The sequence below is a fragment of the candidate division KSB1 bacterium genome (assembly GCA_034521575.1).
GTDB lineage: Bacteria > Zhuqueibacterota > Zhuqueibacteria > Residuimicrobiales > Krinioviventaceae > JAXHMJ01.
This window is the reverse complement of record JAXHMJ010000002.1, coordinates 173,015-288,357: the sequence shown is the minus strand read 5'-3', so window position 1 is coordinate 288,357 and position 115,343 is coordinate 173,015. Positions and strand designations below refer to the sequence as shown.

The 115,343-nt window shown below is 42.8% G+C and carries 127 protein-coding genes and 8 pseudogenes (2 of these 135 running past the window's edge); 19 read left to right on the top strand and 116 right to left on the bottom strand.

Annotation, left to right across the window (positions count from 1 at the left end):
• The 19 genes and pseudogenes from U5R06_04040 to U5R06_03950 all read right to left on the bottom strand — a co-directional run.
• Window positions 1-236, bottom strand: partial view of a type II toxin-antitoxin system HicB family antitoxin gene (locus U5R06_04040; GenBank protein ID MDZ7722002.1) — the 5' portion only. 16 nt of this gene lie to the left of the window's left edge; 236 of the gene's 252 nt are visible here — the first part of the coding sequence; the start codon lies at window positions 234-236; the stop codon falls past the left edge of the window.
• Between the two features lie 96 nt (window positions 237-332).
• Complete coding sequence (locus U5R06_04035) at window positions 333-584, bottom strand: type II toxin-antitoxin system HicB family antitoxin (GenBank protein ID MDZ7722001.1); 252 nt, start codon at window positions 582-584, stop codon at window positions 333-335.
• A gap of 493 nt (window positions 585-1,077) precedes the next feature.
• The gene (locus U5R06_04030; protein ID MDZ7722000.1) at window positions 1,078-1,257 is read right to left on the bottom strand and encodes a hypothetical protein; all 180 of its coding nucleotides are present in this window, start codon (window positions 1,255-1,257) and stop codon (window positions 1,078-1,080) included.
• A gap of 299 nt (window positions 1,258-1,556) precedes the next feature.
• Window positions 1,557-2,689, bottom strand: a pseudogene (locus U5R06_04025) (ATP-binding protein).
• A gap of 275 nt (window positions 2,690-2,964) precedes the next feature.
• A pseudogene (locus U5R06_04020) lies at window positions 2,965-3,105 on the bottom strand (four helix bundle protein).
• Between the two features lie 371 nt (window positions 3,106-3,476).
• The gene (locus U5R06_04015) at window positions 3,477-3,848 is read right to left on the bottom strand and encodes a hypothetical protein (protein MDZ7721999.1); all 372 of its coding nucleotides are present in this window, start codon (window positions 3,846-3,848) and stop codon (window positions 3,477-3,479) included.
• Window positions 3,849-4,032: 184 nt separating this feature from the next.
• Window positions 4,033-4,461 (bottom strand): PIN domain-containing protein, encoded by a 429-nt coding sequence (locus tag U5R06_04010; protein MDZ7721998.1) that lies wholly within the window; start codon window positions 4,459-4,461, stop codon window positions 4,033-4,035.
• A complete protein-coding gene (locus tag U5R06_04005; protein MDZ7721997.1) occupies window positions 4,458-4,706 on the bottom strand; it encodes a hypothetical protein in 249 nt (82 codons plus the stop codon). The genes U5R06_04010 and U5R06_04005 overlap by 4 nt, the downstream gene beginning before the upstream one ends.
• A gap of 941 nt (window positions 4,707-5,647) precedes the next feature.
• The gene (locus U5R06_04000; protein ID MDZ7721996.1) at window positions 5,648-5,794 is read right to left on the bottom strand and encodes a four helix bundle protein; all 147 of its coding nucleotides are present in this window, start codon (window positions 5,792-5,794) and stop codon (window positions 5,648-5,650) included.
• Window positions 5,795-6,276: 482 nt separating this feature from the next.
• Entirely contained in the window at window positions 6,277-6,543 is a 267-nt protein-coding gene (locus U5R06_03995) for a DUF2442 domain-containing protein (protein ID MDZ7721995.1), read from the bottom strand.
• Window positions 6,524-6,760 (bottom strand): DUF4160 domain-containing protein, encoded by a 237-nt coding sequence (locus U5R06_03990; GenBank protein MDZ7721994.1) that lies wholly within the window; start codon window positions 6,758-6,760, stop codon window positions 6,524-6,526. The genes U5R06_03995 and U5R06_03990 overlap by 20 nt, the downstream gene beginning before the upstream one ends.
• Window positions 6,761-8,009: 1,249 nt before the next feature.
• Window positions 8,010-8,390 carry a type II toxin-antitoxin system VapC family toxin gene (locus U5R06_03985; protein MDZ7721993.1) on the bottom strand — a complete coding sequence of 127 codons (381 nt, stop codon included), beginning with the start codon at window positions 8,388-8,390 and terminating at the stop codon, window positions 8,010-8,012.
• Window positions 8,372-8,596, bottom strand: a complete 225-nt coding sequence (locus U5R06_03980) for a hypothetical protein (protein MDZ7721992.1) — start codon at window positions 8,594-8,596, stop codon at window positions 8,372-8,374. The genes U5R06_03985 and U5R06_03980 overlap by 19 nt, the downstream gene beginning before the upstream one ends.
• Before the next feature lie 360 nt (window positions 8,597-8,956).
• Window positions 8,957-9,202 carry a hypothetical protein gene (locus U5R06_03975; GenBank protein ID MDZ7721991.1) on the bottom strand — a complete coding sequence of 82 codons (246 nt, stop codon included), beginning with the start codon at window positions 9,200-9,202 and terminating at the stop codon, window positions 8,957-8,959.
• A 234-nt stretch (window positions 9,203-9,436) separates the two neighbouring features.
• Entirely contained in the window at window positions 9,437-9,826 is a 390-nt protein-coding gene (locus U5R06_03970; GenBank protein MDZ7721990.1) for a four helix bundle protein, read from the bottom strand.
• A gap of 242 nt (window positions 9,827-10,068) precedes the next feature.
• The gene (locus U5R06_03965) at window positions 10,069-10,440 is read right to left on the bottom strand and encodes a four helix bundle protein (protein MDZ7721989.1); all 372 of its coding nucleotides are present in this window, start codon (window positions 10,438-10,440) and stop codon (window positions 10,069-10,071) included.
• 108 nt (window positions 10,441-10,548) lie between these two features.
• On the bottom strand, window positions 10,549-11,637 hold the full coding sequence (locus U5R06_03960) for a hypothetical protein (GenBank protein ID MDZ7721988.1): 1,089 nt from the start codon (window positions 11,635-11,637) through the stop codon (window positions 10,549-10,551).
• Window positions 11,638-11,804: 167 nt separating this feature from the next.
• Complete coding sequence (locus U5R06_03955) at window positions 11,805-12,026, bottom strand: DUF2283 domain-containing protein (GenBank protein ID MDZ7721987.1); 222 nt, start codon at window positions 12,024-12,026, stop codon at window positions 11,805-11,807.
• Window positions 12,027-12,139: 113 nt separating this feature from the next.
• Window positions 12,140-12,370 carry a YgiT-type zinc finger protein gene (locus tag U5R06_03950; protein MDZ7721986.1) on the bottom strand — a complete coding sequence of 77 codons (231 nt, stop codon included), beginning with the start codon at window positions 12,368-12,370 and terminating at the stop codon, window positions 12,140-12,142.
• 472 nt (window positions 12,371-12,842) lie between these two features.
• Here U5R06_03950 and U5R06_03945 point away from each other — a divergent pair, with 472 nt between their 5' ends.
• Complete coding sequence (locus tag U5R06_03945) at window positions 12,843-13,292, top strand: hypothetical protein (GenBank protein ID MDZ7721985.1); 450 nt, start codon at window positions 12,843-12,845, stop codon at window positions 13,290-13,292.
• Between the two features lie 38 nt (window positions 13,293-13,330).
• A pseudogene (locus tag U5R06_03940) lies at window positions 13,331-14,233 on the top strand (transposase).
• 367 nt (window positions 14,234-14,600) lie between these two features.
• Here U5R06_03940 and U5R06_03935 read toward each other — a convergent pair.
• The 35 genes and pseudogenes from U5R06_03935 to U5R06_03765 form a co-directional block, all read right to left on the bottom strand.
• Window positions 14,601-15,626: a DUF354 domain-containing protein gene (locus tag U5R06_03935; protein MDZ7721984.1), complete on the bottom strand. Its 1,026-nt coding sequence runs from the start codon at window positions 15,624-15,626 to the stop codon at window positions 14,601-14,603.
• Complete coding sequence (locus U5R06_03930; protein ID MDZ7721983.1) at window positions 15,595-16,800, bottom strand: DegT/DnrJ/EryC1/StrS family aminotransferase; 1,206 nt, start codon at window positions 16,798-16,800, stop codon at window positions 15,595-15,597. Before U5R06_03930 ends, U5R06_03935 begins: the two co-directional genes overlap by 32 nt.
• A gap of 1 nt (window position 16,801) precedes the next feature.
• Entirely contained in the window at window positions 16,802-17,962 is a 1,161-nt protein-coding gene (locus U5R06_03925) for a hypothetical protein (protein MDZ7721982.1), read from the bottom strand.
• Entirely contained in the window at window positions 17,952-18,359 is a 408-nt protein-coding gene (locus U5R06_03920; GenBank protein MDZ7721981.1) for a glycosyltransferase, read from the bottom strand. Before U5R06_03920 ends, U5R06_03925 begins: the two co-directional genes overlap by 11 nt.
• A complete protein-coding gene (locus U5R06_03915; protein MDZ7721980.1) occupies window positions 18,325-18,891 on the bottom strand; it encodes a glycosyltransferase in 567 nt (188 codons plus the stop codon). Before U5R06_03915 ends, U5R06_03920 begins: the two co-directional genes overlap by 35 nt.
• A gap of 11 nt (window positions 18,892-18,902) precedes the next feature.
• Complete coding sequence (locus tag U5R06_03910; protein MDZ7721979.1) at window positions 18,903-19,952, bottom strand: hypothetical protein; 1,050 nt, start codon at window positions 19,950-19,952, stop codon at window positions 18,903-18,905.
• Window positions 19,921-21,678, bottom strand: a complete 1,758-nt coding sequence (locus U5R06_03905; protein MDZ7721978.1) for a hypothetical protein — start codon at window positions 21,676-21,678, stop codon at window positions 19,921-19,923. Before U5R06_03905 ends, U5R06_03910 begins: the two co-directional genes overlap by 32 nt.
• A gap of 6 nt (window positions 21,679-21,684) precedes the next feature.
• Window positions 21,685-22,806, bottom strand: a complete 1,122-nt coding sequence (locus tag U5R06_03900) for a glycosyltransferase family 4 protein (GenBank protein MDZ7721977.1) — start codon at window positions 22,804-22,806, stop codon at window positions 21,685-21,687.
• A gap of 107 nt (window positions 22,807-22,913) precedes the next feature.
• A complete protein-coding gene (locus tag U5R06_03895) occupies window positions 22,914-23,486 on the bottom strand; it encodes a hypothetical protein (GenBank protein ID MDZ7721976.1) in 573 nt (190 codons plus the stop codon).
• Between the two features lie 714 nt (window positions 23,487-24,200).
• Window positions 24,201-25,267: pseudogene (locus U5R06_03890) on the bottom strand (nucleotidyltransferase family protein).
• The gene (locus U5R06_03885) at window positions 25,264-26,340 is read right to left on the bottom strand and encodes a GNAT family N-acetyltransferase (GenBank protein ID MDZ7721975.1); all 1,077 of its coding nucleotides are present in this window, start codon (window positions 26,338-26,340) and stop codon (window positions 25,264-25,266) included. The pseudogene U5R06_03890 and the gene U5R06_03885 overlap by 4 nt, the downstream one beginning before the upstream one ends.
• A 14-nt stretch (window positions 26,341-26,354) precedes the next feature.
• Window positions 26,355-26,924, bottom strand: a complete 570-nt coding sequence (purN, locus tag U5R06_03880) for a phosphoribosylglycinamide formyltransferase (GenBank protein ID MDZ7721974.1) — start codon at window positions 26,922-26,924, stop codon at window positions 26,355-26,357.
• A gap of 476 nt (window positions 26,925-27,400) precedes the next feature.
• Complete coding sequence (locus U5R06_03875; protein MDZ7721973.1) at window positions 27,401-27,592, bottom strand: hypothetical protein; 192 nt, start codon at window positions 27,590-27,592, stop codon at window positions 27,401-27,403.
• A 76-nt stretch (window positions 27,593-27,668) separates the two neighbouring features.
• Window positions 27,669-27,959, bottom strand: coding sequence for a hypothetical protein (locus U5R06_03870; GenBank protein ID MDZ7721972.1), 291 nt, complete (start codon window positions 27,957-27,959; stop codon window positions 27,669-27,671).
• A 3-nt stretch (window positions 27,960-27,962) separates the two neighbouring features.
• On the bottom strand, window positions 27,963-28,805 hold the full coding sequence (locus tag U5R06_03865) for a hypothetical protein (protein MDZ7721971.1): 843 nt from the start codon (window positions 28,803-28,805) through the stop codon (window positions 27,963-27,965).
• Window positions 28,806-28,941: 136 nt separating this feature from the next.
• On the bottom strand, window positions 28,942-29,487 hold the full coding sequence (locus U5R06_03860; protein ID MDZ7721970.1) for an MATE family efflux transporter: 546 nt from the start codon (window positions 29,485-29,487) through the stop codon (window positions 28,942-28,944).
• A 23-nt stretch (window positions 29,488-29,510) separates the two neighbouring features.
• Window positions 29,511-30,671, bottom strand: coding sequence for a hypothetical protein (locus tag U5R06_03855; protein ID MDZ7721969.1), 1,161 nt, complete (start codon window positions 30,669-30,671; stop codon window positions 29,511-29,513).
• Complete coding sequence (locus tag U5R06_03850) at window positions 30,671-31,552, bottom strand: class I SAM-dependent methyltransferase (protein ID MDZ7721968.1); 882 nt, start codon at window positions 31,550-31,552, stop codon at window positions 30,671-30,673. The genes U5R06_03855 and U5R06_03850 overlap by 1 nt, the downstream gene beginning before the upstream one ends.
• Window positions 31,539-32,741, bottom strand: coding sequence for a glycosyltransferase family 4 protein (locus U5R06_03845; protein MDZ7721967.1), 1,203 nt, complete (start codon window positions 32,739-32,741; stop codon window positions 31,539-31,541). Before U5R06_03845 ends, U5R06_03850 begins: the two co-directional genes overlap by 14 nt.
• On the bottom strand, window positions 32,738-33,649 hold the full coding sequence (locus U5R06_03840; protein ID MDZ7721966.1) for a hypothetical protein: 912 nt from the start codon (window positions 33,647-33,649) through the stop codon (window positions 32,738-32,740). Before U5R06_03840 ends, U5R06_03845 begins: the two co-directional genes overlap by 4 nt.
• A 17-nt stretch (window positions 33,650-33,666) precedes the next feature.
• Entirely contained in the window at window positions 33,667-34,875 is a 1,209-nt protein-coding gene (locus tag U5R06_03835) for a LegC family aminotransferase (protein ID MDZ7721965.1), read from the bottom strand.
• Between the two features lie 37 nt (window positions 34,876-34,912).
• On the bottom strand, window positions 34,913-35,284 hold the full coding sequence (locus U5R06_03830) for a four helix bundle protein (protein ID MDZ7721964.1): 372 nt from the start codon (window positions 35,282-35,284) through the stop codon (window positions 34,913-34,915).
• 106 nt (window positions 35,285-35,390) lie between these two features.
• Window positions 35,391-37,142 (bottom strand): DUF6044 family protein, encoded by a 1,752-nt coding sequence (locus U5R06_03825; GenBank protein ID MDZ7721963.1) that lies wholly within the window; start codon window positions 37,140-37,142, stop codon window positions 35,391-35,393.
• A gap of 343 nt (window positions 37,143-37,485) precedes the next feature.
• Window positions 37,486-38,406, bottom strand: coding sequence for a glycosyltransferase family 2 protein (locus U5R06_03820; GenBank protein ID MDZ7721962.1), 921 nt, complete (start codon window positions 38,404-38,406; stop codon window positions 37,486-37,488).
• A 184-nt stretch (window positions 38,407-38,590) separates the two neighbouring features.
• Window positions 38,591-39,496: a dTDP-4-amino-4,6-dideoxygalactose transaminase gene (gene rffA, locus U5R06_03815; GenBank protein MDZ7721961.1), complete on the bottom strand. Its 906-nt coding sequence runs from the start codon at window positions 39,494-39,496 to the stop codon at window positions 38,591-38,593.
• Entirely contained in the window at window positions 39,493-39,732 is a 240-nt protein-coding gene (locus U5R06_03810; GenBank protein ID MDZ7721960.1) for a GNAT family N-acetyltransferase, read from the bottom strand. The genes rffA and U5R06_03810 overlap by 4 nt, the downstream gene beginning before the upstream one ends.
• Before the next feature lie 5 nt (window positions 39,733-39,737).
• Window positions 39,738-40,151 (bottom strand): hypothetical protein, encoded by a 414-nt coding sequence (locus U5R06_03805; GenBank protein MDZ7721959.1) that lies wholly within the window; start codon window positions 40,149-40,151, stop codon window positions 39,738-39,740.
• 77 nt (window positions 40,152-40,228) lie between these two features.
• Window positions 40,229-41,104 (bottom strand): annotated as a pseudogene (rfbA, locus tag U5R06_03800) (glucose-1-phosphate thymidylyltransferase RfbA).
• A 13-nt stretch (window positions 41,105-41,117) separates the two neighbouring features.
• Complete coding sequence (locus U5R06_03795) at window positions 41,118-41,546, bottom strand: NAD-dependent epimerase/dehydratase family protein (GenBank protein ID MDZ7721958.1); 429 nt, start codon at window positions 41,544-41,546, stop codon at window positions 41,118-41,120.
• On the bottom strand, window positions 41,536-42,093 hold the full coding sequence (locus U5R06_03790) for an SDR family NAD(P)-dependent oxidoreductase (protein MDZ7721957.1): 558 nt from the start codon (window positions 42,091-42,093) through the stop codon (window positions 41,536-41,538). Before U5R06_03790 ends, U5R06_03795 begins: the two co-directional genes overlap by 11 nt.
• A gap of 57 nt (window positions 42,094-42,150) precedes the next feature.
• A pseudogene (locus U5R06_03785) lies at window positions 42,151-42,732 on the bottom strand (GDP-mannose 4,6-dehydratase).
• Window positions 42,729-43,914 (bottom strand): annotated as a pseudogene (gene wecB, locus U5R06_03780) (UDP-N-acetylglucosamine 2-epimerase (non-hydrolyzing)). The pseudogenes U5R06_03785 and wecB overlap by 4 nt, the downstream one beginning before the upstream one ends.
• Before the next feature lie 47 nt (window positions 43,915-43,961).
• Entirely contained in the window at window positions 43,962-45,080 is a 1,119-nt protein-coding gene (locus U5R06_03775) for an NAD-dependent epimerase/dehydratase family protein (protein ID MDZ7721956.1), read from the bottom strand.
• A gap of 5 nt (window positions 45,081-45,085) precedes the next feature.
• Entirely contained in the window at window positions 45,086-45,541 is a 456-nt protein-coding gene (locus U5R06_03770) for a hypothetical protein (GenBank protein MDZ7721955.1), read from the bottom strand.
• A complete protein-coding gene (locus U5R06_03765; protein MDZ7721954.1) occupies window positions 45,534-46,547 on the bottom strand; it encodes a polysaccharide biosynthesis protein in 1,014 nt (337 codons plus the stop codon). The genes U5R06_03770 and U5R06_03765 overlap by 8 nt, the downstream gene beginning before the upstream one ends.
• A 165-nt stretch (window positions 46,548-46,712) precedes the next feature.
• Here U5R06_03765 and U5R06_03760 point away from each other — a divergent pair, with 165 nt between their 5' ends.
• Window positions 46,713-46,910 carry a hypothetical protein gene (locus tag U5R06_03760; GenBank protein ID MDZ7721953.1) on the top strand — a complete coding sequence of 66 codons (198 nt, stop codon included), beginning with the start codon at window positions 46,713-46,715 and terminating at the stop codon, window positions 46,908-46,910.
• Window positions 46,911-47,139: 229 nt separating this feature from the next.
• Here U5R06_03760 and U5R06_03755 read toward each other — a convergent pair whose 3' ends face one another.
• Entirely contained in the window at window positions 47,140-48,273 is a 1,134-nt protein-coding gene (locus U5R06_03755; protein ID MDZ7721952.1) for a GDP-L-fucose synthase, read from the bottom strand.
• A 70-nt stretch (window positions 48,274-48,343) separates the two neighbouring features.
• Here U5R06_03755 and U5R06_03750 point away from each other — a divergent pair, with 70 nt between their 5' ends.
• Together U5R06_03750 and U5R06_03745 are read left to right on the top strand one after the other, a co-directional pair.
• Window positions 48,344-48,760 carry a hypothetical protein gene (locus U5R06_03750; GenBank protein MDZ7721951.1) on the top strand — a complete coding sequence of 139 codons (417 nt, stop codon included), beginning with the start codon at window positions 48,344-48,346 and terminating at the stop codon, window positions 48,758-48,760.
• A gap of 98 nt (window positions 48,761-48,858) precedes the next feature.
• Entirely contained in the window at window positions 48,859-49,221 is a 363-nt protein-coding gene (locus U5R06_03745) for a hypothetical protein (GenBank protein ID MDZ7721950.1), read from the top strand.
• Here U5R06_03745 and U5R06_03740 read toward each other — a convergent pair.
• Window positions 49,206-49,445, bottom strand: a complete 240-nt coding sequence (locus tag U5R06_03740) for a four helix bundle protein (GenBank protein MDZ7721949.1) — start codon at window positions 49,443-49,445, stop codon at window positions 49,206-49,208. The two genes, U5R06_03745 and U5R06_03740, sit on opposite strands and share 16 nt — an antisense overlap.
• A gap of 360 nt (window positions 49,446-49,805) precedes the next feature.
• Window positions 49,806-50,846: a GDP-mannose 4,6-dehydratase gene (gene gmd / locus U5R06_03735; protein MDZ7721948.1), complete on the bottom strand. Its 1,041-nt coding sequence runs from the start codon at window positions 50,844-50,846 to the stop codon at window positions 49,806-49,808.
• A gap of 67 nt (window positions 50,847-50,913) precedes the next feature.
• Here gmd and U5R06_03730 point away from each other — a divergent pair, with 67 nt between their 5' ends.
• The gene (locus tag U5R06_03730; protein MDZ7721947.1) at window positions 50,914-51,114 is read left to right on the top strand and encodes a hypothetical protein; all 201 of its coding nucleotides are present in this window, start codon (window positions 50,914-50,916) and stop codon (window positions 51,112-51,114) included.
• A 414-nt stretch (window positions 51,115-51,528) separates the two neighbouring features.
• Complete coding sequence (locus tag U5R06_03725; protein ID MDZ7721946.1) at window positions 51,529-51,672, top strand: hypothetical protein; 144 nt, start codon at window positions 51,529-51,531, stop codon at window positions 51,670-51,672.
• Window positions 51,673-52,049: 377 nt separating this feature from the next.
• Here the strand turns inward: U5R06_03725 and U5R06_03720 are convergent, their stop codons facing one another.
• The 7 genes from U5R06_03720 to U5R06_03690 all read right to left on the bottom strand — a co-directional run bounded on the left by U5R06_03720 (window position 52,050) and on the right by U5R06_03690 (window position 56,946).
• A complete protein-coding gene (locus U5R06_03720) occupies window positions 52,050-52,328 on the bottom strand; it encodes a DUF433 domain-containing protein (GenBank protein ID MDZ7721945.1) in 279 nt (92 codons plus the stop codon).
• Window positions 52,329-53,769: 1,441 nt separating this feature from the next.
• Window positions 53,770-54,108, bottom strand: a complete 339-nt coding sequence (locus tag U5R06_03715) for a hypothetical protein (protein MDZ7721944.1) — start codon at window positions 54,106-54,108, stop codon at window positions 53,770-53,772.
• A gap of 248 nt (window positions 54,109-54,356) precedes the next feature.
• A complete protein-coding gene (locus U5R06_03710; protein ID MDZ7721943.1) occupies window positions 54,357-54,728 on the bottom strand; it encodes a hypothetical protein in 372 nt (123 codons plus the stop codon).
• An 882-nt stretch (window positions 54,729-55,610) separates the two neighbouring features.
• Window positions 55,611-55,799 (bottom strand): hypothetical protein, encoded by a 189-nt coding sequence (locus tag U5R06_03705; protein MDZ7721942.1) that lies wholly within the window; start codon window positions 55,797-55,799, stop codon window positions 55,611-55,613.
• A gap of 183 nt (window positions 55,800-55,982) precedes the next feature.
• Complete coding sequence (locus U5R06_03700) at window positions 55,983-56,201, bottom strand: type II toxin-antitoxin system HicA family toxin (GenBank protein ID MDZ7721941.1); 219 nt, start codon at window positions 56,199-56,201, stop codon at window positions 55,983-55,985.
• Window positions 56,194-56,448 (bottom strand): type II toxin-antitoxin system HicB family antitoxin, encoded by a 255-nt coding sequence (locus U5R06_03695; GenBank protein MDZ7721940.1) that lies wholly within the window; start codon window positions 56,446-56,448, stop codon window positions 56,194-56,196. The genes U5R06_03700 and U5R06_03695 overlap by 8 nt, the downstream gene beginning before the upstream one ends.
• 156 nt (window positions 56,449-56,604) lie before the next feature.
• Window positions 56,605-56,946 (bottom strand): hypothetical protein, encoded by a 342-nt coding sequence (locus U5R06_03690; protein MDZ7721939.1) that lies wholly within the window; start codon window positions 56,944-56,946, stop codon window positions 56,605-56,607.
• A gap of 778 nt (window positions 56,947-57,724) precedes the next feature.
• Here U5R06_03690 and U5R06_03685 point away from each other — a divergent pair.
• Window positions 57,725-58,051, top strand: coding sequence for a hypothetical protein (locus tag U5R06_03685; GenBank protein MDZ7721938.1), 327 nt, complete (start codon window positions 57,725-57,727; stop codon window positions 58,049-58,051).
• Here U5R06_03685 and U5R06_03680 read toward each other — a convergent pair.
• The 21 genes and pseudogenes from U5R06_03680 to U5R06_03580 all read right to left on the bottom strand — a co-directional run bounded on the left by U5R06_03680 (window position 58,039) and on the right by U5R06_03580 (window position 73,882).
• Complete coding sequence (locus tag U5R06_03680; protein MDZ7721937.1) at window positions 58,039-58,395, bottom strand: hypothetical protein; 357 nt, start codon at window positions 58,393-58,395, stop codon at window positions 58,039-58,041. The two genes, U5R06_03685 and U5R06_03680, sit on opposite strands and share 13 nt — an antisense overlap.
• Window positions 58,392-58,622: a hypothetical protein gene (locus U5R06_03675; GenBank protein MDZ7721936.1), complete on the bottom strand. Its 231-nt coding sequence runs from the start codon at window positions 58,620-58,622 to the stop codon at window positions 58,392-58,394. Before U5R06_03675 ends, U5R06_03680 begins: the two co-directional genes overlap by 4 nt.
• A 324-nt stretch (window positions 58,623-58,946) precedes the next feature.
• Window positions 58,947-59,300, bottom strand: a complete 354-nt coding sequence (locus tag U5R06_03670; protein ID MDZ7721935.1) for a DUF5615 family PIN-like protein — start codon at window positions 59,298-59,300, stop codon at window positions 58,947-58,949.
• On the bottom strand, window positions 59,301-59,540 hold the full coding sequence (locus U5R06_03665) for a DUF433 domain-containing protein (GenBank protein ID MDZ7721934.1): 240 nt from the start codon (window positions 59,538-59,540) through the stop codon (window positions 59,301-59,303).
• A gap of 436 nt (window positions 59,541-59,976) precedes the next feature.
• Window positions 59,977-60,201, bottom strand: coding sequence for a type II toxin-antitoxin system HicA family toxin (locus U5R06_03660; GenBank protein MDZ7721933.1), 225 nt, complete (start codon window positions 60,199-60,201; stop codon window positions 59,977-59,979).
• A gap of 1 nt (window position 60,202) precedes the next feature.
• Window positions 60,203-60,430 carry a DUF1902 domain-containing protein gene (locus U5R06_03655; protein MDZ7721932.1) on the bottom strand — a complete coding sequence of 76 codons (228 nt, stop codon included), beginning with the start codon at window positions 60,428-60,430 and terminating at the stop codon, window positions 60,203-60,205.
• Between the two features lie 2,790 nt (window positions 60,431-63,220).
• Window positions 63,221-63,517, bottom strand: a complete 297-nt coding sequence (locus U5R06_03650; protein ID MDZ7721931.1) for a hypothetical protein — start codon at window positions 63,515-63,517, stop codon at window positions 63,221-63,223.
• 324 nt (window positions 63,518-63,841) lie between these two features.
• Window positions 63,842-65,641, bottom strand: a complete 1,800-nt coding sequence (locus tag U5R06_03645) for a nucleotide sugar dehydrogenase (GenBank protein MDZ7721930.1) — start codon at window positions 65,639-65,641, stop codon at window positions 63,842-63,844.
• A gap of 126 nt (window positions 65,642-65,767) precedes the next feature.
• Window positions 65,768-66,073: a four helix bundle protein gene (locus tag U5R06_03640; GenBank protein ID MDZ7721929.1), complete on the bottom strand. Its 306-nt coding sequence runs from the start codon at window positions 66,071-66,073 to the stop codon at window positions 65,768-65,770.
• Window positions 66,074-66,267: 194 nt separating this feature from the next.
• Window positions 66,268-66,612, bottom strand: coding sequence for a hypothetical protein (locus tag U5R06_03635; protein ID MDZ7721928.1), 345 nt, complete (start codon window positions 66,610-66,612; stop codon window positions 66,268-66,270).
• Window positions 66,609-66,977: a DUF5674 family protein gene (locus U5R06_03630; GenBank protein ID MDZ7721927.1), complete on the bottom strand. Its 369-nt coding sequence runs from the start codon at window positions 66,975-66,977 to the stop codon at window positions 66,609-66,611. The genes U5R06_03635 and U5R06_03630 overlap by 4 nt, the downstream gene beginning before the upstream one ends.
• A gap of 107 nt (window positions 66,978-67,084) precedes the next feature.
• Window positions 67,085-67,480: a DUF86 domain-containing protein gene (locus tag U5R06_03625; GenBank protein ID MDZ7721926.1), complete on the bottom strand. Its 396-nt coding sequence runs from the start codon at window positions 67,478-67,480 to the stop codon at window positions 67,085-67,087.
• The gene (locus U5R06_03620) at window positions 67,473-67,910 is read right to left on the bottom strand and encodes a nucleotidyltransferase domain-containing protein (protein ID MDZ7721925.1); all 438 of its coding nucleotides are present in this window, start codon (window positions 67,908-67,910) and stop codon (window positions 67,473-67,475) included. Before U5R06_03620 ends, U5R06_03625 begins: the two co-directional genes overlap by 8 nt.
• 331 nt (window positions 67,911-68,241) lie before the next feature.
• Window positions 68,242-68,589, bottom strand: coding sequence for a hypothetical protein (locus U5R06_03615; GenBank protein ID MDZ7721924.1), 348 nt, complete (start codon window positions 68,587-68,589; stop codon window positions 68,242-68,244).
• 238 nt (window positions 68,590-68,827) lie between these two features.
• On the bottom strand, window positions 68,828-69,028 hold the full coding sequence (locus tag U5R06_03610) for a DUF2283 domain-containing protein (GenBank protein MDZ7721923.1): 201 nt from the start codon (window positions 69,026-69,028) through the stop codon (window positions 68,828-68,830).
• A gap of 417 nt (window positions 69,029-69,445) precedes the next feature.
• Window positions 69,446-70,546 (bottom strand): polysaccharide biosynthesis tyrosine autokinase, encoded by a 1,101-nt coding sequence (locus U5R06_03605; protein MDZ7721922.1) that lies wholly within the window; start codon window positions 70,544-70,546, stop codon window positions 69,446-69,448.
• Window positions 70,446-71,594: a hypothetical protein gene (locus tag U5R06_03600; GenBank protein MDZ7721921.1), complete on the bottom strand. Its 1,149-nt coding sequence runs from the start codon at window positions 71,592-71,594 to the stop codon at window positions 70,446-70,448. The genes U5R06_03605 and U5R06_03600 overlap by 101 nt, the downstream gene beginning before the upstream one ends.
• Window positions 71,566-71,748, bottom strand: coding sequence for a Wzz/FepE/Etk N-terminal domain-containing protein (locus U5R06_03595; GenBank protein MDZ7721920.1), 183 nt, complete (start codon window positions 71,746-71,748; stop codon window positions 71,566-71,568). The genes U5R06_03600 and U5R06_03595 overlap by 29 nt, the downstream gene beginning before the upstream one ends.
• Window positions 71,749-71,763: 15 nt before the next feature.
• A complete protein-coding gene (locus tag U5R06_03590) occupies window positions 71,764-71,955 on the bottom strand; it encodes a hypothetical protein (protein MDZ7721919.1) in 192 nt (63 codons plus the stop codon).
• Window positions 71,907-72,692: an SLBB domain-containing protein gene (locus tag U5R06_03585; GenBank protein ID MDZ7721918.1), complete on the bottom strand. Its 786-nt coding sequence runs from the start codon at window positions 72,690-72,692 to the stop codon at window positions 71,907-71,909. The genes U5R06_03590 and U5R06_03585 overlap by 49 nt, the downstream gene beginning before the upstream one ends.
• Window positions 72,693-72,903: 211 nt before the next feature.
• Window positions 72,904-73,882: pseudogene (locus U5R06_03580) on the bottom strand (Gfo/Idh/MocA family oxidoreductase).
• A gap of 483 nt (window positions 73,883-74,365) precedes the next feature.
• Here U5R06_03580 and rpmB point away from each other — a divergent pair.
• The gene (gene rpmB / locus U5R06_03575; GenBank protein MDZ7721917.1) at window positions 74,366-74,557 is read left to right on the top strand and encodes a 50S ribosomal protein L28; all 192 of its coding nucleotides are present in this window, start codon (window positions 74,366-74,368) and stop codon (window positions 74,555-74,557) included.
• 260 nt (window positions 74,558-74,817) lie between these two features.
• On the opposite strand, the gene U5R06_03570 is transcribed toward rpmB, so the two are convergent.
• The 16 genes from U5R06_03570 to U5R06_03495 all read right to left on the bottom strand — a co-directional run bounded on the left by U5R06_03570 (window position 74,818) and on the right by U5R06_03495 (window position 87,607).
• Entirely contained in the window at window positions 74,818-75,015 is a 198-nt protein-coding gene (locus U5R06_03570; GenBank protein ID MDZ7721916.1) for a hypothetical protein, read from the bottom strand.
• Between the two features lie 625 nt (window positions 75,016-75,640).
• Entirely contained in the window at window positions 75,641-76,507 is an 867-nt protein-coding gene (locus U5R06_03565) for a cell division protein FtsZ (protein ID MDZ7721915.1), read from the bottom strand.
• Window positions 76,453-76,830: a hypothetical protein gene (locus U5R06_03560; protein ID MDZ7721914.1), complete on the bottom strand. Its 378-nt coding sequence runs from the start codon at window positions 76,828-76,830 to the stop codon at window positions 76,453-76,455. Before U5R06_03560 ends, U5R06_03565 begins: the two co-directional genes overlap by 55 nt.
• Before the next feature lie 184 nt (window positions 76,831-77,014).
• Window positions 77,015-78,259 (bottom strand): cell division protein FtsA, encoded by a 1,245-nt coding sequence (gene ftsA / locus U5R06_03555; GenBank protein ID MDZ7721913.1) that lies wholly within the window; start codon window positions 78,257-78,259, stop codon window positions 77,015-77,017.
• The gene (locus U5R06_03550; GenBank protein ID MDZ7721912.1) at window positions 78,183-78,962 is read right to left on the bottom strand and encodes a cell division protein FtsQ/DivIB; all 780 of its coding nucleotides are present in this window, start codon (window positions 78,960-78,962) and stop codon (window positions 78,183-78,185) included. Before U5R06_03550 ends, ftsA begins: the two co-directional genes overlap by 77 nt.
• The gene (gene murG, locus U5R06_03545) at window positions 78,959-80,053 is read right to left on the bottom strand and encodes an undecaprenyldiphospho-muramoylpentapeptide beta-N-acetylglucosaminyltransferase (GenBank protein MDZ7721911.1); all 1,095 of its coding nucleotides are present in this window, start codon (window positions 80,051-80,053) and stop codon (window positions 78,959-78,961) included. Before murG ends, U5R06_03550 begins: the two co-directional genes overlap by 4 nt.
• Window positions 80,046-80,243 carry a hypothetical protein gene (locus U5R06_03540; protein ID MDZ7721910.1) on the bottom strand — a complete coding sequence of 66 codons (198 nt, stop codon included), beginning with the start codon at window positions 80,241-80,243 and terminating at the stop codon, window positions 80,046-80,048. Before U5R06_03540 ends, murG begins: the two co-directional genes overlap by 8 nt.
• 104 nt (window positions 80,244-80,347) lie before the next feature.
• On the bottom strand, window positions 80,348-80,527 hold the full coding sequence (locus U5R06_03535; GenBank protein MDZ7721909.1) for an FtsW/RodA/SpoVE family cell cycle protein: 180 nt from the start codon (window positions 80,525-80,527) through the stop codon (window positions 80,348-80,350).
• The gene (locus U5R06_03530; protein MDZ7721908.1) at window positions 80,469-81,338 is read right to left on the bottom strand and encodes an FtsW/RodA/SpoVE family cell cycle protein; all 870 of its coding nucleotides are present in this window, start codon (window positions 81,336-81,338) and stop codon (window positions 80,469-80,471) included. The genes U5R06_03535 and U5R06_03530 overlap by 59 nt, the downstream gene beginning before the upstream one ends.
• Window positions 81,339-81,341: 3 nt before the next feature.
• Window positions 81,342-82,259 carry a phospho-N-acetylmuramoyl-pentapeptide-transferase gene (gene mraY, locus U5R06_03525; protein MDZ7721907.1) on the bottom strand — a complete coding sequence of 306 codons (918 nt, stop codon included), beginning with the start codon at window positions 82,257-82,259 and terminating at the stop codon, window positions 81,342-81,344.
• Window positions 82,196-82,426 carry a hypothetical protein gene (locus tag U5R06_03520; GenBank protein ID MDZ7721906.1) on the bottom strand — a complete coding sequence of 77 codons (231 nt, stop codon included), beginning with the start codon at window positions 82,424-82,426 and terminating at the stop codon, window positions 82,196-82,198. Before U5R06_03520 ends, mraY begins: the two co-directional genes overlap by 64 nt.
• Before the next feature lie 17 nt (window positions 82,427-82,443).
• Window positions 82,444-83,814 (bottom strand): UDP-N-acetylmuramoyl-tripeptide--D-alanyl-D-alanine ligase, encoded by a 1,371-nt coding sequence (murF, locus tag U5R06_03515; GenBank protein MDZ7721905.1) that lies wholly within the window; start codon window positions 83,812-83,814, stop codon window positions 82,444-82,446.
• Entirely contained in the window at window positions 83,811-85,895 is a 2,085-nt protein-coding gene (locus U5R06_03510) for a penicillin-binding transpeptidase domain-containing protein (protein MDZ7721904.1), read from the bottom strand. Before U5R06_03510 ends, murF begins: the two co-directional genes overlap by 4 nt.
• Before the next feature lie 3 nt (window positions 85,896-85,898).
• Complete coding sequence (locus tag U5R06_03505; GenBank protein ID MDZ7721903.1) at window positions 85,899-86,207, bottom strand: hypothetical protein; 309 nt, start codon at window positions 86,205-86,207, stop codon at window positions 85,899-85,901.
• Window positions 86,204-87,142 (bottom strand): 16S rRNA (cytosine(1402)-N(4))-methyltransferase RsmH, encoded by a 939-nt coding sequence (gene rsmH / locus U5R06_03500; GenBank protein ID MDZ7721902.1) that lies wholly within the window; start codon window positions 87,140-87,142, stop codon window positions 86,204-86,206. The genes U5R06_03505 and rsmH overlap by 4 nt, the downstream gene beginning before the upstream one ends.
• 15 nt (window positions 87,143-87,157) lie before the next feature.
• Complete coding sequence (locus tag U5R06_03495; GenBank protein ID MDZ7721901.1) at window positions 87,158-87,607, bottom strand: hypothetical protein; 450 nt, start codon at window positions 87,605-87,607, stop codon at window positions 87,158-87,160.
• 340 nt (window positions 87,608-87,947) lie between these two features.
• Here U5R06_03495 and U5R06_03490 point away from each other — a divergent pair, with 340 nt between their 5' ends.
• The 8 genes from U5R06_03490 to U5R06_03455 all read left to right on the top strand — a co-directional run bounded on the left by U5R06_03490 (window position 87,948) and on the right by U5R06_03455 (window position 98,979).
• Entirely contained in the window at window positions 87,948-92,636 is a 4,689-nt protein-coding gene (locus U5R06_03490; GenBank protein MDZ7721900.1) for a T9SS type A sorting domain-containing protein, read from the top strand.
• 114 nt (window positions 92,637-92,750) lie between these two features.
• Window positions 92,751-93,251 carry a methylated-DNA--[protein]-cysteine S-methyltransferase gene (locus U5R06_03485; protein MDZ7721899.1) on the top strand — a complete coding sequence of 167 codons (501 nt, stop codon included), beginning with the start codon at window positions 92,751-92,753 and terminating at the stop codon, window positions 93,249-93,251.
• A complete protein-coding gene (locus tag U5R06_03480) occupies window positions 93,248-94,006 on the top strand; it encodes a hypothetical protein (protein ID MDZ7721898.1) in 759 nt (252 codons plus the stop codon). The genes U5R06_03485 and U5R06_03480 overlap by 4 nt, the downstream gene beginning before the upstream one ends.
• Window positions 94,003-94,353, top strand: coding sequence for a single-stranded DNA-binding protein (locus U5R06_03475; protein ID MDZ7721897.1), 351 nt, complete (start codon window positions 94,003-94,005; stop codon window positions 94,351-94,353). Before U5R06_03480 ends, U5R06_03475 begins: the two co-directional genes overlap by 4 nt.
• A 404-nt stretch (window positions 94,354-94,757) precedes the next feature.
• On the top strand, window positions 94,758-95,984 hold the full coding sequence (locus U5R06_03470; protein MDZ7721896.1) for a hypothetical protein: 1,227 nt from the start codon (window positions 94,758-94,760) through the stop codon (window positions 95,982-95,984).
• A 26-nt stretch (window positions 95,985-96,010) separates the two neighbouring features.
• Complete coding sequence (locus U5R06_03465) at window positions 96,011-97,228, top strand: glycine betaine/L-proline ABC transporter ATP-binding protein (protein ID MDZ7721895.1); 1,218 nt, start codon at window positions 96,011-96,013, stop codon at window positions 97,226-97,228.
• 19 nt (window positions 97,229-97,247) lie between these two features.
• Window positions 97,248-98,078, top strand: a complete 831-nt coding sequence (locus U5R06_03460) for a proline/glycine betaine ABC transporter permease (protein MDZ7721894.1) — start codon at window positions 97,248-97,250, stop codon at window positions 98,076-98,078.
• Between the two features lie 22 nt (window positions 98,079-98,100).
• Entirely contained in the window at window positions 98,101-98,979 is an 879-nt protein-coding gene (locus tag U5R06_03455; protein ID MDZ7721893.1) for a glycine betaine ABC transporter substrate-binding protein, read from the top strand.
• Window positions 98,980-99,111: 132 nt separating this feature from the next.
• On the opposite strand, the gene U5R06_03450 is transcribed toward U5R06_03455, so the two are convergent.
• A complete protein-coding gene (locus U5R06_03450) occupies window positions 99,112-101,118 on the bottom strand; it encodes a FlgD immunoglobulin-like domain containing protein (protein MDZ7721892.1) in 2,007 nt (668 codons plus the stop codon).
• Between the two features lie 652 nt (window positions 101,119-101,770).
• Here U5R06_03450 and U5R06_03445 point away from each other — a divergent pair.
• A complete protein-coding gene (locus U5R06_03445; GenBank protein MDZ7721891.1) occupies window positions 101,771-102,448 on the top strand; it encodes a DsrE family protein in 678 nt (225 codons plus the stop codon).
• 138 nt (window positions 102,449-102,586) lie between these two features.
• Complete coding sequence (locus U5R06_03440; GenBank protein MDZ7721890.1) at window positions 102,587-102,793, top strand: hypothetical protein; 207 nt, start codon at window positions 102,587-102,589, stop codon at window positions 102,791-102,793.
• Between the two features lie 80 nt (window positions 102,794-102,873).
• Here U5R06_03440 and U5R06_03435 read toward each other — a convergent pair whose 3' ends face one another.
• From U5R06_03435 to U5R06_03370, 14 genes are all read right to left on the bottom strand, one after another.
• Window positions 102,874-104,091, bottom strand: coding sequence for a T9SS type A sorting domain-containing protein (locus U5R06_03435; GenBank protein ID MDZ7721889.1), 1,218 nt, complete (start codon window positions 104,089-104,091; stop codon window positions 102,874-102,876).
• Window positions 104,075-105,835: an aryl-sulfate sulfotransferase gene (locus tag U5R06_03430; protein MDZ7721888.1), complete on the bottom strand. Its 1,761-nt coding sequence runs from the start codon at window positions 105,833-105,835 to the stop codon at window positions 104,075-104,077. Before U5R06_03430 ends, U5R06_03435 begins: the two co-directional genes overlap by 17 nt.
• 227 nt (window positions 105,836-106,062) lie before the next feature.
• Window positions 106,063-107,064 (bottom strand): LacI family DNA-binding transcriptional regulator, encoded by a 1,002-nt coding sequence (locus U5R06_03425; protein ID MDZ7721887.1) that lies wholly within the window; start codon window positions 107,062-107,064, stop codon window positions 106,063-106,065.
• Window positions 107,065-107,198: 134 nt separating this feature from the next.
• Window positions 107,199-108,326, bottom strand: coding sequence for a T9SS type A sorting domain-containing protein (locus U5R06_03420; protein MDZ7721886.1), 1,128 nt, complete (start codon window positions 108,324-108,326; stop codon window positions 107,199-107,201).
• A complete protein-coding gene (locus U5R06_03415) occupies window positions 108,314-108,637 on the bottom strand; it encodes a hypothetical protein (GenBank protein ID MDZ7721885.1) in 324 nt (107 codons plus the stop codon). The genes U5R06_03420 and U5R06_03415 overlap by 13 nt, the downstream gene beginning before the upstream one ends.
• A gap of 131 nt (window positions 108,638-108,768) precedes the next feature.
• Window positions 108,769-109,080 (bottom strand): hypothetical protein, encoded by a 312-nt coding sequence (locus U5R06_03410; GenBank protein ID MDZ7721884.1) that lies wholly within the window; start codon window positions 109,078-109,080, stop codon window positions 108,769-108,771.
• Between the two features lie 226 nt (window positions 109,081-109,306).
• Window positions 109,307-109,651, bottom strand: a complete 345-nt coding sequence (locus U5R06_03405) for a hypothetical protein (protein MDZ7721883.1) — start codon at window positions 109,649-109,651, stop codon at window positions 109,307-109,309.
• A gap of 214 nt (window positions 109,652-109,865) precedes the next feature.
• On the bottom strand, window positions 109,866-110,978 hold the full coding sequence (gene manA, locus U5R06_03400; GenBank protein MDZ7721882.1) for a mannose-6-phosphate isomerase, class I: 1,113 nt from the start codon (window positions 110,976-110,978) through the stop codon (window positions 109,866-109,868).
• A 158-nt stretch (window positions 110,979-111,136) separates the two neighbouring features.
• The gene (locus U5R06_03395; GenBank protein MDZ7721881.1) at window positions 111,137-112,300 is read right to left on the bottom strand and encodes a glycosyl hydrolase; all 1,164 of its coding nucleotides are present in this window, start codon (window positions 112,298-112,300) and stop codon (window positions 111,137-111,139) included.
• Between the two features lie 40 nt (window positions 112,301-112,340).
• Window positions 112,341-113,150, bottom strand: a complete 810-nt coding sequence (locus U5R06_03390; GenBank protein ID MDZ7721880.1) for a T9SS type A sorting domain-containing protein — start codon at window positions 113,148-113,150, stop codon at window positions 112,341-112,343.
• A gap of 54 nt (window positions 113,151-113,204) precedes the next feature.
• Entirely contained in the window at window positions 113,205-113,648 is a 444-nt protein-coding gene (locus U5R06_03385; protein ID MDZ7721879.1) for a hypothetical protein, read from the bottom strand.
• Window positions 113,649-113,661: 13 nt separating this feature from the next.
• Window positions 113,662-114,888: a glycosyl hydrolase gene (locus tag U5R06_03380; GenBank protein ID MDZ7721878.1), complete on the bottom strand. Its 1,227-nt coding sequence runs from the start codon at window positions 114,886-114,888 to the stop codon at window positions 113,662-113,664.
• A gap of 62 nt (window positions 114,889-114,950) precedes the next feature.
• On the bottom strand, window positions 114,951-115,241 hold the full coding sequence (locus U5R06_03375) for a hypothetical protein (GenBank protein MDZ7721877.1): 291 nt from the start codon (window positions 115,239-115,241) through the stop codon (window positions 114,951-114,953).
• 27 nt (window positions 115,242-115,268) lie between these two features.
• Window positions 115,269-115,343 carry the final stretch of a hypothetical protein gene (locus U5R06_03370; GenBank protein MDZ7721876.1) on the bottom strand. Its footprint extends 582 nt past the window's final position, so only the last 75 of its 657 coding nucleotides appear in the window; the start codon falls outside the window, past its right edge; the stop codon is at window positions 115,269-115,271.

Genomic DNA, 115,343 nt, shown 5'->3' with positions numbered 1-115,343 from the left:
ATCAGTGATTCAAACGAGACAGGAGAATTAGAATTCTCAACCAGACCGGCGGGAATCTGTTTGCCCATGTCTTTATATAACTCTATAACAGCATGAATAGCATCTGAAACAACATGTTGCAAATCCGCAAGATCATCAACTTCTGTTACAAGCTCCGGTAAAACAGGGCTCGTCACTGTCCATCCACCCTCTTTTTGCGGTTCAAGAACAAGAGGCGTTTTTAATAGTCTGGTCATTTCTTAATCTCCGTATCAGTTATTGTTTATCAAACAAAAGGTTCCACAAACCCGATAAAGAGCAACTCTGAAATTTATCTACCAGTTTCCCCATCTTTATATTCCGCCAGGCACCGAAAATGTTAAAGAATTGCTTTTTGAAAAATTAAATGCCTGGATTCCCAATTCTTCTCCTCTTTCTTTACGGTATTCAATAATCATCTTTATGACATCTATGCAATTAAATATCGCTTCTTCAATGGTATCTCCCTCGGCAAAAGCTCCCTGAATATCAGGAATAGACGCTAAAAAACCATCATCATTTCTTTCAATTTTTATTGACGCAAGCATTGTTTTTTGAGTCTTCATTGCTCAACTCTACGAAAATTTTAAACGCGTGTTTTTCACATAATAACAATTATTTTCTTGAAACCAAAATACATTTCATTTAACAAAACAACCACCAGACTGTTCCGGAAACCAGAGATCAGACATCAGTCTTTTACTGCCCTCTGTTCTCTGACCCCTGACCTCTGTCCTCCGAGTACCTCCCAGTTCATACCCATAAAAGCAGTTTAAAGACTTAACCCTTTTTTGTCATATAGTTTGTAATAGGGCAAAAATCTTACCGTGGTTTGATTTAACTGAATGACTTTTTCAAATAGCTCTCATAAATCTCATTCATAAGCAACAGTTTTTCTTCTGTTCTTTGCAGCATTTGAATCAGCTGCTTTATCATCGTCGTTTTGCCGACTTGACGGGCCCCGACAATAAATGTCATTTCGGGTTTTCTCAGATGCCTGTAAATCTCTTGTAATTTTTGACGTCTTATATTCGCCATTATTAATTTAATGCGATATTTTCAAAACTCTATTTTTATAATTATCGGGTTATATTTAAACAACATTAAAGAAAAATTAATTTCTTCAGCAGAGCTAAAGTTTAAATGTTGATCGGTTGAAAGGTTCAATTCATCAAAATCCCGCTTGAATTCTCCATGATCTGTTATCCTGTAAACATCTACAGCCAACTCCATGGCCAACCGCCAAACCATTTCAGAAAACAGAGAACAGACATCAGACGTCAGTCTTTTACTGCCCCCTGCCCCCTGACCCCTGACCTCTGATCTCAGATCTCTGACTCTCTGTCCTTCGCCCTCTGACCTCTGACCTCTGTCCTCTGACCTCTGATCTCTGACTCTCTGTCCTTCGCCCTCTGACCTCTGCCCCCTGCCCTCTGACCTCTGCCCTCTGACCTCTGCCCTCTGACCTCTGACCTCTGTCCTCCGCCCTCTGCCCTCTGCCCTCTGACCGCTGATCTATAAATATCCATCAGTTTTCCCTAACTTTCCAGCCATTCAGTATAATTATCCGGCTGAATAATCTGAAAAGTCGCATCCGGATACGCTTTATCCCATGCCGCGGGAACGCGAACTTTTTTATCCCCCATTTCAACTCATAGGCAAACAGACGGCCGTCCCGCTCTTCAATCCAATCAATTTCCTGTTGGTCATAGGTTCGCCAAAAATAAGTATTGGCGAAAATCTGTCTATACTCCAGGGCTTTCAAACGCTCGGCAATGACATAATTCTCCCACAATTCACCAACATCCGGTCGCAACGCAAGCTCGTTAAAATTCGTCGTAAAAATATTGCGGATGCCGGTATCATAAAAATACCAGCGGCTGCTTTTACTCACTTCTTTGCGCAAATTGCGGCTGAACCCGCGCACCTTGAATAAAACAAACACTTTAGTGAGCAAATCAAGATATTTTTCCACCGTGTTTTTCGTCAATCCAAGCTGGCGTCCCAATTCATCATACGATACTTCTTTGCCGATCTGGAAGGCGATCAATCGCAACAAATCGGATATTTTGGAGGCACTACGAATACCTTCATATTGCAAAATATCTTTGAGCAAATAGTCCTGCGCCAGTTCGTTCAAGTATAAAATTCGCGCCTGTCGGTCATTATACTGCCACACCTCCGGATAACAGCCAAAAACCATCCGCTCCTCCAGACGACTCGTCGTCTCCAGTATGGACTCATTTTGTGAGAACTCGAGGTATGACAATGGATAGAGATGAACGGTAATTTTTCGCCCTGTCAGCGGCTCGCCAAAACGATTGCTCAAATCAAAAGCAGACGAACCCGTTAAAATCATGCGCAAACCGGGGATTTCGTCAATCATCAATTTGGCAATAACGCCAATTCCTTCAATTTTTTGAGCCTCATCGATAATGACGAGTGTTTTCGAACCAATCAATCGTCTATACCGATCAATACTGCGCGTTTTCAGCAGCTCAAACGTGACGTGATCTTCACCATTCAGTAACATCGATTCCGAGGCAAACCGATCCGCAATACGACGAACCAGAACCGTTTTACCAACTCGTCTCGCCCCCAGCAGTAACACGACCTTGCCAGGTCTCAACGTGTCACACACAGTACGTTCTAATATTCTTGGGAAAAACATAAATTCCGTTATTATAATGACCGTATTTACATGAAAAACGTCATTATAATAACGTTTTTTCTATCAAATGTCAAGCGCTTTACCGAATATGATCGATGTTCTATGATGCCTCTTGCGCAAACTTGTTTTATTGACTGCATCTTGCATATCCTCATTTACAAGCAAACTTTTAGTTTTGACCGGGTTATTTTATTTATTAAAACAATATATACTCTGCCGGTAGAATAACTTTTGATAGCATAGACAACAAACATTTAAACTCTACAAGCTGGAAGCCAAGCTTCTCTTAAATTCAAACAAACAGATCGCGACGACCGTCTAATTTGATTGGTTAAAGCATATTTTTCTTCCTTTGGAAAGGATTTGCTTATTTCAAAAATCACCATTGCAAGTTGATAAGCCTTTTGATAAACCATTAAATCCTTTGCAGAATTAATCCTCACGGCACTAGCCCCCTTCTTTATATTTACAAATTATAAAATCCCATCAATGTCAAAAATATTTGTTGCATCTCTGACCTCTGTTCTCTGTCCTCTGTCCTCTGTTCTCTGACCTCTGTTCTCTGACCTCCGATCTCTGCCCTCTGCTCTCTGTTTTATCAACACCAACGCCTTTTTTGCCACATTCTTCAAATTCTGCCAAACCAACTCCCGCACCCAGGGCAAAGCCCTATTCGTCCATCTTTGCGGATGCACTGTAATCATCGCCCGCTCCGGAAACCGCCCACCTTCAATCGCCCGAATAATATCCCCGGTCCTCCGAAACCGCAAATTTCTATTCCCGCTCCCTACTCCATACTCTCTACTACCTTTTTCCTTAACACTTGAAGCTTTCTTTCTACTTTCTTTATACTTTTTACTATAAAGTCTATGTCTTCATCATAATGATACCCAATCTCATGCCCCAACTCTGCAATTTGCCTGATAATCTGCGGCTGAAAGCTCTCAGACACAATGCGAAAATAATACGTGCCCCGAATTCCATATTCCGCTTCCAGCCGCGCCATCGCCAGCGCGTAATCCGGACGCAGGTCGACGTCATGGCGCAAAATGATGCCGGACTGCTGCGGATTCTGTACAAAGGCTTCAAAGGTGAGAACGGGAATGTCGGCAAAAGACCGGAGTAATTTTTGGTAGATTTTTAGGGTGAAATCGGGCATTGGGAAAAAGTTGAACTGTTTAAGGGTTTAATCGTTTATCCGGCTTTAACTTTTTTGAACAATTAAACGTTTTTTTACTTTTCAATCTGCTAATTTATTTGATAATCGCCCCACTAGACCTTAGCCTTACTGATGAACAGGTCTTGAATTTCTGTGCAACCGACCATGTTTTTGTTTCATTGAATTAATCTTCAGGTATTCTTTTAAATCCTAAACCCACCTGTAAAAAATGACTATCTTCTGTCAGAATATCATTTATTTCAAATTCAGACATAATAGCCATAGATGTCAAATCAGTAAAAGAGATCAAAGGTTTATCCGAGAATTTACGCCTCAATTCTTTTGCTTTTTCAAAACGAGATGGATTCATCCATATTATTTTTATGAAATGTTTATGAACAGAATCCTGAATTGATTCTAAAGAGTGTATTGCTTTTTTATAATCAAGGCGACGAAAAAGCAATGTAAAGGTCTCATCAAGAACATAATCACTTGTATATATCATACCAGCATTTAAATGAATTGTTGAATACCAAGTCTTAATTTCTTGATGCCGTTTTTCTTTTCTATCACCGAGAGCAAGCCATCCCCATGTATCAATAAAAATTTTCAATGCGACGTCCCATAAAGTTCCTTATCAATATCTTTAGCAAGAGAACCATGTTCAATGCTGCCAATATATTCCACTAATGGATCTTTTGATGAATCCGCTTTTTTCTGAACAGGTTGAGCAGGTGTATCTTTATGATTAATTCGCGATAACTTGAATGAAATAAAATCCATAATCTCTTCCAAAGAATCTTCCGGAAGCTTTTTGATATCATTAATAATTTTTTCTTTCATTTCTGTTGAACTCATATTATTATTCTCCAGGTAAAAATGTAATCTGTACGGATAAATTATCTATAATTTAACAATAAAACTACCAAAACCGTTCCAATTAAAGCATGTATTTCAGGCAGTCTTTATATCTTGAATTCCTTTTCATTCAAATCAACAATAAAGACATTTAATCCCTGAATGGTTTTAAGATTGAGAGAACATCTGGATAATAAGCTTCCAATATACGCGTTATAGTATATCACTCTAAAGAAAAAGTTGAACGGTTTAAATGTTTAATTTAATCATACAATCTATTAAACGATTCAACGAATAAACGATTTTTTTCTTCTTACTCTTTTCTTCTTACTCTTTACTATCTGTTTCTTATAACTTTAAACCTTCTTATCACATCAACAGCTATATTCTTTATTAAATCGATCGATATCCCGAAACTTTCAAGCTGCGTCATTATAGTCAATAAACCCCATTACCATTCCAGAAACCAGAGAGCAGACATCAGACGTCAGTTTTGATAAAACCAGCCGGATATTTTATCATCGAGCACAGCATTTTTCCGAATGATTTTGTGAAAAAAGTTTTTGGAAATGCTTACTTTTGCCTTCTTGTTTAAAACTTGAAAATTTCACCGTACCTCGTACCCCGAACCCCATACCCTCATTTCCCCTTAAAACTTGAAACTTTCTCCCGCTCACTGCTTTGCACGATATTGAATCAACCGACGCAATTTTTTTGATATGAATTCACATTTCCGATCCAAATCAATCCACATTTTTCTTGAAATGTGGCCAATTTCACAGGCAATTTCAATCCGAGTCTGAACCTCAGCTACAGACTAGTTGGATTTTCTATTATAATAAACATACTTTTGCGTTTAACCGTTCATCAGGCACACTGGCTAAACGTTTCAACAATTCAACGATTAAACGTTATATGCTTCTTACTCTTTTCTTCCTTCTTTATACTATCTGTTTATTCGTGCCCGACTCTTCGCCCTCAGCAATATTACTCGCAATACTGACAACAGCCCGACGCAGCTGATCTTTCAACTCAAAATCCCGCTTGAATTCTCCATGATCTGTAATCTTGTAAACATCAACAGCCAAACCATTCCAGAAACCAGAGATCAGACATCAGACGTCAGTTTTTATAAACCCGGTTGGATTTTTTATCATGGAGCCCAGCATCTTTCCGAATGATTTTGTGAAATTAGCTTTTGATGGGTTTCCTCACTTATAAATCCACAGTCTTTTGCAGAATCAATCCTCACAGAACTCACCCCCTCTCTTTATTTACACATTATAAATATCAAACTGACAAGGAAATTTGCTGTATCTCTGATTCCAGAAAACAGACATCAGACGTCAGACGTCAGTCTTTTACTGCCCCCTGTCCTCTGACCTCTGACCTCTGACCTCTGACCTCCGTCCCCTGTCCTCTGCCCTCTGACCGCTGCCCTCTGACCGCTGCCCCCTGACCTCTGCCCTCTGCCCTCTGCCCTCTGACCTCTGCCCTCTGTCCTCTACCCTCTGTCCTCTGACCTCTGACCTCTGACCTCTGTCCTCTGACAAGACTAACTTGTATCTCCTCACCCCGATAGTTGAAATTTCCCGGAAACAATACCCGGGACTGTAATATCTTCATCCAATTTTTCCCAGCGTAACGCGTAACCATTGAGTCTTATCTCGACTTCTTTTAGCTCTTTATCCGAGGCATTTTTCAAAATCCTGAATCGATCAGCAGGGAATCCTATAATGCGACCGTCTGTCAATTTTACATAGATCATTCTCTCATCAGCCCAGGCTTTTATAGCGGAAGGCTCAACGGAAATATTTTTAACTTTTGTGGAATTCATGATATTTTTCCTGTAAAAATTCATTCTTCTCAAATACAATTTTTTCTATACTATTGATAACATATTGAGGTACACCTTTGTTCCTCGCCAGTCGTACAGGATTCAACCAGAACTTGCATTCACCATCGGGCGTTGCCACATGAATATGCGGCGGTTCTTCTGATTCGTCAGAATAAAAATGAAATCGAAATGGCCCAATTCGCAGTACGGTCGGCATACCTTTCCCCCGCCTTTTTCATAACCAACAATTCTATGTATTCTGGACACTTTAAATTCTCTCTCTATTTACTCCATACTTCTTGCTATCTACTGCCAACAGCCAAACCATTCCAGAAACCAGAGATCAGACATCAGACATCAGACGTCAGTCTTTTACTGACCTCTGTTTTCTGATCTCTGACCGCTGCCCTCTGACCTCCGCCCCTCCGACCTCTCAAAACAACAGCCTTCTTTATTACGTTCTTAAAATTCTGCCAAACCAGTCCAGACATCAGACATCAGACGTCAGACGTCAATCTTTTACTGACCTCTTTTTTCTGATCTCTGACCGCTGTCCTCTGACCTCTGCCCTCCGACCCCTCAAAACAACAGCCTTCTTTATTACGTTCTTAAAATTCTGCCAAACCAACTCTTTCCCCCACAAAATCGGATTATTAGTCCACCGTTGCGGATGCACCGTAATCATTATCTGCTCCGGCAATTTCCCCCGCTGCGCCGCCGCAATAATATCCTTCGTATGCCGAAACCGAAGCGTCGATTGCGGATTTCTGATATCGGATTGCGGATTTTTCGCTGAATCTTTTAAATCTGAATTCTGCAATCGAAAATCTGCAATCGGCTTATTCTCTTTTAACTTTTCACTTTTTACTTTTTCCTTTTGACTTAGAGCCTTGTCCCTTCGTCCTTTCGTCTCTTCGTCCCTTTGTCTCTCAGTCCCTCAGTCCCTTCGTCTCCCACTCCCGCCACTGCTTACTTCTTACTCCTTACTGGCTTCCGGCCCCAGTGAAATATGTTCGAACACTCACATTTCACAGGGCAAGCTTCTGCAAATTATATTCTATTTTCATCTCAAATACTCAAATAAGGTAAATAAGGTAATAAGGTTTACTTCATGGCTAATATTCAGGCTATTAAGGTGTAAAAGACTAAAATAAGGTTTTTAACAGCCAAGCTACGATCGGACCTGATCTCCGACCCCAGTGAAATATGTTCGCACACTCACATTTCACAGGGCAAGCCTCTGCCCTCTACATTCCTCGCTTCCAATCTTCCGTTCTTTTCCTTCCAATCTTCCGATATTCTTGTCCCTCCGTCCCGTAGTCTCTTCGTCACTCAGGTCACTTTTTTCCCTCAGTATCTCAGTCTTTGGTTCTTTCACAATAAAATACTTAACAGCATTCTTCATATTCTGCCAAACAAGTCCAGATGTAAAAGTATGTATTCTTGTTACTCTCCATGATTACAAACTATCGCAAAGGGTTGATTGCTTTCATTTCTAAAGGTTTATTCAGAATTTTTTTATCGTTAGAAAAAAGCGTATAATTATGCTGTAAGGATTGAGCACAGATTATTGCATCCGGTAATTTTAAACCAGTGCTTTTACGGATATTTATTGTATGTTTTACAGTTTCCGGAACAGGATAAAAAATTTCGATTTGTTGAAGAAATGAACTGATTTTTTTCATCTCATCAGGTTCTGCATCATAACAATTAAGTTCTATTTCTGTAATAAAAGAAATTGCAATATTTTCTGCTTTTCTTACATTTTCTACTACTTTCTTTTCGCCTTTAAGAAAATAGATAACAATGTTAGTATCCAGCAATATATTCATTTCCTGCTTTCCCATTCCTTACGCACTCTTTTTTGGAAAATATCGGGGTTTTCACCACTTTTAATTGAGCCCGCATATTTTAAAATTTTTTTAACGGCGGTCTTTTTTCTTTCTTCAACAGGTAGAATTATTATTTCCGCTTCCTGCCCCATTAATTTTTCTAATTCATTTATACGTAGATTTTTTGAACTAATTCTTCTTCTGATTTTTATGGCTTCCATAATTCACTCTCCTATTAAAAAATAAATATAAATTAGCATTAATATCAGATCCAGCAAACGAAAGCGCTTCATTATAATCAAAATCACGATTAATTTTAATCAATGGTAAAGCATTAAAAATAAATTTCGCGATTTACATTTTCTGAATAACTCAGACCCTACTAATTTATTTTTAACTCTTCACTTGTCAATTTGTTCTACTATCTAATACTTATTGACCTCAGTCCTCTGACTTTTAATTTCTGCCTACTGCTTACTCTCCTCACTCAGTCTCTCAGTCACTTAAAACCACACTTTTCCAATTCCAACTGAAGCATTACACTCATTCATTCCATATTTGTCCTTAAAACTTCCCCCCACTTAAAACTTAAAACTTTCTATATCCCATGTATATCCTTTTTTGCTTACCATCTTTCGATTAATAAATTCATCAAATGACATACCATACTTTTCGATCATATTAGAATCCACTCTCCGATACCGCGCCAGTAAACGCAGGTATTCGGATTTTAAAAGTTGCCGGACTTTTGTATCAATCCCCCCATCTGCCAACGGAGATTGCTCCAAAAGTTTACGCGTCTCTTCTCGAAGATTTTTATTATGCATAAAATCACTTATTCCCGATTGTACATTCTAAAATGTTAGCTCTGCAAAGTTAAACAGTTATTTCTTTTTATGCAAATTTTTTTACTTTTCCCCCATAATATATTTCAAACTATTTTGCTATTATCTCTCAGTCGCTTTGTCTCTCATTCCCTCAGTCTTTTACTCTGAACAAAAATGAATTTTATAATATTCTTAAAATTCTGCCAAACCATTCCAGAAAACAGACATCAGACATCAGACGTCAGTTTTTATGAATCCGGTTGGATTTTTTATCATGGAGCCCAGCATCTTTCCGACCTCATGATTTTGTGAAATTAGCTTTTGATGGGTTTCCTCACTTATAAATCCACAGTCTTTTGCAAAATCCAACGAAGATTCAGTTTCACTATTTTCACCATCACAATCCGTTAATTTACTGATAAAATGAGCTTTATATCTTCTTTTCGCCCATGCCTCCCTTAAATTTAGGCAAACAGATCTCGAAGATCTTCGAATTTGATTCGTTAGAGCATATTTTTCTTCCTTTGGAAAGGATTTGCTTATTTCAAAAATCACCATCGCGAGTTGGTACGCTTTCTGATAAACCTTCAAATCCTTTGCAGAATTAATCCTCACAGAACTCACCCCCTCTCTTTATTTACACATTATAAATATCCAGGTGTCAAGGAAATTTGCTGTATCTCTGATTCCAGAAAACAGACATCAGACGTCAGTCTTTGCTGCCCCCTGTCCTCTGACCTCTGACCTCCGACCTCTGACCTCTGTTTTCCCTAAAACTTTCTTCTCACCAGTGCTCTTTATACCACATTCTTAAAATTCTGCCCAATTATGACAAAGAGACAAAGAGAAAGAGACAGAGAGACATTTTAATATTTCCATTTTTCAGGTTGAAGGGACATATTGACAATCTTTCCAATTATATGATCATATGTTGTATCGAGATCTTTATAAAAATCCTCGTTTATATATTGACATCTCAACGAAAAATCGAGCCATACTTGAGTCTCAGCTGCTTCACCCTCTGAATCCGATAATTTAGAGACAAAAGCTTTGGGATACCTCCGTTTTCGAAAAGCTTCACCAATATTTGAACACACTGACCTGGATGAACGACGCATTTGATCTATCAGTGAATATTTTTCCTCTTTTGGGAAACCTTTTGTTATTTCAAATATCTTCATCGCTGATTCAAATGCAAGCTTGTAAACATCTAATTCCCGATGTGAACGTATTTTCACTTTCCCTCCAATAATAAATTAGAATAATTTTATTATTATCTCTCAGTCACTTTGTCTCTCAGTCATTTAGTCTCTCCCTCAGTCTCCGCCCTCTGTCCTCTGTTTTCCCTAAAACTTTCTTCTCACCAGTGCTCTTTTTACCACATTCTTAATATTCTGTAAAAACAACTCTTTAATCCACGGTAAGACGCTATTCGTCCACCGCTGCGGATGCACCGTCATCATGGCTTTATCCGGAAACCACCCATCCTCAATCGCCTGAACAATATCCCCGGTCCGCCGAAACCGCAAATTTTTGTTCCCGCTACCTACTACATACTCCTTACTACCTACTTTCTCCTTAACACTTGAAACTTTCCTTCTACTTTCTTCATACTTTTCCCTACCTACTCTCTCCTTAACACTCGAAACTTTTTTTCTACTTTTTCCATACTTCTTACTACCTACTGTTTCACTGAAAACTTTATCCCTCACACTCACAGTCCGATTATCCCAGCTACGTCCCGTATCCGTCAAATAAAAAACCTCACTCCAATCAATATCAAAGTAAGGTTCGCCGAGCAGACCCAGCTCCCGGTAGTCATAATAATCCCAAAGCAGCCGATTGTCCCATTTCGACAACGGACTCCCGTGCATGCAAATGGTACGAATATCCGCCACCTCGCGCATCTTCGCCAAATTCCGCTCAAAACTCTCAATTCCTCTATCAGCTAACTCTTTCTCAAACTTTTCTGTTTCCTTAAAACTTGAAACTTTATTTCTACTTAAAACTGTCTTCCTACTTTCTCCATACTTCCTACTACCTACTACTCTTTCCTTAACACTTGAAACTTTCTTTCTACTTGACACTTTATCACTTAAAACTTGTTTTCTACTTACTCCATACTTCCTACTCCTTACTACCCAATCAACATCCTCATAATGATACCCAATCTCATGCCCCAACTCGGCAATCTGCCTGATAATATGCGGCTGAAAGCTCTCCGGCACAATGCGAAAATAATACGTGCCTCGAATTCCATATTCCGCTTCAAGCTGTGCCATGGCCAGCGCATACTCCGGACGCCGGTCTACGTCATGACGCAGGATGATGCCGTATTGGTGTGGATTCTGAATAAAGGATTCAAACGTAAGAATCGGGGCATCGACTACCGATTGCATCAATTTTTGATAGGTTTTTAAAGTAAAATCAGGCATGTTTTAACTGGTCGGATGAAAAGGATAACAAACCCGGATGCGGTAGCATTCAACCCTCAAACCTCGCACCCCATACTCACTCCTCAATCCTTTCTTTTCCCCTCTTGAATATTTCAACCGTATTCTATGAATACCTTTTAACGCTTACTCCTCTCCAAAGTGCTACATTACTGTTTTTCTAACTCCAGATGTGGTGACCTGAGATCAAACTCTATTTTTTGATCCATTAATTCACTCGCATCAAGGACTTCTATTCCAACAAGTCCATCATTTTTATCAAAATCAATATGAACACCGGGAGACACAATTTCGGTTCTTGCAATTTTTGTATCCTTGGATGTAAAATAAAGATATAACAAATCACGAGAACTGTCAAATTCTACTTTCATGCTTACAATACTGCTTTCTTCTTACTTTTTACTGTCTGTTCCTTATAACTTTAAACCTTCTTATCACATCAACAGTTACATTCTTTATTAAATCGATCGATATCCTGAACCTTTCAAGCTGCGTCATTATAGTCAATAAACCCCATGACCATTCCATCGGACACTGCATTCTTTACATTTTTCTCTACAATTTGAGACCCCTTGAAATCAACAGACTCTTCGCCACATTGTTCACAAATCAGAGCGGGTACATTCTTGACCCCAATAATCCGATTTTCACTCATTTGAAATGTAAGCACCGTTTTCCCGTTTAACAGCTCTCCTTTGCAAAATGCACATTTCATTCTTTTTTCCTTTTCGTCAATGAATCATCCCATCTGTCTCTGTTTGGCTCATAAACCGTTATAATCAAAATATATTGTTCTTGATTATCTAATGCGACCACAATATGCAATACTTTTCTTTCCTCTGTAAATCCCGCAAAATCTTTACTTATTGTTCAGCTGTGTAACGTCGTCGATGTTGCACCGCCAGTGCTAATATCCGTAAAATATGTAACTGCAAAATAGCAAAAAACTATTTTTTATAGCTCTAAGGCACAAAATAAAACAGCGATATTACAATAGTTAGAAAGACGAGAAAGACGGGAGAGTTAAAGAGCATCTATAAAATTCATCTTGAAATAGCCAATGTTATACCTAAATTGAGCGGTTTTTAAAAAAATAAAAAACCTTTTGGGTTTATAATAGTTTGTTATTATTTTAGTTGTGTAACCAATAAAAAGAATAACAACAAAACCCAAAAGGTAGCCATAATATGCAGAAAAAAACCGATACAACGCAACCTAAAATATCAAAAATTGAGATCACAAAAGATAAAATTAGCGGTCGTGGTGGTCTGTTGTTTTTTCTTAGATATATTGACCAAATTCGATTCTATTCTCTATTTGAAAACGTTTTTAGCTTTTTAAAAGGCTCTTCTAAAGGACTGGGATACCGTCAGTTTGTCAAACAGCTTTTTGCTTGGTTTATTGATGGTACGGATATGTCAATCTGTTCTTTTGATCGTCGAAAAAACGATGAAGCCTATGCTGCCGTGCTCGAAAATCGCCCGGAACAAATGGCAACATCCCATCAAATCAAAAGGATGTTTCGCAAGTTCAGTTTTGTTGGGCAAATGATATTTCGGTCTCTTTTGTTGGAGATGTTTATTTGGCGACTTATTATTGAACAACCCAAAGAAGTTATTCTTTTGGTGACAGCGTAGTTTTCGACAATGACGGCGCTAAAAAGCGTGAAGGCTCAAATGTGACCTATAAAAATAAAAAAGGATTCCAGCCTATGCAAATTAGTTGGGGGCCTTATGTTGTTGATGCGCTGTTCCGAGCCGGAGATGTTCATTGTAATCATGGCAGCGACTTTATAAAGTCAGTGGGGCGTCTGGTCAAAGCTATTCGACGTCGCTATAAAGATGTTCCAATCATTCTGCTAACAGACAGTGGTTTTATGGATGACCAGAACTTTCGGTTCTTTGAACAACGCCTTGGTATTCATTATGTTTGTGCCGGGAAAATATATAACGATATTAAACAATATGTTAACAATCTTAGTTATGATGCTTTTCGTTCTTATAGACAGACATGGACTTTTGTCGAATTTGCTAATCGCCTCAAATCATGGAAGACATTTCGCCGTTGTATTTTTACCTCTCAGAAAGCTGAGGAAAATGGTCAACTCTTATTTGATTTTGCACAACCGGATTCAGTAATCTATACCAATATAGGCCGAAACAGTGAGCTGGATGAAAAACTAATCAATGCTGGTAGTGGCAATTATCTCAAGGCCGAAAAGATTATCGAGTTAAACCACAGTCGAGGTAGAGCTGAATTAGTACACCGATCACAGAAAGAATTTGCTGGAAGAGAACAGTTACCATTTAAGCGTTTCGGTATGAATAGAGTTTTTTACTATTTGATGATCATCAGCCATTTTCTTTTTGAAGCATATAAAAGGGACATCCCCTGTGAAGCAGTACCAGTTACCGCTTACCCCAATTCCTTTCGTCGGATCATGATTGATTTTGCAGCCAAAATTGTGACAACAGGCGGAAAAATTATACTAAGGGTAACACAGACAGTCTATGATTCCCTGAAGATTTTAAAATTATGGTCATTCATTGAGGAGTATGAACCCGCATTTGTGACGTAAAACATAATAAAAATTAATCGTATTAAAGAGCTAAACAATGGGAGAAGTATGCCGTTACACTGATAATTCTCTGACTTTAATGAAAAATCAGTTCAAAAAGCAAGGTTGATTGCGTAATAAGAAGTTATTTCAGATGAAAACAAATAGAAAAAGACGGCACCGGCAACATTTTGCGCCGGTTTTATTTGGTGCCCTTATAAATCGATCAATTTAGGTTATAGTTATATTTGTTTGGTTCTTCCGACATTTACTTAAAATTCTTGTGGTCTATCAACACTGCTTTTTTCATTCTCTCATCCTCTTTTTCCCAAAACTATCAAAAGTCTTCTTTTTTCATTTTTCAATCTTTTGCAATTTACTGATTGAATCATGCAATACCGAATTCATCCAATACTTGGAATAATTTGCCCTTGACTTCTTCTTGAATTTTTCTTGTACGCTGTAAATCGGGCTCTTGTTTACTTGATTTTAGCACTTTGTTAACCAATTCATCAGCATCGCGAGAAAAAAACATTTGCCCATCATGGATCATTTTTTTATCCACTGTGAGCAATTCTTTGCCGGCATAGAAAGAAAATGACGGTACACCAAGACAGGCGGCTTCCCTGGCAAGTGTTCCTGCTCCAGTTAACACAGCATCAGAATAATAACAGACATCAAGACCATTCAAAGCCTTATCTGGCAGGCACACATTTTTAAATCCAGAAGCATAGTCTATATCATGTTTATATCGCGGAAGAAAAAGTATGTTTATACCAGAATTTGCTAAACCTTGAAGTAAATTGGGTACTAATGATCTGTTTCCGTTTACATAATTAGCTTGAATATTTTCCGGCCGCACTACGACATAGTTGTCGAAAGGTAATTGTTTTAGGAACGACGGATCTGGAATATAGTCTGCGACATAAATATCTTCTTTATAACCATGATATTGATACAATTTATGACGCCTAAAACCTTGCCTTAAAATATCTTCAATCGGTATCGCTTCAGGCCAAAAAGCAAAATCGGAAAAATGGCTATAACGCCAGTTTGGTGCTTTCTCGTTATCATCAAAAGTAATAGATGGCTTACGCCTTAACTTTGCATAAAGAGAAGATGAATCGCCGCCAACAGATATCTTGATATCAAATTCCCTAACAAAATTGAATAATTGATATGTTCGTTCAAAGACGCCAAACACCTTACGAATTCTGTTTTGTCCCTTATGCTCACCGACTTTGATGAAAGGTTCTGCAATTTGCGATTTGAATAAACCTATTGACTCGGCGAAATCTCGAACAGTGAACAGAATGTCATGACGATCTTTTAAAAGCTTGTATAGCGGCTTTAAAAAGTTTACATGTGGTACGTTGGTTATATCAAACCAGATGATTGGTTTTTCGGATGGCATCAAGTTCCCGTTTTATAATGGTCATTTGCTTTTTTGTCATTTTTTCAAAAAGTGGCAGCGAGACAATATGATCATGTATTTTAAAATAATTATCACACATGTTTAGATTCTGACATTCACTAAAATCAGGATCATTGTCAAAGCGCCGCTGGTAAAATGATAAGTATTTATGTTCCAGATGTTTGGCCTCAATACCTTTCTGCCATAACATGGGAATAATTTCGTAAGCAGGTAGTGATATTTTGGTATAGAACTTGGTAAAAGACGGTATAAATATTGGATAGTTAATGATTGATTGATAAAAATCCAGTTCAAATAATTTTGCAAGTTCTTTTGCTTTAGTCCTGCGCATTTTCCAGTATCTATTTAATTTTGGTATTTGAGCTGCAAAAAGCTGAAAAAATAATTTAGACGGTCGCCTTAAATAGATTTCAAAATTTGATGTTTGGCGTTCTTGCATAAACATTGCAGAGTGTTTTCTAGATTTCATTAATAATCTATAGATAGAGTCAAATAGCCCGCAGGGACGCATTGTCTCTAAAAGAGAACGAATTAATCTAAACAAAACAACCTTGGCAGAAAATTTTTTAAAGCCATTTTGCAATTGAGTAGCCTTTGAATAAATCTCCCTATCATTAGTTGCTAGTACGCCTCCGCCAATACCATATCCAGTTTTTATCAACGAAAAACAAGCAACATCCCCAAAACTTCCTACGCTATGTTCACCAATGAATGCCCCCAGAGCCTGAGCACAATCTTCAATAATAAAAAGGTTATGCCGCCTGGCAAATGCGACAATTTTCACCATTTCATTTGGTATACCACCAAGATGAATAGCTTGAATCGCAAATGCGTCTTCTCCAAGCTTGTTCGGCAACTCTGGATTTATATTGAACGAATCAGGATTAATATCGGAGAAAATAATCAAATTATCGCAGGCAAGGATTGGCTCCAATGCAGATTTGCACGTCAAAGGTGAAGCTATCACATCTCCTCTTTGGTTCAGACTTTGATAGGCCACGTATAATGCAGCACGACATGAACTTGTTAAAAGCACATACTTTTTGCCAGTTAATTGCTGAAAGAACTTGACAACAGTCTTTTCAGCGTCACGCTGTAAAAAAACATTGAAAATAGTTTTAAGGCTTATATTGGGTGAGTAATACGGTACCATGCTATCGCGATAAAGCCAATTTGGGAAGCATTCGAGTCATTGCTCGAAAAGGTTTTGGGTCATCTTTTGATCGGACAGCATCAATGATTTCGCCTTTTAGTGATTTTCTATATGATTTATATGACATGTGATTGGCAAGAATGTCGTTAATCGAGTAAATCAAGTCAGTCCAGTAATTTCGCCATTTGATAGTTGTTGGATAGGTAGCAGGAAACTCATTTGGAGAATTGTTAACATAATTATAAATATAAAGAGGGAAATTGATTCCACAGTGAACAGCCAATCCCACCCAAAGCCATGTGCGTGCATTAATTTCAATGAGTTTGAAATGGCCATCGCGTGGATCACGCAAGTACTCGATCTCACACACGCCTGTATAATTCATTGCGTGTAATAGCGGTACAGATTGATCCAGGCATTCTTGTTGATAAAGGCTTTGACAAAAGGTAGCTGTTCCAAAACGCAATGGATGCTCTCGCAATTTGACCCCCATCCAAAACGTTTTGATCTCTCCGGCAACGCTAAATGCTGCAAACGATATGGTTCTATTTGTGCCGTCGAACGGAATGACTTCCTGGGTAAACGACTGTTCTAATGGCCATCGTTCTTTAAGCCGATTCAGGTTTACACTCAATTCAGTCGAATCGTGGGATAAAATTGCTTTTGTTCCCACTGTCTTGTAGAATGAAAATCCGTGCCGCCCTTTGGTTATGACAGGGTAATGCAGAGTTGTAGAATTTTCAACTTTTCCCGCCACGGTTTTCGGAGTTGGTAGTCCTAATGTTGTTGCCAGATTAACAAGTTGCAGTTTGTCATAAATCTTTTCAATCGTATATAGATCTGGTGTAATCATTTTGAAGTGTGATTCCAAAACTTTTCGATGTTTGGCAATATTATAAACTGCATGATCGTTTGACGGCAGTAAAAGCCAATCCTGTAGCGTCTCACGTTCCTTCAATTCAACAAGAAAGTCGATAAAGTGAGGGTCTAAAAAACCGGGACATTTAAAAAACGAGCGGCAATATTTGGAATGGCGTGCAATACAATCGGATGTATCAACGACAATTACGGGAATACCGGCGCGACCCAGGGCGCGCGTATTGGCAAGGCCCTGGACATGACCTTCAATTATAATAACACCGGGTTTACTACTATTCTTCAAGTACTTTTTCGTAAATTGAAATCAATTTGCGCGCAACAGTCGTGGAGTCCAGCCCGATAGCAAAAATTCGCTGCCTCCCCTTGGTGCGGCCATATTGTTCAGCAAAAGTTAATGCGGTTTTTAGCTTATCCGCCACATCCTGCGGATCAAACGAGGTGAGATAACATCCTTCCGTTTCCCCAAACACCTCTCGGATATCGCCGACATCGGTCGCTACAATCGGACAGTTACAGGCCATTGCTTCTTTGATAATATTAGGTGAACCTTCCCAGCGTGAAGTCAACAACAAGACATCTGCGGCATTGAGATAGTCAAGCACCTCGACATGTTGGATATGATGAATGACCTTGAATTCCAGCCGCTCATTTACCACCAGACCAATAGCCTGTTCTGCCAATGGGTAATTCTTTGAATATCGTTTCGGATTCCGCCAACCAAACCACTTGAGGATGATCTATATCAAAGCCAACCTTGCGTTTGCTGGATTCTTTTTCTTTCGGTTGCCAAAAGTTGGTTTCTACGCCGTTGGGAATAATCTCGGCGAAACGCAGACCAATGTTATCCAACATGCTGCGTGACTTGACAATGACCCGTTGCCATTTTAGTCGTGCAAAAAGAGCAATGATCCATTTCATGTAATGTGAAATAACCGTGTCGCTGCCCATCAGGGAGACGACCATTGGTTTCGTGCAAGCGAAAGAAGCGGTGATCGCCGAAAGCGAATAGTGCGCATGGACAAGGTCTGGCTCAAACGACTCTATCCTTTCCCGCAAAGCAGGCAAATTTCCAAGATAGCCCAAGACTCCTTTACCTTGAATGGTGAAATAGTCCAGTTCAACGCCCTCTTTTTTCAGCGACTCGCCCTGCGCCTTGACGATCGGCGTAATGCCCCATTGATTGTTGCCGCTGGAAACGAATAATACTTTCATATCAAAAATTATTAGGCCAACAAATGGTTATTTTTCTCCAAATATTTCACAACTCCCCAGACGTAGGCTTCCTCCTGGTCAAACTCTTTTGGTTTTACCACCCACTCGTCTCCTTCCCTGCAAAAATATTCCCGGCATTTGTGCTGTGTTGATGTCCCAAAATAAATTGTTTGAAATTCGAAAATATATCCTTTTTTACCATCGAATGCAAAATCAAGCGAAAGATGCGGCACACTCAACTGGTTATAAAATTCTTCAATAAAAGGAAACATATCAAATGGCAGTTCCGAGTCTTTTCCAATGAGGTAGTTCAAACCACTGCCACTTGCTCGAAAATCATTCGGTTTTATATGACGCTTCAAGACATAATACTGATCCCCATAAATCAATACCTTCCAATCATTGTTCAAATTTGGCACAAAGGGTTGAATAATGAACTTTTTCTGATATGGCGATTCTTGTACATATCCTCTATGCTTGAATTGCCGTAGTTTATCTTTAAGCTCAAATTTAAGCAAAGGTGTGCGACTCAATTTCTTTGCTCTCTGGATTACCTCAGCTTCCGAATGTGCTATCTGAACTCCCCTGCTCATTGCGCCTGAACTTGATTTGATGACACATGGTAATTTTAGCTCTCCTCGGCTTAGCGAATATTCTAATTCTTCCAGCGTTCCAAAAAATTTGGTTGGAACAAGCTGAAATTTTGAATCTGTATGTAATGTTCGTAAAATTTCCATCATAACTTTATTATGATGAGCTCTTAAATAGTGCATGGATGGAATTACCGTCGCACCAGCTAAAGTCAATCCCGTTACAATATCTTCAATGTACTGTTTATATTTTTCACTAACATCTTCTGAAGAAGTGTATATAATAAAATTTTGCTTCCAATCTTTGGATTTGAAATCAATATCGACAAATCTCTGAAAAACGCATTCATAGCCATATTTTTTGAAATATTGAACCAATAAACTTTTATCGTAACCACTTCTGTAAGGAACCGCTTTCCATTTACTGCCAAAGTGATTTTTATAATCCGTGAGCGCAAATATTTTTTTCATCAGTAGCTTTAGTTTGAGTTAGTAATCCAAGCGCTAAATTAATTCCTGCTAAATTTGCGGATTTCTTTTTTTCAGCAGGCATCAAGCCATCATATTGATTGGATGTAAAATTAGAATCCACGGTGATTATTTCACTGATTTCGTTTATATGTTTACTATTTAATTCCTGCAATATTATAGGCTTGTACCAAAGATCATAATGATGGGGCCGTGGAAACATACGTTTGTTTTTGTGAAACAAATGGTTTTGAACATAATAATATGCCGCCTTTGGAATTAAATAATATTTGCATAAATCATCAACACAATAAAGTCGGTCAAACCTTGTATTTGCAAGTGCTGGACACAAGTATTTTATTGATTTTGCATAAAATATTTTGGAACGAAAATTCGCTATAGGATTCTTGTTAAAGTTTCGCTTTCTTAAAAAGCTAATATTCGAGTTTAACACATATTCTAAAAATTCAGGGTTCATAAAAGGAACAATCAGATTACTATGGTTTTTATATACATTATTGACTGTGCCAAAAAATTTTGCAAACTTTTCATTAACTAAAAAGGTTAAAATATTTCTTTTATCATCTCTGTAAAAGTATTTGGAAACTGTCTCAATATATTCTCTTGCAATGCTTTGAACATACTTTTGATTTAAAAATCCTATACTCCCAATAGTATCTATAAGAATACTACTTGCCACTTTCTCACTTTCTGCAAATAGCAACTCAACGGCAAGTTTTGTAATCGTAACTTGCGATCCCAACGACTGCCCTTGCATCATTTCCCCCCCCATAAAGCCCGTAATTAAATTAGAGCCTTTTTGAAGGTTTCTGATGTGCATATAATGAGGCAAATCTAGCAGAGTTGGATTTGCAAGGTTTGCAGCGATAAACTCGCGCAAAATATTAGAAATATTCGCGATATACTTTTCATCAAGCTCAAACAGAGTATGCTTGTTGGAAAAATTGTGAATAAAACTTTTGATGGTCTCTTGTTCAATATTACCCGCTTGGCCAAATGTAAATGTATCAACTTTTAAATTTTGATTCATACAGAGAGCTAATAATTCTCTTGAATCAAAACCTGCAGTCATTGTGAGATTTATTTCTCTTTTTTCTGCAATTTCATTTGCAAGCGATTCATTCAGTAAATCTACAAATACATCGCGAGATATTTTATATTTACTCTCCTGGTAATGAAAATTTTCAGCAAAATTATTATCGACACTAATAAACAACTTGTAGCTATCAATTTTCACTTTTGATCCTGCTAAAAGTCTTTTGATTTCGGAAAGTAATGTTCTGTCCATCAAAGTATAATTAAAAAGTATTATATCCAGAATGGCGAAATCATCAGTGCTCTCCATTGAAAAACTCTTGATCCATTGAAAACAGGACGAAATAATAATACTCTTATTTGATTTTAAATAATAGAGAGGATAAATTCCAAAAACATCGTTATAAATTATCGCTTCTCTTCGTTCTTTGTTGACAATGGCAATATATCCATTCTTTAGCTTGTGGATATTAGCTTCAACTTTTGCGATTGATGGCTCTTTTGAGATGCTATTAACAAATGACAAGTTTGCATCAGCAAAAATTAAAATTTCGTCAGAATCGTGCACCAACTCTCTTTCATTTATTTGGTGATATTTTTCATAGCTAAGGTAAAGATCACCAATTCTTTCATCATGCCCGTTAAGTCTTTTATTCGATATATAAAAATCCATTGCTGTCTACTGTGAAATTACTCCGTTAATAAAATCTCTTAAAATTTCAGCATTTTTTTGTAAGCTGAAGACCTGATACGCTTTTTGACGTCCTCTTTGACCTTTTTCTAAGGCCTGATCATAGTGCGAATAAACGAATAAAAGAGTTTCAGCTAAATTGACTTCAATAGTGTCCTTTGAAATATAGAAAACTTCTTCCTTTGATAAATAGCTTGGTATCTCTCCAACATTAGTTGTAATTACCGGCTTTCCGGACGCTAAATACTCCCCTAATTTCGCTGGAAATCCGTGCCTGGCTTGCAAGCTATCTGGCCGAGGCAAAACACATACCTCAGAGCTTAATAGCAATGCTGGAATTTTATCTCGTGATACTAATCCAAGAAATTTTACTTTTTTTTCAAAATCAGGATCTCCAATTGTGCTACATACAATATCTGAACTGTCATCTGATATTCCTGCAATCCAAAGCTCCCAGTTTAAAAGTTTTTTGTGAACTCTCAAGAAAGCCCTGATAAGATGATTAATTCCATCTTTGCTTTGATCCAAGCTTCCGGCATAAAAGATGAATTTGACATCTTTGTTATTATCAATGAGGACATTCTCGAATCTACTAAAGTCAACAGTCATCGGCAAAAGCGTGATTTGACACCTCTCTCCTGTATAGGAGCTATAAAATTTCTGCAATTGTGAACTGATTACTGAATAACCATCAAAAAGCTTGAATAACCATGGATAAAGAAATCTTTTGTAAAGAGAGACTATTCGATGTTTATTATTTATTATCTCAATAGGTAATTCATTACGCTCGCTTACAATTTTAATTCTATAACTTTTAAAGAGGATAAAATAGTATATGCTCATGATCGGGTCTACACCAAATAAATATACAACACTATTATTATGAGCCTTATCTACCTTAACAATATTAAACGATGCTCTCATTAAACTTGCTCTAATGGCCAAGCCCCTTATTAGTGTATTTTTTCGAAAAATATCTGTGACATCTGTCGCTTTGAATATTTTTGTATCAAAATAATACCCTGCCATTCTAGTAAGAGAAAGAAATCTGTTATAACTTGCTGTATCTATTTTGCGATTAGGTAAATCGATAAAATAAACTCTATTCAACTTGCTTCACCATTCAATGCTTGCATCTTTATTTGATTTGTTTTAACCGTTGAATTAATTTGTCAAACATTGTGCATATTCCGGGTCAAATTGCAATAAAATTGAACTTAAATTGTGGAATTGCCTTTTTTATCAACCCCAAATTGTGTAAAATAAAGACCCGGAATAATTATTAACAACATTAAATAAGGTTCACGCCCAGCAATATTCTTCACAAGTCCCAGCATTACAAATGCAAGTATAGAAAGTGAGTAATAATACCCAAACTCATTGTCAAACAGGGAGTGTATTTTTTTGTAAACTGTATAAAGCATATAGATAAAAGCGCTAAATCCCAAAATTCCCCATTGCGTAAGGCGGTTCATCCAAAATAAATGCCCACCTCCTCCAATGTTATAGGTTTCTGAAGAAGAAGCTGTTCCCAAATGGGGTTTTGGTACAAATGCCTTAAAAAGTATGGGGTATCTTTCAGCTCTTCCTCCAGCTTCTGTTGTAGTAGTAAATTCCGGCATTTGAATAAAAATGGCAAAGTCTGTCAGTTTGGAATGAATGACAGATGTTGAGTCAAAATAACCACTCAAATAAAGGAAAAAGTCTGCGTATATTGTTTTTGGAATATATATAATGGAAAAAAATGCAATCAGTACTGAATATTGTTTTTCCTCTTTTAGATCCACCAAATGAAAGTATTAGTATTGCCAAAGCGACCAAAACATTTCCAAAGACCTGGGCTCTGAAAAGTGTTATTAAAACCAGTATTAAAACTATTACCAGGATTCGCCTACTGAAAAAAAATAGTTTTCGGAATTTTATATAATAAACTAAAATGGGTATTAGCAGTACAAATGCCTGCGCATATCCATAACCTGCTGATCCTGTCATCTTCGCAACCTGCTCTTGAACGGGGGATAACCCGCCAGCAGAATTCCTGACAACAAGAGGATCCATATTAAGACCAATATTCGTTCCTATAAGGGTAATTAATACGAAAAAGAAGCCAAGTTTACTAATCTTTCCCCACAAATAAAACTTTCTTTCAGAAATCAAAAATGTGGAAATAACAGTAAAAACAGATAAATTATAAAAGTGTTCCAACAGTACGTTCCTGGTCCAGTCTGTCATATATTGCCAGAATGTATATTGTAAAGCTCCTAAAACAAGAATTCCAAACCCCAAAACATTTATCAGTGGTTTATTAAAATAAATATCCGGTTTCGATAATAGCACTATCAAAAGGGTAGCAGGCGCCCAGAAAAAGCGAAAACTGCCTATAATCGGTGGTAGATTTCTAAAAACAACATATAGCGATGTTGATGCTATTGTTATTAAAAAAAGATAATATATTGTTTTATCGCGGTTGCTCATTAAATAAAAAAGTAACAACTAATAAAATATTAGGTTTGCCTTATTACATTGGTATACTCATCCCACGTACCAATATCTTTCCATGAATTCTGACTAACCGGGAAAACACCTCGATTTTCCCACCTCGCTTTTAATCTTTTGGATAAGGTCGGTAATATGGAAAAATTTGTTTTCAGGTATTTCATTAATTAGATGCGGCTCTAAAATATACATACCGGAATTAATTTTAAAGGTTAATTCCGGTTTCTCATTGAGCGATTCCAAAATACCATTTTCGCGTGAATCTATTGTCCCATACGGAATTGGATAATGCTTTAAGGCAGCTACAATGGTAATATCATTTTTATTTTCCGTATGGTATTCACAGATTTCGCTATAATCCTCTTCAATGATAATATCGCAGTTGCTAACAAAAAATGATTGATTTATCTTACCCTTCAACAAATATAAGCTTCCGGCCGTTCCTAACGGCTTTTCTTCCTCAAAGAAGTCAATGTTGTATTGATTATGATTGAATTGTTCCAAGTAATGTTTTATCATTCCTGCTTTATAGTTTACAGAGTATAAAAAAATTGTTGCAGCCCACATCCGAAAAGCGCTGCATGATATCTTCAAGTATAGATTTATTTCCGATGGGTATTAAAGGTTTTGGCAACACGTTCGTTAAGGGTTTCATTCGAGTCCCCTTGCCACCGGCCATAATAACCACCGGTAAATTAAGTTGCTTTTTCACAGGCTTTCTTTCTACCGGAAAAACATCTTCCCAAAAATATACGTCTGATAGTTGTTTATTTTTATCCAGTACAGGCATGCATTCTGCCTTGTATTTAAGCATTTGTGACTTAATTAATTCGAAAGAGTCAGCGATATTGGCAACTCTTGTTACGCGGCGCAATATTTTTTCCAGCGGGGTATCCAAAGATTGGTTTTTGATAATGGCACGCTGAATATCGCCAATGCTTAATACATTGATGAATTCAGAACCTTCAAAGACTAACAATAGCCTTTTAAACGTTTTATCCATTCTTTTTAGCGCATCTAAAATCGTTGATGCATTCTGGATACTAATTGATTTTATCTTTTCTTCTTTGTTCATTGTATATCCCGATATCCTAATAAACGATGCTTGTTTTGATTATAATGCTTCGGATATTTATGCTCCCATTGTTGTTTTACTTCCTGATATATCTTATCATGATGAATTTTTTTGCCAATCTTAAAATTAAGCCTGCTTTTGGAAAATTTTGATTTAAACTTAAATAATGAGTCATATTCATTTTTGGAATTGCCGCCGCCAAAATGGATATATCTGCATCCTTTATCAAAAGCTTTCTGAATTGCTAAATTTTGCATATAGTCATTGATAGGTAATTTTCTGTGATTTACCGAACCAGCCGAAAGGAAGTTATGGGCATAATGTTTTGTAAATAAAATTGAAAAACATCCCAATAGTTGATTTTCTTTCCAAACCAGTATTAGTTCCTGTTGCTGTTTTAAGTCGGCTATTTGTCGGAAAAACTCTTCTGAAAACAAATAATAATCAGTGGATTGAATATACTGCATTGTCTCTAAATATAAATTATAGAACCTAGAAAATTCATCCTTGTCTTCAGCTAATGTATGATATAATTGCTGTTTTTCGGCTTTTCTACAGTTTTTTCGGGCTTCTTTAGAATAAGCTTTTTGCCAAATATCATCCAAATCATCATATTCAGATAATTTAATAAAAACCGTTGTTCTGTCATATATAATATTCCAGTAGCCATTATCAAATCTATCATTCCCTAAAACTGGCTGAAATCGTGTAAATTCCGCAACAACATTGTTATTTATACAATAATCATCAACAACATTATAAAAGCTATCAATAAATTTTTTATCATAAGATGAACTCAATACCCCATTATAGCCATAAGCACCTTGAATATCGAAATATGTATCATCCAGATCATAACCCAACTCATTCACTGAATTCATTAAAAAAGGATAAAGCGCAATTTCTCCATCCTTTTCAAAAACAAAACATTGAGCTTTTCCATCACCGTAATTTTCGTATAATTCATAATATTCAGGGGTGTAATAAACATCTTGTTGCTCTAAAGGCAATTTTTGGAAACATTCCTTCCACACTTGTTTGTCTACTAAAGATAAAATTTTACAATTTAGCATATGTTATACAATTCCTACTTAAATATCTTATTTATTGTTTTTATACTAATAATCGTTCCTGCTCTAAAGACCTTCATATCAACACTTTTAAAATCATCATCATCATCTATATTAACTGCTTGCTGCATAATAATTTTACCACCGTCTAATGACTCGTCGACCAAATGCGTTGTTATGCCAGTTATTTTTACGCCATATTCAAGGGCTTGGTCAATTGCTTTAAGTCCTTTAAAACTAGGCAACAAAGAATTATGAATATTTACAATTCTTTTATTAAATTCTTTTAGAATTGTATCCCCAATAATATATTTCCATCCGGCCAAAAAAACATAATCAATTTTATTTGATTTTAAAATTGAAAGTATTTCCTTTTCAAATGCTTTTTTACTCTGAAAATTTTTTTTATTAATTGTTTCTGTTTTTATTCCATTTTGTTTTGCAACATTTAAAGCGTAAGATTCATTATTGCTACTTAATAAAAGTTCCAAGCTTGGTCCTATTAAACCATTTTTGTATTCATTTATAATATCAATAGCTCCGCGGCCATAACCAGAAATTAAAATGGCAAAAGATTTTTTTTTCATAAAGATTATTTTTTTGAGAACCTAATATTAGTTTTAAATTGAAACAAAATATTTTAATAATAATATTACTTTGCAATAAGACACAATATTCAATCAATTAATTTTCTGATTATTCTTCTTAGCTTATTGAAGACTCTTCTAAAAAAAGGTTTCTTTTGAATAAATATAATTCTCAAAATGATAAATATCATACTCTTTAAAATATTCAACTTTATCCGGATGTTTTTTTACCGTAAAATTTTCATCAAAAGATCTGTAATGATGTTCAGACCTTCCTCTTGCATGAAGGCCATATTCGCCAATATTAGAAGTGAGATTAACTTTTGGAATTACTGAAAGCCTATTATTAACTCTATGAAAATAATTCCCAATAGCATCCCATGTGCTATTCCCAGGCCCCCTTTCGTTTATTTGTTTAAATTTTTTCTGAAAAAATTTTGCTTCTTTTTTGCTATTGGTAATTGATACTCAAATTGTTAATCGATCAATGTTTTGGGAAACTGTACATTCAAATCAAAAGTATCCCAGGCTCTTTTCCATGTGGCCCACCCCAATGAATGTCCGTATTTAGCAAAAAAATAATCCGTATCTCCTGGTACCGGAATAGGCGTAAAATTGGAACCCGTAACGGTTCCGACTCTCTCATCATCCTTATATTTAATCAGCATTTCCTGTGCAAATTTCAAAAATGACAAAGGGGCAGATAATTTCATCTTCCAAAATAATGGCATTATTCTTTCTGTTTCAGATACCCAAGATATCGCGCGAAAGAACAGTAACCTCGGCACCTTTATTGGTTTCATTATATTTATAATGGGTTTCGCATAGCCAATCTACATTTTGCAAAATGGCTTTTACCTCATTTACCAGCTTATCTTCTCCGGGTTTATCCGGTCTCGGGCCATCAATGGCAACATAAAGTTTTTCAGGTTCAGCCTGCCGGATGTATTCGAATGTTTTCACTGTAACATCAGGACGGTTGAAGGCGATGATAAGGATAGGGGCATGGATAGTAGGTTTATTATAAATTGTCATAATTTACATTAATTTGTTTTTAATTGTTTCATACAAACTTTTGAACTTGTCTATTTCCCACTTATTCATACTAAAATATCTAAACACCAAAAGGTAGAGAAAAAATGCACCAAGTAAATTAAAAATCACTCTAAGTAGAGTCTCTTCAAAATAGTAGCTAATAGAAAAAGCAAATATAATACTGGTGAAAATTGGAAGAAGTAAAGGGAGAAAAGATTCTTTTAAGAACTTATTAATTGCTAATCCCGCAATTTTTTTTCCATAATATAACCTTGCAACGAATGTGAATAAACCGAAAAAAATACCAACAACAAAAATTGTTTCAGGTGGGTATTCCAGGGTATATAAAAAATATGCAAAAGCCACCCCCGACACCATTATTATACTCTCAGCAATGGTCATTTCCTTTATGCGCCCGACAGCACTAACAGCCGTTCCTATCTCAAAAGAAAGTTTCTGCACAAATAAACCAATGAGTATAAGTCTGGCAAAAACAAATGTATAATCCGGAACATCGGTTAACCAAAGTTTTAATAAATAATTTAATTCAAAAAAAATAGGAATAGCAAAAAGCGAAAATAGCAAGGCTGAATATTTTGTCGCAAGCGCTGTTATCCGAAGCATTCTATCGCGGTCGCCCCCGCCTTCACTTTTTACAAGCTGGGGTCTTATTGCACGTGTCATACTAACCGAAAGATTATTTACCTGATTCGATACTTGTTGCGAAATTCCATTAGCCGCATTGAGTCTTACTCCAAAAAAAACATTTATAATAACACCTCTTATCTGGCTGGCAATGATTGACGCAACTGAGCCAACAAGTCTCCAGGAACTAAAAGAAAGCATCGATTTTATCTGGAACCTGTCAAGGTAAATCGTTTTTATTTCACATTCTTTATATTTTCTATTGCTGTATACAATCTTTATGGACCTCTGAATTAACTGAGATAGAAACATTACAAAACCATAAGTAACCAACAGTTTATAGCTGGCAAATGAAAGATATACGGGCTGCGGCCAACCGAATAAAATTACCAACCAAATCAAAAACAGAAAGCATAAATAAATCTTCATGTGCATTCATTATAGCATCATAAGGAGTTAATGCAACAGTAACAAAAGTAGATAATGTAACAAAATGAAACACGGTTTTTGCTGCCTGCATCCTGTTTTCAGGAATGTTGAGATAGTATTCAAACATAAAATATCCACCCACTTCAATGATTATTAATAAAGCTAATCCAAGAACCAGGTGTAAAAAGAGAGCGGTGTTAAACGTTTTTTTTAAAAATAAATCATCATTTTTTCCAAGACTATGTGATAAAAAACGCATGGAAGCACTCGACAAAATAGCTTTTAAGAATGCCAACATACCAACCACTCCGGCTACCAGCGAATAGATTCCATAATCTGTTTCCCCCAGGGCGGCTAAAACTAATCGAGTACTAATCAACCCGATGATTAATACAACAATTAGTTTACCATACAGCACAATGCTATTAAGAATAACTCTATCGGAAGTTTTCAACTAGGGCAATATTTAAATAATTGTTATTCAATGAGTTTTTTAAAATTCTGTCCTAACACATCCAGTGAGAACTCATTTTCAAAGGCAACTCTTGTTTCGCTAAGCAAATTATCATATACATTCTTATCAAGAAGTATTTCCTCAATTTGTTTAACAATATTTTTCACTTCCAGCGATGAACAATGTACGCCACATTTATAATTATTAAAAAATTTCCCTACAGAAGAATAATCAGGCCCATGAAAAAATATCGGTAAACCAGCGGATAAGTAAAAACCAATTTTGCTTGGAAAAGCGTAACTCATATGGTGCTTACTTTTATCGTCAAATTTATATGGCGCATAGCCTAAGTGTGAATTTTGCATGTAAGCTATCAAGGTCCGCTCGCTTTGCCATCCCAGTTCTTCTATACTAATATTATCGTAAGTTTTTTTTAGCTTGTAGTTGGAAGCAATGGTAAATACTAATTGGTAATTTGAATTTTCTTTTTGAAATTGAGACAATGCTTGAGCAAATATCTCAATTTCATTTTTTGCATAAACTGAACCCCCAAAAAATATATGAATTTCAGAATTATCCTTGGACATTGTGAAAGTTTCAGGAATATTATTTTCGTACCCAAGTCTTAAAATAGCAGTTTTTTGAGAATAATTGTTTTTTATATAATTATCCATTGCTTCTCCAGCTACAAAAATTCCATCAAAATTTCGTATAGCTTTATAATAGTTGTCTCTCTTTAACTTATAAATTCTTTTTTTATCCGCTTGCTCGGCTTTAACGGTATCTGAAATAAATCCAATATGCTTTATGTCCTCAATAATAATAGGATCACTTAAAATTGACAGTACATCTGCACGGAGGAGAATAAAAGCGCGATCTATATTATTTTTCTTTACAAAGCGTTTTAGCCGGTATCGAACAAAAGGAATTTTTATAAAATAATAGAATTCTTCGATAAAAGGAATTTTCTTTAAATATTTTAGCCCTCTAATACGTGGCCAAATTCTCAAAGAATGCAATTCTTTAGGCATATTATCATACTTACTGGGCCATCGTTTCCTGGTTCTGTTCCCAATTCCAAAATAACAGAAGTTTTCAATTCCATATACTTCCATTATCCTGCGGTAAAGAATAGCACCAGCATTATCCCCTAAAGCATAACCGTCTCCTATGAATAAAATCATTATCCTATATGTTTTTTGCGTATTGCTGCAATAAAGTGGTCATTTACTAAAGCTACAGAATAACTATTGTTTTTATTAACATAGAGATTTAGCCAGAATAAAACTCTTACTATCAATCCTTTTATTATTTTCTTTAAAAAAAAGCGAAGATGTACACCTCCGTATGCATGCTTAAAGAAATAAAAATTGACAATTTCTAAATTATGCTGATTCAACAAATTTTTAAGTGATTTTTTGTTGTAAAATACAACATGCTGTTCTCCTTGATAATACCTCCAATGCGATTTGGAAACTTTTGCATTTAAAGAACTAGTATTTCCTGTTTTAATAAGTAACAAGGTATCTTTCGTCATATATTTTCCAATCTCGTAAAATAATGCATGAGGTTTGTTCAAATGCTCTATAACATCATATAGAATAATAATGTCAACTTTTTCACTTAAACTATTGTGACTAAAATATCCATTAATTATATTTAAATTAAATGTTTCTTTTGCATAATCACAGGCAACTTGTGATGGTTCAATACCATACAATTTATGAATTCCATAATTATGAAATTCATTCAATAAAGATCCAGTACCACAACCTATTTCTAAAACAGAAAGGTTTTCGTTTTCAAAATCGTATGACTTTAAAATCTTTATTAGGTCTTTCACTTCATTTTTTCTTGAAAAATTATAAATTGAATAATCATCAAAATCTAGATTTTCATAATTGATTTTATTTGCAGAACGTTTAAATTGTAATTTACATTCATTACATTTTAAGAGTTCAAATCTATTTCTATTATCAGTAAAAAAAATGATAATATTGTTAGATTTGCATACAGGGCATAATATTAAATTACACATAACTTGACTTTTTTTATTTAAAATCATTAATTACACTTCTATAAGCTTTCAACAAGCTTTTCCTAATCTCATCATCCGAATGCGCAAACATTTTATGTGCGCGTTTATAACTTTTCTCAGCTCTCTCTTTTCTTAAATCAGGATTATCAAGCAAATTTTCAATAGCTTTAGCCAGCCCTTTTACATCTAATTTATCAACCAATGAGATTATTTCTTCTTTTTCATTGACTTCATGTATGCTACCTACATTATAGGCAACAACAGGGATTTTCAAAAACATGCTTTCCAATATAGTTCCTGAAATAATATCGTGATAAGTTGGGAGAACACTAATTTTGGCTTTAGATGCCATTTTATGCACATCATTTTGGGTAGGGAGAAAACCGGCCCATTCCACATTGTTGTGCACTCCTAACTCCTCAGCAATACGCTTAAAAGGTTCAATATTACCACTTCCTATAACACAAAGCGATATATTTGGTTTTTTCTTTTTAATCATGCTAAGTGCTTTTAATAAATCCTCTATTCCCTTATCTTTTGCTATGCGAGCAAAAAATACCAAATCGTATTTTTTTGAAATATTTTGAGGGTAATTGATTTCAGATTTCGGATACGTATTCCAAAACAAATTAATATTTGGGTTAAAACCTTTTATATCGTTTGCCATTGTATTGGTCCGATAAAAAGCATTTTTAATTCTTCTTAGGATTTCAGATTCAACAGCTATACGTTTTTTTACCTTAGTTGAGTTAATTTTGCTAGTCTTAGAAATAAACCCTTGCAGAGTTAGAATGGTTGGATACGTATTAATAAACTGTAAAGCCGTAGAGGAATAATAAGCATTTTCTGCTCCGTGTAAATGGATAATATCGGGGTTTATTTGGTTTACTAATTTTTTTGTTATCCGCCTATTTTTCTTGTAGTTTGAAATATAATCCCATTTTAAAAAACCTGGCCAATGCCTGCCAATTAAAGGCATATGTGCATTGTAGAAATAATAATTAATACCTTCCTTGGTATATTTCTTTATTCCTTTGATATATTCATGTGGGGAGATAACGTGTAATTCAAGGCGAGGATCGTTTTCCCATATTTTAAGAGATGTTGGAATCCAGGGGGCAATTTCCCCTATTCGTTTAAATGGCTTAATATGGTCTTGAACATCCTTGTTGGTAAAGTGACATAGCCAAACAACTTTTATTTTTTTAGTATTCATATCCTATCTATAAAAAAAGTATCTAAACCTGAATTACTTAATGATATTTTCAAATCATTTATATTTATTTCTCTTTTCTTAATATTCACAACGTCAGTATATCTCATTCCATTTCCAGCAACAATATGATAATCATTCATTGGGATATCGGTTCTAAACTCTGCAGCATCAATATTAAGTTTAGTTGATAGTTCTTCAATACTTTTTAATGAGTTATCAATAAATCTTTCATAACTTATAATGTGAAAATCTTTATCATTCATGTGTTTTATTATTGAAAGTATATGTTTGTTATAATAATTTTGCCATCCAATTACTTTACCCTTTGATTCCTTTACCCATTTAGATTTCATTACTTCATTAATATCTCTAATTAAAATAACAGGAAAAACATCTATTTTTTTTCGAAGTTCATTAAATCTAATAATGTCTTTTGAAGAGTCTATAATATATTCTATCATTGGATTATGACTAAAAATAGAATCATATATAACTTTATTGTTTGCATTTGATTTTTTTAAATAATTGGAAAATAATTTTTGGGGGATTATCTTATAAAACAAATTCCATTTATAAATATAACGAATGATTTTATCCTTTTTGAAATCCGTGAAATATGACAAACTATCAAAATGTTTTATGGGAACTAATTCAGGTGTTTTCTTGATTTCAACTTTTCTATATTTTGCTAAATCATTAATAACATTCGACCAAACTATGCAATTATCAAAGTATTCTCCACAAGTACATTTTTGAACTGAATCAATATTTTCAATTTTCCTGTAATATTGCCAAGTTAAATGTTTTAATTCACCTGTGGAAAAGGTGTTTTTAAATTGCCCTAACGAAATATCTAAGAGAGTTGAGCCAGAATGGCCAACTGATAAAATAAAAATTACTTTTTTCATCTGGTTAAGTTGTGTTATTATAAATTTATACTACTAGGTACATTAACAATCCTATCTTCCAAAAACTCAGAATTAGTTAAATCGCCGCATTGGCAATCTTTAAACATCTCAAGTTTATTCATTAACTGCCAGACCGGGCGGATCATGATGCTGTTTTCGTTGGTGTATTTTAAAAATTCGTCGCGTTCCTGTTTGTTGTTTAGTAATATGGCGTTGAGCCAATAGTTGGAACGGGAATTTGGGGGTTCGGTGATGTGTTTTATTTGTTTGTTGTTTGTTGTTTGTTGTTTGTTTTTAAATGGTTTGCCTGAATTAAAGAAAGTCGTATAAGCCTGCGCGGTTTGGCGTTTGTTTTGGATGATTTTCTCTATTTGTTCCATTTGAGCAACACCAAGTGCGGCATTAATATTGGGCATTCTGTAATTATAACCTATTTCATCATGTATGTATTGCCAGGGGTGAGGCACTCTTGCCTGGGTGGTTAAGTGTTTAATATGGTTTCCCAGTTCCTCATCATCAGTCAGAATCATTCCCCCGCCTCCGGTTGTAAGTATCTTATTTCCATTAAAGCTTAATATGCCCATCTTACCAAATGTTCCTGTGTGCTTGTCTCTATAGAAACTTCCCAGGCTTTCAGCTGCATCTTCTACAACTGGAATGTTGTATTCATTGCAGATTTCTACAATTTCATCAACGCGGCAGGGATGGCCGAAGGTGTGCATGGGGACGCAGGCGGATATTTTACGGTCGGTTGATTTGTTTATTGTTTCTTGTTGTTTTGTTTGTTTGTTTAATTGTTTAATCGTTGAATCGTTTAGCCATTTTTTCAGAGCTTCGGGTGAGAGGCCCATGGTGTCTTTATCAACATCAATGAATACGGGCTGAGCGCCGGCATAGGAAATTGCATTGGCTGTGGCGATAAAGGTTAAGGGCTGTGTGATGACTTCGTCGCCGGGTTCTACTCCTGCAACCAGAAGAGCCAGGTGTAATGCATTCGTGCCGTTGACGGTAACTATGGCTTTTTTCGCTCCGGTATATTCTGCCACCATCTCCTCAAACCGATCCACGTATTTTCCCACGCTGGAAACAAAGGTTGAATCAATACAGTCGTTAAGGTATTTTTTTTCGTTGCCCTGAAAGACTGGAGCGTGGAGAGGGATGAAGGCTTCGGGCTCGTTGTAAAGCTCGCGGATGAATGAGATTATGGGTTGGTATTTAGTTGGCATTTTGTTGATTTGTTGAATTGTTTATTTGTTGAATTGTTTATTTGTTTAAGCGGGATTTTCGGAGTGAGTTAAGCATGTTTGCTACCTTTTCGATATCTAAACGATATTGGTTTTCTTTTTCATTATTCAGATAACCTAAGTCATTGGCTATTATCACTTGGTTCATCAGTTCCATCAAGCTGCTATAGGATAATTGATAAAAGTGTGCCTGGTCTTTTGCTGATGTTCTGGACGAACCTTCAGCAATATTTGAGCAAACAGAAACAGCAGCTCTTCGCATTTGATTGATTATCCCAAACTTTTCCTCTCCCGGAAAATCTTTCGTGTCAAAGTAAACATTTTTGGAAAGCACTCTGGCCTCTTGCCAAACATTTAATTTTTCAAATGCAAACCTGAAATAATCGGGCATAGTGTGGTGTTGAGTTGTTTATTCGTTGATTTGTTGGAACGGTTAAACAGTTAAACGATTAAACATATAAACACTTAAACATCTTTCACCATCCAACACTGAAGTTTCATTCTATTTCATACAAATAAATTCTGTATGGAGATGTTTTATTTTCGAATTTTTTATGATACTCAAGTCCTAACTGATCACTGTTTCCAATTTCGGCAGCTACAAAAATGTATTGACAATTTAGTTTACTCTTCAGCACTTTAGTTCTAATATTTAAATTTTGAATTGGCTTTGTAATGCTATCTCTTTTATAAATCTTTGGTATCACATAACCTCGCGGGCCATATTTTCGGTTAATCAATTCTGATGAAGGAATAACACAAACACTTCCCCAGTCAACAAAGAATTTATATAAGCTACTGTCTTTTTTAAGCTCAGGTTTAATAATATCATATATTTGTTTTTTATATTGTAGAGGGTAGTTTGAAAAATAACCATCAACCGTGTAAAAACCATTATACAATGCAACACCTGGTTGTAGTCCTATAGATGCAACCCTGTATGTGGATTTATCTTTACGGATATAGTCATCTATGTCCTCGTATAAATCTTCACTATAAAAGCGCTTCCATGAAATTACTCCGGCTTTCCTATTTAGCACCTTTGTTTTTAGTAATTGTCTATACATTGAATTTCCCTCAAAAACAAATCCCAAATGCATAATAAAAATTAATACCACTATAATTTTACCAAATTTATATGATACCAATTTATTTAATACAAAAAAGTAAAGGATATAGAAAAAAGGTGGTAGTAACCAATAGAACCTTTGCATCTGAATTTGTTTCAGAAATGGAAAAATTCCAGTGTAAAAGTTATAGAAATATTTATTTTGAAATAATACAGCTAAGAAAGATATTCCAATAATTATTAAACCAGTATAGTATATGTTTTTATATTTTTTAAAATGATTTCTATTAACTAAAAGCGAGCCAAGTATTAAGAAAACCAAACTAATTATAATAGGAATCTTTATAATTATATTATGCCCCCATTCACCAAAGAGGAGATTTATAAAAAATTGATATGATTCAGTTAATGAATGTGTTGGCATTACAGTACTAGATCTATGAGAAACAAATTCTGGAGAAATAGATGAAAGAATCAATCGGTAATTTGTAGCCATATGTAGAATAAACATAACTACCACAAATGCAATTTCTGGTAATGGGAATTTTTTCGTTCTCATCCATTTTAATAATAAAAAAACACCTAAAATTGCTATTAAAAAAATACCTGTTAATACAAAGCTTGAATACAAAACATAGAAAACTAAAACTGCATAACTTAATATTGGCTTTAACTTAACATTTATCAATCCAAAAATAATTAGCGGTAGCCCAGCAACACCCAGTCCTCCATGGGGCCAAAATGGCAACAAAGCATATAGGATTGAAACAATAGTCAAGATAAAAATATTTAATTTAGGAGATAATGTTTTTAACAGAAAAAACATGCCAACATAGGCAAATATTGCAATTAATATGATATTAGCAATGTAAGCATGTATTGGCTTAAAAATAAAATACAACAATAATTCAATGGAAAATTCGCCTGGGTATGAAGCTCTGGGTAATCCACTCATAGCTTGTGGAATAATTTCATTATTAGGTGTAAATATTTTTCCACTTTCAGTTAAGATAATATTCCATATCACATTGCTATCTAAGCTATCATATCCAAAATTGAACCAGGAGTTTTCACCGAATATAATATAAGGCAAGTAATATATAAATATGAAAACTAATCCAAATAAGAAAAGATTTGATATTGATATATTATTAACAAATTGTTTAATATACTTTTTCATCTTGTCAATGTATATTGGTATAGTTTAATAAAATAATAATTAATATGAATTTATTCTTTTGATTATGAACTCAATTTCTTCATCTTTTAAATTAAAATATAGTGGTAATCTAATTAAACTTTGTGAATAATAATCGGCATAAAAAAGCTCTCCTCCGTGATATTTTTTGATATAATACCCACTTTTATGCGAGCAATTAAATTAAAAACTCTAATTATGAATGGTCCGAAATATAGCCAAGCTTACAATCCCTTTGCTTTCCTTCTTCAAAAACACTATAAAACATATTTGCATTGTTAATTGAATATTGAAATATAAAAGATGATCTTGAGATAATGTCCTGTTATTTATCAGTAGTTTCGTCAACAATATAAATAGGCCTTTTTTTTACCCCTTCAAAAGTTTTTCCAACATATAGACCAACTACACCAAGTATAGCTATAATAAAACCGGCGAGTAACCACACTGAGATTATTAAACTTGTATACCCCATAATTATTACATCGCCACTTAAATATTTAATTAAATAAATGATTGCAACAATAAAAGATAAGAATGAAATGGACAAACCAACAATTATGGAAAGCCTAATCGGTTTATCGGAATAAGCCAGCATAATATCCATGGCTAAAATAATAAGCCTTTTAAAATCATAGCTTGTTTTACCTTGGTATCGCTCACTATGATCAACCTTTACTTTTGTCTGCTTAAAACCAACCCATTTTATCATGGTGGGAAAGTATCTGATCGATTCACGCATTGTTTGTGTAGCATTTATGACCTTTTTGTTATAAATACCAAAATTTGCAATTGACTCATCCTGTATTGTTCCGGTTAAATATCCCAAAGTACGGTAAAATAACTTGGATAAAAACCGTTTCACAAACGAATCTTTTCTTTCATAACGGCTTGCTAAAACAATATCGTAACCTTCTTGCGCTTTGTTATAAAGTTTATTAATCTCCTCGGGCTTATCCTGTAAATCGCAGTCCATAACAACTATCCATTCTCCGGTTGCATAATCCAATCCTGCTGTAATAGCATAGTGTTGTCCAAAATTTCTACTAAGTTTTAACCCTTTTATTTTTGTGTTATTTTTAGCTATTTGTTGAATTACTGCCCACGATTTGTCCGGGCTACCATCATCAACCAATATAATTTCATAGTCATCAGTGAGTTTCGTTATTGAAAACTCAATGCGTTGAACTAGCTCTGATAGAATTTTTTCAGCTTTATAAACTGGACTAACTATTGTGATTTTCATCTGTTTATAATTTTGATTTCAATGGTCAGATGGAGCTCGCCATGACGAGTATTCTCCAACTAAACAAGCTATATAGCTTCTTAATAATCATGCTCGTGTGTGTTAGGTTATTGTCATGGCTCGGTTCATTTAACTAAATTTTTACAGAAACAAAAATACCGGCTATAATCAATAATAAATCTAATTAATTATAACTTCCCGCAAATTGCACTTCCCAAATCTTCTGGATTATATATTGTATCTCATTATTGCTTAATTCAAAAAACATTGGTAATCGTACCAGATTTTTTGTATAAAAGTCACTATTGGGTAAAATTGGAGGTTTTTGTATGTTTGAATAATAACCAGATTTATGCAAACTCAAATAATGAAATACCGCATGAATACCATTCTCTTTAAGATAACCAATATCCACCCAACCGTATTTATTCACTTCACCCCGGAAAAATTCCGCACGATTCGTTCCTTTTTCCCATATTATCTCAGCACGCTTGATAAACCGTTTATCATTAATGGTTAACATACCCCCTTCCCCCGCATTAATATTCTTCGTTTCGTGAAAGGAAAAAGCGCCGAAGTGCCCAATGCTACCAAGTGGTTTATCTTTGTAGTAGGAATCAACAGCCTGAGCATCGTCTTCTACAACATACAGGTTATACTTATTGGCCAGTTTCAGTATCTTATCCATATCCACCGCAACACCCGCATAATGGACAACAACAATAGCTTTTGTTTTATCTGAAACTAAGTCTTCCACGTCATTTTCATCAATTCCCGGATGATCTTTCCGACTGTCTGCAAAGACTATTTTAGCCCATTGCCGCACATAAGCCAACGTTGTGGAAACAAATGTATAGGAAGGCACAATAATCTCATCTCCCGGCTCTATTTCCATTAAAAGCGCTGTCATTTCCAATGCATCTGTACAGGAGGTGGTTAATAAGGCTTTTTGAAAACCATATTTGTTCTCAAAAAACTTCTGGCATTTTTGTGTGAATTGCCCATTACCGGAAATTTTACCGGAATACACGGCCTGATACATGTAATGCATTTCCTTGCCAGTAAGGTAGGGTTTGTTGAAAGGAATCATTTGTTCCATATGTGATAAATGTATTGTTTTGATTTAATTTTGAAACCACTTTTTTGATAAAGTTTCATAGCAGGTTTGTTATTATATTGAGTGGCAACTTCTAAAGTTTCAAAACCTCTATCAAAAGCATAATTTGTGGCTACCTGAATTAAATAAGATGCTATACCTTTTCCTTGTGCCTGAGGATGAACAGCTATAAGTCCAATTTGAGCAGTTCCATTGTTATTATTTCCCAATGTTATTAAACTTCTAATTTTCTTTTATTGCTTTTAATAAATATTTTATCATCAAACTTACCTTTAATACTTTTGTCTAACCATACTTTATATAATTTTTCAAATTCATTATTTTGGAAATTTCTATCCAATCTAAATCTACTGTATGCCCCACTGAGATAAGCTAGATACAATAATTCATCGTAAGAATGAGTTGAACCATCATATTCTTCTCTAGCTATATTCTCTGGATTTAATGTTATATCCTTTCCCCATGTTATTTTTGTATCTACAAGGTTTATTCTATTGTCAGCAACTCCAATTTCTTGATTTGTAAACAAGTAGGTCAGTCTAAATTTTGATGATTCTGAAATAATATTATTTACATTATTTTCTATACTATTTTGATAATATACCATTCCTACATACTGGATAACCAAAAAATTTAGAATCCCATTCTTTTTTCTTAATATTCATCCTTAAGTATTCATTTAAACTTTGTACATAAAAGAATAATTCAGGTAATTAATCTCCTCAGATATTCTCCATACGCACTCTTCCCCTGTCCTTCTATCAGCTTTTCAAAACCATCTTTTGCAATAAAGCCCATTTTCCAGGCAATCTCTTCAATGGCTGCAATTTTCAGGCTGGTTCGACGTTCAACTGCTTTTACAAATTCGGTAGCTTCGCTCATGGCTTCATGCGTTCCGGTATCCAGCCAGGCATAGCCGCGCGACATGATTTGGAGTTTTAAATCGCCTTGCTTCAGGTATTGCTGGTTTACGGAAGTAATCTCCAGCTCACCCCGGTGTGAGGGTTTTACCTTTTTGGCTTTATCTACCGCGCTGTTCAGGGTACGAAGTACAAGCCCACAACAGCATAGTTGCTTTTGGGGGTTTCGGGTTTTTCTTCAATGCTTAATACATTCATATCTTTACCTACATCCGCCACGCCATAGCGCTGCGGGTCTTCCACATAATAGCCGAACACTACTGCTTTTTGTTCTTCTTTTACCGTATTCACTGATTCGGCCAACAGCTTTTGAAAACCTGCACCGTAAAAAATATTATCACCCAGCACCAGGCAAACATCATCATCACCAATAAAATCTTCGCCAATGATAAATGCCTCGACTAGCCCCTTCGGGCTTTGGCTGTTCGGCATAGCTCAGTGAAAGTCCCAATAGGCTGCCATCGCCAAACAGTTTTTCAAAGTTGGGCAAATCTTCCGGTGTAGAGATAATCAAAATCTCCCTTATCCCAGCTAACATCAATACGAATAGCGGGTAATAAATCATGGGTTTGTCGTAAACCGGCAGCAATTGCTTGGATACGACTTTGGTTATGGGGTGGAGACGGGTTCCGGCACCGCCTGCTAAGATGATACCTTTCATGGTCTTAACTGTATTAACTATTCCTATATTTCATGTCATCGGGATTACTTAAAAATCCTTCCTGAACAACTTTTTTTATTTGAGCTATTCCCTCATGGACTGTTTTTGTAGTTTGAAAGCCTAGCACCTTGTTTATTTTATCAAAATTGACTCTGTAATCCCTGGGGTCTTCATCTTTTTTAACGTAATTAATAGTAGCATCAAGTAATTCTTTTTGCATTTCATCTGCAAGCATTCTTTTTGTGTAATTTTCTGATGTATTACCAACATTAAAAACATCAAAAGCTACTTTCTGCTTTTCAGCTTCAATCACATGAATAACAGAACGGGCCAAATCTTCTACATGACAATACGGCCGCCAAAATTGCTCACCAAATATCAGTAATTCTTTACCTAATGCCAGGTCTTTTGTAAACTCATTTACTGTTAAATCAAATCGCATACGCGGGGAGAGTCCATATACGGTAGCAAATCTTCAAACAGGTTGGTTTTGTCTTATTTTTTTCCGGTTGAGAAAGCAAATATTTCTCTGCTGCCACTTTCGTCTCAGCATACAAAGAAACCGGGGCCAATTCAGACTCTTCTGTCATGTAATTTTCGGGGTTCTTTGACTTACCATAATTGCTGCAGGTAGAAGCAAAAACAAAGCGTTCCACTCCAAATTCATTGGCTTCCTGATACATCTTTTTGGTGGCTTCCAGGTTGGTCTCCTTTGCCAATTCGGGTTGTTTGGAACAGGCCGGGTCTCCTACAATGGCAGCAAGGTTTACGACCATATCCATACCTTGCAATGCTTTTTCACGGTCTTTTTTCTCTCTGACATCGCCTTTTATGAATTCAAAGTTGGGATCATTCAATAATTCGACAATAGATTCCCCTCCAAACATCAAAATATCCATCACGCGAACTTTAAATCCTTCTTTTAATAGGAGTCTGGCAAGAATACTACCAATGTAGCCTGCGCCTCCGGTTATTAATACTTTTTTCATGTTATTGTCTTTCAATAATTATAATTTCTATGGTTCATTTTTTCCAAGTTTTATCTATTTTTCTCCCTTCGCTATCTGAGTAATTATGGTAGGAATAATAGCTCGCGCCGATTGTCTGTGGCCATACGTATTAAATGGCCTTGCTATGGTAACCGGTAATTCAAAAGCATTATAAAAAACTCATTGCCATCATATCTGCCCCGCTTTTGCTATCGCTATATGGCGACTGCGGCTGTTTGGGATGTTTTTCGTCTATAGGAACATACAAAGCAGTCCCATAAACTTCTGACGTTGACGTATGAATGACGCGGATATTGCCGTTTGACAAATATTCAAAATCCCTTTGACATGGTGTCCACATAACTATCAGGCGCGACATAGGGAATAGGGTATGGCGATCAATGCCGCCAAATGAAAAACGATATCAACTCCCCGTACCAACTCTTTACAAAAATGCGGATCTCGAACATCGCCGGTTACGATTTCCAGATTCGAATGCGCGGGAATATCTTCCAGCCATCCCCAATAATTGAACGAGTTATACTGGGACAGGGCGCGAACCTTGAAATTATTCTGTAACAGTAATTCTGTCAAATGAGAGCCGATAAAACCGTCGGCTCCGGTTACTAATGCTTTCATCTTGAATTGCCTGATAATGATATATCTGAAATGTTAAGGGTACTACGACTGGCGTATTCCCACCACACATTACTCAATCCCGCATTTCCCAAAATCAATTTTAACACCCGCCAGGAAGTATTGGTAATTTTATAGTCGTCCGGGATGTGGTCATACGCGCCACCTTTTTGTTCGCGAATCACCGCTGCCACGGCGCTCAAAACAGTGTGTGTTTCAAAACCGCTCAGGATAATGGTGCCGGCATCCTGCGCCTCCGGCCGCTCCATGGATTGGCGCAGAGAAATGGCAGGAAACGACAGCATGGCCGATTCTTCGCTGATGGTACCGCTGTCGGAGAGGGTGCATTCGGCATGCATCTGCAAATGAACATAGTCGGAAAAACCAAAGGGTTTTAAGAACCGGATCAGTTCATGCATTTGAAAATCTTTAAAAGTTTCCAGACGCTTGCGCGTGCGCGGGTGCGTCGAGACGATGACGGGCACTTGATAATCGTCCGCCAGCCGGTTGAGGATGGTTAGTATCTTACCCAGGTGCTCGAGATTGTCGACATTTTCCTCCCGGTGCGTACTGACGAGAAAATATTCTTTTTGGTGTGAGCGAGAGTTGCTGCAAGATGGTAGAGGCTTTGATCTTTTCCATGTTGTCGTACAACACCTCATACAGCGGCGAGCCGGTCAGATAAATCCGCCGATGCGGCAGGCCTTCGGATAACAGATGGCGGCGGGCGTGCTCGGTGTAAACCAGATTAAAATCGGCGATATGATCCACAAGCCTTCGGTTAATTTCCTCCGGTACATTCAAATCAAAACAGCGGTTGCCGGCTTCCATATGAAAAATGGGAATGCGCAGGCGTTTGGCAATAATAGCGGCAATGGAACTGTTGGTGTCGCCGAGGATCAGGACGGCATCGGGTTTTTCTTTCAGCAAGACTTGTTCGGTTTTGATCAGTATCTCGCCATAGACTCGTCCCAGCGAGGAGGTGTCCACGGACAGAAAATGGTCCGGTTTGCGCAGGCCGAGGTCCTGGAAGAAAATCTCGTTCAACTCGTAATCATAATTCTGGCCGGTGTGAATGATGATATGATTTACATGCTGGTCCAACAGCTTTATCGTCGAGGAGAGACGAATGATCTCCGGCCGCGTACCCAGTATAGTGACAACTTTTAGTTTTGAATTTGTCATGTTCTAAAATTTGATGAAATGATTATCATGAGTCCAGAGAGTAAATTTTACACTTGCTCATAGTATGTATCCGGATCTGCAGGATTAAACAGTTCATTGATCCAGAAAACAGTCAATAAATTGGTGTCTCCCGTATTGGTGATATTATGGGTGTACCAAACGGGAACATCGACAAATACGGGCTCATCACCTGTTAACTTGTACACGATGACCTCGTCCGTTCCGATACGGCGCAGCTGCATCAACGCCTCTCCCTGGATCACCATAAAGCGTTCAATTTTGCGGATATGAAAATGATTGCCGCGGGTAATACCCGGTTTTGTCGTTGAGTATGAAGTTTGACCGCTGTTATCGGATTTTACAAGTTCAATAAATTGTCCGCGGTCATCCGAATGAACATTAAAATCAGATGGAAAAAAATCAACAGGCAAGTAACTGCGGAATGTATTAAACAGGCAAAGATCAAAATAGTCCGATACATCCGGGATTATTTTATCATTGACATAAGTTTTGCGAAACCATTGTAATTTCTCTAAAATCTGGCTTACGTTTGCCCGGGCAATCTCTTGTATACCATGCTCACTCACGGTCACCCGGTCTCGAATCACACGCCAGATTTCAGACATTAAATCGTTGATGTAAATTAAATTCAATTCTGCATCAGTTTCAATTCTCGGGTCAAGGTTTTGAACAATCTGATGGGAAAATGTCGAGATCACGGAATTGTAAAACGGTTCACCAAAAGGACCGAAAACATTCGGAATAACCAAACCGGTAAACGGGGCGGCATGCTTTTTTGACCAGTTTATGAGCAGTTCACGCCCCTTTCGTTTAGATCTTCCATAGGGATTGTCGCGAGATTCCTGGGTTGATGAAGAAAACAAGACGTGCGGTTTCCTTTCGGTCTTTTCCAGTGCCTGTATCAGTTCTTGTACAAGCGCAACATTCGTATCATGCAGGATATTCTGATCATGATGCCGATTCATCGCCGCCAGATGAACAATGACATCGCATTTTTCGACAAATTCACAGAGTCGGGGACTCTTGTTAAAATACTCGTCTTTGAACGGAATCCGCTCAACATTTTGCTGCAATCCAAGGAAATTATAGAGATGGGTGCCCATAAATCCGGATTGTCCTGTAATGCCAATTTTAATTTTATCCATTTTATTCATTTCGAGCGCCAATCAAACCATTTGGAACATGGAAATCGAAACGTATCAGCGCTGCTGTCCTTTAAATTCATTGTTGAAAAAACCAATAATTTATTATTTTCGGATAACGCACGAATTCCATTCGCATAGCCCGGAGGTATCATCAGAATTTGCGCAGATTTTGCGTCCAATTTAAACTTTAAAACATCCAGATCATCAGATGGATTGTCAAAATCATCCAGTTTTACAGTAGCAATTAAAAACACTCCTTGAACAACATGAAACGCTTTTCGCTCCAGCTTGTGGGCCTGCCATGCACGTATCACATCCACAGATTTGTTTGAAATAGTATAAAATCTTTTGAAATCATTTATCGGCACAGTATTAACAAAACAGATTTCACCGCGGTCGTCAATATGGTTACCGCCATCGAATAGCTTTACATTATCCTGGCTTTGAATGAATTCAATCATTTTGATTTAAAGCTTGTTGGACGAAATTCAGTTTTGACAATAAATCCTTTGTTTCCTGAACATTCAGTCGGTAGGTATTTGAGGAATTGTAATCCTCTGCTTTGCTTATACGTTCTTCTCCATCCACAAAATATTTATTGTAATTAAGATCACGGGTATCCGCCGGTATGCGATAGTAATTATCACAATCCTGAGCAATGGCTTTTTCTTCCCGGGTCAAAAGTGTTTCATGCTGTTTTTCTCCGTGGCGCGTCCCTATTATGCGGATTTCAGTATCTGATTGGAATAATTCAATTAACGCCTGGGCCAGTGTTTCTATTGTAGCTGCCGGCGCTTTTTGAACAAAGCGATCCCCCTGATTACCGTTTTGATAGGCATAGAGCACCAGATCAACCGCATCATCAAGCGACATCATAAAGCGCGTCATTTGAGGATCGGTTATGGTAATCGGTTTTCTTTTTTTAATTTGAGATATAAACAGCGGAATAACGGATCCACGTGATCCCATGACATTGCCATATCTTGTTCCACAAAATATTGTATTACCAATATTAATTCTTGCTTTGGCCAACATCAGTTTTTCCATAAGTGCTTTGGACATTCCCATCGCATTGATTGGATATACCGCTTTATCAGTACTCAACACGATCAGTTTTTCAACATCATAATTTGCAGCAGCATTCAATACATTTTCCGCACCAAGTGTATTGGTACGGATTGCCTCCATCGGATAAAACTCGCAAGACGGTACCTGCTTTAATGCAGCAGCATGAAATACATAATCAACCCCCTGGATCGCCATCGCAATACTGTCGTAATGACGCACATCACCAATAATAAATTTCAGCTTTGGATGCTTTAAAAAAACTCGCATATCTTCCTGTTTTTTTTCATCCCGGCTGAAAACGCGAATTTCTTTAATATCTGCATGCAAAAACCGTTTTAAAACAGCATTCCCGAAGGAACCAGTCCCCCCCGTAATCAGCAGTGTTTTATTTTTAAACATGGTACAAATCCTGGTCTAATCAATATATATCTTTAGTAATTTTTATTGCGGAAAAAATCCATAATCTAAAAGTATAAAGTTCAGATTGCGGCCAGTACAGGATATATATGCGTATAGTTGAAGCATTTAAACGTTGAAAGGCTTATAAAAAGATGCATGAGAAAGATGCGTGGATGTTTGAAAGGCTGGCAAGGCAGTTTCGCCTATGCGTCTCATGCATTCATGCAGTCGAGCCGTGAAAAAATGCTTGAAAAAGATGCATGGTTGTTTGAACGACTGGCCAGACAGTTTCGCCTGCACGTCTCAAGCATCCATGCAGTCAAGCAAAGAAAAGAAGCTTGGGAAAGATGCATGCATGTTTGAAAGGCTGGCAAGTTCGGTTGCACCTAACTGCTCCCTCATTCAAGCTGTCAGGCCGTGAAAAGATGTTTGAGAAAGATGCATGGTTGGTTGAACGACTGGCTAGGCGGTTGCGCCTGCGCGTCTCAAGCATCCATGCAGTCGAGCAAAGAAAAGATGCTTGAGAAAGATGCGTGGATGTTTGAAAGATTAGCAAGTTCGATTGCATCTGGCTGCTCCCTCATCCATGCAGTCAAGCATTCTTATACGCTTCATACGCACGTTCAATGCCTTTTCGCAGTTCCGTTTTATACCGCCACCGCAGCTTTGTTGCGAGATCGACGTTTAGGAGCTTTCTGGGAGTCCCGTCGGGTTTTCGGGTGTCCCATTGGATGTTGCAGTGACAGTCGGTGATCTCGCGGATCAGTTCGGCCAGGTCTTTGATAGTGACGTCGGTTCCGGCGCCGATATTGATGTGGGTTTGCTTCAGGTCGTCGTACAACTGTGGAGCGCTGACGTTGTGCATGATATGCAGACAGGCATCGGCCAAGTCCTCGACATAGAGAAACTCGCGGCGCGGCGAGCCGCTGCCCCAGAGATGCACAGTCGGAACGTCAGAAGGTGCAAAAGTCAGAAGGTCGGGAATTTGACGTTCAGACTTTTCGACTTTAACCTTTTGACTGTTCACAATACCTTCTTTATTCAGCGCACTCAAAACATCCCTTTGTTCAGCGTTTCCGCTTACATTCCCTATCGGATTTTTGTTCAGGTCTGCCCGTATTGCATCCCAGTCGTTTGTTTCCAGGCATTTTGCCAGATGGAACTTGCGGATCAGCGCGGGCAGCACATGACTGGTTTGCAGGTCATAGTTGTCATTGGGACCGTAGAGGTTGGTGGGCATCACGGATATAAAGTCACAGCCGTATTGCCGGTAATAGTTCTCACAGAGTTTAATGCCGGCGATTTTGGCAATGGCGTAGGGTTCGTTGGTCAGTTCCAAAGGACCGGTCAGGAGGTATTCTTCTTTGAGCGGCTGCGGCGCCAGTTTGGGATAAATGCAGGAGGAACCGAGGTTGAGCAGTTTTTGGGTGCCTGACTGTTTGGATGCATGGATGATGTTGGCGGTGATCATGAGATTGTTGTACAAGAATTCAGCTCTGTAGGTGTTGTTGGCCAGGATGCCGCCAACTTTGGCGGCGGCTAAAAAGACATAGTCGGGTTGTTCGCGCTGAAAAAATTCATTGACGGCGGATTGATCCAGGAGATCCAGTTCAGTGTGCGTGCGCGTAACCAGATTGCGGTAGCCGTCTTTCCGCAGCCGCCGCACAAGAGCAGATCCGACCATGCCCGAGTGGCCGGCGATGTAAATTTTATCGCATAAATTCATAGTACAATTTGTGAGAGTTTTCTTTAAAAAGTTTGCTTGAAAAAAATGCTTGAGAAAGATGCAGGGTTGTTTGAAAGACTGGCAAGAAAATATCACCTGCGCGTCTCAATCATTCATGCAGTCAAGCCGTGAAAAGATGCTTGAAAAGATGCAGGGTTGCTTGAAAGACTGGCGAGGCAGTTTCGCCTGCGCGTCTCAAACATCCAAGCAGTCAAGCAAAGAAAAGATGCTTGAAAAAGATGTTTGGATGTTTGAACGACTGGCAAGGCAATTTCGCCTGTGCCTCTCATGCATCCATGCAGTGAAAAAATGCTTGAAAAAGATGTTTAGATGTTTGAACGACTGGCAAGGCAATTTCGCCTGTGCCTCTCAAGCATCCATGCAGTCAAGCAAAGAAAAGATGCTTGAAAAAGATGTTTGGATGTTTGAACGACTGGCAAGGCAGTTTCGCCTGTGCCTCTCATGCATCCAAGCAGTCAAGCAGTGAAAAAATGCTTGAAAAGATGCAGGGTTGCTTGAAAGACTGGCGAGGCAGTTTCGCCTGCGCCTCTCATGCATCCATGCAGTCAAGCAAAGAAAAGATGCTTGAAAAAGATGTTTGGATGTTTGAACGACTGGCAAGGCAATTTCGCCTGTGCGTCTCATGCATCCATGCAGTCAAGCAAAGAAAAGATGCTTGAAAAAGATGTTTCGATGTTTGAAAGACTGACAAGGCAGTTTCGCCTAACTGCACCCTCATCCAAACAATCAAGCTCAATATTCATTCTTCCAATCTACTCCGCTTTTCAGTTGGTGCAAGAGGCTTTTGTTCATTGCTATGAGTTTGTTTTCGAGTTCGTAGAGTTGGGTGTCGAGTTTTTTGAATGTTTCTGCGGTGATTTGTTTGGCTGCGGTCAGGGCGTAGAGCTGAGAGTAGCATTCGGCTGCGGAACTCAGGGCGATTCGTAGAAACGCAGGGTTTCTTTGATCGAACGCCGGGCATACCCTTCGGCGATGTTGCTGGATACGGACAGGGCGGAATCCTGAATCTGGCCGCGTATTTTAAACGGGACATCACAGTTGCTCATCACCGGACAAATGTTTTGATAAAAATTAATAGCGAGCTTCCATATATCCAATTTCCTGAAACCGCGGTTGATGTTGCGGTCGCGATACAAAAAACGACTTTCCACGATACCCCCCAAAATATATTTGGATACAAGGCGGTTTGAAAGGCTAGCAAGGCAAGCTTGCCTGCGTGTCTCAAGCATCCATGCAGTCAAGCCGTGAAAAAATGCTTGGGAAAGATGCATGGTTGCTTGAAAGACTGGCAAGGCAGTTTCACCTATACGTCTCAAGCATCCAAGCAGTCAAGCCGTGAAAAAATGCTTGAAAAGATGCGTGGTTGCTTGAAAGACTGGCGAGGCGAGTTCACCTGGCTTTTCCGTCATCCATGCAGTCAAGCAAAGAAAAGATGCTTGAAAAAGATGTTTGGATGTTTGAACGACTGGCAAGGCGGGTTTGCCTAACTGCTCCGTCAGTCAAGCATCTTTTCAGTAGCCTCGCTTTTCAACTTTTTTCAAATCCGCCTCTACCATCATGATGACGAGTTGTTTGAACGTTGTTTTCGGCTGCCAGTTGAGATCTTTTTTTGCTTTTGTCGCGTCGCCGATGAGGAGATCGACTTCGGTGGGGCGATAGTAATCGGGATCGACACGCACCAGTGCGCGGCCGGTTGCGCTATCAATGCCGATTTCTGTTTCATTTTCGCCCTGCCATTCGATCGTGATATCCGCGGCCTGAAAGGCCAGTTCGGTGAATTCGCGTACACTGTGTGTTTGGCCGGTGGCCAGGACATAGTCCTCCGCTTTGTCCTGCTGCAGCATGCGCCACATGCCGTCGACATATTCGGGCGCATAACCCCAGTCGCGTTTGGCGTTCAAGTTGCCGAGATACAGAGTGTCCTCAAGTCCCAGTTTGATCGAAGCGACCGCGTGCGTGATCTTGCGGGTGACAAAGCGTCGGCCGCGTCGGGGCGATTCGTGGTTAAAAAGTATGCCGTTGACGGCGAATAAATGATAAGCCTCACGGTAATTTTTAACAATCCAGTAGGCATACAGTTTGGCTGCGCCGTAGGGGCTGCGCGGGTAAAACGGCGTGGTTTCCGTCTGCGGCGTTTCCTGCACCTTGCCATAGAGCTCGCTGGTGGAGGCTTGATAAAATTTTATAGGCACCCCGGTTTCCTTGATGGCGTCCAGGAGTTTCAACGTGCCGAGTCCGTCGACCTCGGCGGTGTATTCCGGCACCTCGAACGACACCTTGACGTGACTCTGGGCGCCGAGGTTATAGATCTCCTCCGGCTGTATTTTTTCCAGCAGCCGGTTCAGGTTGCTGGAATCGGTGAGATCGCCGTAATGCAGGATCATCCTGCGGTCTTTGACATGCGGGTCCTTGTACAAATGATCAATGCGTCCGGTGTTGAACGAGCTGCTGCGCCGGATCATGCCGTGCACGATATAGCCTTTATCCAGCAGCAATTCAGTGAGATAGGATCCGTCCTGTCCGGTGATGCCGGTGACGAGGGCTGTTTTCATAAATGGACCGACTGGGTTAAGAAATAGCTGATCATAAAATTATTTTCAAAAAAGATGCGGGGAAAAAATGCTTGGGAAAGATGCATGCATGTTTGAAAACCTGGCCAGGCTAGTTTATCTGGCTGCTCCGTCATTCAAGCAGTCAAGCCGTGAAAAGATGCTTGGGAAAAATGCATGGTTGTTTGAACGGCTGGCAAGGCGGTTTCGCCTGCGCGTTTCAAGCATCCATGCAGTCAAGCGTTCTCTGTTTGAATGCATGGATGTTTGAAAAACTAGCAAGGCAGTTTCATCTGTGCTTTTCAAGCATCCATGCAGTCATTGCCGTGTTGCATGAACCTTGTCCGGATAGGATACCTTGCACTGGCGGTCAGGTGTTTTGATTGCGTTTGGACACGCGTCCGCCCTGTCACTCCATTGCAGGCATTGCACAGAGATCCGGGCACGTGAACGGTTTTCGGACAGGGGATTCAGACCCTATATTCCCCTGCTGGTATCCTTAATAAAGATAGAAAGATAAAAATTCTATTTTTTAAAATCAAGTACATTGTAAATAACTGTCAAACGTCAAAACCTTACAACGTTGAAGCGTTTGTAAATAGTATTTCAAACTGAAGCGTAACGCTGGTTGCGGGTCTGAAACAGCAACGAACAATACCAACAAAACGAACAACAGGTAAAAGACTTGAATCATGACGGTGACAAAGCCATTTCAGGGGTTCGTCTCGTTCGTTTTGTTCGCTGCGATTCAAGAATGTTTGGATACAAGAACGACTGGCGATTCAGTTTTATCCTGGGCGTCTCAAGCATCCATGCAGTCAAGCCGTGAAAAGATGCTTGAGAAAGATGTTTGGTTGTTTGAACGGCTGGCCAGACAGTTTCGCCTATGCGTTTCAAGCATCCATGCAGTCTAACATTTTCTGTTTGGATGCATGGCTGCATGAAAGACTGGCAAGTCGAGTTATCCTGTCTGCTCCCCCCTTTAAGATATTTTAATTATAAAACTTGTTTATCAGAGGTACAGACTTTTTTATTATTTACTTCCAATTGCTTAAAAATAAAACTCTCTTTTCATGACTTGCAAATAAAAGCTGTGCCCTATCGGTTTCTGCCAGATTACCAGCCTGGTTTGTGGTCTTTACGTCTACACCTCTGTTCTTCAATGCAGTGACGAATGATAACGGAACGTCTTCATCGAGATAAAGTTTAATGCTCATCGAGTTCATGCAAAAGCAGAGAGCTTTCTTGTTCAGACTTTATTTCCTTATCCAACTCTGTTTTGTTTTCATAGTAAAAAGATAGAGCATCGTAAATTTTTGAAAGAGAAAGATGCGGAAATTCCCGGGATAATTCTTCTGCCGAGTATCCCAATTTGTGATAAGCAATAATATTGATAACTCGTGTTCGAGTACCAATGATAATAGCCTTTCCTCCAGCAATATGTCTATCTTTATTTATATAAGGATGAATGATCTGTGTTTGCATTGTTTTTCCTGCTTTCATTTTTTAATTTATGTATCGACATGAGATTAAACTCCAATTAACTGGTTTATTAATTGTACCATCGAATGAATAGTATGGTTTCATCAAGTCTCAAAGTCGAATGTTGAAAAGTCAAAAGTCAGTTTCGCCTACATGTCCCAAACATCCATGCACTCAAGCAAAGAAAAGATGCTTGAGAAAGATGCATGGTTGTTTGAAAAACCAGCATGGCGAGTTTATCTGGCTGCTCCTTTATTCAAGCAGTCAAGCAATCTCTGCATGCATACAAGGCTCATTGAATGACGGGCAGCAAAGTATCACCTAAACGTTTCATGCATGGATATCCAGCGTTCGGGAGACGGCTTTCATATCAATGCACAACACCCGTCCCGTTTAGGGACGGTATATCTATAGCAACCGTCATCGTTCAAAACAGGCGTCCCTTTAGGGACGCGATAGGCGCACTATAAATCAGGGTTTCGGAAATCCCGTTCAGCACATACCGAATTCAATCGTTTACAGCGTTGCCTGCCGTTTCCGGCATATGGCCCCCCTAACGGGGCGCGTTTTTTCTTCAAATTTGTTCTATAGATATGTTGTCCCTATCGGGACAGATTCACCAGCATTGAATGTCATAGTGGAGCATGATCGCACTGCTGTGCTCAAGGAACAACAGACAAAATGATTACGTATAAATCCAGCAAGGCGCGTTCACCTAACTGCTCCTTCATCCCAACGGGCAGGGGGCTGTTCGCGTCCGAACACGCTTCCGCCCTGTCACTCCATTGCAGGCATTGCACAGAGATCCGGGCACGTAAACGGTTTTCGGACAGGGGATTCAGACCCTATATTCCCCTGCTGGTATCCTTAATAAAGATAGAAAGATAGGAATTCTATTTTTTAAAATCAAGTACATTGTCAATAGACTGTCAAACGTCAAAACCTTACAACGTTGAAGCGTTTGGAAAAATAGTATTTCAAACTGAAGCGCAACGTTGGTTCCGGTTCTGAAACAACAACGAACGATACCAACAAAACGAACAACAGCTAAAAGACTTGAATCATGACGGTGACAGAGCCATTTCAGGGGTTCGTCTCGTTCGTTTTGTTCGCTGCGGTTCAAGAATGTTTGGATACAAGAACGACTGGCGATTCAGTTTTATCCTGGGCGTCTCAAGCATCCATGCAGTCAAGCAAAGAAAACATGCTTGAGAAAGATGCATGGTTGTTTGAACGGCTGGCAAGGAAAGTTCGCCTATGCGTCTCAAGCATCCATGCAGTGAAAAAATGCTTAAAAAAGATGCATGGTTGTTTGAACGGCTGGCAAGGAAAGTTCGCCTATGCGTCTCAAGCATCCATGCAGTCAAGCATTCACTGTTTGGATGCATGAATGTTTGAAAACCTTGAAAGGCGAGTTCACCGGGCTGCACCCTCATTCAAGCATTCATGCCTTTTTAGAGTTTTTATCTTTATAGTGCTCCTGATCCTCACGAACACGCGCGCCAAAGACGCGTTCTTCCAGCATGGCTAATCGTTGTTCATGGATATCCAGGGTCCGGGAGACGGCTTTCATGTCAATGCTCAGGGTTTCGAGTTGCTTTGACTGGGCGTCCATGCCTTCCAGAAGCAATTTAACATTATTGTCAATACGCTGTACGTCGGTTTTATCAGCTTTGAGTTCTAGTTTTTCATTCATTTCCTGTTTGGTCGGCACCTGCGTCATAACATATTCAGCGAGTTGCTGCAGCAACGCATGCGTTTTTTCGAGTGTGATATCTGCCATAAAACTCCCCGTTATTGAAATTTAATTGCGGCCAGTGCAGGACATATGCACAGTGTTGAAAAGTTTAAACGTTGAACGGTTTATGGAAAAGATGCTTGGAAAAGATGCATGGTTGCATGTAAGCCTAGCAAGTTAGTTTCGTCTACACGTTTCATGCATCCATGCAGTCAAGCGTTCTCTGTTTGGATGCAGGGTTGTTTGAAAACCTGGCGAGGCGGTTTTTTCAGGCTACTCTATCATCCATACTGTCAGGCCTTTTCCGAGTTTTTATCTTTATAGTTCTCTTGATCGTCACGAATACGCTCGCCAAAGACGCGTTCTTCCAGCATGGCTAATCGTTGTTCATGGATATCCAGGGTCCGGACACGGCTTTTCATGTCTGTGCTCAGCATTTCGAGTTGTTTTGACTGGGCGTCCATGCCTTCAAGCAGCATATTTACTTTGTTGTCAAGACTATTTACTCTATTGCCAAGAGTATTTACTTTGTTATCCAGATTTATGAGCTCTGTCTTGTCAGCTTTTTGATCCAGCTTTTGCTTAATAGCCGGAATCTCGGTCATGACATAATCTGCCAGTTTTTCCAGCAGACCATGCGTTTTTTCCAGAGTTATTTCAGACATACTTTTCCCCACTATTTTGAAATGAAAGACTGGCAAGGCGGTCTCATCTGTGCGTTTCAAACATCCATGCACTCAAGCAAAGAAAAGATGCTTGAGAAAGATGCATGGTTGTTTGAAAAACCAGCATGGCGAGTTTATCTGGCTGCTCCTTTATTCAAGCAGTCAAGCAATCTCTGCATGCATACAAGGCTCATTGAATGACGGGCAGCAAAGTATCACCTAAACGTTTCATGTATGGATATCCAGCGTTCGGGAGACGGCTTTTCATATACAATGCACAACACCCGTCCCGTTTAGGGACGGTATATCTATAGCAATCGTCATCGTTCAAAACAGGCGTCCCTTTAGGGACGCGATAGGCGCACTATAAATCAGGGTTTCGGAAATCCCGTTCAGCACATACCGAATTCAATCGTTTACAGCGTTGCCTGCCGTTTCCGGCATATGGCCCCCTGAACGGGGCGCGTTTTTTCTTCAGATTTGTTCTATACATATGTTGTCCCGATCGGGACAGATTCACCGGCATTGAACGTCATGGTGCAACGTGGCCGCACCGCTGTGCTCAAGGAAAAAACAGCTAAAAGACTTGAATCATGACGGTGACAGAGCCATTTCAGGGGTTCGTCTCGTTCGTTTTGTTCGCTGCGGTTCAAGAATGTTTGGATACAAGGCTCATTGAACGACTGGCCAGACAATTTCGCCTATGCGTCTCATGCATCCATGCACTCAAGCAAAGAAAAGATGCTTGAGAAAGATGCATGGTTGTTTGAAAAACCAGCATGGCGAGTTTATCTAACTGCTCCTTTATTCAAGCAGTCAAGCAATCTCTGCATGCATACAAGGCTCATTGAATGACGGGCAGCAAAGTATCACCTAAACGTTTCATGCATGGATATCAAGCGTTCGGGAGACGGCTTTCATGTCTGTGTTCAAGTTGTCCAACTGTTGGGCCTGGGCGTCCTGGCCATTCAGAATTTTCTGAATATCGGATTTATCGGCTTTGAGCTCTAACTTTTCATTTATCTCACGCCGTAATTCGCTCACCTCCTGTTTGGTCGGCACCTGCGTCATAACATACTCGGCGAGTTGTTCCAATAACGAATGAAGTCTTTCAAGAGTTATTTCATATAAAATAATTCCCGCTAATGAAAAGTTAAAGTCGGAAGCTCACAACCAAAAAATGAATAGTTTAAAATTCCAATGTCTGAAAAACAATAAATTAAGAGGCAATGCATAAAGATGTTAAACCATACTCTACAACTGATTCCATTCCTCTGGTAATATATCTGCTTGTTGTAGTATCCGTCTTAAAAGTGCAACACCTATCTCATTTTTGTGTGGATTAGGAATCGTCAATCCAAGATCTCCGCGGATCATATACAAATGCTTTCCACCCGCATATGGCCCATCAAATCCAGCTTTTTTGAGCTTTTTAATAAATTCCCTATTTTTAACAGGGGCAAGTTTAGTCATTAACTTTTTCTTCTGTCAGGTTAACAATATTAATTTCTCCCAATTTGGGAATTGATAAGCCTTTTTTAATGCCAAGTAATATCCAGCCTTCAATAACTTCTTTTAGATTCTCACGACATTCTTCTAATGTAATACCACTGGCCCATACGCCTTTTAATTCTTTAACTTCACCATAAAATGGTTCCTGATCGTTGATTTTTTCATAATGAGCTCTTTTCAAAGCTTCATCAATATATTCTGTTATCATAAAAATGTCCTCTATTAGATACATATAATCTGCACATTTTACATCCCGACCCGGGTGGTCATCCCATAAATAAGCAATGTTGATTTAAAAAGTCTCTACGTTTAATTTAACAAATTAAACGTAATATTTGTTTCGATCAGAACTACAGACTGCAAATTACGTACCCCGGACCTCGGGTCTTGATCTAACATTATGCTCCTCAAGGTCAGCGAGCCGTTTTTCGTGATTGTCAAGAGTTCTGGAAATGGCCTTGATTTCCGTTTGGATGATATCAAGGGATTTTACCATTCCATCCTGTGGCTCTAAAAGCATATCGGCTTTACGATCAACCCGTTTGAGTTCAGACTTTTCGGCTTTTACCTGTTCCAGCCCCTCCAGTCTTTTATTTACGTTTGAAAAACGTTTATCCAGCTCCCGTCGTGTCGGCACCTCGTTCATGACATAATCAGCCAGCTTTTCCAACAGATCATGGGTTTCTTTTAATGTAATGTTTGTCATATTCTTCCCCACAAGTCAAAGGTCGAAAAATCGAATGTCACCAAGTTTCAACGTGGAAATATTTCAAGATCGGGCACAGTGTATGTGAGTCGGGTATTTAAACGAGTTTAAGCGTTAAAAGTTAAAGGGTTTATGCAAAGATGCCTGGAAAAGCTGCTTGGATATTTGAGAAAGATGCATGAATGTTTGAAAACCTGGCAAGGCAGTTTCTCCTGCGTGTTTCAAGCATTTAAGCAGTCAAGCAAAGAAAAGATGCTTGGAAAAGATGCATGGATGTTTGAAAACCTGGCAAGGTGAGTTTATCTGGCTGCTCCCTCACCCAAGCAGTCAAGCCTTTTCAGAATTTTTATTCTTATAGTTTTCTTGATCCTCACGTATACGCTCGCCAAAGACGCGTTCCCCAAGCATGGGCAATCTTTTTTATAGATATCCAGCGTTCGGGAGACGGCTTTCATATCAATGCACAACACCCGTCCCGTTTAGGGACGGTATATCTATAGCAATCGTCATCGTTCAAAACAGGCGTCCCTTTAGGGACGCGATAGGCGCACTATAAATCAGGGTTTCGGAAATCCCGTTCAGCACATACCGAATTCAATCGTTTACAGCGTTCCCTGCCGTTTCCGGCATATGGCCCCCCTAACGGGGCGCTTTATTGTTCACATTTGTTCTATAGATATGTTGTCCCTATCGGGACAGATTCACCGGCATTGAACGTCATGGTGCAACGTGGCCGCACCGCTGTGCTCAAGGAAAAAACAGCTAAAAGACTTGAATCATGACGGTGACAGAGCCATTTCAGGGGTTTGTCTGTTTGTTTGGTTCGCTGCGGTTCAAGAATGTTTGGATACAAGGCTCATTGAACGACTGGCCAGACAATTTCGCCTATGCGTCTCATGCATCCATGCACTCAAGCAAAGAAAAGATGCTTGGAAAAGATGCATGGCTGCATGAACGACTGGCCAAGCGGTTTCGCCTGCGCGTTTCAAGCATCCATGCAGTCAGGCATTTTTTGTTTGGTTGTTTGAACGGCTGGCAAGTCGAGTTTACCTGGCTTTTCGTTCTTTTTATAATCTGCAATTCATGCTGTATTCATCTTTTATAGCTCGGTTTATTTTTATCTCTTACTCTGGAGCCAAAGTTATGCACTTCAAGGTCAGCAAGGCGTTTTTCGTGATTGTCCAATGTTCCAGAGATGGCTTTGAGTTCTATTCTTATGATATCCAGCTGCTGACTCTGATGATCCATACCTTCTAATAATTTCTGTACATCTGATTTATCTGCTTTCTGCTGTTCAATTTGCTCAAGTCGCCGCTCAATTTGTTCAAATCTTTTATCATGCGCTTCGTATCGTTGTTGCATTTCTTTACGCGTCGGCACCTCGTTCATGACATAGTCCGCCAGTTTTTCCAGCAGATCATGTGTTTTTTTCAATGTAATGTTTGTCATATTTTTCCCCACAAGTCAAAAGTCAAAGGTCGAATGTCACCAAGAAACCTGTGTTTATATATCCTCCAGTTGTCTTTTAAATCACTCTCTGCAAATAGCAAAGCATCGTTGTAATCCTGATTAAACAATGGTGTTTTACGAATTTTACCTTTTTTATTGAGCAAATCTCTATGTGAAAAACCATGAGCAGCATATGGCGCCCCTAACGGGGCTCGTTTTTTCTTCAAATTTGTTCTATAGATATGTTGTCCCTATCGGGACAGATTCACCCGCATTGAACGTCATAGTGCAACGTGGCCGCACCGCTGTGCTCAAGGAAAAAACAGCTAAAAGACTTGAATCATGACGGTGACAGAGCCATTTCAGGGGTTCGTCTCGTTCGTTTTGTTCGCTGCGGTTCAAGAATGTTTGGATACAAAGCTGTTTGAATGACGAGCAGCAGAGTATCGCCTGTACGTCTCATGCATCCATGCAGTCAAACATTTGTTGCTTGGATGCATGGTTGTTTGAACGACTGGCGAGGCGAGCTTGCCTGTGTATTTCCAAACTTTTTATATATTACGTAGCCGATATCTAGTGGGTTCAACAATAGAAAATAGCCTTAAAAGTTCATCCTCCTTGTTATTATCCAATAGACTAATCAATTGTTGATGCACATCACCCATAATGGTGGGCGTCATTCTAAGCAATATGACACCCGTTTGAATTTTGTTTAAAAAAACCAGCGCCCCAAAATCCTTGTCACGGGTTATTAGAATTCTGTTCATTTCTTTTGCTTTTATCAGTAATTCTTCATCAGCTGCTCTCGACATATTTAATTCTCTTGTTGTGAGAACATCATGTCCCCGGTCACGTAGAAAACCAATGGTGATATGATAAACATCCTGATCAGAAAGAAAGCGCATTCACACAGCCTTTGGAAATACTCGTTCATGACGTATTATATCTGAAGCATATTTCACACATGCTTTCACGTCATCAATCTCCAGGTTTGGATAATATTTCTCTACAATTTCGGTGAAATAAATTCCTTCCTGGACGAGATCAAGTACATCATCAACTGTTATTCTTGTGTTTGCAATACAGGGTTTGCCAAAGTGAACCTTTTTGTCAATCACGATTCTATCTCTATAATTATCCATCATCAACCTCTATATTCATATATTTGTTTTAAAAACTGGCGATTCAGTTTTATTCTGCAGGTCTCAAGCATCCATGCAGTCAAGCAATGAAAAGATGCTTGAAAAAGATGCATGGTTGCATGAAAACCTGGCAAAGCGAGTTGTCCTGGCTGCTCTCCAACACAAGCATCCATGCAGTCATTGCCGTGTTGCTTAAACCTTGTCCGGGTAGGATACCTTGCACTTGCGGTCAGGTGTTTTGATTGCGTTTGGACACGCGTCCGCCCTGTCACTCCATGTCCGGTTCGGGTTCGGATGATGGGCGAGTAGGAGCGCGCTGGATTTTCAGTTTATGTACAGAATTTGGGTATTGCAAGATGTTTGCCATGCGAGTCAAAAGTCTGAAACTTATAACGTCAAAGCTTGAAAAGTCAATGTAAAAGAAGTTAAAGTTTAATTTTTACAGTTGTAAAAATTCATCAATGGTCATACCAGTCTGTTTCAAAATAGCCCGTAGCGTCCCTTCAGGTACATCACCAGGGTGATTGGGTATCGTGGTATACAGTTCTGTTTTCTGATTATACCAAATTTCATGGCTTCCGGCTGCCTGACGATAAAATTCAAAACCGGCTTTTTTCAATTTTTTAACGACATCTCTGTATTTAAATCCGGCCAACCTGCCCATTTTACATTCCGATTACCAGGGGATAGTCAAACTGTTGATCCTGCAGTAACCGAAATTTACTCATATCTTTGTTTTGAGCTTCTAATAACTTTTTGGCCACATCCCGCGCAATTTCAATTGTTTCCGCAACGGTCCTCCCCTGCGCAATCAAGCCCTGAAGATCATCAGACGTTGCCAGATACAATCCTTCAGGCAATTTTTTTATATGTAACGTTATAATAGTTTCCATAACAACTTGCCTCTAAAGTTAAGTCTCAAAAACCTGCACAACTCTTGAGTTTTAATTCACTCTTTTGGTATATACCATGCTTTACCTTTTCTTAATAGAAAAGCTTTATGTTTCTTTAAATATTTAACGAGTTGATTTTGTTTCATATAAATTTACAAAAGTCACTGTAGGCACGTTCCTGCAGCATGGTCAGTCGTTCTTTATGGATATCCAGCGTTCGGGAGACGGCTTTCATATCAATGCACAACACCCGTCCCGTTTAGGGACGCTATATCTATAGCAACCGTCATCGTTCAAAACAGGCGTCCCTTTAGGGACGCGATAGGCGCACTATAAATCAGGGTTTCGGAAATCCCGTTCAGCACATACCGAATTCAATCGTTTACAGCGTTGCCTGCCGTTTCCGGCATATGGCCCCCCTAACGGGGCGCGTTTTTTCTTCAAATTTGTTCTATAGATATGTTGTCCCTATCGGGACAGATTCACCCGCATTGAACGTCATAGTGGAACGTGATCGCACCGCTGTGCTCAAGGAAAAAACAGCTAAAAGACTTTAATCATGACGGTGACAGAGCCATTTCAGGGGTTCGTCTCGTTCGTTTGGTTCGCTGCGGTTCAAGAATGTTTGGATACAAGGCTCATTGAACGACTGGCCAGACAATTTCACCTATGCGTCTCATGCATCCATGCACTCCAGCAAAGAAAAGATGCTTGAGAAAGATGTATGGTTGTTTGAAAAACCAGCATGGCAAGTTTATCTGGCTGCTCCTTTATTCAAGCAGTCAAGCAATCTCTGCATGCATACAAGGCTCATTGAATGACGGGCAGCAAAGTATCACCTAAACGTTTCATGCATGGATATCCAGGGTCCGGGAGACGGCTTTCATATCAATGCACAACACCCGTCCCGTTTAGGGACGGTATATCTATAGCAACCGTCATCGTTCAAAACAGGCGTCCCTTTAGGGACGCGATAGGCGCACTATAAATCAGGGTTTCGGAAATCCCGTTCAGCACATACCGAATTCAATCGTTTACAGCGTTGCCTGCCGTTTTCGGCATATGGCGCCCCTAACGGGGCGCGTTTTTTCTTCAAATTTGTTCTATAGATATGTTGTCCCTATCGGGACAGATTCACCCGCATTGAACGTCATAGTGGAACGTGATCGCACCGCTGTGCTCAAGGAAAAAACAGCTAAAAGACTTTAATCATGACGGTGACAGAGCCATTGCAGGGGTTCGTCTCGTTCGTTTGGTTCGCTGCGATTCAAGAATGTTTAGATACAAGGCTCATTGAACGACTGGCCAGACAATTTCACCTATGCGTCTCATGCATCCATGCACTCCAGCAAAGAAAAGATGCTTGAGAAAGATGTATGGTTGTTTGAAAAACCAGCATGGCAAGTTTATCTGGCTGCTCCTTTATTCAAGCAGTCAAGCAATCTCTGCATGCATACAAGGCTCATTGAATGACGGGCAGCAAAGTATCACCTAAACGTTTCATGCACTGGATATTCAGGGTCCGGGAGCCGGCTTTCATATCAATGCACAACACCCGTCCCGTTTAGGGACGGTATATCTATAGCAACCGTCATCGTTCAAAACAGGCGTCCCTTTAGGGACGCGATAGGCGCACTATAAATCAGGGTTTCGGAAATCCCTCAAGGAAAAACAGACAAGATGATTACGTATAATTGCTGCTTTTGATGACGTATAAATCCGGCAAGGCGCGTTCACCTAACTGCTCTCTCACCCTGCGGTCAGGCATTGTGTTCACGTTTGGAAACGCGTCCGCCCTGTCACTCCATTGCAGGCATTGCACAGAGATCATGGCACTTGAACGGTTTTCGGACAGGGGATTCAGACCCTATATTCCCCTGCTGGTATCCTTAATAAAGATAAGAAGATAGGATTTCTATTTTTTAAAATCAAGTGAATTGTAAATAACTGTCAAACGTTAAAACCTTACAACGTTGAAGCGTTTGGAAAAATAGTATTTCAAACTGAAGCGTAACGCTGGTTGCGGTTCTGAAACAGCAACGAACGATACCAACAAAACGAACAACAGCTAAAAGACTTTAATCATGACGGTGACAGAGCCATTTCAGGGGTTCGTCTCGTTCGTTTGGTTCGCTGCGGTTCAAGGATGTTTCGATACAAAGATGTTTGGATAACTCGCAGCAGAGTATCGCCTGCACGTTTCAAGCATTCAAGCAATGAAAACATGCCTGGGAAAGATGCAGGGTTGCTTGAACGACTGGCAAGGCGGGTTCTCCTATAATTTTCAAGCATCCAAATATTTGTTGCTTGGATGCATGGTTGTTTGAAAACCTGGCCAGGCGAGTTTATCTGACTGCTCCGTCACCCAAGCTGTCAGGCATTTTCAGAGTTTTTGTTTTGATAGTTCTCCTGCTCTTCTCAAACATCCCTGCAGTCAAACATTTTGTATAAAAGTTGACAATACTTTCATTTTTGACCCAATCGGGTAGTAATAAAATCCAGGACCTGATCCAATGTTCGCTCATAGGATGGTTCAATTTGATCTCCACTGTGCTTATGGTGAGGGAAAGTAATAATATCCCAGTCCGGTGCGTTATCCCATCTGATTAAAACGGTTCCATCCGTCTTTTGCCAATGATAAGAATATTTTCGCTTTGTCCCATTCATTACTGTTTCTCTTACATAGAGCATGGATTGATCAACAAATGTTATATTTGCTCTGAACCTTAGATTTGTACCAATTGTTCAAATTGAGTTATGTGATATTCTATAATACTCTTTTTATATTTTTCAATGATTCTGAGCAATCCTTGCTTCCTCTATATGATTTTGCCACCAACCTAATGCCTGGGCGGCAAATTCCCAATCTTCGAGATCCTGTTCTTTTTCGATTTCTTCTTTACCTTTTCTTTTGTGCAATTGTTCTTCTAAAGCCTTTAAATCCATATTATATTTATTCTGGAAAAAGTCACATTCTGCCTGATATTTCTCAATTTTTGCAAGTGCATGCAGTTTGAAAACATCCCGGGTGAATTCTTTTTCAGATAAATATCCTTCTTCCGCAAGAATAGATTCTCTTATTTTCATATTTAGCCTCATTGGCGTTGTTTTTTATATTAGATAATGTACGAGCCTGTGCTATTCAAACGTTTAATATGCGGGGTTATTTGAATAACAGGCAGCAGAGTTTCGCCTGCACGTTTCAAGCATTCAAGCAATGAAAACATGCTTGAGAAAGATGCAGGGTTGCTTGAACGACTGGCAAGGCGGGTTCTCCTATAATTTTCAAGCATCCAAACATTTGTTGCTTGGATGCATGGTTGTATGAACGACTGGCAAGTTCCTAATGACCGGCATTCGTTAAAGTTTGGGCGGCGAAAACCGCACAATTCAAATTCTATCCAAAAAACCTCAGCCCTCATACTCCGCACCGCGTACCTCATACCGACACCTCGAATGCTCAATACCTGATTCCCCGGCCTTGCCAGAAAGAATCAACCGATATTGTCTTTTTCCATTTTCAACAGCTATTTTATCTTGAAACTTTCTTTCATCTTTAGGTTTTACTTTGAGAGACCGCGACTTTTGGACCCTGGACTTGATGCGCTTCACATGCCCGCGTCCCAGTCCCTTGACTTCACATCCGAGTTCAAAGTAGCGTTTGATTTTGGCATCGTCCAGAATGCCGAAACAATCGACTATAGCAGCTGGCTGACCAATCGCTTTGACCACGCTATCCGGTTCCAGGTTCAGATATTGTTCGTGACGTACGGCAAAGACCACGGCTTCGGCATCTTTGAGGGCTTTTGTCAGATCAGGTTCGATTTGAATATCCTTGAGTTTCTCCTGACTGCGGAAAAAACGGCCTTTGCTGTGTCCGGCGGCCGGATAGGTATCCTGTTTTTCAAATTCCCACCAGTGTTCCACATACGGATCGTGCACACGGATTTCGGCGCCCATTTCTGTCAGTCGGCGAATGAGGATTTCGGAGCCGCTGTAACGGGTATCGCCGACATCCTCGCGGTAGGCGGCGCCCAGCACCAGCACATCGGCGGCGGCAATGGGGATGTTCATATTGCGCATGGCATCGCGGGTGACGGCTGCGGCGTGCAGTCCGCGCGTGTCATTGATATTGATGGCCTGCGGCGTGATCTTGAAAATATCATCTTCGAATCCGAGAATATGCTTGTAGGCCCACATGCCGAGTCCGCCGTCCTTGGGCAGACAATAACCGCCGATTCCGGGTCCGGGAAAGATCATATTGCTGTGCGTCGGTCGCACCTTGACCGCCTCGATGACCTTGAGCAGATCGACGCCGTTGCGCTCGGCGAACAGAGACCATTCGTCCATGAACGCCAGAATGGTGGCGCGGTAACTGTTTTCCACGATTTTGGCGGTCTCGGATTCGATGGGCCGATCCATGACCGTCAACGGAAATTCGTCGGTGTTGAGCACGTCATTGAGAAACCGCACCACGCGTTGTTTGGCGGTTTCGTTGATACCGGAGCAGACGCGCCAGAAATCGCGGATACTGGCCACGTAATGGCGACCGGGCATGACGCGTTCATAACTGTGCGCCAGCAGGGGCTCGGCATCGATTCCGCGTTTTTTGAACGTCTTGCGCATAATGGGATAAGCGACCTGTTCCGTGGTTCCCGGCGCCACCGTGGTTTCAATCAACACAAGGGCCTCGGGCTGAATATGCTCGGCGATCACACCGATAGACGCTTCCAGGGCTGCCATATCCGTATGCCCGGTGTGCACATCGCCCAGATCGTGTTTGACGTAATCGCACTGCACATCCACCACCACCACATCGGCCAGAGACAGGACCTCGTAACTATAGGTGGCCATCAGGGTCTTTTTGGTTTTGACGCAGCGCTCGATCATCGGCTCCACTTCCGGGTCTTCGGCCTTGACCGGGGACACGCCGCGGTTCAGCAGCGGAATCTTCCAGTAACTGCGCACACTGGGCCGCTGCATGCCAATGACAAACTTGCTCGGCTCGCCGCTGTCGTCCGTGGTATCGGCGACAATCGCCGCCATCACCGCGCCGACAAACCCGACGCCCATGACCACGACAATTTCGCGGCCCTTGTCGCGTTCGGCGTTGACGCGTGTTTTCAACAACTCGAATTCCTGTTGATACTCTTCCGGTTTGGGTAACGCAAATGTTTCGCCGGCGGGGCTGGTGGAGAATTGTTCAGGCATGATGGTGCTCCTTTTTAAAAGTCAAAAGTCGAAAAGTCAAAAGTCAAAACGTCGAAAAGTCGGAAAGTCCAGAATCAAAAACAAAAGACAATAAAACTGCCGGGAAGGTTTTTTGACTTTCAGACCTCAGACTTTAGACTTTCCCAAATATTTAATTAAACTGCCGATTTGTGCCGAGAGCTGGATTGCCGCATTTCGTAATTTATCTGCTTTCGCTGTATTGATATAGTTTAAATCCTGCAGCAAGTATGTCATACTCCTTACTTCACCGCAGGAACCTTTGGCGATGATGAGAAAACGGCGGAAATCCGCATCCGAGCTGCGTTCGAAACCTTCGGCAATGTTGTTCATGGTTGAGATCGCAGCACGCTGGACTTGATCGCGACAGGGCCAATCTTTGATATGAGACAGGTCATTATAGATTTGATTCACCAAACTCCGCGATGTCCTGCCAGATTTTTAATTCCTCAAAACGTTGTGCAGTGCTCAAACACAAGATCCCCATAGTAGAGTCGAAAAGTTAAAAGTCAGAAGGTCAGAAAGTTAGAAGGTCGAAAAGTCATAACGTCAAAGATCATAAATCAGTAAAAGTCGCTTGGAAGTTTTTAGCTTTCAGACATTATACATTAGACTTTAGACTTTCTGACCTTTTGACTGATTTTTTTCCACGCTTCCGGTTCAAGCTGAATCAAACAGCGCTGCAGAATTTTTGTATCCTGTCCGGAATCTGAATAGTACATCGCCATCACTTCACGGGCCCGCCTCAACTCGCCTAATTTTCGTTTCCAGCGCGGGTCCATGCAGACAAAATCGATCAATTCGAGCGCCCGTTCCAGGGCATTTTTGTATTCTTCTTCCACGTCGCGCATGTTTCGGGCGCGATTCAGTTCGTTCGCAACCATGAGAATTTGCTGAAATTCGGGCAGCGTGTGAAATCGATTCTTTAGCGATTTATGCCAGAGCGGTGTCATGCACCCTCCAGCAATTCATCAGAACCTAAAATACAGGTTTCGGTTAATGTTTTTACAGATTTTTTAATCAAATCATCCTGTATTTCCATTGACGTATTGTCATCCATGGGTCGAATATTAATAAAGCTTGTATATTCAATACGCTGTTCCGGATCATTCCAGGGATATAAATTCCCACCCCATAGAGAGGACTGATCTGAACCATCCTGCAGCAAAAGCGCCTCGGCATCCGCATACATTTCTCCGCCCAGTGCGACTTTATGGCTGTCAAGATCCACCACAAACTTGACCATTGTGTCGAAATGAGCACGGCAAAGCTGCAGCAATTCAGTGTGTGAAATTTTATGATCTGTAATTTTAATCAAAAGTCAAAAGATTGGAACGTCAAAGAGTGAAAGAGAGTAAAAGCCGATTGCTGGATTTTAAACTTGCAGACATTCGGACTTTTAGACACTGGACTTTTGACCTGGTTTTAAACATACTCTTTCACAGCATGCGCAAAAACCACAAAATCATCCAAATAATTCAAAAATGAATAAAGCTGCTCAACATCGATTTCAACATACTCGTGTATTAATAGATTACGCAATCCGACCATGCTGTACAGTCGTTCAGCCAGCGGTTCTTTAATATAATTATGTTTTGTCAGCAGTTCTATACATTCTGAATACATTTTCGGATTTCCGAGGTTATACTTTGCTGACAAGTGACAAGCAATATCAACAACAATTTGTATAGATTCAAACAAGCCGTATCGTAGTGTCCATTGGGTTTGCAGACTGGATTGAACAGCTCTCAAATCGTGCTGTTTTTTGAATGCCGAGAGTTCGCTAACATTGTTTTCCAATTGCGTTAAACGTTCAAGCATAATTGCGCTGCCCAAATTTTTTTTCAGATATTCGTTTATAAAATATCGAGTTGATCATTTCTCGCAATCTATGTGTATCAAAATAGCTCGTAAATGTCTTTGTTTTAAAGTCAATCCACACACCTTCATCCGTGCTGAACAGCAATTCTGAACGCGTAATAATTTGGTAGCTAAACAATGGATTTTTATTGTAAAGATCATTCAGCTGCACCAGGTCAACCCTGCGTTGAGTCAATGACTGCAATTGGGAAATGAGTCCACCCCATTCAAGCAATTCGAGTTTTTTCCGGCAAAAGATACCAATATCAATATCACTCAACTCTCCAAACGTTGGGGAATTAAATGATCCGAATGTCACGGCAAAGATGATATTTTCATTGCTTTGCAGGTGAGACGTAATTTTGTTTTTTAATGTGTTTTTGGTTAGCATGATGAGAATCAATCGCCGGAAAATCAAAAGTCAGAACGCAAAGTACATAAAAAATGCTGCAGAGCAATAGGGGGCTTTTCTTTTTCGTTTCTGAGCCCACGGACCGTGTCCGCCCACCGGCGGATTTATTCGTCGTCTGCAATCAGTGCCGGGTAAAAGTCAAGTCCAAAGTCAAAAATAAAAGCCAGTAAAAGCCGCCTGAAAGGTTTTTTACTTTCAGACCTTTAATCTTTCGAGTACTTTATGATCCATTCAATATCGTCCTGATCTTTTTTTCTTCCCGCTTGTTTTTTGGTCATAATCAGATATTTTTTAGAAATAAAGTATGCTTCTACCCCCAAATAGGAGCCAATTGTTTATTTTGGAATGCATCATCAAAGTCTACACCCTCTATACTTGTAATAATATCGATACGAACAGGGGCAAATCCCAATTGAATAACCTTGTCAGGATCAATCAGATCTCTTTGTTCGATGTCTAAATCAGAGAATCCGAATTCTCTCAGCGCTTTTAATATTTTATCCGCATTTTGCGCACTGTTTTCAATCCAAAAATCAATAGCATTCGTAAATTTGGGTCGACTGTGATATCCGACAGCATACCCGCCGATGATAAGATATTTAACGCGTTTTCCGTTTAATAATTCTATAAACTCTTTGTAGTCTTGAGGGATGTTCATTTTGAAACGCCCAATATTGTTGTCGAATGCCTTCTAAAATAACTAATTTTTCTTCACCGGACAAGGATTGCCAATATTCAACATCCGCCTTTTCGGCTTTATCAAATGAATCGTATTTTTTTATTAAAGGCATAATATTTTTAGTCTGTCAAATATGAATAATAAAAAATCAAGAGGCAGTAAAAGCCGCCTAAAAGGCTTTTGACTTTCAGACCTCAGACTTGCTCCACATCATTTTTTAACTTGCAATGGCTTCTATAACCTGCTTGTCATCGACTCTCTTACTAAAGGACAAAACTTCTACGGAAATCAGTTTTCCGGCCTTGTCATAATCCACCACAAATCCTGTTTCCTGCAAGTATTCACTGCTCTCGACCTCGTTTTCAGAAAACTTTATTTCCAAGACATCGCCATGCTTATCATAATTAATCATTATCATTATTGATTTTCCTCAATAACCGCCTGTCAAAAAAGACGCTAATCAGCAACAAATTATTATCTTTACGACGTCCGATTACTCTTAAATATTTGTTATCTGTCTCTTTAATATAATGAATCAGCGTCTTGTCTATTTTATCTTGTTCTGTCCAATCCGGTTCCATCACACAGTCTCGTATATGCTGCGATGCAATTTTTCGTGCTTTTGTTTTTTCAAGAGCGTGTTTGGTGTATTGGATGTTTATCAATTTTAGGTCAAGTCAAAAAGTCAGCGGATTCATTCTTGGGCGGTTTGCAATCAGTGCTGAGTTAAAGTCCAAAGCAAAGTCGTAAAGCTATAAAGTCATAACGTCAAAGATCAAGTCAGCAAAAGCCAACTGGAGAGCTTATACTTTTCGACTTTCAGACCTTGCGATTTTTATACTTTGCTTTTTGTCACCTTGTCTTTGAGGGCTTTTGTACGGTTGCTTTTGTTCTTTTTCTTGCCGCCGTCATGCGAATAATAATAACTGTAATTGTAATACGAATAGCGGTAATTGTAATATCCGTATCCTTTGCTGCGTCCGACGCCGTTGAGGATGGCGCCGAGAATTTTTGCATCCAGATTGGTAACCAGATTGACAGCGGTCTGCACGGCCGGATATTTGGTATAATCGGCGCGCACCACCAGCAGTACATTTTTAATGCGGGTGGACATGATGCGCGGATCGCTGACCACGGTCAGAGGCGGCGAATCGAACAACACCAGTTCAAATTTGGTTTCCAGTTCATCAACCAATTGGCGCATTTTCTGACTGTCCAGCATTTCCGCGGGATTCGGCGGCGTGGTTCCGGCGGTGATGATCGACAGATTGCTGATGCCGCTGTTTTGGATCACGTCATCGATGGCCAGATCATCGCGGGCCAGCCAGTCCGAGAGTCCGGGCGATTTTTCGATAGAAAAGATTCTGTGCTGCATGGACTTGCGCATATCGGCGTCTACAATGAGCACTTTTTTGCCCAGTTCCGCATAGGAAATAGCCAGATTGGCGGTGGTCAGCGTTTTGCCCTCGCCGGGCACCGAACTGGTGATCATGACGCTTTTGAGCGGCTCGTCCACATTGACAAACTGCAGATCGGTGCGCAAGCTGCGATAGGCTTCTACAAGCGGATTGCGTGAACCGATAGCCGGCAGCAGCTGATAAGCATGCTCCGTCGTGCCGTTGTGGCCGTTTTTCGGAACGGACGGTTTTGACGAACCGGAGCGTTTGACGCGCACCCGGTTGATATCCGGGATGGTTCCGAGCACCGACTTGCCGGTATAGCGTTCGATGTCTTCTATGGTGCGCACGGATTTGTCAAAATAATCCATGGCAAAGGCGAGTCCCAGTCCCAATCCGAGGCCGAGGATCAATCCGACCATAATATTTCGGGTGCTGTTATCCGGAATGGGCGCGCCGGGCATGGCGGCCGGAGAGACGATGAGGACGCCGCCGGTGCCGGTTTCCGCCTGAATTTTGGCTTTTTGACCCTGTGTGATCAGAAAAGAATATAAATTTTCCGAAACCGTTTTGGCGCGCTGCAGTTTGGCGAGCTTGATGGCGTGCTCGAGGACATTGGGGGTGACGGCTCTGGTAATTACGCAGCAGTTGCTTGTAAAAGCGCTCTTCGTTTTTCAGTGAATACAGCTCCAGCTCTTCATTGATCTTGCGTTCGCGCAGTACGGCAAAGGTATTGTCATCCGCGCCCAAGACCGGTTCCTGCTCCCCCTCCCCGGCCTGCAGGACAGCAGCGCGCAATTGATCTTTTTTGGTACTCAGCTGAGTTTGCAGACGCGTCAGATCTTCCGAGCCCTCATCCCCGGCTTCCTGCAGCTGGTAAATCTGTTCTTCAAGGTTTTGGATATCCATGCGCAGTTCTTTAACATGCGGGGCTTCCATATCCAGCATACCGGGTGAACTCTTACCCTGCATCTGCGCCAGACGCAGGTTATAGGTTTTGAGATTCTCCTCAGCCAGCCGGCGTTTGGTCTCGATCTCGGTAATCCTGGATTCGATCTCGTTCAGACGCTGCAGGATACCGTCGCTGGCATCGCTGATGGTAATATTGGTCTCGTTTTTAAATTCCTGCAGCTCGGTTTCCGCTTTTTCCAGATTTTTTTCCGCCTCGCGTTTCTGACTCTCGACGTATTCGACGACATTCTGGGACTGTTCCTGCTCGATATTGCGTGATCGCTGTTTAAAAGCATCTGCAGCAATAACGGCAATTCTGTAGCAAACCACCGGGTCATAGGCCGTCAACCGCATATTCATTAAATTGGAATACTCTTCCGGTTTACTCAAAGTCAGTCCGGAGTTTAAAATTTGCTGAATCGTTTCTGTCCGGATACCGCCCCGGGCATTCAGTGTACTGTCCGACAAGGCCTCGCGGATCACCTGTTCGCGAAACGGCGCGCTGCTGAGCAACGCCTGATAATAGCGCAAATTATTGCTGCGCATGTAATAATAATAGGACGACACATTATCCGAGCCGCTAAGACCGGAATACTGGCTCTGCATATCAATTCGAAAAGGTAATGGACGAGGCATATTGTTCAGGACGGGACAAGGCGTAAAATGCGGTCACGCCGGCGACAAGAACAAACACAATCAAAATCAACCAGCGCCGCCGGAGGACCAGATCCAGATAATCCTCAAGCTTCCATTCCTTGTGTTCCGAACCGTTTATTTGACCGTTCTGCATACCCCCGCCTCCTCTCTAATTGCTCTCGTTCTGTATGCGAATAATATAATATGCCATGGTAAACAAACTGGCAAATCCGGAAATATCGCGCACAACGCTGACAATATTCCGCCACAATGATTCCCCCTGTTCCGGAATAATAATAATATCCCCCGCATTCACCACCGGCAGTTCATAGCCGTGCGGTATTCGGTAGTATTCCTGCAAATTGACCGGACTTCGCGCGAGCGCTTTTTCAACGGCGAGACATAGCGCACGGCGCTGATATCCGCGTCTTCGCTCAAGCCGCCGGCTTTGAAGATCATGTCCAGCACCGTGGCGCCGTAAAACACGTCATAGATGCCGGGATCATTGACCGCTCCGATGACCTTGACGCCGGCGAATATGGGATTGCCGGTGACCAGGACAATATCTTGATCCCGGAGCGTGGGATTCTGCTGCATATCGCCGAGCAGATTCAGAAACACCAGATTGAATTCACGGCGTTTGGTGGCGCCGTCTTCTTTGCGAATCAGGGTGACTTTGTCCATTTTGGCGCCATCGAGGGGTCCGCCGGCTTTGCTGACAGCTTCCTGCAGGGTTCCGCTGAGCGGCAGTTGTACGGTGCCGGGACTGTGTACATATCCGAGTACACTGACCCGGATCAGCTGACTTTCGGTAAAGCTGACCGTGACCACGGGCTGGCCGTCCAGGTATTTTGACAACTGCGCAACCATAAAGCGGCGCAGTTCCTCTATGGTCATGCCGTCGACCGGGATGTTCTGCATGAACGGAAAATCGACAGAACCGTCCGCTCCCACGGTGACGATGCGGCTTAATTCCTGGTGTCCGTAGACCATGATTTCAATAGAATCACCCGGCTTGATGATCCGGTCCTGCGAAGCGATGGGCTGAGCGATAAATAATAAAAATAAAAGAAAAACGACGCAACATTTCAATTTCATAGCAGTCTCACATTAATCAGTTGAGAATTAATAACATCAAAAGAAGGAAAACTATTTCGTTCTGTGCCATCTTTTGGTGAAATCGTGTCTTTTCGCGGTTGGGAGGGGATTTGATGTATCACACCTGACATCAGAACCTGCATGACCTCTCATATCCCTGAAAGGTAATCAGGACAAAGCTTAAAATCAAGTTCTTTTTCGATTTGGCCATTCAGCAAAGCCGGTTAACCTCTGTGTGCCGGGTTTGTTTTAAAAGCCGGTGCCATTCATCCGGATCGCCTTTTTCTGTTTGTGCATTGCGGATATCATAGGCCAGCTCAATCGAGGGCCGGGCCGCTTCCAGACCATAGCCTTTGCCGTCCAGGATATCCCTGTATACAATAGTGTGCAGATCGGTGAATCCACCGGAAAATTCCAGTTGCTGATCATTGACTTTAATACAGCGAAAGTGGACTGCCCTGCCTGACGGCGCTTTCGGGTAAATCTGTCTTGTCCACAGATAAAAACCAGCGGACGTCGGCATTTTTCAATTGCAAAAATCCGGCTGCCTTGCATTTTTCAGACAGATGCACAGCGCTGCGCTGCACGCTTCCGAATATCCACATGAGCATGTCAAAAAAGTGAATCCCGATATTGGTGCTCACACCGCCTGATTTGTGCACGTCTCCTTTCCAGGAATAATGATACCAGTTGCCGCGGCCGGTAATATAGGTCAATTCAATCTGATGGCGTTTTGAAGAGGAGTGGCCATAATCCTGTTTCAATTTCATAATCGCCGGATGCACACGCAGCTGCAGAATGTTGTAAACCCGGCAGCCGGTTTCTTTTTCATCTTCGTTCAGGGCATCGAGGTTCCAGGGATTCAAGACCAGCGGTTTCTCGCAGATGGCATCGGCATCATTGCGAAGCGCAAATCGAATATGGGCATCGTGCAAATAATTGGGGGTGCAGATACTGACATATTTTACAGCGCGCTCCGGCAGGCGCTTGCGCAACAAGCCCACGTGCCGGTCATAGCGCTCAAATTCAGTAAAAAAATCAACATTGTCAAAATAGCGGTCCAGGATACCGACTGAATCACTGACATCCAGAGCAGCAATTAGGTCGTTGCCGGTATCGCGAATGGCCTGAAGATGTCTGGGCGCAATGTATCCGGCTGCGCCGATGAGTCCGAAATTGAGGGGGGTCATAATTTCCTTTGATTGTTTTGTGCGGAAAAACAGGCAATACGTGCAACTTATGGTTACGGGATACAGCTTCGCCATGTCACTCCATAAAGAGCGAAATGGAAGTAAAATTTAAAGCGAAATTCGTTTTTAATCAAGTAAAAACATAAAGACATAAAATGATTCGTTAGCGCCTGCGGTTCAAGACTCTGATTTTATGTTCTTTATGTTTAGATGCATCCTTTTATGAGTTAATCACATAACTTTACAAAAACTAATTATTTAATAATCAAAAGTCAAGACACGGGTTTATTTTTTTCCGAATGATACACGCGTATGAGTTATAAAAAGTTTTTTTGTCCTCATCACAGCAGTCCGGTCAAATGATAGTCATTTTGCAAACCGATCTATTTTTTACTGTAACCCGTATTTTTATCTTGATTTTATCAATAAAAACTCTTAAACTATAAACTTGAAAATCAGATATTTTGAATACAGGAGTCTATTATGTCCAAAAAATGTGAAATATGCGGCAAAGGTCCGTCGGTCGGCAATAATGTCAGTCACGCTCACAATCTGAACAAACGCCGCTGGATGCCCAATTTGCAAAAGATGCGCATCAAGGACGGAGAGTCCACGAAACGCGCTTTTGTCTGTACGCGTTGTTTGCGTTCCGGCAAGGTGATGAAAGCGATCTGATTTTTTCGGGTCGCATTTTTAGTTCTTTGATGTAAAAAACCATTTTACAAAAGCATATGGCGCCCCCTAAAGGGGTGCTTTTTTTTGTGGCTGTTTCAGGCTATAGATATTTTGTCCCTACGGGACAGGGGCATCGACGGCATGGAATGGAATAGTGGCGCGGGGCCGCACTGCTGTGGCCACGGAAAAGCAGACAAGAAGATTACGTATAATTTTTGCTTTTGATTACGTATAAATCCGTGGCAGCAGCGCAGTCCCTGTCACCCATCGCGCGCCGCTATTTTCAAAAAACAGGCATTTTCAAATCCGTGAAACACTCGGTCTGATGAAACTTTGCACAATCCACGTCCCGGCAGGGACGGCATATCTATAGCAACCATCGTCGTTCGTAACCGGCGTCCCGGCAGGGACGCGACAGGCGTCATGTTGATCAGGGGCTGGGAAATCCCTTTCAGCACATCCCGGAATCAATCGTTTGCAGCGGTGACTGCTGTTTCCGGCATAAAGCGCCCCTGACGGGGTGCTTTATGGGGTTCACATTGGTTCTATAGATATTTTTTCCCTACGGACCAGGCAGACGCAGCACCGGGGATCGGGGTTTGAGCATTGTGGCATTGCAAACCGTGAACCGCGCTCCGCCCCGGCGTGAACACCGGGGCTCAGAAAAGAAAGCCTCCGCCAGGTGGCGGAGGCTAACGTTATGGTTACTTGCAAAGGTTACAATTAAAACAATTTTCACCAATAGCTTTGGATTCACACTAAGGATAGGGTGCTTGAGCACCCTTTCGTTGCTGAGCCCACGGAGCGCCTCCGCCAACCGGCTGATTCATTCGTGGGCGGTTGAGCCGGGCCGCTCGATTGAGCACCGCCATGCTCACAGCCTACCCGACCAGGCCGGATTAACGCATGGTAAATACCCCTGAAGCTCGAACTCGATGCGGTTATCCTTTTTGAACAGTTTCTGTATAGCATCAAGATTTTACGAAAAAACCGGGCCTGCGGGTAAACAGGCCCGGTCCAACAGCAACTGTGGCCGTATCCAGAACTTTTCTGAAATACATGGCGCCACAATATGGAGTGGGGTTATCTTAAAACGTTCAAGCGTTTGCGGCGGCAAGCCGGAATATCCAGGTCATCGGGATTAAATTCATCCGAATCCTGGTCACTGTTCACAAAGGTAATTCGGGCCTGTTCGTTGCGTTGCGTCAGTTCTTTTTCGCGTTCAAACGCGGATTTTTTTTGCATCCCATTGCCGCCGTTTTCAGGATCGGGTTCCTGTGGTTTTTCTTTGCGCACGTTTTCCTTTTCGCGATTGATTTCATCGAGACGGTCAATAGCCGGAATCTCGCGGCGGTCATAGGTGCGGTAACGCGAGTGGTCGGTTTTGGGCCGGTTCAGAGCGATCTGTGAATGCCGCTTTTGTTCCGAAGTCAGACCGGTTGCAATGACGGTGATACGAATTTCATCCTGTATTTCCGGATCAATGACCGCGCCCAGAATCAGATTGGCATTGGGTCCGGCTTCTTCCTGTATAATGCTGGCGGCATCGTTCACCTGATGCAGGGTCATATCCGGTCCGCCGGTGATATTCACCAACAGTCCGCGCGCGCCGCTGATGGATACATTTTCAAGCAGAGGGCTGGTAATCGCCTGTTCCGCAGCGATCCGCGCCCGTTCTTCCCCGGCGATGGCTGCGGTTCCCATCAGGCTGTCACCGGCTTCATGCATTACGGTAACGATATCGGCAAAGTCCAGATTGATCAGTCCGGGAATGGTAATCAGATCCGAAATACCCTTTGTGGCGCTGAACAGAATTTCATCCGCGTAGCGGATTCCCTCGTTGAGCGGTGTGGCTTTGGGCACAATCTGAATCAGGCGTTCGTTGGGCACCGCAATCAGCGTATCCACCATGGGTTTGAATTCTTCAACACCTTTTTGCGAACGTTCCATGCGTTTTCGGGGCCTTCAAAGAAACACGGTGTGGTGACAATACCGACGGTCAGAGCGCCAATATCCTTGGCCACTTCGGCAACGACGGGCGCGGCTCCGGTTCCGGTTCCGCCGCCCATGCCGCCGGTAATAAACACCATATTGGATCCGGCCAGTACTTCGTGAATGGCCGTGCGGTCTTCTTCAGCCGCCCGGCGCCCTTTGTCCGGGTCCGCCCCGGCGCCGAGCGCCTGGGTGGTTTTGGTTGCCGATCTGAATCTTTCGGCGTGGAAGCTTTGCCGGACATGTCTGGAAGCCTGTTTTTTCGTCCGTGTTAATGGCAACAAACTCTACACCGCGCAGACCTTCATCCACCATGCGGTTGATGGCGTTTCCACCGGCGCCGCCAACACCCACCACGCGCAAGACAGCCCGTGATTTTTGTGTGTCGTCAATATCGATTGCTATGTTCATAACCCACTCCTTTCGTCATCGCACCAACGTGCTTTGACAATTATTGATCCCGTTTCAAATTGTACTCACTGTATTGAACCATCTTCTGAATCGTTTTTTGATGGTTTCGAATCCGCCGGTATTTCCGTTCTGCAGATTCTCCTTAATCTCATCCTGATGCTTGACTGCATACTGGACCAGGCCGACACCGGTTGCATACTGCGGTGTGCGCGCTTCCTCGATCATTCCGGTAAAGCCCTGCGGCACGCCCATTTTAACCGGCATATTAAAAACATCCTCTGCTATTTCCAATGTACCGGCAACCAGCATACCGCCGCCGGTCAGAACAACACCGGTGGTCATGAGATTGATGTAATCTGATTTTTTGATTTCTTCATGAGCCAACGTCAATATCTCCGCCACACGCGGCTGGATGACATCAACCAGCAACCCTGAAGAGATTTTGCGGTCAGACACCTTGTTCACATCCGGTATGGTGATCATTTTGTCACGCTCGTTATCCTGATGCATGCAATGGCCATGTTTGATTTTAAGCCGTTCCGCTTCTTCAATAGGAGTGCGCAACACAATCGCCAGATCATTGGTAATATTGCGTCCGCCCAGAGCCACGACTGACGTATGCCGGATACATCCTTCGTAAAACATGGCGATGTCCGAGGTGCCGCCGCCAATATCAATGAGGATGCAGCCCAGTTCCTTTTCATCATCGGTAAGAACAGAATGACTGGACGCCAGCGGTTCCAGCACCAGGTCGGCTACTTCGTAACCGGCTTTTTCGATACAGCGGTGAATATTCTGCGCGGATGCGATGGCGCCGGTTACAATATGCACTTCGGCTTCCAGACGAACGCCCTTCATGCCGACCGGATGGCGAATGCCTTTCATATCATCAACCATAAATTCCTGAGGCAATATATGAATAATCTCCCGGTCAATGGGCAGAGCCACCGCCTTGGCGGCATCCACAACCCGGCGCACATCTTCCTGGGTGACTTCATTGCCTTCACCGGAAACGGCGACCACACCGCGGCCGTTGATACTACGAATATGATCACCGGCGATGCCGGCGAAAACAGTATCCACATCGACATCAGCCATATCCTCGGCGCGCTGGATCGCGGTCTGGATGGACTTTACGGTTTTATCCACATCCACAACCACGCCATAGCGCAGACCTTCGGATTCACTGTTGCCGACACCGATAATCTTGACCGTGTTTGTATCACTCACTTCGGCAATGATACAGCCGATTTTTGTGGTGCCAATATCTACACCAACGATAATATCCTGTTGTGCCATAATTGGCCTCACTTTCCTTTATGTATTCTTTTTTACAACAGCGCGCCCGGCGATACGCAAGTGCCACATAACGGGCTTTGCGAATTTCCGGCACGGTATGAACATGTCTGGATAAAACATCGAGTTTATGTAGTTTACGTTCCATATCCCGGCTCCCTAGAATAATCGGAAGCACATCATCCCAATCCATAAACGCTACAACACCTTTTTCATCATCGATAATAATCTCGGAACACTGCGCATACAGGTCCGGATAGGTTTTTAACAACCTTGTAAAATTCAGCGCATCACTGATAAATGGTCCTGTGAGTACGCCCGACATCGAGTCGATCTCCAGTGACTGGCCGGATAAAATAGGCATGTCCACAAAACCGACCGAATCCACAGGAGCCAGAATTGAACCGTTTTTGTCAATCAGATAAAACCTGTCGGTTCTGAATAGCGCAACGGCCCTGGACAAAACAGTTTCACGGTCATGAGTTTTTTTCCGGTTATCCAGGACGCTCTTTTGTATGGCAGCCGGCATCTGTTCATTTTGACGAATCTGACCGGTTCCGGCTGTCCGAATATTTATATCGGCAGTTCTTTTCACAGCAGGAGCCTGGATCATCATGTGATTGATCACAACTGCCGCAATAATAAGCGTGACCATTAAGGCCAAATGAGGACGCAGGCCGTTATGGGATTTCTGACATGTTTTCATGATTTACTCACCTCCTGAATAGAACCATACAAATCTTTTGCGGCATCGGGAAAGGCCATCTCCCCCGCCCGTTGCGCCATTGCGGCTCGTTTTTGGTCATCCTGCAGCAGCGCTTTGATGTTTTTCAGCAATAGTCCTGAATGCAAATCTTTTTGTTCGATGACCACAGCTGCGCCTTTTTCTACCAGCGCTTTGGCGTTATTCAGCTGATGATCGGCAGCAGCATACGGATACGGAATTAACAGTGACGGTATCTGATTCACAGCCAGTTCGGCCAGTGTCATCGCGCCGGCCCGGGTCACAGCCAGATCCGCAGCACGATAAGCAGCGGGCATATCATCAATGAACGCATTCAGCCACACCGGTTTGTCCGATACAGATGAACGGATCATGGATTCGTCCGCCTCACCGGTTCCCCAGATGAGCTGAATCTCATCTGCAATAAGCGGATCAATAATTTCCAGCACCGCCTGATTGACGGCATGCGCACCCTGACTGCCACCAAAAATCAGCACGGTCAGTTTATCAGAGTGCAGTCCAAATGCCCGGCGGGCCTGTTGCTTTGACAGCTCAGCTGGCCGCCTGACCGGATTTCCAGTGATCCGACAATTGTCATGACGCTTGAGCCAGTTGAGAGAGGACTCGAAACTTAAATGCACCCGATCCGCGCGTTTGGCCAGCAGTCGAGTGGTGATACCGGGATAACTGTTTTGTTCCTGGATCAGAGTCGGGATATTCATGGCTTGCGCCATATACAAAATCGGGCCGCTCACGTAACCGCCGGTCCCGATGACAATGACAGGGTTCAGCTGTTTCAAGAGGTTGCGGCTTTGAACCAGACTGCAGAGCAGCCGAAACGGAACAGAGACATTCATCCAGAAACGATTTCGGGCGACGCCGCGGACTGCGATGAGATGCAGCGGGTAACCCTGCTTTGGCACGACCCGGGTTTCCACCCCTCTTGCCGTGCCGATAAAATGAATATCACAATCGGGTTGATTGCGTTTTATCATTTCTGCAATGGCCAGCGCCGGATAAAGATGCCCGCCTGTGCCGCCGCCGGCGAGGATATATGTCCGCGATTCAGTCATATGAGTGTTCCTTGCGCTGTTTCATTTTTGAGGTTCCCTGAAACGGCAATGTGCTGATACGTTTTTTATACAGACCACTATTGGGATAATTGGCAAAAGATCTCGAACCCTGTGCCGATATATTGAGTAAAATCCCGACCGCGCCCAGGTGGGAGACCAAAGCTGAACCGCCGTAACTGATAAACGGCATCGGGAATGCCGGTTGTCGGGATCAGTCCCAGAGCCACAGCGGCGTTAAAAAAGCGTACAGCGAAATCACGGACCGTGATTCCGGTCGCCGAAAGGCGTCCGTAATCATTCGGGGGCATGCCGGGCGATCATCATGCCGCGATAAAAAATAATCAGAAACAACCCCATGGTCCCCAGGGTGCCCCAGAGACCCAGTTCTTCTCCAATAATAGAAAAAATCATATCTTTATAGGCTTCCGGTAAAAAGTCGAATTTTTGAAAACTGTTCCCCACACCGACACCCATGACACCGCCGGAGGCAAAGCTGAATCAGCGACTGTTTGATTTGATAGCTCGGTTCAGTCTGATGAACAATCTGGGCCATAAAATGCCAGATACGTTTGAGCATATAAGGATGAATCCGCAGATAGAAAATCCCGATGGTCATCATGGTGGTGACTGTTGCCAGGATATAATTAAAATTGACATCAGCCAGATAAAATATCAGTATTGAAATCAGGGCGATCATTATGGCGGTACCCATGTCCGTTTCCATAGCGACCATGGCGACTACAACTGCGATCACACCCCAAAATATCAAATAGGTTTTCAAATCATTTAGGTCGTCTTTGTACTCGACCAGAAACCGCGCCAAAAGCAGAATCAGCGCATAACGGGCAAAATCGGACGGCTGAAACGTAACTCCGCCTATAGACAGCCAGCGGCAGGCCTCGCCGTGCGAAACCACAATGGGCAGTCCGGTAAACAGCAGCGCCAGCAGGATCAGCGAGACCAGGTAAAACAAGGGAGACCATCCCAGCCATTTTTTGAAATCCACAAACGTGGCAATGACCATGACAAGCAGGCCAATCACAATTTTTTGAACCTGGCGCAGCATATAGTATTTGGTGCCGTCAATTGTTTTGGCATTTTCCCGCAAAGATGCAGCCAATTCGGTATGTCCGGACAATTCAACGTTTTCAGCCCGCCTGAGCAGACGAGCGCGTGTATCCTCGTCAGCTTTGTAGGAGCTGGCCGAGTAAACCGCGGCAGCGCCGAGGATCACCAGAATCAGCACACTGAACAATAATATGTAATCGATATTCGAGACTTTCATCGTCTACCTGATCTTGAATGTCGTTAGAGTCAAAAGAGCCAACAAAATGCCGATAATCCAGAAGCGGATCACAACCTTGCTTTCGTTCCATCCGTTTAATTCATAGTGGTGATGCAGCGGCGCCATCAGGAAAACCCGCTTGCCGGTGCGTTTAAACACATAAACCTGTATGATGACACTCAGGCTTTCCAGCAGCCAAAGGCCGCAGATGATCGGCAGTAACAATTCCTTGCGCACCAGGACAGAGACCGCGCCAATCGCGCCGCCAAGGGCCAGAGAGCCGGTGTCTCCCATGAAAACCTCGGCTTTCGGGGCGTTGAACCATAAAAATGCCAGACAGCTGCCAAAGAGAGCCGCGCAAAAAACCGTCAATTCACCGGCGTTCGGCAAATAGACAATATTCAAATAGCTGCTAAAATCCACACGTCCGGTTACATAGGCCACAGCGCCAAACGTTACAGCGGCAATAGCGGTGAGCCCGGACAACATCCCATCCAGACCGTCCGTAAGATTGGCGGAATTGGATGTGGCTGTGATAATAAACGTAACCACGAGTATATAGAACGCGCCCATTTCAAGTTCCAGATTTTTAAAGAACGGTACAGTGGTTGAACTCCGCACCGCTTCCACCTCGGGGAAAAAGTAAACAGAACAACCGAGCAGAAAGCCGATGGAAATCTGTCCGGCCAGCTTGTAACGTCCCACCAGGCCTTTGGGCATTTTTTTAATCAGCTTTAGATAATCGTCATACCAGCCCATCAATCCCAGTGCAACCATGCACACCAGAACCATGAGCACATTCAGTTCCCGGATACGGGCCAACAGCAGAACCGGGATTAGAGTGCTGATCAGGATAATCACACCGCCCATGGACGGCGTGCCTTTTTTTGACTGATGCGACGCCGGGCCGTCGGAGCGAATTTCTTCGCCGATCTGGTATTTTTCAGCAGGCGAATAACAAAGGGACCGACAACCCAGCCGATCAGCAAAGCCAAAACAGCTGCCATGCTGGCGCGAAAGCTCAGATACCGGAACAGGTTAAATCCGATCCACTTGTCACTCAATGGTGCGAACAGATAATATAGCATGCTCTGCCTGCTTTCGGTTATGGTTTCAAGGCTTCGATCACGTGCTCCATATGCAGGGACCGCGATCCTTTCACAAGTATCAAATCTTCCCGCCGAATGGCTTTCAGCAGGGCATTTATCAGATCATCCCGGCTTGCAAAATGCCGCGAAACGATTCCCGCGGACTTTGCGGCGCGGTGCGTGTGTTTTGTTTCTTCACCGTAAAGAAACAGTTCATCAAAAGCATTTTCAATGGCGCGCACAGTTAGCGCCTCATGTTCGGATTTTGAATAGCTTCCCAGTTCCAGCATATCCGCCAAAACCGCAAGCCGTCGGCCGGTCTTGGGAATCTTTATATCGGCAGCGGTGCGCATGGCAGCCAGACAACTTCCGGGATTGCTGTTATAGACATCATTCATAATGATACCGCGGTTCGTCCAGTTCACCTGCATTCTGTCCTGAACCTGCGGCAGCGTCTCCAGTCCCGCTTTGATGTCAGACACCGGCAACGTAAAGCGCACACCGGTTACAGCGGCGGCCAGAGCGTTATAAACATTGTGGCGTCCCGGCAGCGGCAAATGAATCTGTGCGCCCATAAACCGAAACGAGTAGCGTCCTTTTCGATCACACTTGAGGTGTTGAGCCGCATAGTCTTTACCCGCGCCGACCCCGAATCCGGCCTGCATTTTAAGGCTGTAGACCTCTCCCGAGAGCCGGGGATCATCCGCATTAAAAATGACGCTGCCGTCGGGATTCGCGTGACTGCAGATTTCCAGTTTGGCCTGCTTGACGCCTTCCGGGCTTTTAAGATTTTCTAGATGCGCAAAGCCAATGTTCAGCAGAACGCAGATATCCGGACGGGCCAGGTAGCTGAGGCGTTCTATTTCTCCAAAATTGGATGTTCCCATTTCAATCACGGCAATTTCATGCTCATCACGCAGTTCCAGCAGAGTGGCCGGCACACCGACATGATTGTTATATGATTTTATATTGCGCAGTACATTGTATTTTTGTGACAATACCGAATAAATCATTTCTTTGGTGGTCGTTTTACCGGAACTGCCGGTCAGGGCCACTAGCGTGCCATTGAAGCGGTTGCGCCAATGCCGCGCGATCTCCTGATAGGCGGTCAATGTATCCTTTACAGCGATCAAGGGATAATGGGCGGCCTCTGAACCACACCAGTCCCGTGATACGACCGCGGCGCGCGCGCCGTTCTCAAAGGCGGTTTTGACAAAATCATGGCCGTCAAATTTGTCACCGGTCAGCGCTACAAAGACCTGGCCTGCATTAATCCGGCGCGAATCCGTAGACCAGCCAGAAACAGGTTCGCGGTCCGGCGGGCTTTCGCCCCGCCATTCCGCGTCAAGTTCCGGAATCGCCAGTATGTCATTCAAATTGAGTTTCATTCAAGCTGCTCACTCAGCGAAAATTGATTCTTACAACTAATTTTTACACGTGTTCCCGGCTCTGCGCTGCGCCCGGCTTTGGGATGCTGGTCCACAACGACACCGCTCCCCTCAATCACACATTCATAGTTGTGCTCTATGAGAATATTGCGCGCCCGGCGTACGGACATGCCGACCACATTGGGCACATTTTTTTCATTGCGGGCAAACAACACCACCCGCTCTCCCGTTTGCACGCGGGCGCCCGGCGACGGATGCTGGTCCACAACAACCCGGCCTTCACCCTGCTTTAAGGTGGTCAGCCCAGACGAGGCGGCAACCTCCACCGCATTCCCGGATTTCATTCCGATAAAATCCGGTACACGCACAGAGGTTTTGGCGATCCGCGCCGATGGCTGTGAAAAATAGTCCAGCCCTTCAAGCGCGATAATCCGTTCCATAATCTCGCGGAAACAGACACCCGCCACCTGACCGCCATAATAAACATTTCTTGGGTCTTTGACCATAATGAACAGGCAGACAGCGGGATCCTCTTTGGGCATAAAGCCGCCGAATGACGCGATATAGCGGTGCTTGTAATACCCGGCGCCATTGGGACGTACCATGTGTGCGGTGCCGGTTTTGCCGCAAAGTTCAACTCCGTCAATATCCGCCTGAACACCGGTGCCGCGCTCAACCACATCGGACATGAACCGTTTCAGGATACGGCTTGTTTGTAAAGAAATCACTTTGTGATTTTTACGTCCAGTGCGCGGAAACACCTTGCCGTCGCGTATCGTAGCCTGGATCAGGCGCGGCTGAGTGTAAACGCCGTCATTGGCGATTGTGGAATACATCATGCACATCTGCAATGGCGTAACCGCGACTGCATGTCCGTAGGAAAGCGCCAGCTGTGTAAAAGGTACCCAGTCTTTTGTCGGTTTCAATATTCCGTTAATTTCACCCACCAGATCAATGTCCGTTTTTGCACCAAAGCCGAACTGATTCAGGTACGAATATAATGTGTTACGGTCAAAACCCTGAACCGACTTGGCGATTCCGATATTTGACGATTTTACAATGACCTCGCGCATGGTTATGGTTTGCAGGGACTTTGTATCGCGAATCGTTTCACCCATCACATGATAGACGCCGTTTTCCGCATAGACTGTATCCAGGGGATGTTTGAATCCGGCATCCAGCATGGCCGCCATGACGCCAACCTTGAAGGTACTGCCGGGTTCAAACTGATCGGTGATGGCGCGCAAACGCCAGGATGCCATATCGTATTGCCGATAGGCGTTGGGATCAAAAGAAGGCTCGGAAGCCATGGCCAGGATATCACCGCTACGGGGATCCATCAACACCGCGGCGCCGCTTTCAGCGCTATATTGTTTGACTGTGCGAAGCAGCTCTTCTTCAAGAATACGCTGGTAGCGGATATCAAGCGTCAAAACCACATCGTTTCCATCTGCAGCAGGTTTTTGCTGATAACGGGGATGCGGCAACGTTTTCGATTTTGCCGTTTTCAGCAATACTTCCACACCGGGCACACCGCGCAGCACATGATCGAGCTTTCCTTCCACACCGGAGCGACCCACCCCATCAATATCCGTGAAACCGATAATCTGAGCGCCGGTGCGTCCTTTGGGGTATCGACGTTTCATCACACGCCTCACCCCCAGTTCGGGGAGATTCAACGTTTCAGCACGCTCAGCCAGCGTCACATTTTTTTTGCGTGCGATTTCAAAAGAGCCGCGGCGCCCTTTAATCTGACGGGCTATTTCACCGACAGACGCGTCAATCAACGGACTGAGATGTGCGGCTGTCTGATAGGCATCCGTTACCTGGCGCGTGTCAACAATCAGGGTTGCGGCGGGCACATTAATGGCAAGCGGTTCACGATTGCGATCATAAATTCTGCCGCGGTTCGGCTGCAGCTCCCGGCGCAGAATATGCTGCTCCTCACCCAGCTCAACATAGCGTCCGCGGTTGAAAATCTGAATATCGACCAGACGGGCGCCAATCATCAGAAACATCACAGCCATAAAAACCATGATCGTGATATAGCGTCTGGAATATTTTTTCCGCCGTTTGGCCATTGCCTACTCTCCGCTTTCATTCGTAAAAATATTGATCGTTTCTGCGTTTTGCAGCTGAACCTTGCCTTTCAATACCGCACGTATGCGTTCCGGACGGGTCAGTGAATCGTGCTGAACCACAAGCAAGGCATTCTTGTTTTTCAGCGTCCGGAGATCCGCCTTTAATTCAGAGTTTTGCCGCAACAGCCGGGTAATGGAAACACTCTGCCAGACATTTGTAAAAAAATACACCGTCAAAAGCACCAGGAGAATGACCGCATACCGGCCCCAGCGAACAGCATTGCGTTGTTTTTTCGGCAGTTTCTGTCTCATACCGGCACCCCGGTGCGTTCGGCAACCCGCAAGCGCGCTGACCGGCTGCGCGGATTATTTTCGATCTCCTGAGCATCCGGCTTTATCAAGCGATGCACAATTTTCAGCCGGGGCTTTTCTCCGCACACACAGACAGGCAGTTCCTTCGGACATGTGCACGGATCAGCCTGTTTTCTAAAAAATGATTTTACAATTTTTGCTTCCAGAGAATGATAGTCAATGACCGCAAGACGCCCGCCCGGTGTCAGTATATTTAGACTGGAATCGAGCAGCGCCTGCAGACTGTACAATTCCTGATTTACAGCAATTCTCAGAGCCTGAAAAACACGGGCCAGAGTTTTGATCAGAAACTGTTCACCGGCGGCGTTTCGGACGATATCCGCCAATTGTCCGGTGGTTTCGATACGATGGTCCCGGCGAGCGCGCATTATTGCGCGCGCGATCCGGCGGCTCTTTTTTTCCTCGCCGTATTCCCACAATAACCGCGAAATATCCTCTTCGTCATAGGTATTCAACAGCCATGCTGCGGTTAAGGAATTATTTTCTATATCCATCCTCATATCGAGCCGTCCGTTTTTCGAAAACATAAAACCGCGATCAGGCTCGCTGATCTGTAACGTCGAAACTCCGAGATCCGCAAGCAGACCATCAACCTGATCCACATCATGACTGAGCAGCAACGCACGAATATCTTTGAAATTTCCCTGTACCGCGGTAAAGCGATCGCCATATTCAGACAAACGGTTCGCAGCGCGTTCAATCGCCTGAGCATCCTGATCGATACCGATAATCCGCAGGTGGGAAGCGCTTTCCAACAACGCCCTGGAGTGTCCACCGTCCCCGAGACACACATCAACAATCGTCGATGCGTTGTGTACATCAAGTGCGCTTACAACCTGCCCGGCAAGAACCGGTATATGATAGCCATGCTGCACGGTTCCCACTCTTTGTTAAAAATGATCAGCTTCATACAAAGCCTGAATATCGTCTTCGGTTTTCTGCGCGTATTCTTTGTACGATTTGGCATTCCAGATTTCCAGATAATCTTCACACCCGACTACAATCACTTCAGATTCTTTCTGAAGATTGGCCCATTCCACGAGATCGGAATTCAGGGAAATACGTCCCTGCTTGTCAAACGCGGCCTGGGTCATTCTGCCAATAAACTGGCGTTTTAAAGCATTCAACTGTTTTTTCTTTAGTGTTTTATCGGTAATTTTCTCTTTGAATTCTGCCCAACTATCTTTATAATAGGCTGTTACACAATGCTCGAAACCGCGGGTAACATACAACTCGCTGCGCTGATCTTCGGGCATACCCTTGCGGTGGCGCGCCGGAATGGCCAGGCGTCCGCTCTTTGGGTCAAAGGTTACAGTGTATTGTCCGTTTAGATCAGCCAAAATTCACCATTTTATGTTTTGGTTTTCCATTAATCACCACGATTCACCAAAGCAAGATAATATAGTATGCAATAAAAGTCAAGAAAAAAAGCCAAAACAGGGGTTTAAAATCAATTTTTTTTCAACAGGAGAACTTTGCGCTGAATAATAATTCATTTACCATTTGTCTGAAATTTATCATATTTCACCTTGCTTTTTATCGATTTTATCGCCAACTTTTCGGTTTAAATTCGAGACAAGTTCAGATCTTTTTCATCCATCCGACAGGATAGTGGTCTGTGAAAATTAAGTTTTGTCCGTATTTATTTGAGTGTTTGAATAAAGTCAAAAGGAAATGTCCATGAAATTATATTGTCAAACAATTGCGAGTATCCTGCTGTTTTCACTGATACCGGTCCTGGCGCAGGAACCTCTTGAACTTCCGTTGATATCCGTGCAGGCATCATTTTTGGGGAATGATACCGGTGATATGGCCGGGCACCATGTTTCCATCATTGGCGATATTGATCAGGATGGATATAATGATTTTCTGATCACCGCTCCCGGAGCGGATTACGATGCAAAGACAGACGCGGGTCTTGTCTATTTGTTTTACGGAAAAGCGGATAGCTGGGACAAAAATACAAATTTGAGCAGCGCGGAAGCCATTTTTCACGGAGAAATGCCGGCCAATGAAGCCAGTCACGACGCCTTTGGAATCGGCGATATCAACAATGACGGATATCCGGATTTTGGCATCAGCATCAAAAAAACCCAGTACAATCAGGGCGGCATTCGCGCCGGCAAGGTCTATCTGTTCTTTGGAAAAAATGAACGCAGACGGGGTCTTTTTTCGCTGGAAACCGCGGATGCCTCGATTATCGGCGAGGAGGAAAAAAGCGAAGCTGTTCACATCAAGGGTGTCGGAGATATCGACAATGATCATTATGATGACTTTATAATCGGGTCCGGCTTTAATGATAGTAACGGCGAGGACGCGGGCAACGTCTATATCTATTTCGGCAAACCCACAGCAGAGTGGCAGGTGAATGACACCACAACCACAGCCGATGCCGGCTTTACAGGAGAAGCAGCCGGAGACTGGGCCGGACATCGGGTTGCCGCCGCGGGGGATGTCAACGGCGACGGTTATGATGATTTTCTCATCGGCGCCAATCGGGTGGCCTTTCAAAACACAAATTACACAGGCAAGGCCTATCTTGTATTGGGTGGTCCTCGCGGTTCTTTTTCAAAAAATAAAAGCCTCGAATTTGCGGACGCTTCCTGGTACAGTTCGGAATTCAAACAGGAACTTGGATGGAATGTAGCCGGCATCGGTGATGTGGATGATGACGGACTTGATGACATACTGATCAGCGTCCAGAAAAACAGCACATTTTATATTCTATTGGCGCAAAACCTCACCTACCAAAGCAATCAGCTCATTACGGATGCTGCCGACGTTGCAATAGAATCACACGGTGAAAATGATGACATTGGTCATGATATTCATCCATTGGGTGATCATAATCGGGACGGAATTGATGACTTTATTATCGGCGTCTCCAACAGTGACGTGAAAACCGGCGGCAAAGCCGGTGCGGCGTATGTTTTTTACGGACGCAGCAACTGGCCTACCACCTTGTCCATTGATGAGTTTGACATCCGGTTCCACGGCGAATCCGCGGGCGATGAAGCGGGATTTTCCTGTTCAGGCGCCGGAGATGTAAACGGGGATAACAGCAACGACATTTTGATCTCCGCCTGGAAACAGAACGGGATGGGCAAAGCTTATCTTTTTCTCACACCGCCGCCGGGCCTGACGCTTTTGTATCCGAACGGCGGAGAAGAGCTGTTCACCGGCACAACCGAAACAATCCGCTGGACCCGCCTAACCGGTATTGACAATGTTTCGCTCAAATACAAAAGCGGAATCAACGGCGCCTGGCAGACCATTATCGAGTCTACACCCAATGACGGCTCATTCGACTGGAAGCTGCCATCAAGCCCCGCCGCAACTGTCTATGTACAGGTCAGCGATGCCGCAGACGGCAGTCCGTCGGATGCAAGCGACCATGCCTTTAGCATCTCCAGACCGAACGACCTCGTACTCAGGGCGCCGAAAGGCGGAGAACAGTTAAACGGTTTATCCACTTTTGATATCACCTGGCTGCCGGGCGGATCCGGGAGTTTCGTCAGTCTGGAGTTTTCTTCAGACGGGGGGGCGACATGGACGTCAATCGCAAGCCGGGCCGACAATAACGGTACATTTACCTGGCTTGTTCCCAACCTTTCCTCTTCTCGTTGTTATATCCGGCTGGTCGACAGTAATGACCCGGCGAATCAGGATATCAACAATATACCATTCAGCATTCAGGAATCCACGACGCTGTTCCTGGAGGCGGAGCATATGACCCGAACTGAAGGTGTCGAGATAGAAGACCGGCCGGATGCCAGCAACGGACAGACTGTTGCGGTGCCTCGCAGTGTGAGAACCGGCACGCTGAGCGCCGAATTTAATTTTCAGCCCGGCACTTATCAATGGGGAATTCGCTATCTGGACGAGATAGACGGCAGTTCACTGTGTAAAGTCTATGTAAACGATTTACTGATTGACAAATGGTATTTTAACGAAGAAACAGAGATGGATTCCTTTTATATCCGCGAATTCGGCGAGCAGGATTTTGCACTCGGCGATGAGATTAGCATTGATCTGAATCATCACAAGGGAGAATATGGCCGGGTAGACGCGTTGATTTTTCAACCTCTTGACGTCGTCGAGGGCAGCATAACCGTAGTGGCTCCAAACGGCGGCAAGCGCTGGAGATATAACACAGAACATGAAATCAGATGGGAAGCGATTGACATGCGGGGAGATGTGAAAATCATGGTCTCACGCAATGCCGGCGGCGGTTTTACAACCATTGCCCGGGTTCCGGCGGCTGATGAATCATGGACCTGGAATGTCGAAAAACCATTATCGCATGAATGTCTGGTTCGTATTCAGTCTCTGAACGGCTCGGTCAGTGATACCAGCGACGAACTGTTTTCCATCATGCCTGATCCGAAAATCACGGTGACCGCGCCCGACGGCGGTGAAGCCTGGATGGTGGGTGAAACCCAACGTATCTCCTGGCAGGCCCAGGGCGGCGGCGCCAAGGTCCGTATTGACCTCAGCCGCGATAACGGAAACGAATGGGAAACCCTGGTGGACAGCACGGATAACGACGGCGTGATCAACTGGAATGTCAATGCGCCCGCCTCCGATTCCTGCCTGATCCGGATTACGGAACTCCAGTACAATACCGCGGACACGAGCAATGCCGTTTTTTCAATTGTCCCGATTCCGTCCATTGCGATCAAAAGTCCGAACGGCGGTGAAGTCTGGCAGTCAGGCACCACGCATCCGATCGAATGGCAGTCGCAAAATCTTTCAGGCGATCTGACGATTGAACTCTCTCTGAATCATGGAAAAAGCTGGACAGCCTTGAGTTATCAGGTCACGGATGACAGCCCATTTAACTGGACAATTGACAAACCCGCCTCCGATTCCTGCCTGATTCGAATATTTGATCAGGCCGGTGTCGCAGATACCAGTGATGGCGTGTTTTCCATCACCCCTCCTCCCTCACTGACCCTGATCAAACCCAACGGCGGCCAAGTCTGGACATTGGGTGAAACCCGCCGGATCGAATGGCAATTGGACCATTCAGACAGTCCGGTCGATGTCTACCTGAGCCGGGACAATGGTGGCGCCTGGGAAACATTACAGACCGCTGTTGACAGCGCATATTACGACTGGACAGTGAGCGGTGATGTTTCAGAACACTGTCTGGTTCGGGTGATGACACAAGACAGCCTGGCACAGGATTACAGTGATGACAACTTTTCGATTGATCGCGTTCCGGCCCTGGCGCTTGTCCAGCCCAACGGCGGTGAAGTGTGGAACATCGGACAAACGTACGCGATCTCGTGGAACAGCGTCAATATCAGCGGCGCTGTTGACATTCATCTCAGCCGGGATAACGGGGAGACCTGGGAATTGCTGGAACGCCGGGATAACGGCTCTTTATTTGAATGGACCGCCGGCGGGCCGGCCTCAGATTCCTGTCTGATTAAAATTTCCTCGGAAGCGGATTCCGCATCTGCTATCAGTGATTCTGTTTTCTCGATACAAGTGGAGCCCGGTTTGGTGATCACAGCGCCCGATTCCGGCGCCCTCTGGAGCGTTGGTGAGAGTCATTCCATTCAGTGGAGCTCGATAAACATCAGTCCGCTTGTAACCCTTGAATTCTCCGTCGACGATGGAGAAACCTGGACAACCATCGCGGACTCTGTGCAGAACAATGGCGGGTACAACTGGACGGTAGAAACGACACCTTCGAATCTCTGCCTGATCCGCATTTCAGATACCGCCGGTTCCGTTTCAGCCATCAGTCCGGTTTTTCAAATCCAGGCCGCTCCCCAAATCACCCTGTCCTCACCCGAGGCCGGCACAGTCTGGATCGTGGGTGAACAGGCCGTTGTAAGCTGGGGGACGACTAATCTAAACTCCCGCATCCGGTTAAGCCTGTCACGGGACAACGGGCAATCCTGGGAAGAACTGTCTGTCATCAAAGACGCTAACAGCTACACCTGGACGGTAACAGAACCGGTGAGCGAAACCTGTCTGCTGGCGGCTTTGGATACAACCGGCGCCGTCACGGACACGACGGATATTTTTCATATCCGTTACGCGTCCGGGGTGGCCCGGCTTGGCGGGGAAATACCGGCGGCGTTTTCATTAAAAGCAAACTATCCGAATCCATTCAATCCGGAGACGAGACTTGTGTATACACTGCCCAAAACAACACGGGTCACGCTTTCGATTTATGATATTCAGGGACGCCTGATAGACCGTCTGGTCGATCAGCAGCAGCCCGCAGGAACCTATATGATCAACTGGAATGCCAAAACGTCTCACAGCGGCGCCCTGTCATCCGGCATCTATTTCTATCGTATTGATGCAGAAGGCTTTAGCGAAACCCGCCGGATGATGCTGATAAAATAGAGTATCAGCCCGGCGGAATCCGCCGGGCTGATTTTTCCCTTGAATCTCATGAATAAATACTTTAATTTTGATAATAGTATATGAAACATGTAAACTGAATATCCATATTTTGCGATGAACACATCTATTCATGTAGCTGCCTATCATAACCCTGCATTTCCTCTACTGTTGGCTTGTACAGACCATGGTATCTGCAATATAACATTTGCAGTCAGTCAGAGATTTGATGTATTCAAACAACAGTTTGATTCCCCGGCAGAGCAAACCTGCCCGTATTTGAAACAGCTTGAACGTGAACTTGACAGCTATTTTCAAGGCGCTCTATCCGCGTTCAAAACCCCGATTGACATTATCGCCGGCACCTCATTTCAAAGATCGGTCTGGCAAGCGCTGCGGACTATCCCCTGCGGCGAGGTTCGAACCTACGGACAGATTGCCGGTCAAATGGGCAATCCGGGCGCGGCACGCGCTGTCGGCAGCGCCAATGGCGCCAATCCCCTGCCCATTCTTATCCCCTGCCACCGGGTAATTGCAGCCGGCAACAGGATCGGCGGATTTGGCGCCGGAGTTGATATCAAAAGAGCCTTGCTGCAGCTGGAGGGCGTAAACATTTGATGTCACTCAATCCGAAAATCGGGCGTATTCTTTTCAAAGGAGAATGGTCACCGCAGCAGGTTGATAGTGCCTGGAATCCCTCTGCGCCGCCTCTGCCGACTCAACTCCAGCAAAGCATTGATCAATTCTGGCGTCAAAGACAGGCCAGGCATACCTTTAACGGCGACCTGGCCCGACTGGCCGGTTACGAATTTCGGGAAACGGGTTTAAAGCTTTATCTTCAGGCATCGGATTACAAGACATTGCTTTATTCAAACCAACACGCGTCCCGACTCGCTGAAAAAAATCCTGAACACCTGTCCCGCGCACTGGGTATCAGCGCCATTGTAGAAACAAATAACAACAGCATTGTCTATATAAAACGCAGCGACAAAGTCGGGGAATACCCGCTTGTGCACGACATTCCCGGAGGTCATATTGACGTGCCGGAATCAGGAACACCCGATGCCTTTGCCTCCATCAAGCAGGAAATTATTGAAGAATTGGGAATTCCAGTACGGAACCCAATTGAGCTTATTGGAATGATCGAAACGTTTGAAACCCTAAAACCCGAGTTGATATTCAAATTCTTTTCGCAATTATCAGAAAAAGACATAAAGAACTTTGGCCGCACCGCCAAAGACCGTTTTGAATATACGGATCTTTTATTCTGTCCCTGTGACAAATTAAGCGCTCTTTTAAGTGATAAAACATTCAGTCCATCAGCCTATTCAAGTCTGGTATTATACAGTCAAACACAAGAGGTCATCTGTTGAATAATAACGAAACTCTGCACGAAACATATCCTGATATCAACCGCATATATATCTCGGGTACTTTACTGCATGATCCACCGCTTCGTTATACACGAAAAGGCGTGCCGGTCACCAACTTTATCATTGTTACGGCGCCCGACTCTGAGAGTCCTGAAACCAGTCCGGACCGGAAACCGTGCTATATCAGCGTAGTGGTGTGGTCCAAGCAGGCTGTACAGTGCAGCAGAAACCTGAAAAAAGGCAGTCCGGTTGTCATTTTAGGCGAATTGCAGTCCATGCCCAATTGGAACCCGAATGATGATTACTATCCGGTTCAAATCAGTGCGCAGTGGATACAGTATCTATAGCGCAAATGAACAAGGGCAGATGTAAAACCTCTGTATATTTTCCGCACAGGGGTGGCCCTTATTCGATCGAATTCGTCGCATAAAGCCTTTATAACCCAAAAGACTGCCCAGAATGCCATTTTTTTAATTTTTCCCTTGAAATTGGTTTTATAAAACCTTATGTTATAGCATGATATTTACATCATACAATAACACAGGATTCACTTTTTCCCGCAATTTTATCTCTGCTATCCAGTTTACCTATTGCATTATAGCTTACCCTCAGAACAACTAATTGTGGGGTGTTCTGAGTATTTTTTAACGGATAACGGAAGATTTCTGTTACTCTGAGTGTTATTACAATACACACTTTTTTAAATACCCCTAACTAATAACAAGTGAACCAAACATATCAAGGAGGTTTTGTGAAAAGCTCGCAAAAACACTTTATGTCTGTTGTAATCGTTTTAACTCTTTTGTCAGCCACGTTTGTAATGGCCGGCGAGTCATCATTTAACATTGGCGGCGCTGTTCGTTACAACATTTTTTTAAAAGATTATGAAGATGGTGAATTCCAGTTTAGTGATGGACAATTCACCTGGGATACGTGGCGTTTAAATATCTCCGGTAAAAATTCCGCCGGTGTTATTCTTGATTTTGAATATCGCTTTTATCCCACATTCGACACCCATTTCATCCATCATGGATTTTTGGGTTACGAATTTGAAAATGAAGATCAGATTCAGCTGGGTGTGAACCAGGTGCCGTTCGGCGATCAGACCTGGGCCTCTCACAGCTGGTGGTTTTCCGGCGCCTATTATATGGGTCTGGAAGATGATTATGATATGGGTTTGAAATATCTGACCAGCAAAGGCGACTGGGATTTTGCTCTGGCTTATTACTTCCAGCCGGAACCCGCAGGTCCCGCGCCCACAGGCTATGAACCGGACTGGCCGTCCTACGGCGTCGGCGGTTCCGGCCGTTATTCATACGACATTATCCCCAAGGACGCCGGTTCTGAAAACTGGTTGTTTCCTGGCGATGAAGGCTCCATGAGCGTTTACGAACGCAATCAGGTGAATGCCCGCGCCGCCAAGTCTTTCGAGATCGGCGATCTGGGTACATCTGAACTCGGTGTGTCCGCCCAGTACGGCCAGATTTACAACTCGGCTCTGGATGAAAACGGCAGCCATTACGCCGTTGCCGGTCACCTTGATGCAAATCTGAACAAATTCAACGTCAAACTGTTCGGTATATATTACAATCATGACACCAAATGGGATGACGGTTCTGAAGCCGAGGTGATCCCGATGGGCGCTTATGGTTCCGGTGTATACCCGGTTGCCGCTGAAGCCACTGTGTTGAACCTGGGTGTTTCTTATCCGGTTTCGGTTGACTTTGGTCCGGTGTCCAGTCTGACATTCTACAATGACTATACATTGACCGACAAAGCCAATGCTGACTTTGAGGATACCCAGCAGAACATTCTCGGGTTCATGGCGACCGCCGGCAGTGTGTACACTTATTTTGACATTGCCATGGGTAAAAATCAGCCCTGGCTGACCAATACCTTTGGAAAAGGCCTGGGTATGGGTGATCCGGATGCCGGATGGAATATCCGATACAACATCAACATTGGTTACTATTTCTAAAACATACTGCCAGCGAAGGAACTATTATGAGCCTTTTAGAAGTAAAGAATCTATACAAAATATTTGGTTCGAATCCGGAACGGGCATTTCCGCTATTGGAAAAAAATGTCTCCAAAGAGGAAATTCTTGAAAAAACCGGAAATACCGTTGCCATCGACAATGCCAATTTCTCAGTGGAGAAAAAAGAAACGTTTGTGATCATGGGATTGTCCGGCAGCGGTAAATCAACCATTATCCGATGTCTGAACCGTCTAATCGAGCCCACGCGGGGTGAGATTCTTCTGGACGGCGTCAACATACCGGATATGAGCAAACAGCAGTTACAGGAGCTCAGACGAACCAAAATGTCGATGGTGTTTCAGCATTTCGGCCTTTTGCCTCAGCGGACCGTACTTCGCAACGTCGAGTACGGTCTGGAAATATCCAAAGTGGATAAATCCGAGCGCGAAAACAAGGCCATGAATGCCATCGAACTGGTCGGATTAAAAGGCTATGAGCATAGTATGCCTGATGAACTGAGCGGCGGTATGCAACAACGCGTGGGCCTTGCCCGCGCGTTGGCCAATGATCCGGAAATCCTGTTAATGGATGAAGCTTTTAGTGCATTGGATCCTCTGATCCGCACCAATATGCAGGATGAACTCCTGGATTTGCAAGCTAAAATGCACAGAACCATCGTTTTCATTACCCATGATCTCGATGAAGCGCTTAAACTGGGTGATCGTATTGCGATACTGGGGCCGGGCGGTAAAGTTGTCCAAATCGGCACGTCGGAAGACATTCTGACCAATCCGGCCGATGATTATGTGAAAGCCTTTGTGCAAAACGTTGACCGCACAAAAGTGATCACAGCGTCCTCGATTATGCGTAAACCTTACACCATTATCAGTCCCAAGGACGGTCCCAAGGTCGCTATACACAATATGGAAAAGCACGGAACCTCGACCCTGTTTGTGACTGACAGTGACAGAGTATTAAAAGGTGTGATTCATATTGATGATGTGGTAAAACTTCGCAAGCAGGGTGTAAAGTCGGTTGAACCGGTGATCGTGAATGATGTTTACATCACCTCACCTGATAGTTCTATCGCAGAACTGCTGCCGACGGCCATGGTTGCTCATTATCCGGTTGCCGTGGTGGATGATGACAAACACCTATTGGGAGTTGTTGACCGCGCGTCTGTCATTGCCGAAGTCGGCAGTGAAGAAGACAATGAAATTGCTCCCACCTCATTAAGCGAATAGGAAATAAGGAGTTCAATCAATGATTGATTTAAAAATAGGAAAAGGATTTGAAGCAATCATCACCTGGTTGACCGCGAATCTGGGTCCTGTATTCGATGCGATCAGCAATGCAATATCCGGTCTTTTACAGGCTTTTGAAGGTCTGTTGTTATGGCCGCATCCCATGATTGTCATTGTACTTTTTACAATTTTGGCATGGATAACGGCAAAGCGCGGTATTGCACTCTTTACACTGATTGGAATGTTTCTGATCTACAATATGGGATTTTGGCAAGCCACAATGGAAACCCTGTCGCTGGTCATTACAGCGGTATTTATTGCTTTGGTTGTCGCAATCCCCATAGGAATCTGGGCATCCAAGAGTGAAGTTGTTGAACGCATTGTTCGTCCGATCCTTGACTTTATGCAGACTCTGCCGGCATTTGTTTATTTAATACCGGCCGTGCTGTTCTTTAAACTGGGCGCGGTTCCGGGAGTGGTTGCAACACTTATTTTTTCACTCCCGCCGGCTGTACGTCTCACCAATCTGGGCATTCGACAGGTGCCCAAGGAAATTAAAGAAGCAGCCGTCTCATTCGGGTCAAGTCCGTCCCAGATTTTATTCAAAGCTGAAATTCCCGTGGCTCTGCCCACCATTCTGGCTGGTGTAAACCAGACCATCATGCTGGCTTTGTCCATGGTTGTCATCGCCGGTATGATCGGCGCGGGCGGCCTGGGTAACGAGGTGTTGAAAGGGATTACCCAGCTGAAAATCGGGTTGGGTTTTGAAAGCGGTATATCAATTGTCATTTTAGCGATATTTCTCGACCGTGTTACACAAGCATTAGGTCAATCAACTCAAAACAAATAAATTAACTAAACGGGAGGTAACTATGAATCGTTTACTTCGCAGTACATTATTAGCAGCGCTCTTGGTCGTTTTCGTTATTGGTGGTCTGATGATCAATGGTTGTACACAACAGGCCGCCGGTGAAAAAACGGCAAACCTGGTTTATGTAAACTGGGCAGAAGGTGTAGCATACACAAATCTTGCCAAAGTCGTTCTGGAAGACAAAATGGGTTATGAGGTGAATATCACAGCCGCAGATGTCGGCCCTGCTTATACTTCGGTTGCACAGGGTGATCAGGATGCCTTTATGGAAACCTGGCTGCCGGTACTGCATGCCGACTATGTTGAACAATACAAAGACCAAATCGTTGACCTCGGTCATGTTTATGAAGGTACCCAGAGTGGTCTGGTCGTTCCTTCTTATGTCACGATCGATAAAATCAGTGAAATGAATGATCACGTTGATAAATTCGACGGCAAAATCACCGGTATCGACGCTGGCGCCGGCGTTATGAAAACAACGGAAAAGCTGATCGATGAATACGGCCTGGACTTTGAACTGGTTTCTTCAAGCGGTCCGGCCATGACCGCAGCGCTGCAGGAAGCCATTGCCGATGAAGAATGGATCGTGGTAACCGGATGGAAACCGCATTGGAAATTCGGTCGCTGGGACCTGAAATTCCTGGAACAGGATGAAGACAAAATGATGTGGAAATCGGGTAACATCCATATCAAAGGTCGTTTGAACATTGAATCTGATAAACCTGAACTGGCGCAGTTCCTGCGCAACATGTTCTTTACCGATGCTCAACTTGCCGATCTGATGCTTCAGGTCAAGGAATCTGATGCAACTGAAGAAGAAGTGGCAAGAAAATGGATGGCTGAAAATGAAGACCTGATCAGTTCCTGGATTCCTGAATAAACAGGATGCTTTTAATAAAGCCCTGCATTTTTATGCAGGGCTTTTTTTATGTCCACGATATACACTCGGGGAATTGTTCTATAAAACCGGGATAAATAATTTACCATGCATCCCGAGTCTTTACAGTAAATCTCAGCGTAACAGAACAGCCTTTGCCAGGGCCTGATAGTTATTCGCCCTCAGATGAATCAGGTATGTCCCGCTGCTCAGCGGCTGCCCCTTTTGATCAACACCATCCCAAATCATTCTATGAGTACCGGCGGGTAGATCGCCCAGGAGGTATTGATTGACTGTTTTACCGGAAATATTATAGATCAAAATCTCAACCCGCGCCGTAATCGGAAGATCATAAGCAATCACCGTAGACGCATTGAACGGATTCGGATAATTGGCATACAAAAGAAATTCCCGCGGCAGCGCATCCCGGTCGGCAACACCCGCAGGCCAGGACACCGTAACCTCGGCGATTCCTGCGATTCCGCTTTCCTCGTCGGTAGCGGTGATGGTGTAGGTTCCGGGCGTATCGCCGGCTGTATAGAATCCTGCGGAGTCGATGCTGCCGCCTTTTGCCGACCAGACAAGTGGAACATCCATAGCATCGCCGAGATCATCAAAGGCCTGTCCGGTAAACTGAACGGACTCGCCGGTAAGACAGAATGTGTCAGACGGACTCACCTGCACCTGTGCAAGCTGCGGGATATGCGACCCGAAAAACCGGATCGCGTAAATATTTTGATCCCTGTCGCTGGTATCCGCATGGTTGTATACCATTAAAAACTCGTTGGTTTTGCTGTTATGGGCAACACCAAGTCCAATGCCGCCATTTTCATGAATGCTTGTATCAATCGGAATAGTTTCAGTCGCACTGACAGTACCAATCTGATCATCATCCAACAGCAAAAGTTCATTCACTGGATTGATACCGAGTCGCTGTGCATAGAGATCAGCATTCACCCCAAATTCTGCATAATTTCCCCATCCCACCAGGTACTCATCATCGTATTGACCATAGGCCAGGTCCGGTGGTGAAGGCCAGCCCATCTGTTCACTGATTATAAAGCTCGATACAGATTCCGTCATGGCACCGTCTTTGTCAATATAAAAAGCTGCCCAGCCTTCATCCTGGCGGGCGAATCCGATACGCTGACCCCATATCTCATTATCATCATTTTCATTTGTCATGCCTTTCCACACAACCTGCATTTCTGTCGTATCCCGGGATGCTGCTTTTTGCAGAGAATTGGCATGAAATTCTGTACGCGATGCGACACGGGCCTGAAAACAGTCCGGTCCGTTGTTGAACATGCCGGAGATCATCATGGCCGGAAGCACCGACATGGCGCCGCCTGTCTTTGCCAGAACACTGCCGTCCGGCTGGATCAATTGTCCGCTATGATCAACGCGCTGGCCCAGGACTCTTCCAAAGCTTGTTCCGTATACCACGAAAAATTCATTGGTTATGTGATTATAGGTCACATCCGGCACACTTTCAAAGGTCCAGTCCGCTGCAGCGACGGGTATGTTTACAGTTGGATCTGCGGGATTGATCAACTCTCCGTCTGCTGTAATGAGCTGCCCAAACACATCTGCACCGGTCCAGCTGTTCTCACCTTCCGGCTCGTTGCGGAAATCACCCCATACAGCCAGGAACACGTTTTCACGCGTGTTAAAGGCGACTGAACACGTGTAAATATTGCTGTCATTGGAACAAATAGCAAACGAATGATACTCATCGGTCCCGGCGGGTTCGTAAAAGCTGCCGTCATGATTGACAAACACGCCGCTGATATCGCTTTTTCCTGCCTCACGCCAGTCCTCAAACACCACGAGAAACCGGTTGTTATCCGGATCAAAGGCCATACGCGGCCAGTACTGGGGGCCGGGTGCGCTGCAAACGGCAAAGTTATCGCCTTTTAATGTTCCGTCCGCATGAATAAACTGTCCGTAAATATCAGACCTGTCATCACGACTGTCCTCCCATACAGCCAGGTATTCGTTTTCAACCGGATTGTACTCTATCTGCGGAAACACCTGGGCCTCCAGCGCTTCAGATACAACAAGCGCGTCACTGTGTCCCTGTCCCCAAACCAGACTAACACCTACCACCCCCATCAGAAACAGCAAAGCGTACCTTGACATGCCTCTCTCCTCTCGTGTTGTGTTTTCAAGCCGTTTAAGAATTTTATTATTTTACGTTACTACTTTTGCTCAAAATCGGGAAGGACCTGTTAAAATATTGTGTGATCGGTATCGGTGAGCAGTGCTAATTTAAACATTTGAGAGATAAAGTCCAGTATTTTTTTAATTATTATTCCGACGGGAAATACGATAACCCGCGTTACAATAGTTTTCTCCGGTTTTTGTCATATGCTATATCTTTATCAGTTAGTGTTTCATAACAGATAAATTCATGGATTGGTTGCTAAAATTACGGTTTAGTATTAAAGAACAGTCCAATTCGACTTTTTCCTTGACTGTCAGTTAAAATATTTTATATTTAGTATAACTTTTAATCATCCACGTTTGATTTTATTCATTACATCAAAGGAGTATCTTATGAAACGATTTGCAATTCCCCGTGTTGCGCATTGCAGTGAGGGCTGTTGACTCTGGTCCTGAATACGACGTTAAACTTTTCGTTTAAACAGATGGACTGTCTAAAAAGACTGACCGATTTTTTCGGGCAGCGCCTTTTCATAAAAGGTGTACTTTTTAGACAGTCTTTTTTTTAACCGAGTTCCAACCCGAAAGTTTTTTTATATCTTGCTGATTCTGAAAACGGAGAACAATCATGAAACAATTCTTTTATGGACTGATTCTACTGGCAGTGGCAGTATCGGCGTTTGCTCAAAAACCGGACACCTCAAGCGCGGAAAAAACGACCTGCACTGAAACGCATCAATGGGAACCGCTCTCAGATCATGAACAAGCGCCCTGCTGTGAGAAAGCGGCTGATTCTGCACACTGCAGCAAACAGCATCCCTGCCATAAAAACACAAAAAACACCGGCTGCAAGGGTAACACCGCTTTAAAAGGCTGCGGGCATGATAAAGGAACACACGAGTGTCAACAAAATTGCAAAAGCAACTGTGCACATGATTCGCATTCGGGCTGTAAAACCTGTCAATGTCAAACGGACAGTCTTGTTATTCTCTGGTCCACCGGTGATGCGGATGTGTTCAGCAAGGTCATTTTTCCATACAGTATTAATGCCGCAAAACAGGGATGGTGGCAGAGTGTGGAAGTGTTGATATGGGGCCCTTCGGCCAACCGGGTCAAGGAAGACAAAGACCTGCACGAAAAGCTCAAACAGGCAAAAACATCCGGTGTCACGCTTACGGCTTGTCAATGGTGTGCAGAACAATATAAAGCTGTAGATGTTCTGGAGAACCTGGGAGTTGATGTCAAGTATATGGGAAAACCGCTCACTCGGTATCTGAAATCCGGGCATAAAGTGCTTGTTTTTTGATCGAAATGAAAAAATTATACCCGGTTATCAATCTGCCAAAAAGTACATGATGAGTACCAAAACTCTGCTGTTGTTTTTTTGATTGTGTCCTTTACACCGCTTTTTTCAGCAGAATGTTCACCCATCGTCGATAGAGACATGGTGTTTGAAGAACAGAACAGCATGCTTGCGGTTGAAGCAGAATACGTTTACAAGCAAACAAAAACCGAGATCAGACGCTGGTATCGTTTCGGCAAAAATGAATGGCCCAGACCCGGCCGCGATGTAGACGTTCCGCATTCGGCGAATGCCAGCAACCATGCTTATCTTGAAAAGCTGCATTTCATTGTAGATATCCCCTTTTAGAATCCATAGTTTACACAAACAGTACGTTCTGTAGAACGTACTGTTTGTGTCAGGGTCCAGGCTAAACCTCCTGTTTCGATTCAACGCACCAGTGTACATGGTTTCCAGAGCACCGAGTGATCAGTTTTCAGTTTGATCAAATAAATGCCGCTGGGCAGCTGTTCGGCGCTCCATTGTCTGCTATAACTGCCGGCGTGCTGATATCCGTTGAAAATTTGCTGGACATGCTGACCCCGTATATTGTAAACATCTAATTGGACATGCTCCGAATGGTTCAGGGTATAGCTGATGCGGGTCGTTGAATTAAACGGGTTGGGACAGGAGGTCAGCTGCATAGCATCCGGTATTGCCGGAGCCGATTCTTTCACCCCGGTCAATGGGTCAATTTGCGCATCAGAGTTATTCCAGTGTACCCGATCCGCAAGCTCACAGGCGCCCGCAGCCGCCACGGTTACTTTGTTGAATCGATCAGTGATAGAATTCCCGGGCTCCAGAGAATTGGATAGGGTACTGCGATCCAGATGCATCCCCGCGTCATTATCGCTTGCTGATTCAAGCGGATAGCCGAGAAGCGACTCGACATAAGACCGGTCCGGATTTAATCTCACAAATCGGCAGGCTGTATTCAAAAAAGCGTTATATTGATTCAGAATATGCGGATGATCCGGGGCCACCTGCACATGATCTGTATCACTGGCCACGACCATGAAAAACAAATCGGGAACATTTTCCACAACCGTTTCGATCCAGTATTCTCCATTGCGCAGACGCCAGAATCTTTTATTTTCCTGCAAATCCGGTATATGATCAGGTGGGGCGGCCGGGAACAGATTACGGTTCAACGCCTCAGTGTGCAGGCGCTCGGAATAGAAAGCTTTCAAGGTGTCATTCAGTTTAAAAACAAGCGGATAGAATATAAAATCAGTACCGCGGTCCACCTGCTCATCCTGATCCTCATCGATATAAAGACTGCCCGACACGTTTCCGCCGCCTCCCAACAAGGGAACCTGTATGGAAGGATCCCATTTCAGATTGCTAAAATCCCAGTCCCCGGTTTGCGGATCATAGGCAGGATTGACACCGCTATTAAACGGCCGCAGCGTATTTTCGGACTTTGCTCCGGCTTCCGCCTGCGGCAACCCATCTCCGACTGGTGATTCCCAATTCAATATCCAGGATAATCCGGGGCATCCATCAGCATGAAACCCGGCTGTGCGGAGACTTGTATTGCCTGCATTTGACCACCCAACCAATCCGATATTATCAGAAGATACAGGCATATCAGGGTAATAGGTCATCCAACATTAGACCGGACGAATCCGGTCGGGTTTGAGCGGCAAATTGAATGATATCCCGCAGGGCGAGAAGACTGCCCGGTCCGCGATAATCATACTCTCCTCCGCTTTTTGCTCCACCTTTACCTCCGCCGGGAAAATTGAAGCGAATTTCAACAAAACCTTCATCGGCCAATCCGGTTTGTCTTTCATCCAGTCCTTCGCTGTCAAATCCTCCGGCCACATAGATGGCAATCGGGGCGCCGTTTTGATACCTCGGAGTTTCAGGTGCAGTGACACGCACCTGCAGACCGTCGGAAGAAGCAGCATTACAGGGTATACGTGTATAAAGATCACGTTGCGATTCGCGGGCATGTTCGAGAGGTCCGGTCGGGATCAAATCCTGACCGAGTAATCCCGGATAGTCCACCGGATAACGCCAAGCCCTGAAAACATTATTGACCCGGTCCTTTCCAGACTCGAATACGCTGTCACCCTGAGACAGAATACCCTGATTGGTAACCGGATTGATGTATTTCCATACGGTTTGTCCGTTTTCTGTTACTTCGAAAAATGTTCCATGCGTGCCGTCACAGATCAGTGTATTCCCGTTCGTCAGCCGCTGTGTCCCGGAGATATGATCAGCGTAAAAGGTTTTGCGGGGATCAGCTGTAAACGTCCAGGTAAAATCCTCAGGTGCAAACGTAGAGTCTGTATTTTTAACATAGGTATCATCCGTATCTAAAAGCGGAGTCAATTCGTCTATACTGCTGTACGCAAACGGTTGTCTGCCTTTGCCGTTATTGAACAATAAAATATTCCCGCCGCCGGGGAGATTTGCATCTATCCATTGCGCATCATGTTGATAAAATAATTGTTGGCCTGAGGCTGAATGACTGTCCCATGTTGCATCATTGCCCCATCGGTACAAAAGATCTCCTCCCCTACCACAGCGCCCGCCGGTATGTCCTGCCGCTTGTTCGCTTGTTGTACTGTGGTCAATAACCCAGATCTCGCTAAAAGCTCTGACACTGAGCAAAATCTGATCCAAATCCGCATTATAATCAACAGAATTGGTGTGATTCCAGTCCGCACCGATACCGGTGGATGATCGATAATTGATATTAATCAATTGCGGATTTTCCGAAATATGCCCGTAATTATCTTTTGACGGATCAAAATCCTGGATCAAATGATCCCAAACATGCCACTTCCAGACAATATTGCCGCCGTTATTGCCCTGCGGTTCAATTTCCAGTATGCAATCCGGCCAGAGTCCCTTGTGATTGACCAGCGCCGAATCGCAGCCGGCCTGAATAGCGTCCTGCCGGGATTTCATTTCCCACGCGATCACTAGTATATTTCCATTCGGCAGCTGTTCAACATCGTGATGCTGACAGATTGTATCATTGGAGCAAATGTATTCCCAGATCACTTGACTCTGCCAATCCAAGTTTCGGATCGCTCCACCGCGTCCTCCGGCTGCAAACAGCGAATTTTGCAGATCGCAGGTGCGCAGCAGACTGCCGTCTTTGAGCAGGTACACCGAGTTACCGGGCGAATAATCGCCCGTCCAGGAATGCACCAGGTTTCCATCATGATCAATCAGATAGGTGTCAGTGGCGCTCAGAGGCGCAAAGAGTGTATATCCGGGACAGGAGCCGGATTCTTTCGTTACTAATCCGACCGTGTTTTCCTGTGGATACAAGAAAATTGTCCATCCCAGACACATCAAAACTGCAGAAAAGAAACACAAATTCCGGGACATGATACCTCCTGCTGGATAATGAAAAGTTGTCAGCATTCTAATGACACAAAGTTAAACGAATTACTTTTCAGTTTATTATCCACAATGTGGAAAATATAATGTTTTCCAGGCAAGGCAGGTTTTATCTGATCATAAAAAATGCTTTAACGACAAAAACGAGTACACGATACGATCGAGCAGAGGAGCCTATCTATCGGATAGGCATGCTGTGGGAAAAGAGTGTATTTTTAAATATGCCGCACGGATTCACGTACCACCAATCGTGTGGGAACCAGTGTGGTATTGGGCTCAATATCGCTGTCCTGGATGACGCTGATCATGCGTCTGACGGCTATGGACCCCATTTCTTCTTTATAAACCCGGACTGTGGTTAAAGGCGGTGACGCCATGCGCGACAGTTCGATATCATCAAAGCCGACCACACTGATATCTCCTGCAATCGCCAGTCCGCGTTCAGTAATAGCTTTATAAGCATAAATGGCATTAATATCATTAGCAGAAAAAAGGGCAGTGGGCGGATTATCCAGATCGAGTAATCTGGCGGTGTGCTCGTAGCCTTTTTCCAGGCCGCCGGTTTGAACCAGTTCTTCACTAAAGGGTATATTGTTGAATTTCAGCGCCCGTTTATATCCCCTGAACCTCTGAGAAAAGCTTTGCCGTTCCAGATCCCCGCTGATAAAACCGATTCGTTGATGGCCGCTTTGAATCAAATATTGCACCGCCTGCATGGCGCCGTCTTCGTTATCTATCAAAATTTGGCACCATTTTGATTCCTGTTCAATCTTGGGATCAATCAAAATAAGAGGAAGATCGATTTGTTTCAACTGGTCTACAAATGTCTGATTGATCACCCCGACGAGTATCAAACCATCGATCTGTCGCTCACGGATCATTTTTGGAATTTCGCTCTTGTTTTCATCCGAAATCAGCTGTAGAACAAGGTTGTAATTGTGAATAGCCAACTCGGCTTCAATGCCTTCCAACACCCGGGAATAAAACGGATTACTGGACAGCGGCTGACTCTCGCGGCAAAAAATAACACCGATATTTTCTGTAGATTTGCTCTTTAATGCTTTTCCAAACGCATTCGGGTAGAAATTATTTTCTTTGGCAATTTTTAGGATTCGTTTTTTTGTGGTCTGACTTACATCAGATCTGTTATTCAGAGCTTTAGAGACGGTTGAAACAGAACAATTAGCAGCTTGAGCGATGTCCTTGATGGTTTTCAATACAATTGATCCTCTAAATTTAAATGATATTTGAAAGTAGACGCATAAAGTAACAATGAATAGCTAAAAAAACAAGAATTATTTAAAAGGCCGCATCGACGACTGACAGCCGTTAAATTTAGTGCACATTGATACTATTTGTAAAGCATCATACGTTTCTTCAGTTCAAGCTCATCGGTGCACACGCGATAAATGTAAACCCCACTGGGCAAATCCTTTCCGTTAAAGCGAAGCGTGTGATGACCCGGTTTTAGCATAGGATATTGTTTTTCAAAGACAAGATTCCCGAGAATATTATAAACCTGCAGAGACACATTTTCAATTCCGGGGATAAAAAACTGTATCAACGTCTCCGAATTGAAAGGATTCGGATAATTCTGATCCAGAGAAAACGCTTTAGGAATCTGCCCACTATTTGCCTGAAGGCCAACAGGCGCCAAAAGTCTGGCGCGGGAAATCATAGAAACAGAATCATTCCAGCTGTGATACAATGTCAAACGCAATGCATAATCACCGGCAACCAGTCCGTGAGTGGGCCATATCCCCAATTGACCGCGATAGACCGGATTGTGGCGCATACCGTCAACAGTCCGCCATACCGGATCTTGAGCAGCCGGGCTGTAGTGCAATTTATACCCCTCTAACTGAATATCGCATTCCGGACCGCTTTTTATTCGCGCCGTTCCATGTAAAGGAAATTCACTGTCGATATTACCTTCCTGATAGAACAATTCAGACTGAAACACGACAGCAGACTGCTTTGCTTCAGGTTCTGATACGGTCTTGACATTAGCCAGAAACATAATAGACTCTTCATCCGCATTAATATGCGGCCCCATAAATGCGGATTCAGCGCCGATCAAAAACGCATTGTTGCGGGATACTGCCTGCGACCGGATCATGCTGCCTACAACAATGGTTGCAGATTTGTTGAATGCGCCTATATAACCGCCGGTCCCGTCACAAACCGAGTTGTTTATCGTGACATGTGAGCTGTCTTGTGACAAACATTCTCCAAACACAGAATTTTCAATCGTTAGTCGTACCTCACCGGATGCATAATAACTCCAGGTCTGCACATCACTGTTGATCAATTTCAAATGTCTGTCCGGCACCCCGATCACATCATTCGTGTGTGATGAAGAATTGGTGATATTGCTCACATGAACTGAATCTGATTGTTTAAACATGAGCCCTACGGTGCGAAATCGTGTATCCCGGAACACAGCTTCTGAGCCGTTTTCTGATATCAGTCCCCACATGACATCACGGCAGTTATTGATTTGAATCGAATAGGGAATGCCGGCAATATCCTCAAGCAGTCAGAAAAACTCCAGGATAACGGCGACTGTTCGGGAAGCGTCATGTCCACCTCGGCGGAATCCGGAAGAACCAGCCATTGCAGCAAAAACTCGCAATCGGTAAATTCAAGCGCATTTCTGCCCATACAGAGAAACTCACCCGGCGTGTCAACCCGAGAGAGGGTGCCCCTGCTGTCGCCCATAAGCGCCACGGTTATAAAACCGTTTTCAATCCGGGAATCTTTCATCACATAATGGCTGCTGTCGGTCATTCCAATACTCCAGCTCTCATTGCCCGATTGAAACAGGATATCAGAGATATCTAAAAGGCTGTTATCGAGCAGCAGGGCCTGATGCTCATAGCTGTAGCTTTGGATGATCTCTACCCGGCCTGCGGAAATATTCAGTTCAGCGTTCCGAAAAGATAAATATCTCCTTTGATACGGAAATTTGCATCTGTTACATTCAAAACACCGTTATTCACAATGATAAGATTACCGTCCAGGTAATAATTTCCGGAAACATTCACGGTCTCGTTCGGGTCGGTTTCTCCAATCACCCAGTCATCGCCGGTCTGCAACGTCCGATATCCGTCCCTAGAAAGACGGTTCGCTTTTGAGGAAATCGACTGCGGTCCTGTCAGAATATCAAACGGACCTGCTGAAAGCAATGATGCCGCTGTCAGGATTGCTGAGACTATGTAATGAAATGCCATATTGAATCCCTTTGTGTTATAAAAGCTACCCTTGATTCACTTTTATACTGCATGATACAATATATAAATTTTTTCCCTTAAAAGACAGGTGAAACAACCCGGATTTAACGAACCAGCTTTACAGTTCGGGATTGGGTTATTCCCTGAGCCTGCATGATACAGAAATACAGACCGCTGGCGACGCGATAATACAATTTTGGAATAGACGGCAACTCGTAATATGCGGTCACCGTCCGGGTCTACAGCAGGCACCCAGTGAAAGGTCAATGCCGACCAGATCAGCTGCACTGGTCAAGGCGAGCGACATCGGTCCGCAAGACGAATATCCGGAAACAGAAAGACATTTCAAAGGATTACTGATGTTGCAGCCGGAAACGGGAGATTCATAGTGACTGCGGTTTTCCACAAAATACATCCACAACACCAATGCTTTCTCACGATCCGATGCAGTGCCGGATAATATTTCTGCGATGAGGGTTTGATTTGAATACCAGTTGGCCCGGTTGTTGAAAACCAGTCGTGGAGCTTTGACAGTTGTTGAACCTGTATTGCAAATAGACAAAGAGTCCATGGGCTGGAACACCTGCTTACTGTTCTGCGAATACCCCTTTGTAAAAGTGTTCTATGCGTCTAAAAGGCCCTGCATCCTCACAATCGTACTGCACGGCGATGCTGAAATATGCAAAGAACATGAATCTTGAGTGATACTGCTACCAAAACCCTGTATTCCCCAAACCAATAAAATGAAACTGACTGTTTTCATCATCAGCTCCGCTGATTGATGATTAAATGGCCTCTGGAGTGCTCGCTCTAAACACGGTAGCCTCCGGGATTCCTTCTAATCCATATTCGTCCAGGCACGCCGGTATAAAGACAGACTGGCCCCGGCCAAAGGAAGCGCTGTGGGGTCCCTCCTGGCGCCAGGTTAACTTGATTTCACCCTCTGTAATCAGGAGAATCTCGGGGCGGTTTTTTGTGACTATTTTTTGAGAACCCAGCCGTATTTTTTCCAGATCAAAATCATCCACCGGCGTTTCATAAAAGGCGCATTTCATCCCTTTGTCGGACAATACCGTTAAAGGCGCAGGATCACAGTCAATAATATCAGCAAGCGTCTGAACATCCTTGTATTTCGGCGTTAATCCCACACGCACCACATTATCACTGTTGGCCATACATTCAATAATATTACCGGATACATAGGCATGCGGCAGACCGGCCCGAAGAAATATGGCGTCGCCCGCATTCAGGTTCATGATCTGCAGTAAAAACACAAAGACCAATCCCACATCTCCGTGCCGATACGTATTCCATAGCTTGACAAACAGTTTTTCGGCATTATCAAGGTCTCTAATTTGTTGGCAAAGACGCTGGTACAATTCTGTGAGGATTCGGGCTAAATCATCCGATCGCTTTTCTGACTGGTGCAAAATTTCTACAATCAGGGTTTTTATATGACCGGCATGCCGATCCACAGGCAGAGGCAACACCTTCATCCAGCGACTGACAAAACCACGTCCCAGGAAATGTACAAACTCGGGATATTTCTCGAGGGTATACAGGATATCATCGATGGGTTTTAAACCGACCAGCGCGGTCAAATGATCCAGAGCCACGGCAATTTCCGGTTTGTGATTGCTGTCCGGATAATGTACCGGATCGCGTTCAAACAGGGTCACAGCCTGTTCCTTATTGGGGTGAGCTTGAATCGACAGCGGTTCACCAATCGAGAGCACCTTGAACAAAAAAGGCAATGTGTTGTTAAAACGCCTGCTGACCTCAGATCCCAGTATTTTTACCGGGAATTGCTCAACAAGCCGACTGAGGGGAACATAGCGTCCGTTCATATTGAGCTCGGGACGAAGCGCCCGCATGCGCTCCCATCCACAATTCAGCATAAGGTTCTCCCGGCTGAGCCGGTTCACCTAAAAACCTCGGAATAAAGGCCTTGTTGTCCCGTGTCCCCCAGGCATATTTCATCACCCGGTTTCTCATCAAATAGGGCTGTGGCTGAATATTCAATTAATTCCTTCCCTGGTCATATTGCATTTTTCAATCATTTATATAGTCTAAACACTTTAATCAACGTCTCTCTTCCATACATGTCCGGTAAATCAGCTTCGAACCAGGTCAAAGGATCGTTGTAAAACTCGATAAAATCAGGAGCGCTGGAATGCCCCGGATAGGGTGCAAAATGATGATTCCGCGTCCAATTGCGCCATACCAGCAAAAATGAAAGCTGCGAGGTGGCGCTGTCATGCTTTATCGGTCTCAAAAGATACTGCGTCCACCAGTTTTTAATCGGGATCGATTCGTAACCGGTTTCGGTCAAAGCAGGCACCTTGCCTCGGGACGCGGCCATACGGTTAAGCCGGGTAATCTGAGCCCTGAATGTAGGAATCTGGTCCGAGGAATAAAGACTGTAGCAATCCAGGCCTAAAATATCCACATAATCATCTCCGGGATATCGATCCAGATATTCCGCATCACTGACATAAGCGGACGGTGAATAGGCATACAGCAGATTGTGCACATTTTTTGTATCACGTAAATACTCGACGGTAAACCGCCACAAGTCGATATACTGTTTGCGGGTGCAGGATCCGACCCCCCACCAGAACCAGGCGCCGTTATGTTCATGCCAGGGTCTGAAAATGACAGGAACGGGCTCATCATTTTCTCCTTTGATATCCTTGAAAAATGCTGCGATATCATTTAATATTTCTTTGAATTTTTCATGATGCGAGCCGCCAGGCAGCAAGTACGGAACCGCACGCTCCGTATCCCAGGCATCGCCCCCGGACACTGGATTGTCCAGATGCAGACTGGCAGTATTAATGCCGCCGCGTTTATATCCGAGTTGCATCCAGAATTTCATGCCTTCAAAGTCAACGCCATCCAGATTAAAAGATGACGATTCGATATCCCCGAGGTCCCAGCCGTACACCGCCGGATAATCGCCGACCACCAATTCGACATCAGACTTGCCGTATTCGCTGTTCCAGTCAATCCCATAAGCGAGATCATCCTGATGCCCGAACATCACGGCGTCTCCCATATATTTACGCAGATTATGGAACAAATACTTTGTTTCCCGGCTTGCATCCGGATCGACAATTTGAACCTCCGGGGCGGGACCGGGATCATTGGGACCGGTTCCGCTGTCATTGGAACAGGACAGAAAAAGCAGCATGATACAAAAGCTGTATAAAAATCTCATAGTTTTATCCATGTTATAAATTCTTTGGCTGCTGAACGGTTTATTTAAGCAGGAGCATGCGTCTTACCTGAACATGCGATTGGGTACGCATCCGGTAAAAATAAATCCCGCTGGACAATTGTCCGGCATCAAAAGACACACGATGAGCGCCCGCGGGTTTGAGTCCGTTTTCCAGCATAGAAACACGTCTGCCGTTCATATCAATGATTTCAATTTTCACATGCTCAGCAGCCGGCAAATGATATTCAATCGTTGTAACCGGATTAAACGGATTGGGATAATTCTGTTTCAGATCATAGTCTTTTACGGTCAGACTCTTGCTTTCAGAATCATCGGGTTCCTCTACCGTTAGAATTTCACCCAGAGTTCGATCGTTGGGCCGCTGTCCGGAATCGTCATACAGCCACTCACTGTTGAGATCCACATAAAAGGTCGTGCTGGAAAAAAGCCGGGCATCCATGGAAAGCAACGGATTGTCTTCTCCGGCTGTATGCACCTCAACAGCCAGTACATTTTCTCCCGAACGCATCACCGTAGAGACGAGGTCGTTGCTCAATGTTACGATTTTGTTGTTGGTTTTTTGTTCATAGGCCGGATCATCAGCGGACAATTCACCGGACGCTACATTGGTTCGATAAACCTCTGTTCCGTTGATATAGGCCACGGCGCCGCTGTTGAATTTGAGTAAAAGTCCCAGCGGCTCATTCGGACCATTAAACTCAAAATGCTTGCGGAAATAGATTGTGGTCTGTTCCCGGGTCGCAGAGCCTTCGAATTCCGCACCGAATCCCAGAGGAGCCACCGCCTGTTTCCAATCACGGTCCGGATATGCCGGATCAGTCCACAGCACCGGCGCCTGCCAGGGTATCGACTTGAACCGTTCAGGGAATACGATTCAGATACGTTACCGTAAAGATCCCGTGCTCGAATATACAGTGTAAACTGCTCCCTGTTGAGCGCTCAATATAGCGCTGTGCTGGCGTCCGCCCTGACCTTCCCCGAACTCGTGGGGCATGTCTTGCCACTCGACATCTGTTCTTTCGTAACGCAGATCCGCCCGTTCATTGGTTTCCGCATTGATTGAAATGTTTAGGTGGGTCGCGACAAAGGGATTCTCATGCAAAAGCGTCAGCACAGGCGGGGTTTCATCCGCCTGAGGAAAACTGTACATATCTGTAAGATTTTGCTCAAACAAAGTGAACGGATCATGGTAAAAGTCAAGAAAATCGGAGACACTCGAGTGTCCCGGGTACGGCGCAAAATGATGGGACGTGCTTTCGTTGCGCCAGACCGCGGCATAGGCAATAGAGGTTGCCAGCGAGTCATATTTGAGAGGCTGTAAAAGCACATCCGTAAACCAGTCATGGCTTCAGACCTTCCTGCCCCACTTCGGTCAATGCCGGTAATTTGTTGCGCGCGTTGGCATGTTCCACCACTTTATGCAATCCAATGCGAAACTGATCTCTGGCCATTTTGGAAACAGGATGAGAAAAATAATTATCGGTGCCGAAAATATCCACATACTCATCTCCGGGATAGACATCAAAATAATCATCACCCTGATCAATGTGATTCAGCGACGGTGAAAAGGCCCAGATCAGGTTATGCACATTCAGGCTGTCGCGCATATAGTCCACTGTAAATTGCCATAGGGTGTTGTACTCTGATTTCGTACAATGGGCTGCCCCCCACCAGAACCAGTCTCCCAGATGTTCATGATACGGGCGGAAAATAACGGGGATGGACTCGCCGGTATCTCCGCGCAAGCTCTTGAGAAAAAGCGCCAGACGTCTCAGCTTTTCTTTATAATCCGAGTGGCGCTCACCGCCCGGGATTATCGTTTCAACAATACGTTCATTATTGATCCGATCCGCATAAAAATGTCGGTCATCCGGATCATATTGATGCCATGAAAAGGTGATAATGCCACCGCGTCGATAGGCAGACGTCAAACGATAGCGCATTCTCTCGACCTGCAGCCCGCGGGTAATTTTATTGGCATCTTCACTGTACAAAGCCGGATAATCTCCGCAAACATCTTTGACATCGCTTCGGTCATCATCACCGCTCCAGCCGACACCATAACCGGTTACATCATGCATACCGAAAACAAGCCCTTTGCCGGCTGATTGCAGTAAATTTCCGTAAAGATATCGGGTTTCTTTGGTGGCATGGGGATCCACCAGGCCCATCTCGGAGGCATTTACAGAGGCCTCCAGAGTAGCGCAGGCATCATACAGATCCCAGACCATAGCTTTTACTGTATCAGGCGGGGCATCGTCCTGCTCATAGACCTGCCGGGCAGCATTGATTGCAGCCTGCAAATCAGCTTTTGATCCCGCAGGGAACTCGCCTTCTCCGCCGCCTTTGACCGTGTTCTCATACAAGGCTGTTGCCTGCTGAAGCGCAAGCTCAAGTGCGGTATAGGCCGGGGTTTGAATTACACTGACCGAATCGCCGATGGCAAGATCATCGAAACAGATCGTTCCCTGTTTGGTCACTGTGGTGCCGCCGTCCAGATACATATAGATGCGATTCAGCGCGGCGCCGTCATGTTGTGTCAACTCGAACGTAATAGTGTGCCACAAAATGATCGGAGCACCAGCATCTATCGCAGCCAGCCGTCATTGCCGTTTTCATACAAATCGGTTTAAAGGTGAGTATCTGTCGAAATATTTGATTTCACCCGCACGGAAATATACGGCTTGTTCGTCGCTGTAGACCGGGGCGGGATAAAGTTGAACCCATCCAGGGCGTCGCTTTCTGCATCGCGCGTATAGGTAATTTCCAAAGCGCTGTCAACAACGGCAAGTGCGAATGTATGGCTGTGCGGAGATTCCCAGCCGGCCAGATCATGATCATTAAAATTTTCTAAAAAACCTGTTACCTGTGCAAAAAGAAGCACAGGACCGAACACGAACAAACAAAGATAGCGTAGCATACGGCCGCCTTTATTGAATGAGTTGTTTTAATGTTGTGCTGTGACTGCGCAGAATCTCCAACGTGGTGGAATCTCCGGCAAATACGGAGTTCTCGTTCCCTG

Excerpts from the sequence above, each read along its gene's own strand:
- U5R06_04035 (MDZ7722001.1), bottom strand. The coding sequence starts at position 584 with ATGAAGACTCAAAAAACAATGCTTGCGTCAATAAAAATTGAAAGAAAT.
- U5R06_04015 (MDZ7721999.1), bottom strand. The coding sequence starts at position 3,848 with ATGCCCGATTTCACCCTAAAAATCTACCAAAAATTACTCCGGTCTTTT.
- U5R06_04005 (MDZ7721997.1), bottom strand. The coding sequence starts at position 4,706 with ATGAGTTCAACAGAAATGAAAGAAAAAATTATTAATGATATCAAAAAG.
- U5R06_03995 (MDZ7721995.1), bottom strand. The coding sequence starts at position 6,543 with ATGAATTCCACAAAAGTTAAAAATATTTCCGTTGAGCCTTCCGCTATA.
- U5R06_03990 (MDZ7721994.1), bottom strand. The coding sequence starts at position 6,760 with ATGCCGACCGTACTGCGAATTGGGCCATTTCGATTTCATTTTTATTCT.
- U5R06_03985 (MDZ7721993.1), bottom strand. The coding sequence starts at position 8,390 with ATGGGAAAGCAGGAAATGAATATATTGCTGGATACTAACATTGTTATC.
- U5R06_03980 (MDZ7721992.1), bottom strand. The coding sequence starts at position 8,596 with ATGGAAGCCATAAAAATCAGAAGAAGAATTAGTTCAAAAAATCTACGT.
- U5R06_03975 (MDZ7721991.1), bottom strand. The coding sequence starts at position 9,202 with ATGCATAATAAAAATCTTCGAGAAGAGACGCGTAAACTTTTGGAGCAA.
- U5R06_03960 (MDZ7721988.1), bottom strand. The coding sequence starts at position 11,637 with ATGCCTGATTTTACTTTAAAAACCTATCAAAAATTGATGCAATCGGTA.
- U5R06_03955 (MDZ7721987.1), bottom strand. The coding sequence starts at position 12,026 with ATGAAAGTAGAATTTGACAGTTCTCGTGATTTGTTATATCTTTATTTT.
- U5R06_03950 (MDZ7721986.1), bottom strand. The coding sequence starts at position 12,370 with ATGAAATGTGCATTTTGCAAAGGAGAGCTGTTAAACGGGAAAACGGTG.
- U5R06_03945 (MDZ7721985.1), top strand. The coding sequence starts at position 12,843 with ATGCAGAAAAAAACCGATACAACGCAACCTAAAATATCAAAAATTGAG.
- U5R06_03935 (MDZ7721984.1), bottom strand. The coding sequence starts at position 15,626 with ATGCCATCCGAAAAACCAATCATCTGGTTTGATATAACCAACGTACCA.
- U5R06_03930 (MDZ7721983.1), bottom strand. The coding sequence starts at position 16,800 with ATGGTACCGTATTACTCACCCAATATAAGCCTTAAAACTATTTTCAAT.
- U5R06_03915 (MDZ7721980.1), bottom strand. The coding sequence starts at position 18,891 with ATGAAAGTATTATTCGTTTCCAGCGGCAACAATCAATGGGGCATTACG.
- U5R06_03910 (MDZ7721979.1), bottom strand. The coding sequence starts at position 19,952 with ATGAAAAAAATATTTGCGCTCACGGATTATAAAAATCACTTTGGCAGT.
- U5R06_03905 (MDZ7721978.1), bottom strand. The coding sequence starts at position 21,678 with ATGGATTTTTATATATCGAATAAAAGACTTAACGGGCATGATGAAAGA.
- U5R06_03885 (MDZ7721975.1), bottom strand. The coding sequence starts at position 26,340 with ATGCTAAATTGTAAAATTTTATCTTTAGTAGACAAACAAGTGTGGAAG.
- purN (MDZ7721974.1), bottom strand. The coding sequence starts at position 26,924 with ATGAAAAAAAAATCTTTTGCCATTTTAATTTCTGGTTATGGCCGCGGA.
- U5R06_03875 (MDZ7721973.1), bottom strand. The coding sequence starts at position 27,592 with ATGCTGATTAAATATAAGGATGATGAGAGAGTCGGAACCGTTACGGGT.
- U5R06_03870 (MDZ7721972.1), bottom strand. The coding sequence starts at position 27,959 with ATGACAATTTATAATAAACCTACTATCCATGCCCCTATCCTTATCATC.
- U5R06_03865 (MDZ7721971.1), bottom strand. The coding sequence starts at position 28,805 with ATGCTTTCTTTTAGTTCCTGGAGACTTGTTGGCTCAGTTGCGTCAATC.
- U5R06_03855 (MDZ7721969.1), bottom strand. The coding sequence starts at position 30,671 with ATGATTTTATTCATAGGAGACGGTTATGCTTTAGGGGATAATGCTGGT.
- U5R06_03850 (MDZ7721968.1), bottom strand. The coding sequence starts at position 31,552 with ATGATTTTAAATAAAAAAAGTCAAGTTATGTGTAATTTAATATTATGC.
- U5R06_03845 (MDZ7721967.1), bottom strand. The coding sequence starts at position 32,741 with ATGAATACTAAAAAAATAAAAGTTGTTTGGCTATGTCACTTTACCAAC.
- U5R06_03840 (MDZ7721966.1), bottom strand. The coding sequence starts at position 33,649 with ATGAAAAAAGTAATTTTTATTTTATCAGTTGGCCATTCTGGCTCAACT.
- U5R06_03835 (MDZ7721965.1), bottom strand. The coding sequence starts at position 34,875 with ATGCCAACTAAATACCAACCCATAATCTCATTCATCCGCGAGCTTTAC.
- U5R06_03830 (MDZ7721964.1), bottom strand. The coding sequence starts at position 35,284 with ATGCCCGATTATTTCAGGTTTGCATTTGAAAAATTAAATGTTTGGCAA.
- U5R06_03825 (MDZ7721963.1), bottom strand. The coding sequence starts at position 37,142 with ATGAAAAAGTATATTAAACAATTTGTTAATAATATATCAATATCAAAT.
- U5R06_03820 (MDZ7721962.1), bottom strand. The coding sequence starts at position 38,406 with ATGAAAATCACAATAGTTAGTCCAGTTTATAAAGCTGAAAAAATTCTA.
- rffA (MDZ7721961.1), bottom strand. The coding sequence starts at position 39,496 with ATGATTCCTTTCAACAAACCCTACCTTACTGGCAAGGAAATGCATTAC.
- U5R06_03795 (MDZ7721958.1), bottom strand. The coding sequence starts at position 41,546 with ATGCGATTTGATTTAACAGTAAATGAGTTTACAAAAGACCTGGCATTA.
- U5R06_03790 (MDZ7721957.1), bottom strand. The coding sequence starts at position 42,093 with ATGAAAAAAGTATTAATAACCGGAGGCGCAGGCTACATTGGTAGTATT.
- U5R06_03775 (MDZ7721956.1), bottom strand. The coding sequence starts at position 45,080 with ATGGATAAAATTAAAATTGGCATTACAGGACAATCCGGATTTATGGGC.
- U5R06_03770 (MDZ7721955.1), bottom strand. The coding sequence starts at position 45,541 with ATGATTGAATTCATTCAAAGCCAGGATAATGTAAAGCTATTCGATGGC.
- U5R06_03765 (MDZ7721954.1), bottom strand. The coding sequence starts at position 46,547 with ATGTTTAAAAATAAAACACTGCTGATTACGGGGGGGACTGGTTCCTTC.
- U5R06_03760 (MDZ7721953.1), top strand. The coding sequence starts at position 46,713 with ATGCGTGGATGTTTGAAAGGCTGGCAAGGCAGTTTCGCCTATGCGTCT.
- U5R06_03755 (MDZ7721952.1), bottom strand. The coding sequence starts at position 48,273 with ATGAATTTATGCGATAAAATTTACATCGCCGGCCACTCGGGCATGGTC.
- gmd (MDZ7721948.1), bottom strand. The coding sequence starts at position 50,846 with ATGAAAACAGCCCTCGTCACCGGCATCACCGGACAGGACGGATCCTAT.
- U5R06_03730 (MDZ7721947.1), top strand. The coding sequence starts at position 50,914 with ATGCTTGGGAAAGATGCATGCATGTTTGAAAACCTGGCCAGGCTAGTT.
- U5R06_03720 (MDZ7721945.1), bottom strand. The coding sequence starts at position 52,328 with ATGCAAACACAGATCATTCATCCTTATATAAATAAAGATAGACATATT.
- U5R06_03715 (MDZ7721944.1), bottom strand. The coding sequence starts at position 54,108 with ATGGCAGATATCACACTCGAAAAAACGCATGCGTTGCTGCAGCAACTC.
- U5R06_03710 (MDZ7721943.1), bottom strand. The coding sequence starts at position 54,728 with ATGTCTGAAATAACTCTGGAAAAAACGCATGGTCTGCTGGAAAAACTG.
- U5R06_03705 (MDZ7721942.1), bottom strand. The coding sequence starts at position 55,799 with ATGACGCAGGTGCCGACCAAACAGGAGGTGAGCGAATTACGGCGTGAG.
- U5R06_03700 (MDZ7721941.1), bottom strand. The coding sequence starts at position 56,201 with ATGACTAAACTTGCCCCTGTTAAAAATAGGGAATTTATTAAAAAGCTC.
- U5R06_03695 (MDZ7721940.1), bottom strand. The coding sequence starts at position 56,448 with ATGATAACAGAATATATTGATGAAGCTTTGAAAAGAGCTCATTATGAA.
- U5R06_03690 (MDZ7721939.1), bottom strand. The coding sequence starts at position 56,946 with ATGACAAACATTACATTAAAAGAAACCCATGATCTGTTGGAAAAGCTG.
- U5R06_03685 (MDZ7721938.1), top strand. The coding sequence starts at position 57,725 with ATGACGGTGACAGAGCCATTTCAGGGGTTTGTCTGTTTGTTTGGTTCG.
- U5R06_03680 (MDZ7721937.1), bottom strand. The coding sequence starts at position 58,395 with ATGACAAACATTACATTGAAAAAAACACATGATCTGCTGGAAAAACTG.
- U5R06_03670 (MDZ7721935.1), bottom strand. The coding sequence starts at position 59,300 with ATGCGCTTTCTTTCTGATCAGGATGTTTATCATATCACCATTGGTTTT.
- U5R06_03665 (MDZ7721934.1), bottom strand. The coding sequence starts at position 59,540 with ATGATGGATAATTATAGAGATAGAATCGTGATTGACAAAAAGGTTCAC.
- U5R06_03660 (MDZ7721933.1), bottom strand. The coding sequence starts at position 60,201 with ATGGGCAGGTTGGCCGGATTTAAATACAGAGATGTCGTTAAAAAATTG.
- U5R06_03655 (MDZ7721932.1), bottom strand. The coding sequence starts at position 60,430 with ATGGAAACTATTATAACGTTACATATAAAAAAATTGCCTGAAGGATTG.
- U5R06_03650 (MDZ7721931.1), bottom strand. The coding sequence starts at position 63,517 with ATGAAAATAAGAGAATCTATTCTTGCGGAAGAAGGATATTTATCTGAA.
- U5R06_03645 (MDZ7721930.1), bottom strand. The coding sequence starts at position 65,641 with ATGCCTGAACAATTCTCCACCAGCCCCGCCGGCGAAACATTTGCGTTA.
- U5R06_03635 (MDZ7721928.1), bottom strand. The coding sequence starts at position 66,612 with ATGACACCGCTCTGGCATAAATCGCTAAAGAATCGATTTCACACGCTG.
- U5R06_03625 (MDZ7721926.1), bottom strand. The coding sequence starts at position 67,480 with ATGCTTGAACGTTTAACGCAATTGGAAAACAATGTTAGCGAACTCTCG.
- U5R06_03620 (MDZ7721925.1), bottom strand. The coding sequence starts at position 67,910 with ATGCTAACCAAAAACACATTAAAAAACAAAATTACGTCTCACCTGCAA.
- U5R06_03615 (MDZ7721924.1), bottom strand. The coding sequence starts at position 68,589 with ATGAACATCCCTCAAGACTACAAAGAGTTTATAGAATTATTAAACGGA.
- U5R06_03610 (MDZ7721923.1), bottom strand. The coding sequence starts at position 69,028 with ATGATAATGATTAATTATGATAAGCATGGCGATGTCTTGGAAATAAAG.
- U5R06_03600 (MDZ7721921.1), bottom strand. The coding sequence starts at position 71,594 with ATGCCTCGTCCATTACCTTTTCGAATTGATATGCAGAGCCAGTATTCC.
- U5R06_03595 (MDZ7721920.1), bottom strand. The coding sequence starts at position 71,748 with ATGCAGAACGGTCAAATAAACGGTTCGGAACACAAGGAATGGAAGCTT.
- U5R06_03585 (MDZ7721918.1), bottom strand. The coding sequence starts at position 72,692 with ATGAAATTGAAATGTTGCGTCGTTTTTCTTTTATTTTTATTATTTATC.
- rpmB (MDZ7721917.1), top strand. The coding sequence starts at position 74,366 with ATGTCCAAAAAATGTGAAATATGCGGCAAAGGTCCGTCGGTCGGCAAT.
- U5R06_03565 (MDZ7721915.1), bottom strand. The coding sequence starts at position 76,507 with ATGGAACGTTCGCAAAAAGGTGTTGAAGAATTCAAACCCATGGTGGAT.
- ftsA (MDZ7721913.1), bottom strand. The coding sequence starts at position 78,259 with ATGGCACAACAGGATATTATCGTTGGTGTAGATATTGGCACCACAAAA.
- U5R06_03550 (MDZ7721912.1), bottom strand. The coding sequence starts at position 78,962 with ATGAAAACATGTCAGAAATCCCATAACGGCCTGCGTCCTCATTTGGCC.
- murG (MDZ7721911.1), bottom strand. The coding sequence starts at position 80,053 with ATGACTGAATCGCGGACATATATCCTCGCCGGCGGCGGCACAGGCGGG.
- U5R06_03540 (MDZ7721910.1), bottom strand. The coding sequence starts at position 80,243 with ATGCCGTTTATCAGTTACGGCGGTTCAGCTTTGGTCTCCCACCTGGGC.
- U5R06_03535 (MDZ7721909.1), bottom strand. The coding sequence starts at position 80,527 with ATGGGTGTCGGTGTGGGGAACAGTTTTCAAAAATTCGACTTTTTACCG.
- U5R06_03530 (MDZ7721908.1), bottom strand. The coding sequence starts at position 81,338 with ATGAAAGTCTCGAATATCGATTACATATTATTGTTCAGTGTGCTGATT.
- U5R06_03520 (MDZ7721906.1), bottom strand. The coding sequence starts at position 82,426 with ATGCTATATTATCTGTTCGCACCATTGAGTGACAAGTGGATCGGATTT.
- murF (MDZ7721905.1), bottom strand. The coding sequence starts at position 83,814 with ATGAAACTCAATTTGAATGACATACTGGCGATTCCGGAACTTGACGCG.
- U5R06_03510 (MDZ7721904.1), bottom strand. The coding sequence starts at position 85,895 with ATGGCCAAACGGCGGAAAAAATATTCCAGACGCTATATCACGATCATG.
- U5R06_03505 (MDZ7721903.1), bottom strand. The coding sequence starts at position 86,207 with ATGAGACAGAAACTGCCGAAAAAACAACGCAATGCTGTTCGCTGGGGC.
- U5R06_03490 (MDZ7721900.1), top strand. The coding sequence starts at position 87,948 with ATGAAATTATATTGTCAAACAATTGCGAGTATCCTGCTGTTTTCACTG.
- U5R06_03485 (MDZ7721899.1), top strand. The coding sequence starts at position 92,751 with ATGAACACATCTATTCATGTAGCTGCCTATCATAACCCTGCATTTCCT.
- U5R06_03465 (MDZ7721895.1), top strand. The coding sequence starts at position 96,011 with ATGAGCCTTTTAGAAGTAAAGAATCTATACAAAATATTTGGTTCGAAT.
- U5R06_03460 (MDZ7721894.1), top strand. The coding sequence starts at position 97,248 with ATGATTGATTTAAAAATAGGAAAAGGATTTGAAGCAATCATCACCTGG.
- U5R06_03455 (MDZ7721893.1), top strand. The coding sequence starts at position 98,101 with ATGAATCGTTTACTTCGCAGTACATTATTAGCAGCGCTCTTGGTCGTT.
- U5R06_03450 (MDZ7721892.1), bottom strand. The coding sequence starts at position 101,118 with ATGTCAAGGTACGCTTTGCTGTTTCTGATGGGGGTGGTAGGTGTTAGT.
- U5R06_03445 (MDZ7721891.1), top strand. The coding sequence starts at position 101,771 with ATGAAACAATTCTTTTATGGACTGATTCTACTGGCAGTGGCAGTATCG.
- U5R06_03440 (MDZ7721890.1), top strand. The coding sequence starts at position 102,587 with ATGGTGTTTGAAGAACAGAACAGCATGCTTGCGGTTGAAGCAGAATAC.
- U5R06_03435 (MDZ7721889.1), bottom strand. The coding sequence starts at position 104,091 with ATGACCTATTACCCTGATATGCCTGTATCTTCTGATAATATCGGATTG.
- U5R06_03430 (MDZ7721888.1), bottom strand. The coding sequence starts at position 105,835 with ATGTCCCGGAATTTGTGTTTCTTTTCTGCAGTTTTGATGTGTCTGGGA.
- U5R06_03420 (MDZ7721886.1), bottom strand. The coding sequence starts at position 108,326 with ATGTGGGGACTGATATCAGAAAACGGCTCAGAAGCTGTGTTCCGGGAT.
- U5R06_03415 (MDZ7721885.1), bottom strand. The coding sequence starts at position 108,637 with ATGACCGACAGCAGCCATTATGTGATGAAAGATTCCCGGATTGAAAAC.
- U5R06_03410 (MDZ7721884.1), bottom strand. The coding sequence starts at position 109,080 with ATGGCATTTCATTACATAGTCTCAGCAATCCTGACAGCGGCATCATTG.
- U5R06_03405 (MDZ7721883.1), bottom strand. The coding sequence starts at position 109,651 with ATGGACTCTTTGTCTATTTGCAATACAGGTTCAACAACTGTCAAAGCT.
- manA (MDZ7721882.1), bottom strand. The coding sequence starts at position 110,978 with ATGCTGAATTGTGGATGGGAGCGCATGCGGGCGCTTCGTCCCGAGCTC.
- U5R06_03395 (MDZ7721881.1), bottom strand. The coding sequence starts at position 112,300 with ATGAGATTTTTATACAGCTTTTGTATCATGCTGCTTTTTCTGTCCTGT.
- U5R06_03375 (MDZ7721877.1), bottom strand. The coding sequence starts at position 115,241 with ATGCTACGCTATCTTTGTTTGTTCGTGTTCGGTCCTGTGCTTCTTTTT.